Origin of the sequence: Acinetobacter sp. AOR01_HL (assembly GCF_027855455.1) — a bacterium.
GTDB classification, from domain to species: domain Bacteria; phylum Pseudomonadota; class Gammaproteobacteria; order Pseudomonadales; family Moraxellaceae; genus Acinetobacter; species Acinetobacter baumannii.
In genome coordinates this window covers 1-99,650 of record NZ_JAKTIM010000020.1, presented here as the reverse complement: position 1 = coordinate 99,650, position 99,650 = coordinate 1, and the positions used below count along the sequence as shown (strand labels likewise).

104 protein-coding genes, 4 tRNA genes and 2 pseudogenes are annotated in these 99,650 nt (G+C 39.7%); 74 read left to right on the top strand and 36 right to left on the bottom strand.

Annotation, left to right across the window (positions count from 1 at the left end; genetic code table 11):
• Window positions 1-34: 34 nt before the first annotated feature.
• Window positions 35-967 carry an IS5 family transposase gene (locus tag MKL62_RS07490; RefSeq protein WP_001040033.1) on the top strand — a complete coding sequence of 311 codons (933 nt, stop codon included), beginning with the start codon at window positions 35-37 and terminating at the stop codon, window positions 965-967.
• 11 nt (window positions 968-978) lie between these two features.
• Here MKL62_RS07490 and MKL62_RS07485 read toward each other — a convergent pair whose 3' ends face one another.
• From MKL62_RS07485 to MKL62_RS07470, 4 genes are all read right to left on the bottom strand, one after another.
• Window positions 979-1,923 (bottom strand): AAA family ATPase, encoded by a 945-nt coding sequence (locus MKL62_RS07485; protein WP_230258712.1) that lies wholly within the window; start codon window positions 1,921-1,923, stop codon window positions 979-981.
• A 58-nt stretch (window positions 1,924-1,981) separates the two neighbouring features.
• Window positions 1,982-4,051 (bottom strand): glycine--tRNA ligase subunit beta, encoded by a 2,070-nt coding sequence (glyS, locus tag MKL62_RS07480; RefSeq protein WP_000033903.1) that lies wholly within the window; start codon window positions 4,049-4,051, stop codon window positions 1,982-1,984.
• On the bottom strand, window positions 4,051-5,028 hold the full coding sequence (gene glyQ, locus MKL62_RS07475) for a glycine--tRNA ligase subunit alpha (protein ID WP_000085212.1): 978 nt from the start codon (window positions 5,026-5,028) through the stop codon (window positions 4,051-4,053). The genes glyS and glyQ overlap by 1 nt, the downstream gene beginning before the upstream one ends.
• Before the next feature lie 94 nt (window positions 5,029-5,122).
• The gene (locus tag MKL62_RS07470) at window positions 5,123-5,545 is read right to left on the bottom strand and encodes a hypothetical protein (RefSeq protein ID WP_002010652.1); all 423 of its coding nucleotides are present in this window, start codon (window positions 5,543-5,545) and stop codon (window positions 5,123-5,125) included.
• A 29-nt stretch (window positions 5,546-5,574) separates the two neighbouring features.
• On the opposite strand from MKL62_RS07470, the gene MKL62_RS07465 reads away from it, so the two are divergent.
• The 4 genes from MKL62_RS07465 to MKL62_RS07450 all read left to right on the top strand — a co-directional run bounded on the left by MKL62_RS07465 (window position 5,575) and on the right by MKL62_RS07450 (window position 9,396).
• Window positions 5,575-5,991, top strand: a complete 417-nt coding sequence (locus MKL62_RS07465) for a lysozyme inhibitor LprI family protein (protein WP_000910993.1) — start codon at window positions 5,575-5,577, stop codon at window positions 5,989-5,991.
• Between the two features lie 109 nt (window positions 5,992-6,100).
• Window positions 6,101-7,363, top strand: coding sequence for a putative DNA modification/repair radical SAM protein (locus tag MKL62_RS07460; RefSeq protein ID WP_001283774.1), 1,263 nt, complete (start codon window positions 6,101-6,103; stop codon window positions 7,361-7,363).
• Between the two features lie 2 nt (window positions 7,364-7,365).
• The gene (locus MKL62_RS07455) at window positions 7,366-8,163 is read left to right on the top strand and encodes a TIGR03915 family putative DNA repair protein (protein WP_000481392.1); all 798 of its coding nucleotides are present in this window, start codon (window positions 7,366-7,368) and stop codon (window positions 8,161-8,163) included.
• Window positions 8,164-8,295: 132 nt separating this feature from the next.
• The gene (locus tag MKL62_RS07450) at window positions 8,296-9,396 is read left to right on the top strand and encodes an HPP family protein (RefSeq protein WP_000111462.1); all 1,101 of its coding nucleotides are present in this window, start codon (window positions 8,296-8,298) and stop codon (window positions 9,394-9,396) included.
• A 69-nt stretch (window positions 9,397-9,465) separates the two neighbouring features.
• On the opposite strand, the gene MKL62_RS07445 is transcribed toward MKL62_RS07450, so the two are convergent.
• Complete coding sequence (locus tag MKL62_RS07445) at window positions 9,466-9,720, bottom strand: PspC domain-containing protein (RefSeq protein WP_000013717.1); 255 nt, start codon at window positions 9,718-9,720, stop codon at window positions 9,466-9,468.
• Window positions 9,721-9,973: 253 nt separating this feature from the next.
• Between MKL62_RS07445 and MKL62_RS07440 the strand changes: the two genes are divergently transcribed.
• Window positions 9,974-10,621: a DcrB/PsbP domain-containing protein gene (locus MKL62_RS07440; protein ID WP_000054175.1), complete on the top strand. Its 648-nt coding sequence runs from the start codon at window positions 9,974-9,976 to the stop codon at window positions 10,619-10,621.
• 71 nt (window positions 10,622-10,692) lie between these two features.
• Here the strand turns inward: MKL62_RS07440 and MKL62_RS07435 are convergent, their stop codons facing one another.
• Window positions 10,693-12,516, bottom strand: a complete 1,824-nt coding sequence (locus MKL62_RS07435; protein ID WP_001112079.1) for an acyl-CoA dehydrogenase C-terminal domain-containing protein — start codon at window positions 12,514-12,516, stop codon at window positions 10,693-10,695.
• Window positions 12,517-12,773: 257 nt separating this feature from the next.
• Between MKL62_RS07435 and MKL62_RS07430 the strand changes: the two genes are divergently transcribed.
• Window positions 12,774-15,077, top strand: coding sequence for a hypothetical protein (locus MKL62_RS07430; RefSeq protein WP_000550364.1), 2,304 nt, complete (start codon window positions 12,774-12,776; stop codon window positions 15,075-15,077).
• A 45-nt stretch (window positions 15,078-15,122) separates the two neighbouring features.
• On the opposite strand, the gene aroE is transcribed toward MKL62_RS07430, so the two are convergent.
• From aroE to ribA, 3 genes are all read right to left on the bottom strand, one after another.
• Window positions 15,123-15,911 carry a shikimate dehydrogenase gene (aroE, locus tag MKL62_RS07425; RefSeq protein WP_000166021.1) on the bottom strand — a complete coding sequence of 263 codons (789 nt, stop codon included), beginning with the start codon at window positions 15,909-15,911 and terminating at the stop codon, window positions 15,123-15,125.
• Between the two features lie 173 nt (window positions 15,912-16,084).
• Window positions 16,085-17,035: an oxygen-dependent coproporphyrinogen oxidase gene (gene hemF / locus MKL62_RS07420; RefSeq protein WP_001164617.1), complete on the bottom strand. Its 951-nt coding sequence runs from the start codon at window positions 17,033-17,035 to the stop codon at window positions 16,085-16,087.
• A gap of 127 nt (window positions 17,036-17,162) precedes the next feature.
• On the bottom strand, window positions 17,163-17,765 hold the full coding sequence (gene ribA, locus MKL62_RS07415; protein WP_001121174.1) for a GTP cyclohydrolase II: 603 nt from the start codon (window positions 17,763-17,765) through the stop codon (window positions 17,163-17,165).
• 303 nt (window positions 17,766-18,068) lie between these two features.
• Between ribA and dxs the strand changes: the two genes are divergently transcribed.
• The 9 genes from dxs (at window position 18,069) to MKL62_RS07370 (ending at window position 26,825) form a co-directional block, all read left to right on the top strand.
• Window positions 18,069-19,973, top strand: coding sequence for a 1-deoxy-D-xylulose-5-phosphate synthase (gene dxs, locus MKL62_RS07410; RefSeq protein WP_000967375.1), 1,905 nt, complete (start codon window positions 18,069-18,071; stop codon window positions 19,971-19,973).
• A gap of 122 nt (window positions 19,974-20,095) precedes the next feature.
• Complete coding sequence (locus MKL62_RS07405) at window positions 20,096-20,926, top strand: inositol monophosphatase family protein (RefSeq protein ID WP_000433617.1); 831 nt, start codon at window positions 20,096-20,098, stop codon at window positions 20,924-20,926.
• Between the two features lie 409 nt (window positions 20,927-21,335).
• Window positions 21,336-23,183, top strand: coding sequence for a DEAD/DEAH box helicase (locus tag MKL62_RS07400; RefSeq protein WP_000047395.1), 1,848 nt, complete (start codon window positions 21,336-21,338; stop codon window positions 23,181-23,183).
• Window positions 23,184-23,289: 106 nt separating this feature from the next.
• Window positions 23,290-23,460 carry a hypothetical protein gene (locus MKL62_RS07395; RefSeq protein ID WP_001232173.1) on the top strand — a complete coding sequence of 57 codons (171 nt, stop codon included), beginning with the start codon at window positions 23,290-23,292 and terminating at the stop codon, window positions 23,458-23,460.
• Window positions 23,461-23,586: 126 nt separating this feature from the next.
• Window positions 23,587-24,405: an ABC transporter ATP-binding protein gene (locus tag MKL62_RS07390; RefSeq protein ID WP_002019647.1), complete on the top strand. Its 819-nt coding sequence runs from the start codon at window positions 23,587-23,589 to the stop codon at window positions 24,403-24,405.
• A complete protein-coding gene (mlaE, locus tag MKL62_RS07385) occupies window positions 24,402-25,178 on the top strand; it encodes a lipid asymmetry maintenance ABC transporter permease subunit MlaE (protein ID WP_001091949.1) in 777 nt (258 codons plus the stop codon). Before MKL62_RS07390 ends, mlaE begins: the two co-directional genes overlap by 4 nt.
• The gene (mlaD, locus tag MKL62_RS07380; RefSeq protein ID WP_000842362.1) at window positions 25,178-25,858 is read left to right on the top strand and encodes an outer membrane lipid asymmetry maintenance protein MlaD; all 681 of its coding nucleotides are present in this window, start codon (window positions 25,178-25,180) and stop codon (window positions 25,856-25,858) included. Before mlaE ends, mlaD begins: the two co-directional genes overlap by 1 nt.
• Before the next feature lie 26 nt (window positions 25,859-25,884).
• Window positions 25,885-26,526, top strand: coding sequence for an MlaC/ttg2D family ABC transporter substrate-binding protein (locus tag MKL62_RS07375; RefSeq protein ID WP_001093907.1), 642 nt, complete (start codon window positions 25,885-25,887; stop codon window positions 26,524-26,526).
• Between the two features lie 11 nt (window positions 26,527-26,537).
• The gene (locus MKL62_RS07370; RefSeq protein ID WP_000250997.1) at window positions 26,538-26,825 is read left to right on the top strand and encodes an STAS domain-containing protein; all 288 of its coding nucleotides are present in this window, start codon (window positions 26,538-26,540) and stop codon (window positions 26,823-26,825) included.
• A gap of 69 nt (window positions 26,826-26,894) precedes the next feature.
• Here the strand turns inward: MKL62_RS07370 and MKL62_RS07365 are convergent, their stop codons facing one another.
• Window positions 26,895-27,908: a CorA family divalent cation transporter gene (locus MKL62_RS07365; protein WP_000888321.1), complete on the bottom strand. Its 1,014-nt coding sequence runs from the start codon at window positions 27,906-27,908 to the stop codon at window positions 26,895-26,897.
• 157 nt (window positions 27,909-28,065) lie between these two features.
• Between MKL62_RS07365 and MKL62_RS07360 the strand changes: the two genes are divergently transcribed.
• Together MKL62_RS07360 and MKL62_RS07355 are read left to right on the top strand one after the other, a co-directional pair.
• Window positions 28,066-28,647 (top strand): LOG family protein, encoded by a 582-nt coding sequence (locus MKL62_RS07360; RefSeq protein WP_001084310.1) that lies wholly within the window; start codon window positions 28,066-28,068, stop codon window positions 28,645-28,647.
• 14 nt (window positions 28,648-28,661) lie between these two features.
• The gene (locus MKL62_RS07355; RefSeq protein ID WP_000849701.1) at window positions 28,662-29,063 is read left to right on the top strand and encodes an NUDIX hydrolase; all 402 of its coding nucleotides are present in this window, start codon (window positions 28,662-28,664) and stop codon (window positions 29,061-29,063) included.
• 2 nt (window positions 29,064-29,065) lie between these two features.
• Here the strand turns inward: MKL62_RS07355 and MKL62_RS07350 are convergent, their stop codons facing one another.
• Together MKL62_RS07350 and recG are read right to left on the bottom strand one after the other, a co-directional pair.
• Window positions 29,066-29,701 (bottom strand): ComF family protein, encoded by a 636-nt coding sequence (locus MKL62_RS07350; RefSeq protein ID WP_000472265.1) that lies wholly within the window; start codon window positions 29,699-29,701, stop codon window positions 29,066-29,068.
• Entirely contained in the window at window positions 29,694-31,739 is a 2,046-nt protein-coding gene (recG, locus tag MKL62_RS07345; RefSeq protein ID WP_030423568.1) for an ATP-dependent DNA helicase RecG, read from the bottom strand. Before recG ends, MKL62_RS07350 begins: the two co-directional genes overlap by 8 nt.
• Before the next feature lie 20 nt (window positions 31,740-31,759).
• Here recG and MKL62_RS07340 point away from each other — a divergent pair, with 20 nt between their 5' ends.
• Both MKL62_RS07340 and adeT2 read left to right on the top strand, forming a co-directional pair.
• Window positions 31,760-32,575 (top strand): NAD-dependent epimerase/dehydratase family protein, encoded by an 816-nt coding sequence (locus tag MKL62_RS07340; RefSeq protein ID WP_000547774.1) that lies wholly within the window; start codon window positions 31,760-31,762, stop codon window positions 32,573-32,575.
• A 79-nt stretch (window positions 32,576-32,654) separates the two neighbouring features.
• On the top strand, window positions 32,655-33,641 hold the full coding sequence (adeT2, locus tag MKL62_RS07335; RefSeq protein ID WP_000712907.1) for a putative multidrug efflux protein AdeT2: 987 nt from the start codon (window positions 32,655-32,657) through the stop codon (window positions 33,639-33,641).
• A gap of 43 nt (window positions 33,642-33,684) precedes the next feature.
• On the opposite strand, the gene plsB is transcribed toward adeT2, so the two are convergent.
• Complete coding sequence (gene plsB, locus MKL62_RS07330) at window positions 33,685-36,258, bottom strand: glycerol-3-phosphate 1-O-acyltransferase PlsB (protein WP_005127897.1); 2,574 nt, start codon at window positions 36,256-36,258, stop codon at window positions 33,685-33,687.
• Between the two features lie 275 nt (window positions 36,259-36,533).
• On the opposite strand from plsB, the gene MKL62_RS07325 reads away from it, so the two are divergent.
• Both MKL62_RS07325 and MKL62_RS07320 read left to right on the top strand, forming a co-directional pair.
• Window positions 36,534-37,406 (top strand): acyl-CoA thioesterase, encoded by an 873-nt coding sequence (locus tag MKL62_RS07325; RefSeq protein ID WP_000993136.1) that lies wholly within the window; start codon window positions 36,534-36,536, stop codon window positions 37,404-37,406.
• A 106-nt stretch (window positions 37,407-37,512) separates the two neighbouring features.
• Window positions 37,513-38,778 (top strand): dicarboxylate/amino acid:cation symporter, encoded by a 1,266-nt coding sequence (locus MKL62_RS07320; protein WP_002000599.1) that lies wholly within the window; start codon window positions 37,513-37,515, stop codon window positions 38,776-38,778.
• A 42-nt stretch (window positions 38,779-38,820) separates the two neighbouring features.
• On the opposite strand, the gene MKL62_RS07315 is transcribed toward MKL62_RS07320, so the two are convergent.
• The 6 genes from MKL62_RS07315 to MKL62_RS07285 all read right to left on the bottom strand — a co-directional run bounded on the left by MKL62_RS07315 (window position 38,821) and on the right by MKL62_RS07285 (window position 44,994).
• Complete coding sequence (locus MKL62_RS07315; protein ID WP_016653507.1) at window positions 38,821-39,771, bottom strand: metal-dependent hydrolase; 951 nt, start codon at window positions 39,769-39,771, stop codon at window positions 38,821-38,823.
• Window positions 39,772-39,894: 123 nt separating this feature from the next.
• Complete coding sequence (gene yihA / locus MKL62_RS07310; protein WP_001254462.1) at window positions 39,895-40,671, bottom strand: ribosome biogenesis GTP-binding protein YihA/YsxC; 777 nt, start codon at window positions 40,669-40,671, stop codon at window positions 39,895-39,897.
• A gap of 108 nt (window positions 40,672-40,779) precedes the next feature.
• A complete protein-coding gene (locus tag MKL62_RS07305) occupies window positions 40,780-41,217 on the bottom strand; it encodes an RrF2 family transcriptional regulator (RefSeq protein WP_005127898.1) in 438 nt (145 codons plus the stop codon).
• A gap of 85 nt (window positions 41,218-41,302) precedes the next feature.
• Window positions 41,303-42,067, bottom strand: a complete 765-nt coding sequence (locus tag MKL62_RS07300) for a globin domain-containing protein (protein WP_000188888.1) — start codon at window positions 42,065-42,067, stop codon at window positions 41,303-41,305.
• 145 nt (window positions 42,068-42,212) lie between these two features.
• Window positions 42,213-43,760, bottom strand: a complete 1,548-nt coding sequence (locus tag MKL62_RS07290) for a helicase HerA-like domain-containing protein (protein ID WP_005127899.1) — start codon at window positions 43,758-43,760, stop codon at window positions 42,213-42,215.
• 43 nt (window positions 43,761-43,803) lie between these two features.
• Window positions 43,804-44,994, bottom strand: a complete 1,191-nt coding sequence (locus MKL62_RS07285; protein ID WP_000716511.1) for a PLP-dependent transferase — start codon at window positions 44,992-44,994, stop codon at window positions 43,804-43,806.
• Between the two features lie 167 nt (window positions 44,995-45,161).
• On the opposite strand from MKL62_RS07285, the gene MKL62_RS07280 reads away from it, so the two are divergent.
• The 30 genes and pseudogenes from MKL62_RS07280 to MKL62_RS07135 all read left to right on the top strand — a co-directional run bounded on the left by MKL62_RS07280 (window position 45,162) and on the right by MKL62_RS07135 (window position 61,374).
• Window positions 45,162-45,890: a type 1 glutamine amidotransferase gene (locus MKL62_RS07280; protein ID WP_000835293.1), complete on the top strand. Its 729-nt coding sequence runs from the start codon at window positions 45,162-45,164 to the stop codon at window positions 45,888-45,890.
• Between the two features lie 252 nt (window positions 45,891-46,142).
• Window positions 46,143-46,454 (top strand): 30S ribosomal protein S10, encoded by a 312-nt coding sequence (gene rpsJ, locus MKL62_RS07275; protein ID WP_000070912.1) that lies wholly within the window; start codon window positions 46,143-46,145, stop codon window positions 46,452-46,454.
• Window positions 46,455-46,511: 57 nt separating this feature from the next.
• A complete protein-coding gene (gene rplC, locus MKL62_RS07270; protein WP_001982642.1) occupies window positions 46,512-47,150 on the top strand; it encodes a 50S ribosomal protein L3 in 639 nt (212 codons plus the stop codon).
• Window positions 47,151-47,161: 11 nt separating this feature from the next.
• Entirely contained in the window at window positions 47,162-47,764 is a 603-nt protein-coding gene (gene rplD / locus MKL62_RS07265) for a 50S ribosomal protein L4 (protein ID WP_001050255.1), read from the top strand.
• The gene (gene rplW / locus MKL62_RS07260; RefSeq protein ID WP_001058538.1) at window positions 47,761-48,081 is read left to right on the top strand and encodes a 50S ribosomal protein L23; all 321 of its coding nucleotides are present in this window, start codon (window positions 47,761-47,763) and stop codon (window positions 48,079-48,081) included. Before rplD ends, rplW begins: the two co-directional genes overlap by 4 nt.
• An 11-nt stretch (window positions 48,082-48,092) precedes the next feature.
• A complete protein-coding gene (rplB, locus tag MKL62_RS07255) occupies window positions 48,093-48,917 on the top strand; it encodes a 50S ribosomal protein L2 (protein ID WP_001122317.1) in 825 nt (274 codons plus the stop codon).
• 13 nt (window positions 48,918-48,930) lie between these two features.
• Window positions 48,931-49,206, top strand: a complete 276-nt coding sequence (gene rpsS / locus MKL62_RS07250; RefSeq protein ID WP_001138119.1) for a 30S ribosomal protein S19 — start codon at window positions 48,931-48,933, stop codon at window positions 49,204-49,206.
• Between the two features lie 11 nt (window positions 49,207-49,217).
• Window positions 49,218-49,547, top strand: a complete 330-nt coding sequence (rplV, locus tag MKL62_RS07245) for a 50S ribosomal protein L22 (RefSeq protein ID WP_001982638.1) — start codon at window positions 49,218-49,220, stop codon at window positions 49,545-49,547.
• 1 nt (window position 49,548) lies between these two features.
• Window positions 49,549-50,365: pseudogene (gene rpsC, locus MKL62_RS07240) on the top strand (30S ribosomal protein S3).
• Window positions 50,305-50,718, top strand: coding sequence for a 50S ribosomal protein L16 (gene rplP / locus MKL62_RS07235; RefSeq protein ID WP_000941215.1), 414 nt, complete (start codon window positions 50,305-50,307; stop codon window positions 50,716-50,718). The pseudogene rpsC and the gene rplP overlap by 61 nt, the downstream one beginning before the upstream one ends.
• Window positions 50,718-50,915: a 50S ribosomal protein L29 gene (rpmC, locus tag MKL62_RS07230; RefSeq protein WP_000849928.1), complete on the top strand. Its 198-nt coding sequence runs from the start codon at window positions 50,718-50,720 to the stop codon at window positions 50,913-50,915. Before rplP ends, rpmC begins: the two co-directional genes overlap by 1 nt.
• The gene (gene rpsQ, locus MKL62_RS07225) at window positions 50,912-51,169 is read left to right on the top strand and encodes a 30S ribosomal protein S17 (protein ID WP_001291845.1); all 258 of its coding nucleotides are present in this window, start codon (window positions 50,912-50,914) and stop codon (window positions 51,167-51,169) included. The genes rpmC and rpsQ overlap by 4 nt, the downstream gene beginning before the upstream one ends.
• A 92-nt stretch (window positions 51,170-51,261) precedes the next feature.
• Entirely contained in the window at window positions 51,262-51,630 is a 369-nt protein-coding gene (rplN, locus tag MKL62_RS07220; protein WP_001982634.1) for a 50S ribosomal protein L14, read from the top strand.
• A 9-nt stretch (window positions 51,631-51,639) separates the two neighbouring features.
• Window positions 51,640-51,957: a 50S ribosomal protein L24 gene (gene rplX, locus MKL62_RS07215; RefSeq protein ID WP_001062685.1), complete on the top strand. Its 318-nt coding sequence runs from the start codon at window positions 51,640-51,642 to the stop codon at window positions 51,955-51,957.
• Window positions 51,958-51,972: 15 nt separating this feature from the next.
• Entirely contained in the window at window positions 51,973-52,509 is a 537-nt protein-coding gene (rplE, locus tag MKL62_RS07210; protein ID WP_000113197.1) for a 50S ribosomal protein L5, read from the top strand.
• A 9-nt stretch (window positions 52,510-52,518) separates the two neighbouring features.
• Complete coding sequence (gene rpsN, locus MKL62_RS07205; RefSeq protein WP_001074624.1) at window positions 52,519-52,824, top strand: 30S ribosomal protein S14; 306 nt, start codon at window positions 52,519-52,521, stop codon at window positions 52,822-52,824.
• Between the two features lie 11 nt (window positions 52,825-52,835).
• On the top strand, window positions 52,836-53,231 hold the full coding sequence (gene rpsH / locus MKL62_RS07200) for a 30S ribosomal protein S8 (RefSeq protein WP_000062616.1): 396 nt from the start codon (window positions 52,836-52,838) through the stop codon (window positions 53,229-53,231).
• Window positions 53,232-53,244: 13 nt separating this feature from the next.
• Window positions 53,245-53,778, top strand: a complete 534-nt coding sequence (gene rplF / locus MKL62_RS07195) for a 50S ribosomal protein L6 (protein WP_000091932.1) — start codon at window positions 53,245-53,247, stop codon at window positions 53,776-53,778.
• 14 nt (window positions 53,779-53,792) lie between these two features.
• Window positions 53,793-54,143, top strand: a complete 351-nt coding sequence (gene rplR / locus MKL62_RS07190) for a 50S ribosomal protein L18 (RefSeq protein WP_001003194.1) — start codon at window positions 53,793-53,795, stop codon at window positions 54,141-54,143.
• A gap of 2 nt (window positions 54,144-54,145) precedes the next feature.
• Entirely contained in the window at window positions 54,146-54,643 is a 498-nt protein-coding gene (rpsE, locus tag MKL62_RS07185) for a 30S ribosomal protein S5 (RefSeq protein WP_001141025.1), read from the top strand.
• 6 nt (window positions 54,644-54,649) lie between these two features.
• A complete protein-coding gene (gene rpmD, locus MKL62_RS07180; protein WP_000849088.1) occupies window positions 54,650-54,826 on the top strand; it encodes a 50S ribosomal protein L30 in 177 nt (58 codons plus the stop codon).
• Between the two features lie 3 nt (window positions 54,827-54,829).
• Window positions 54,830-55,270 (top strand): 50S ribosomal protein L15, encoded by a 441-nt coding sequence (rplO, locus tag MKL62_RS07175; protein ID WP_000175340.1) that lies wholly within the window; start codon window positions 54,830-54,832, stop codon window positions 55,268-55,270.
• Window positions 55,271-55,315: 45 nt separating this feature from the next.
• Entirely contained in the window at window positions 55,316-56,635 is a 1,320-nt protein-coding gene (gene secY, locus MKL62_RS07170; protein WP_002000592.1) for a preprotein translocase subunit SecY, read from the top strand.
• A gap of 20 nt (window positions 56,636-56,655) precedes the next feature.
• A complete protein-coding gene (rpmJ, locus tag MKL62_RS07165; protein ID WP_000867907.1) occupies window positions 56,656-56,772 on the top strand; it encodes a 50S ribosomal protein L36 in 117 nt (38 codons plus the stop codon).
• A gap of 107 nt (window positions 56,773-56,879) precedes the next feature.
• Window positions 56,880-57,236 (top strand): 30S ribosomal protein S13, encoded by a 357-nt coding sequence (gene rpsM / locus MKL62_RS07160; protein WP_000090815.1) that lies wholly within the window; start codon window positions 56,880-56,882, stop codon window positions 57,234-57,236.
• 19 nt (window positions 57,237-57,255) lie between these two features.
• Complete coding sequence (gene rpsK / locus MKL62_RS07155; protein ID WP_001040166.1) at window positions 57,256-57,642, top strand: 30S ribosomal protein S11; 387 nt, start codon at window positions 57,256-57,258, stop codon at window positions 57,640-57,642.
• A gap of 12 nt (window positions 57,643-57,654) precedes the next feature.
• Window positions 57,655-58,281, top strand: a complete 627-nt coding sequence (rpsD, locus tag MKL62_RS07150; RefSeq protein ID WP_000135204.1) for a 30S ribosomal protein S4 — start codon at window positions 57,655-57,657, stop codon at window positions 58,279-58,281.
• A 17-nt stretch (window positions 58,282-58,298) separates the two neighbouring features.
• On the top strand, window positions 58,299-59,306 hold the full coding sequence (locus tag MKL62_RS07145) for a DNA-directed RNA polymerase subunit alpha (protein WP_000198631.1): 1,008 nt from the start codon (window positions 58,299-58,301) through the stop codon (window positions 59,304-59,306).
• A gap of 18 nt (window positions 59,307-59,324) precedes the next feature.
• Window positions 59,325-59,702: a 50S ribosomal protein L17 gene (gene rplQ, locus MKL62_RS07140; RefSeq protein WP_001216380.1), complete on the top strand. Its 378-nt coding sequence runs from the start codon at window positions 59,325-59,327 to the stop codon at window positions 59,700-59,702.
• A gap of 181 nt (window positions 59,703-59,883) precedes the next feature.
• On the top strand, window positions 59,884-61,374 hold the full coding sequence (locus MKL62_RS07135; protein WP_004745487.1) for a flavin-containing monooxygenase: 1,491 nt from the start codon (window positions 59,884-59,886) through the stop codon (window positions 61,372-61,374).
• Between the two features lie 48 nt (window positions 61,375-61,422).
• Here MKL62_RS07135 and MKL62_RS07130 read toward each other — a convergent pair whose 3' ends face one another.
• The gene (locus MKL62_RS07130) at window positions 61,423-62,595 is read right to left on the bottom strand and encodes an acyl-CoA dehydrogenase family protein (RefSeq protein WP_001190548.1); all 1,173 of its coding nucleotides are present in this window, start codon (window positions 62,593-62,595) and stop codon (window positions 61,423-61,425) included.
• 187 nt (window positions 62,596-62,782) lie between these two features.
• Between MKL62_RS07130 and MKL62_RS07125 the strand changes: the two genes are divergently transcribed.
• The 5 genes from MKL62_RS07125 to MKL62_RS07105 all read left to right on the top strand — a co-directional run bounded on the left by MKL62_RS07125 (window position 62,783) and on the right by MKL62_RS07105 (window position 68,318).
• Window positions 62,783-63,040: an FAD assembly factor SdhE gene (locus tag MKL62_RS07125; RefSeq protein WP_001288210.1), complete on the top strand. Its 258-nt coding sequence runs from the start codon at window positions 62,783-62,785 to the stop codon at window positions 63,038-63,040.
• Window positions 63,041-63,046: 6 nt separating this feature from the next.
• Window positions 63,047-63,436 (top strand): hypothetical protein, encoded by a 390-nt coding sequence (locus tag MKL62_RS07120; protein ID WP_002096593.1) that lies wholly within the window; start codon window positions 63,047-63,049, stop codon window positions 63,434-63,436.
• A 769-nt stretch (window positions 63,437-64,205) separates the two neighbouring features.
• A complete protein-coding gene (locus MKL62_RS07115) occupies window positions 64,206-65,291 on the top strand; it encodes a hypothetical protein (RefSeq protein WP_000049106.1) in 1,086 nt (361 codons plus the stop codon).
• A gap of 77 nt (window positions 65,292-65,368) precedes the next feature.
• The gene (gene rrtA, locus MKL62_RS07110) at window positions 65,369-65,935 is read left to right on the top strand and encodes a rhombosortase (RefSeq protein ID WP_000651536.1); all 567 of its coding nucleotides are present in this window, start codon (window positions 65,369-65,371) and stop codon (window positions 65,933-65,935) included.
• A gap of 187 nt (window positions 65,936-66,122) precedes the next feature.
• On the top strand, window positions 66,123-68,318 hold the full coding sequence (locus tag MKL62_RS07105) for a TRAP transporter large permease subunit (protein ID WP_001158905.1): 2,196 nt from the start codon (window positions 66,123-66,125) through the stop codon (window positions 68,316-68,318).
• Window positions 68,319-68,466: 148 nt separating this feature from the next.
• On the opposite strand, the gene MKL62_RS07100 is transcribed toward MKL62_RS07105, so the two are convergent.
• The 4 genes from MKL62_RS07100 to rnr form a co-directional block, all read right to left on the bottom strand.
• On the bottom strand, window positions 68,467-68,898 hold the full coding sequence (locus MKL62_RS07100; protein ID WP_001130988.1) for a hypothetical protein: 432 nt from the start codon (window positions 68,896-68,898) through the stop codon (window positions 68,467-68,469).
• 11 nt (window positions 68,899-68,909) lie between these two features.
• Window positions 68,910-69,119: a YheV family putative zinc ribbon protein gene (locus MKL62_RS07095; RefSeq protein ID WP_000745518.1), complete on the bottom strand. Its 210-nt coding sequence runs from the start codon at window positions 69,117-69,119 to the stop codon at window positions 68,910-68,912.
• 40 nt (window positions 69,120-69,159) lie between these two features.
• A complete protein-coding gene (locus MKL62_RS07090) occupies window positions 69,160-71,214 on the bottom strand; it encodes a M3 family metallopeptidase (protein ID WP_000266469.1) in 2,055 nt (684 codons plus the stop codon).
• A gap of 133 nt (window positions 71,215-71,347) precedes the next feature.
• Window positions 71,348-73,765, bottom strand: coding sequence for a ribonuclease R (gene rnr / locus MKL62_RS07085; protein ID WP_030423567.1), 2,418 nt, complete (start codon window positions 73,763-73,765; stop codon window positions 71,348-71,350).
• Between the two features lie 261 nt (window positions 73,766-74,026).
• Here rnr and MKL62_RS07080 point away from each other — a divergent pair.
• The 4 genes from MKL62_RS07080 (at window position 74,027) to MKL62_RS07065 (ending at window position 75,021) form a co-directional block, all read left to right on the top strand.
• Window positions 74,027-74,117 (top strand) — tRNA-Ser (locus MKL62_RS07080).
• Between the two features lie 10 nt (window positions 74,118-74,127).
• Window positions 74,128-74,204: transfer RNA gene (locus MKL62_RS07075), tRNA-Arg, on the top strand.
• 39 nt (window positions 74,205-74,243) lie between these two features.
• Window positions 74,244-74,320, top strand: a tRNA-Arg gene (locus MKL62_RS07070).
• Between the two features lie 107 nt (window positions 74,321-74,427).
• On the top strand, window positions 74,428-75,021 hold the full coding sequence (locus MKL62_RS07065; protein ID WP_001046674.1) for an HAD-IB family hydrolase: 594 nt from the start codon (window positions 74,428-74,430) through the stop codon (window positions 75,019-75,021).
• Window positions 75,022-75,080: 59 nt separating this feature from the next.
• Here the strand turns inward: MKL62_RS07065 and MKL62_RS07060 are convergent, their stop codons facing one another.
• A complete protein-coding gene (locus MKL62_RS07060) occupies window positions 75,081-77,327 on the bottom strand; it encodes a beta strand repeat-containing protein (protein WP_000479318.1) in 2,247 nt (748 codons plus the stop codon).
• A 591-nt stretch (window positions 77,328-77,918) separates the two neighbouring features.
• Between MKL62_RS07060 and MKL62_RS07055 the strand changes: the two genes are divergently transcribed.
• A tRNA-Arg gene (locus MKL62_RS07055) sits at window positions 77,919-77,995 on the top strand.
• A gap of 120 nt (window positions 77,996-78,115) precedes the next feature.
• Here the strand turns inward: MKL62_RS07055 and MKL62_RS07050 are convergent.
• The gene (locus tag MKL62_RS07050; RefSeq protein WP_000007412.1) at window positions 78,116-78,808 is read right to left on the bottom strand and encodes a nitroreductase family protein; all 693 of its coding nucleotides are present in this window, start codon (window positions 78,806-78,808) and stop codon (window positions 78,116-78,118) included.
• A 224-nt stretch (window positions 78,809-79,032) separates the two neighbouring features.
• Here MKL62_RS07050 and MKL62_RS07045 point away from each other — a divergent pair, with 224 nt between their 5' ends.
• Together MKL62_RS07045 and MKL62_RS07040 are read left to right on the top strand one after the other, a co-directional pair.
• Complete coding sequence (locus MKL62_RS07045; protein ID WP_000139385.1) at window positions 79,033-79,530, top strand: YcxB family protein; 498 nt, start codon at window positions 79,033-79,035, stop codon at window positions 79,528-79,530.
• 39 nt (window positions 79,531-79,569) lie between these two features.
• Window positions 79,570-80,211 carry a fumarylacetoacetate hydrolase family protein gene (locus tag MKL62_RS07040; protein WP_000857682.1) on the top strand — a complete coding sequence of 214 codons (642 nt, stop codon included), beginning with the start codon at window positions 79,570-79,572 and terminating at the stop codon, window positions 80,209-80,211.
• 75 nt (window positions 80,212-80,286) lie between these two features.
• Here the strand turns inward: MKL62_RS07040 and MKL62_RS07035 are convergent, their stop codons facing one another.
• Entirely contained in the window at window positions 80,287-81,081 is a 795-nt protein-coding gene (locus tag MKL62_RS07035; RefSeq protein ID WP_000747866.1) for a helix-turn-helix domain-containing protein, read from the bottom strand.
• A gap of 105 nt (window positions 81,082-81,186) precedes the next feature.
• Between MKL62_RS07035 and MKL62_RS07030 the strand changes: the two genes are divergently transcribed.
• Entirely contained in the window at window positions 81,187-82,101 is a 915-nt protein-coding gene (locus MKL62_RS07030) for a DMT family transporter (RefSeq protein ID WP_000392680.1), read from the top strand.
• Between the two features lie 20 nt (window positions 82,102-82,121).
• Here MKL62_RS07030 and MKL62_RS07025 read toward each other — a convergent pair whose 3' ends face one another.
• Complete coding sequence (locus tag MKL62_RS07025; RefSeq protein WP_000893466.1) at window positions 82,122-83,369, bottom strand: YihY family inner membrane protein; 1,248 nt, start codon at window positions 83,367-83,369, stop codon at window positions 82,122-82,124.
• Window positions 83,370-83,656: 287 nt separating this feature from the next.
• On the opposite strand from MKL62_RS07025, the gene wrbA reads away from it, so the two are divergent.
• Window positions 83,657-84,250, top strand: coding sequence for an NAD(P)H:quinone oxidoreductase (wrbA, locus tag MKL62_RS07020; protein WP_001183355.1), 594 nt, complete (start codon window positions 83,657-83,659; stop codon window positions 84,248-84,250).
• 52 nt (window positions 84,251-84,302) lie between these two features.
• On the opposite strand, the gene MKL62_RS07015 is transcribed toward wrbA, so the two are convergent.
• From MKL62_RS07015 to MKL62_RS07005, 3 genes are all read right to left on the bottom strand, one after another.
• A complete protein-coding gene (locus MKL62_RS07015) occupies window positions 84,303-84,878 on the bottom strand; it encodes a xanthine phosphoribosyltransferase (protein WP_000543071.1) in 576 nt (191 codons plus the stop codon).
• A 72-nt stretch (window positions 84,879-84,950) separates the two neighbouring features.
• On the bottom strand, window positions 84,951-85,664 hold the full coding sequence (locus MKL62_RS07010) for a DUF3108 domain-containing protein (protein ID WP_000201542.1): 714 nt from the start codon (window positions 85,662-85,664) through the stop codon (window positions 84,951-84,953).
• 157 nt (window positions 85,665-85,821) lie between these two features.
• Window positions 85,822-86,493 (bottom strand): hypothetical protein, encoded by a 672-nt coding sequence (locus MKL62_RS07005; RefSeq protein WP_001193958.1) that lies wholly within the window; start codon window positions 86,491-86,493, stop codon window positions 85,822-85,824.
• Between the two features lie 230 nt (window positions 86,494-86,723).
• On the opposite strand from MKL62_RS07005, the gene MKL62_RS07000 reads away from it, so the two are divergent.
• Window positions 86,724-87,608, top strand: coding sequence for an energy transducer TonB (locus MKL62_RS07000; RefSeq protein ID WP_000914774.1), 885 nt, complete (start codon window positions 86,724-86,726; stop codon window positions 87,606-87,608).
• An 89-nt stretch (window positions 87,609-87,697) separates the two neighbouring features.
• Here MKL62_RS07000 and ybeY read toward each other — a convergent pair whose 3' ends face one another.
• The 3 genes from ybeY to miaB are packed head-to-tail and all read right to left on the bottom strand — an operon-like array spanning window position 87,698 to window position 90,761.
• A complete protein-coding gene (gene ybeY / locus MKL62_RS06995) occupies window positions 87,698-88,174 on the bottom strand; it encodes an rRNA maturation RNase YbeY (RefSeq protein ID WP_000703571.1) in 477 nt (158 codons plus the stop codon).
• A gap of 9 nt (window positions 88,175-88,183) precedes the next feature.
• Window positions 88,184-89,272, bottom strand: coding sequence for a PhoH family protein (locus MKL62_RS06990; protein WP_000122983.1), 1,089 nt, complete (start codon window positions 89,270-89,272; stop codon window positions 88,184-88,186).
• A 37-nt stretch (window positions 89,273-89,309) separates the two neighbouring features.
• Complete coding sequence (gene miaB / locus MKL62_RS06985) at window positions 89,310-90,761, bottom strand: tRNA (N6-isopentenyl adenosine(37)-C2)-methylthiotransferase MiaB (protein ID WP_000218140.1); 1,452 nt, start codon at window positions 90,759-90,761, stop codon at window positions 89,310-89,312.
• Between the two features lie 288 nt (window positions 90,762-91,049).
• Between miaB and MKL62_RS06980 the strand changes: the two genes are divergently transcribed.
• The 4 genes from MKL62_RS06980 to MKL62_RS06965 all read left to right on the top strand — a co-directional run bounded on the left by MKL62_RS06980 (window position 91,050) and on the right by MKL62_RS06965 (window position 95,319).
• Window positions 91,050-92,993 carry a lytic transglycosylase domain-containing protein gene (locus MKL62_RS06980; protein WP_000792528.1) on the top strand — a complete coding sequence of 648 codons (1,944 nt, stop codon included), beginning with the start codon at window positions 91,050-91,052 and terminating at the stop codon, window positions 92,991-92,993.
• A gap of 57 nt (window positions 92,994-93,050) precedes the next feature.
• Window positions 93,051-93,713, top strand: a complete 663-nt coding sequence (locus tag MKL62_RS06975; RefSeq protein ID WP_000877281.1) for a ribonuclease T2 family protein — start codon at window positions 93,051-93,053, stop codon at window positions 93,711-93,713.
• Window positions 93,714-93,924: 211 nt separating this feature from the next.
• Window positions 93,925-94,911, top strand: coding sequence for a malate dehydrogenase (locus MKL62_RS06970; RefSeq protein ID WP_005127906.1), 987 nt, complete (start codon window positions 93,925-93,927; stop codon window positions 94,909-94,911).
• A gap of 162 nt (window positions 94,912-95,073) precedes the next feature.
• Entirely contained in the window at window positions 95,074-95,319 is a 246-nt protein-coding gene (locus MKL62_RS06965; protein WP_000462894.1) for a DUF2789 family protein, read from the top strand.
• A gap of 48 nt (window positions 95,320-95,367) precedes the next feature.
• Here MKL62_RS06965 and MKL62_RS06960 read toward each other — a convergent pair whose 3' ends face one another.
• Both MKL62_RS06960 and MKL62_RS06955 read right to left on the bottom strand, forming a co-directional pair.
• A complete protein-coding gene (locus MKL62_RS06960; RefSeq protein WP_000021434.1) occupies window positions 95,368-95,895 on the bottom strand; it encodes a hypothetical protein in 528 nt (175 codons plus the stop codon).
• A gap of 67 nt (window positions 95,896-95,962) precedes the next feature.
• Entirely contained in the window at window positions 95,963-96,568 is a 606-nt protein-coding gene (locus MKL62_RS06955; protein WP_001257515.1) for a 2OG-Fe(II) oxygenase, read from the bottom strand.
• Between the two features lie 117 nt (window positions 96,569-96,685).
• On the opposite strand from MKL62_RS06955, the gene MKL62_RS06950 reads away from it, so the two are divergent.
• The 3 genes and pseudogenes from MKL62_RS06950 (at window position 96,686) to MKL62_RS06940 (ending at window position 99,547) form a co-directional block, all read left to right on the top strand.
• A complete protein-coding gene (locus tag MKL62_RS06950) occupies window positions 96,686-97,543 on the top strand; it encodes a 23S rRNA (adenine(2030)-N(6))-methyltransferase RlmJ (RefSeq protein WP_005127907.1) in 858 nt (285 codons plus the stop codon).
• A 41-nt stretch (window positions 97,544-97,584) separates the two neighbouring features.
• Complete coding sequence (pssA, locus tag MKL62_RS06945; protein WP_000180205.1) at window positions 97,585-98,418, top strand: CDP-diacylglycerol--serine O-phosphatidyltransferase; 834 nt, start codon at window positions 97,585-97,587, stop codon at window positions 98,416-98,418.
• An 18-nt stretch (window positions 98,419-98,436) separates the two neighbouring features.
• Window positions 98,437-99,547: pseudogene (locus tag MKL62_RS06940) on the top strand (DUF6670 family protein).
• Window positions 99,548-99,650 lie beyond the last annotated feature (103 nt).

The following is a 99,650-nucleotide window of genomic DNA, read 5'->3' as shown; positions in this document are numbered from 1 at the left end:
TCTCTAAAGGCTTATTCCACAATATAATTTTGAGATGAATAAGCCTACACCTAAAATCTACCGTACAACCAATTGGCCCACATACAACCGAGCTCTCATTAATCGTGGGAATATTGCCATTTGGTTTGATCCCAAAACACAATGGTATGCTCAACCAAAAAGCCAACATGGTCGAAATCAAACTTATTCCGATACAGCCATCCAATGCTGCTTAATGATTAAATCCATATTTCGTCTTTCTCTACGCATGGTCACTGGCTTTGTACAAAGCCTGATTAAACTTTGCGGATTAGATTGGACAGCGCCAGACTATACGACGCTTTGCAGAAGACAAAAACATATTGATATTGCGATTAGCTACCAAAAAAGTAGCAATGGTCTACATCTACTCGTAGATTCAACTGGTTTAAAGTTTTTGGGCGAAGGTGAATGGAAACGGAAGAAACATCAGCCTGAATATCGTCGACAATGGCGTAAGCTTCACATTGGTATAGATGCTGAAACGCTGCAAATACGTGCAGTTCAGCTCACAACGAACAATATCAGTGATTCACAGGTGCTCGGTGATTTACTTGGTCAAATACCACTTGATGAGCGAGTAGATTCTGTCTATACCGATGGAGCCTATGACACTAAATGCTGCAGACGAGTGATCTCAGATCGTCAAGCATATGCGGTGATTCCGCCAAGAAAAAATGCGAAACCGTGGAAAGATACAAAAGTTCATTCGCAAGAGAGAAATGAATTACTAAAAACAGTTAAGCGTCTAGGAAGAGCCCTTTGGAAAAAGTGGTCTGGTTATCATCGGCGAAGTTTGGTCGAAACCAAGATGCATTGCATCAAATTATTAGGCGATAAACTCTACTCAAGGAATTTTGACAGCCAAGTGAATGAGATCCATGCACGTGTAGCCGTATTAAATAAATTTACAGAATTAGGCAGACCTCATACCCAAGTTGTAACCTAAATTTTAGCAACTTAGGAAAACTTTACCTTCAAAGGCTTTATGCAACAAAGCCATGCTAAATTACAAATATGTCTAATAAAGTTAAGTTGTTTAGAGTGATGAATACCATTTTCAACCTCATCAATTAATAGGTATCCCCCTTCATCTACACTAAATAAAGTTAAGATCATATAAAGCGTTGATGTAATAGCATCACCAAAAAGACTAATAGGTAAATATGATACTCGGTCACGGGATAATAAAACTTTATTTTCTACTACTCTAATATCGATAATCGAGTCATCAATAATTTGAATAGTTTCCATTATTTCATTTAAATGTCCCTTATCAACTGAAATATCCAAAAGTTTCGAAAGTTGATTGGGTGTAATTACTTGTTTAGCTGGGCGATATGCTACTTCATTAAATAGATATGTTGGTGTTTCCAACATTGTTAATCTACCTGAATCAGTAAAACTAAAACTTCCCATAAATGAGTTGTTAAGCTCATCATCTGTAATATATAAATCTAATGAATGAATAATATTTTGTTTTTGGGTGAAAAGTTCGAAATCTTTTATAGCCCTTTCTAAACTCTCTTCTTTTGAATTTTTTAATTTTTCATAAAAAGCAACATTATTGAATTGATCATTTTCAGATTTTTTTATTGCTAAACAATATTCATAATTATATCTATCACTTAATGTCTTCAACTTAATCGGTTCTAATTTGTTTGCATTAAAAAATAGATAATCCCAAGTCTTATCAAATGTATTCTTTTTTGTTACGAGTTCATTTCTGTATTTGTTTAATAAAGTTATGGTTTCAAGTTGAGGTGATAATAAAAGTAAAATAGCCTCAAGAAGGGCTGATTTTCCAGAGTTGTTTAAACCGCCAATTAGATTTACGTGCGAGAATTCTTTAAATGTACTTTGGTGAAAACATCTAAAATTTTCAATTGAAATATACTTTATCATAATCTTCTATCAAAAATGGATGCTATACAGCTACTTTAGCATAGCATCCTTGATGAATTTAACCCTGTAATACACTCACATCAGCCACAGCAGTAAACAAATTACGTAACTGAGCCAATAAACGTAAACGGTTTGCTTTCAGGTCAGCATCATCTGCCATTACCATTACACCATCAAAGAATGCATCAATCGGCGCGCGAAGTGCTGCAAGCTTAGAAAGAGCAGCTGTGTAATCTTTTGCTGCAAGTAATGGTTCAACTACAGGTGTAACTGCTTGAAGCTCAGCAAATAATGCTTTTTCAGCATCTTCAACCAAGTTTGCTTCAACTACAGAACCTTCTGGTGCTGCTTCTTTTGCAAGAATATTAGCAACACGTTTATTTGCAGCAGCAAGTGCAGCAGCTTCAGGTAATGTACGGAAGTGGTTAACAGCATTTACGCGCTTGTCAAAATCAAGTGGAGATTTTGGTGCAAGAGCTTGAACTGCTTGAAGGACGTCAACAGCAACGCCTTGGTCTTCATACTTAGCACGGTAACGACCTTCCAAGAATGCAACTGCGTCAGCACGAGTTTTGTCATGGTCTTTAACGATATCGCCATAACCTTGAAGCGCAAGATTTACTAACTCTTCAATTGTTACGTCTAATTCATTTTCAATGATTAAACGTAAGATACCAATTGCTGAACGACGAAGAGCAAACGGATCTTTAGAACCTGTAGGCGCTTGTCCAATACCAAAAATACCAACCAGCGTATCTAAACGGTCAGCAAGGGCAATAGTTGTACCTGTTTTGGTTTTAGGTAAAATATCACCTGCAAATTTTGGTAAGTATTGTTCACCTAAAGCTTCTGAAACTTCAGTGTTTTCACCTTCAATACGTGCGTAGTAAGTACCCGCAATACCTTGAAGCTCTGGGAACTCACCTACAAGTTCAGAAGTTAAGTCACATTTAGCAAGTAATGCTGCTTTTTCAGCATCAGCTGGGTTTGCACCAGTGATTGAAGATAATGCAACTGCAAGTTTTGCAATACGTGTTGATTTGTCCCAAAGCGTACCAAGCTGAGCTTGGAATACCATGTTTGCTAATTTTTCTTTACGAGATGCAAGCGGTTGCTTTTGATCTTGTAAGAAGAAGAACTCAGCATCAGATAAACGAGGACGAACAACTTTTTCGTTACCTTCAATAATTTGAGTCGGATCTTTAGACTCAATATTTGAAACAGTAATGAAGTAAGGCTGCAATTTACCTTCCGCATTGATCAAACAGAAATATTTCTGGTTGTCTTGCATTGTCGTAATAAGAGCTTCTTGAGGAACAGCTAAGTAGCGTTCTTCAAAAGTTGCACGTAAAGCTACAGGCCATTCAACCAGGCTTGTTACTTCATCAAGTAAGTCAGTTGGAACAATCGCAGTTGCATTCACTTCATCAGCTAACTTTTTCACTTGTTCTTGAATGGTTGCCTGACGCTTTTCAAAGTTCGCTACAACATATGCTTTTTCTAACGCAGCTAAATAGTCATTTGCATGTGCTAAGGTCACAGCTTCAGGTGCATGGAAACGGTGACCATAAGTCACATTACCAGCTTTGTGATCTTGAATAGTCGCCTCAATAACTTGGTCATCTTTGAGTAAGACAACCCATTTCACTGGACGTACAAATTCGGTACGGCTTGCAGCAGAACGCATGCGCTTAGCAATTGGTAAATTGTCTAACGCAGTTTGTAAAATCTGTGGAAGTAAAGCATCAAGGCTTTGACCTTTCACATCTTTTAAATAGCAAACTTTTTCAACTTTACCTGCTTGGAATGTAGAAAGTTGCTCAACAGTAATGCCTTGACCACGCATAAAGCCTTCAAGTGCTTTAGTCGGTTTGCCTTCTGCATCGTAAGCTGCTTGAACTGCAGGGCCGTCAAAACGTTTTTGCGTATCCGCTTGCGCAGCATCTACATCTACAATTTTAAGTGCTAAACGACGTGGAGCGGCATAAGCTTCAACAGATGCGAAGTTTAAACCTGCTTCATTTAAGCCTTTTACAGTTTCTGCTTGTAGTGCATCACGTAATGTTTTTAAGCTTTTTGGTGGAAGCTCTTCACAGCCAAGTTCGAATAAAACAGTATGTTTGCTCATTAGTTTTTCTCCGCCTTTGCTGCTTCACTTTCAGCTTGTGCTTTTAGCTGTGCCAATACTTCATCACGTAAGTGTGGTTCTGCCATTGGGAAGCCAAGCTCTGCACGTGCTTGTACATAACTTTGTGCAATAGCGCGCGCCAAAGTACGTACACGTAAAATATAACGTTGACGCTCAGTTACAGAAATTGCGCCACGTGCATCAAGCAAGTTAAAGGTATGAGACGCTTTAACGACTTGCTCATAAGCTGGAAGTGGAAGTTTAGCTTCCATTAAACGGTTAGCTTCTGACTCGTAGAAATCAAATAGTTCAAATAGTTTATCAACTGGAGCGTATTCAAAGTTATAAGTCGATTGCTCAACTTCATTTTGATGGAATACGTCGCCGTAAGTCACAGTACCAAATTGGCCTTTGGTCCAAACAAGGTCATAAACCGAGTCAACGCCCTGTAGGTACATCGCAAGACGTTCTAAACCGTAAGTGATTTCGCCTGTTACTGGGTAACATTCAACACCACCAACTTGTTGGAAGTAAGTGAACTGAGTTACTTCCATACCGTTAAGCCAAACTTCCCACCCTAAGCCCCAAGCACCAAGAGTTGGAGATTCCCAGTTGTCTTCTACGAAACGGATGTCGTGAGTAAGCGTGTCAATCCCGATTGCTTTTAAAGAATCGAGATAAAGCTGTTGGATGTTGTCTGGGTTTGGCTTAAGTACTACTTGGAACTGATAGTAGTGTTGCAAACGGTTCGGGTTTTCACCGTAGCGGCCATCTTTTGGACGACGTGAAGGTTGAACGTATGCCGCGTTCCAAGTCTCTGGCCCTAAAGCACGTAAGAATGTTGCGGTGTGGAATGTTCCAGCGCCCATTTCCATGTCGTAAGGTTGTAATACGACGCAGCCTTGTTCGGCCCAATAGTTTTGTAGGGCAAGAATTAAGCCCTGAAATGTATCAATGTGCGAGATGGCGCGACTCATGTAGCATCCACGAATTTATGAGAAAAATTGCCCCTAAGTATAAGGATTTTGTGGGGGAGTGGCAAAGGCTTAATCAAGGGAATACATGATTCGGTCATTTGTTTTTCTGGCTTAGCCACTTTAAGCCTAACCAATAGCAAAAGCCTGTAAATAAGATCATCAGATAGAAACTGTAGATCTTATAAATATGCCACCAAGGGGAAGGGAATGATCCGACAAAAATCAAACGTGTAATAGGGCCAATCAAAATCCAGATCGCAGTTGCGCTGATGAAAATACTCATCAGATTTAAACGATTTTTACGGGCGAGAAAATAGGAAATGATATATGCAAAAGGAATAACCAGAAGGCCATAAAAAAGTAAATAAAATAAGAAGTGGGCTAGAAAAATAACTCCAATCGAATAAAGGTTGAACTCAGCATTTAATATTATTACCCCTAAGGCAGATAAACTCAGCAATGGGATGGGTGCAAGCGCAAGTGCGTGAATAATCATTTTTTTGTTATATTGAAGCATATTAAAAATTATAGAACTGAGAAGAAGTTATGTTGAAATTTTGCTGCAAACTTATTGTTTTATCCAGTCTTTTCTGTAGTCCATGGCTTTACGCGCAAACAGAAACTGATGAGCAAGATGAATACAACCAATGTGTAGACCAGACCATTAAAGAAATGAAGCTTGAAAGTATTAACAACATGGTTGTGCATAGCTGTTCTGAACAAGCTAAAAAGACTTATGAAGAAAAAATTGTTGCTCTAATTGATCAAATTCGTACACAAAGCGAAGAATACAAACAACCAGAGCGTTACCAAGATATTCTAAAATCTCAACGACTTTGGAAAGCTTATGTAGATCAGGAATGTAATAATGCAGGTTCATACATTGGTTCACCGATGTATTCATATTGCCCAATGCAAGAGTATGAAAAGCGTGTAAAGCAGCTTGAAGAATACGTTAATTAAGACGAATTATTTTAAACGTCATCTCATGACGCCGAGCGTATTTCACTGGATTAAATTTAAGAATGCGAAATGATATTTTTTAAACGATGTCATAAATGAGTCGTTTGATATGTCTGATCGCATTCGGGAAAAACTACAAATTCTTGCTGATGCTGCTAAATATGATGTGTCTTGTTCATCAAGTGGCAGTGATCGTAAAAACAAAAATAAAGGTCTGGGGGATGCCAGTCATTCGGGTATTTGCCATAGCTATACCGAAGATGGCCGCTGTGTATCTCTCTTAAAAATTCTATTTAGCAATGTTTGTATTTTTGACTGCGCCTATTGCGTTTCACGCCGTTCTAATGACGTCCAGCGTGCGGCATTTACGGTGCAAGAGGTTGTAGACTTAACCATTAATTTTTATCGCCGTAATTATATTGAAGGTTTATTTTTAAGCTCAGGCATTTTTAAATCGGCCGATCACACGATGGAGCGCATGCTTCAAGTCGTGAAAAAGTTGCGTCTTGAAGAAAACTTTAATGGCTATATTCATCTAAAAACTATTCCGGGAGCATCGCCTGAACTGATTCATGAAGCAGGTTTATATGCTGACCGGATGAGTATTAATTTAGAGATGCCGACCGAAATTGGGTTAAAAACTTTTGCGCCAGAAAAATCACATCAGGAAGTGCAAAAAGATTTAGGTTTGGTCCGTGATAGACTTATTCAGCTTAAAGATGAGCGACAAATCATTAAGCATGTACCGAAATATGTGCCGGCAGGGCAGACCACACAAATGGTAGTGGGGGCCCATCAAGAGTCAGACCAAGATGTCTTGTTTATGGCAGACAAGCATTACAAAGAATTTAAACTCAAGCGCGTCTATTTTTCGGGTTATATCCCAATTAATACCGAAAATAATTACTTGCCCGCAGTTGGTTCTGCGCCGCCGTTGCTTCGTGAAAACCGTCTCTATCAAAGTGACTGGCTGATGCGTTTTTACGGTTTTGAAGTCAATGAAATTGTTAATGAAAAACACCCAAATTTGGATCTTGATGTAGACCCAAAATTAAGCTGGGCCTTAAGGCATCCAGAACAGTTTCCGGTAGATTTAAACCGTGCAGATTATCAAATGATTTTGCGTGTACCGGGCATTGGGGTGAAATCGGCCAAGAAAATTGTGCAAGCACGCCGTTTTGGAAAAATCCATATCGATTTACTTAAAAAACTCGGTGTGGCCTATCAACGTGCAAAATTCTTTATTCGCTGTGAAGATAGTCCAAAATTCCAAAAAGAATTGTCTTCAAGTTTTATTCGGCAGCAGATTTTAACGCAAGGCTCATCAAAATATGTACAGCAGCTCTCGCCACAATTAAGTCTTGGGTTTTAGCCATGTTTAATGAGGAGGTTGCTTACTATTTTGATGGTTCAATGGTTGGGCTGCTGAGCTGTGTGTTTCGTGCATTTCAATTTAAAGAATTACAAGTCAGACTCTGTTTAAGTGATGCGGCTCAACATGGCTTATTTGCTGATAAAATTGAGGTTTCAAATAACGAGCAACATGCCGAGCGTGTTTGGTCTGCCCTGAAAAAAAAGCTTTCATCTTCTTCATTAAAACAATTCTATTTTGCCTCTTTATCTGAATCTTTAGATGCCTATCAGCATTTATTTAATTATTGTATTTATGTGTTTAGTAGTCATTCTTCTGTAGAAAAAGATTATTCAAATCCAAGTGTCTTAGCGATTGCACAGTGGACGAAAAAGGTCGGACGAGAGAAGCATCGAATGGAGGCTTTTATTCGGTTTAAGAAAACCAAAGATGAGCTTTTTTTAAGTCTGGTTCGTCCTGATTTTAATGTTTTACCACTCATTCAGCCGCATTTTAAACGGCGTTATCAAGATCAGCGTTGGCTGATTTATGATGAGCAACGTAAATTCGGACTGTATTATGATTTACGGGAAATACATGAAGTTTCACTCGAAGCCTCAGACGTTGACCGTAATTTAAAAAATGGAATGAGTCAAAGCTTTCAGCTTGAGCTTAATGAGCAGGAAGTTTTATATGACCAGCTTTGGAAGGATTATTTTAAAAGCGTTAATATTACGGAACGCCAAAATATTAAGCTTCATGTGCAATATTTGCCTAAACGTTACTGGCGCTATTTAAATGAAAAATTAATTGAATATTAAAACATTAAAATAGTAACAGCACGTTCAACAGGTTTTCTGATAATTGAAAGATATAATTTAAATGCACTTTATGTGGCTTTGGGCGTATACTTTTGCCCGTTATAAATAACGGCATATCCCCTAAGGTGTACTGTGAGTGTTATACAGCCAGAATGGTTACAGATTTTAAAACCGAATTTTAAGGTTTTACCCCTAAAAGAACGGTTGCTTTGTGGCGTTGGAGCGCTATGTGGTTTAGCAATTTCCTCGTTAATTAGCTGGTATGTTTTAGGCGGAATTAATGCTTGGTACATTGCACCAATGGGGGCCTCATCTGTTCTTTTATTTGCTGTACCTACCAGTCCATTGGCTCAGCCTTGGAATGTTATTGTCGGTAATACATTAGCCGGAATTATTGGGGTCGCCTGTGCACAGTGGATTCCGGATTTAACCACGGCTTTTAGCGTGGCTGTGGGTTTTGCCATATTTTTGATGATGACTACCGACTCCTTGCATCCGCCTAGTGGAGCAGTTGCGATTACGGCTGTGTTGGGCGGCGCTGCCATTCATAAATTAGGCTTTTATTTCGTTTTTTATCCGGTTCTGCTCAACTCATTACTTCTACTCGGTTTTGCTGTATTTTTTAATCGATTGATTGGGCGACATTATCCGGTTACTGCACATTTAAATGAGCGAAGCAAAGATCCAACTCCCACTCAAAAAGTATCAATTCAGCCAAAAGATATTGAGTATGCATTAGAACATCATACTGAATTGTTAGATATCAGCCAGTACGACTTAGAAAAAATCATTTTAGAAGCGCAAGAACATGCCAATGAACGCATGGTGAACCAATATACCTGTCAGGATATTATGAGCCGAGATGTGATTAAATTGCATGAAAATGATGATATTCATCAGGCATTAGATAAATTTAAACAAGAAAATCTCATGAGTTTGCCTGTAGTTAATGCAGACAACCATTTAGTGGGTACTTTGGCGTTATATGAAGTTGTGGAATGGTTTAAAGGGGCAACAGACCCAAGAAACTCATGGCAGCATTACGTAAGACAAATTATGAGTCGTCGAGTAGTTACTGTACTGCCAACTCAGCCGATTCAAGACCTTGTACCTTACTTTGTTGAGAAGTCTTTTAACTATATTCCGGTGGTTGAGGAACGAAAACTGATTGGTATCATTAGCCGTGCAGATATGATTGCGGCTTTACAACAGCAGTTAAATCGTAAATTGTAATTTTAAACATAAAAAAAGCTACGGTTGATTAGGGGATGCAACCGTAGCGACCAAAATAAACTAAGTTATTTAATGTATTTGTTCTTCTCGTACAGTGCGAACAGGTTGTTGATAACCTTGCACTTGTTCTGGCTGTTTTTTAGGAATAACCAACCATAAAACTAAGTACACTAAAATCCCTGGAAAAGCCGCGCTCATTATCGAAACTAACACGAAAATAATGCGTAATAAATTTGCATTCCAACCAAATCGTTCAGCAATACCGCCCATTACACCGGCGATCATGCTTTGTCGGTTCGAGCGATATAAACCAGAATTGGCCATCTAAGTCTCCTCAAATATATAAGTTACAAGGAATCATTTATTCACTTGGTTAATAAGAATATGGAGCCAATCCGAATGAATTAAAGGTTCACAAAACTAAAAATGGTTAAAATATGTAAATGGTTTAAATCAATGAAAGCAACATCTACTAAAATGCACTGTTTCGGGGCTGAAAGTGTTTGTAGCAGCGATGATATCGTTCCTGAACAATAAGGTTGAACTGTAGCATTGCTGTTGTATGTGAATGATGTATATGTCTTTGAAGTGGTCTGGTCTTTTAATAAAACATTTGGGTGTGGCAGCCATCTTGTGTATGGGGTTAAGTGCCTGCGATGTAAATCATGCCGACTCTAAAGATCACTCCGCGGTAGCAACGACTTCTAGACATGAAGATAGTTTGATTAAAAGCACTACGAAGGTTAAAACTTTAGATGATGCAGCGGGACGAACTTTCTTGCCTGAGGGCGTTCCAGATCAAACCTCAAAACTATCCGAAGCAGACCAACAATATGCAGGCCGTTATCATACTCGTATTTCATGTGAAGATAATTTTGCCGATTGTGAAACAGGCGAGGCAGAATATATTTTAAATTTATTACCTGATGGAACTGCGTATTGGAATGTTGTTCATTTTGGTCGTGTTGGTAGTAAAGATGGCTCAAAAAGTGCGGTCATCAATCAATTATGTCCTTCCTTGAAATGGAAGGTCGAACCTGCCGCTCATGAGTTAACGATTCAATGTCCTTTATCAGATGTTAACTTCTATTTTGATATTGATGCAAAACAAAGATTAGTCGTAAATTTAGAAAAATTATTTTATAGCGATTTTGGTAAAAACCGTGAGTTTTTGGAACAAAATTATTTTGTTCCTACAAAAGCTTATGTACTTGATAAAGAGTAAAGCCAATTTTAGCAAAATAAAAAAGAGCGCAATATCAATTGCGCTCTTTTGATTTTAGAGTCTATACATCATTAGTAGTCGAAACTGAAGTGTTCCGCTGGTAATGAAGTCAGCGTACGAGAAGTCGTTACCATTGATTCTGCATGACCTTGAGCACGTGGTAATAAACGGTCAAAGTAGAAATCTGCAACTTTAATTTTTGCTTTATAGAACTCAGGAGTTTCTTGGCCATTACCTGCTTCTAATTTTTCAGAAGCGACAACTGCTTGTTGTGCCCAGAAATAAGCCATCATCACATAGCCTGAGAACATCAAGAAATCTACAGAAGCAGAAGATACGATGTCACGATCTTTACGTGCAGCAAGCATGATACGAACAGTTAAAGTGTTCCACTGAGCACAAAGCTTTGTTAAGTCCCAAGCAAAACGACGTAAGTATTTATTACGAGCATGTGCAGCACAGAACTTTAAGATCTCAGCAGTGTATTCACGAACTACTTTACCTTTTGAGCTTAACAACACTTTACGACCAATCAAATCAAGTGCTTGAACACCAGTTGTTCCTTCATACAAAGTAGAAATACGGGCATCACGTACGATTTGCTCCATACCCCATTCTTTAATGTAACCATGGCCGCCGTACACTTGCATACCGTGGTTAGCAGCTTCTAGGCCAAGCTCGGTCAAGAAACCTTTTAAGATTGGTGTATAGAAACCAAGTTTATCATCATAATCTTCAAATGCAGCTTGGTCACCGCGTGTCAAAGCATCTGTCATTTTGTCAGCAAGCTGTGCTGCGTAGTAGATCATTGAACGACCACCTTCAGCGATTGCTTTTTGAGTTAACAACATGCGGCGTACGTCAGCATGGTGAATGATTGCATCAGCAACTTTATCTGGATCTTTTTTACCTGAAAGGGCACGCATAGATATACGTTCTTTGGCATATGGTAGAGCGCCTTGGAAAGATAACTCTGCATGGGCAATACCTTGAACCGCAGTACCAATACGCGCTGTGTTCATAAAGGTAAACATGGCATGTAAGCCTTTGTTTACTTCACCAATGAGGTAACCTGTTGCATTATCAAAGTTCAATACAGCAGTTGCAGAAGCGCGGATACCCATTTTGTGTTCGATTGAACCACAGCTTACAGTATTACGTTCACCTACGCCGCCATCCGCAGTTGGGATAAATTTAGGGACGATAAATAATGAAATACCACGAGTACCTGCTGGTGCATCTGGAAGACGTGCAAGCACAATATGAATAATGTTTTCTGTTAAATCATGCTCACCGGCAGAAATAAAGATTTTTGTACCAGAAATCTTATAAGTGCCGTCAGCTTGTGGTTCAGCTTTGGTTTTTACCTGACCTAAGTCTGTACCACATTGAGGTTCGGTTAAGCACATTGTGCCGCTCCATGTACCTTCAACAAGTTTCGGCATATACGTTTGTTTTTGCTCATCTGTACCGAATTGCAAAATAGTATTCATACAGCCTGAGCTTAAACCTGGATACATGGTAAATGACCAGTTCGCAGTACCCATCATCTCTGATTTAATCAGGTTTAAAGACATTGGTAGGCCTTGACCACCAAATTCTTCCGGATAAGAAAGACCTTGCCAGCCACCCATTACAAACTGGTCATAAGCTTCTTTAAAACCTTTTGGCGTTTTAACTTCGCCGTTGTCAAAATGGCAACCTTCTTCATCGCCAGATTGGTTAAGTGGAGACAGTACATTTTCACAATAATCTGCTGCACCTTCAAGAATCATATCTACTGTATCAGGATCTGCACTTTCACCATTTGATAAAGTTTTGTAGTGAGCAGGATAGTCTAGTACTTCATTCATTAAGAAGCGGATATCGTGTAGCGGAGCTTTATATGCTGGCATGGCTTTAATCCTAATTTTGAATCATTGTGGGATTATCTGAATCGATGATTTGATTATTCACTCGCATGATAAAAATACAATGTTAATCGCACCCGAAAGGAATGTCAGAAAAGCGAATTTTGTCGAAAATAAATACACCTGAAATTATAATTTCTGCTAAAGTCGGGACTTATACTTTTATGTGAAAAAACAACTAATTTTTTTATTTTTAGCAAGTTTTGTTAAAAAGATAAAGCGATAAGGTTTTAAAAAAGGTTATGCATTTAAAATATCTCAGTTTATGTTTATTTAGTTTGGGCTTGACGGCATGTGCACAACACGGCGTGCGTTCACAGGTGGCATCTGCGAGTTTAGAGCAAAAAGCCATTCAAAGTGTTAATGCGATGTATGAATACCCAAGTTATGATTATCGCGGAAACTTTAAAATTACCGTTGATCCTTCACAAATAAAGCAAAATGTAAAAGCTGAGAATACTGCTAAGCTAGATGCTGAATTACAAAAGAAAGTTGATCAATATTTACGTGAACAAAAAGTTGCCTTAAGTAAAGCACAGAAACAAACCTTATATGCGGCGATTGCAAACGAACAAGGTGATTTGGGACTGACTTCCTCAACACGTTCTGAAAAAATTAATACCGTATTATTTAATTTGTTAAATGATCTTCAGTTTAGTTATGACGGCTCGATACATTATCGTCAAAAAATGGGTTCATTTAATTTAACTGCTAGATATGAAAAACCGACACTTTTAGTTCAGGCAAAATTGCCAATGGTGCTTGATCTTGAGAATTATAAGTTTTACATAAATTATTTTGGTTTGATGCCATATTTGGTCAATAAAGATAACCAAAATAATTTAGCTTATGTTGATTTCTCAAAATATAAAGCCTTCTTTAAAAATGTCGATAAGAAGAAATTTATTGAATACCTTAAAGCTTCAAGTGCTGTTTCATATCGATTAGCTGAACCGCAAAACTTACAACGTGTATCGTTGACTGAGGCTGATCGTAAAGCAGGGGCGGTTGAAAGAATTCGTTTAAAGACGACGGTTGAGCAACTGCTTTTAGAAGTAGATTTGTTTGGGCAAGTTAATAAAAAATATCTTCAAAAAAGTGTTTTAGGTCTTGATGAGGAAAAACTTGCTGAAACGCTTGCCGCAGAGATTGCTGCTTCTGATGCGAAAAAAGGCACTGCAGATAAAGAAGAACAAAAGGTTTCTTCTGATGACGCCGCTGCTGTTAGCCAACAGTTGTACTCCCTTGTTAATGCTCATTTAGGCAATACCTCTACTTCTGAAGATGAGGAAGTAGAGTCTGCTTCTAGTGAAGAGGCGAGTGATGTAGCTGTAGCAGAGACTGAACAAACCTCAGAAAATGAAGAAGTAGTTGCACTGACGGAAGATCAATGTATTGAATTAAAATCGCTTAAAAAACCGGTCGCTTTAGGGGATATTAATTATTGCCAAATCTACGGTATTGATGTCCTAGATCAGAGCGATACAAGTATTCAAAAAGCGCAAATTAAGTCTCGTCAGGACGCTTTAAAGCAAATTTTTGAAGCGTATAACCAAAACCAGTTTATTAATGATGAAGCATTCAAAGCTCTTTGGTTAAAACATAAGGATGAAATTGAACAAGCTTTACCGAAGCAAAGAAACCCAATCACAATTGATGTGGCTTTAGATGACAAAGGCCGTGCAGTCAATATGGATTACGATGTTGATTATACGCCAGCTGAGTTTAAGCACCGCTTCAATATTAAAGCAGATATGCAAATTCTGAATTATGGGAAAGCGACTTCAATTGATCAGCAGCAGCTTAAACAAGCTAAATCTGTAGCTGAAGCAAGTAAAGGTTCTATGCTGGAAAACTTTATTAAAGGTTTTAGTGAAAAGCTTGGGCAAAGTGATGTTTCAGAGCACCCTGTGGGCACACATAGTGATGTACAAGATTTAGATGCAAATCTGGCTGTACTTGCAGATAAAACCTATGATGCAACGCATGCTTATGACAAAACTTATAAAGCAGTATTTATTGCCAAATTGACTGCCGAAAAACCGTCATATATTAAGTATTACTCAGTTCAACAGCTACAAGAAATTGCTGAGGTTTATGCTTATTGGTTCTCTGATGAAGATACATATAATCCTCAAGGAAAAGCCTTAGAGCGTATTACCGCTTTACAGAAAAAACATCATCTTGAACAAGATGATCAGTTTGACCACGAGTTAGGACGTGCTGTAGATCATATTGTATTAACGACTATACAAGGTAAAACAGGGCGTGAAGCTTGGCAGAAGCTACAGAAGCAATATAAACAGCCAGCCCAACTTTTCTCAAAACAGTATCAGTTAGAGTTTGAAAAACAAAATGGTGTTTCTGCTGAAGAAAAGCATCTGTTATCAGAAACGGCTGATATTTTAGGGAATGTTTATGTGGCTGCTCGTAAAAAACAGCTTTCGGAAAAAACAATTCAGAACTTAAAACCTGAACATAATGAATTTATCGATTATGAAGTTTTCCGAGAAGTTTATAAGCAAATGGTTGCCGCTAAAAAATAATGAGTAAGATAAAAAAGAACCTACATATGTAGGTTCTTTTTTGGTTTATAGAAAATCTTTTAATTGTGGTCGTACGCCATTCCAGATAGAGAAGGCTTCAATAGCTTGGCCTACTAACATGCCGAAACCTTCTGCGTAAGGCACATTACGTTGTTTCGCTTGATCAAGGAAACTAGAAGGTTTGCCATAAGCCATTTCATAGGCATATTTGAATTCTAATTTTTCAGGTAGTTGTAAAGCATCGCCTGAAAGACTTGCCGAAGTTGCATTAATCACAATATCAAAATCTCCTTCTAAATCATTTAGGGAAATTGCTTGTAATTGGGCTTGTGGAACTGCTGTTTTTAAGTCATCTACAAGTTGTTCTGCACGAGCTAAAGTTCGGTTTGCAATGATGATTTTTTTGGCACCAGCCTGTACAAGGGGATAAATAACACCACGAGTTGCGCCGCCAGCTCCTAAAATTAAAATAGTTGTATTTTCAAGCTTCCATTCTAAAGCTTGAATTGCGGCAACTAAGCCTTGGCCGTCTGTATTGTCACCATGCAATTTGCCATTTTCCATCCATAAGGTATTTACAGCTTTAGCAATTTGAGCACGCTCGGTTAACACATCACATAAAGCAAAAGCTTGCTCTTTAAAAGGAACAGTAACGTTCATACCACTGCCGCCTTCTGCAAAGAAACTTCGCATGCTCGATTCAAAACCGTCAAGAGGAGCAAGCCGTTTTTGATAGTTTAGCTCAACACCTGTTTTTTCAGCGAAAGCATGATGCAATTCAGGAGAGCGTGATTGTTCGATCGGATTGCCAATTACTGCAAACTGTTTGGTCATTCTTGTATCCAAAATTTTAAAATGGCATGAAGCAGATAGAGCCTGCACTGAATATTCAGCAGGCCTCACTATAAGTCAAAATAGCACAAGAAAAAATATTTGAATGAAGGCAAATGGAAATCAAAAAAGGAGATTCTTTAGGGTGGAAGCCAAAGAATCCCCAAAACAAAAAATTAGGCGACTTTTTCTTCTAAACCTAACCAATCACGAGGTTTTAAATAGTAGTCAGTTAAACGCTTCTCTGAAGAGTCTTCATCCCATTCAGGGCGATAAGACCATGCAGCTAGATTAGGTAAGCTAACTAAAATCGACTCAATACGGCCACCTGTTTGTAATCCAAACAACGTACCGCGGTCATACACCAAGTTATATTCGACATATCTGCCACGGCGATAAAGCTGAAATTCGCGTTGAGCTTCGGTATAAGGCTGTTCGCGGTGTTTTTCGAAAATTGGCAAGATCGCATTTAAATAGCCATTACCTACTGCTTGAATATATTTAAAGCAGGTTTCGAAATCCCAGCAATTTAAATCATCAAAGAATAAACCGCCCACACCACGTTGTTCATCGCGATGCTTTAAATAGAAATAGTCATCGCACCATTTTTTATGTTCAGCATAAACATTGTCACCAAAAGGCTTACAGAGGTCATAAGCGGCTTGGTGCCAATTTAAAACATCTTGATCATCTGGATAAAATGGCGTTAAGTCAAAACCTCCACCAAACCACCAAATCGGATCTTGACCTTCACGTTCTGCAACGAATAAGCGGACATTCGCATGCGAGGTTGGAATATTCGGGTTTTTAGGGTGAATGACTAAAGACACACCTAGCGCTTGAGCTTTTGCCCCTGCAATTTGAGGGTGACGTTCTGTTGCAGAAGCAGGAAGTTTGCTAATGTTGATATGTGAAAACATCACGCCGCCTTTTTCAATCACTGTACCATTTTGCAGTACACGTGAACGGCCGCCACCGCCTTCAGGGCGCTCCCAATCATCAATGATAAATTCTGCTGTCCCACCACCAGCTTTTTCTTGTTGTTCTAAACCGGCACAAATACGGGCTTGTAAATCGAGGAGAAATTCGCGGACACGTTGAATATCTGTTGAAGTCGGATGTTGCATAATGACCCTCAAAGATGATCGAAATAGATTAGATACATCAAAACATAAATCCATAAAAAAAGTAAGGGATTTTTTCTAATTCCTGAAAAAATCCCTTAAATATAATTTTTAAATTTTGGGCTCGAAATCAAAAATCATCTTTTTGGTAAAGGTGATCCATTCTTTCACGTTTGGTTTTTAAATATTGTTCATTAAAAGGGTTACGGCCGACAGTTAAAGGTACACGGTCTACGACATTAATACCTTGATCTTTGAGTGCCTGAATTTTCAAAGGATTATTGGTAATTAATTTAACTTCTTTCACTTTTAAGTGGTCGAGCATAATACTGCACATATCGTAACGACGTGCATCGGCGGGTAAATTCAGTAGTAAATTGGCATCTACTGTATCGTGCCCCTGATCTTGCAGGGCATAAGCACGAATTTTATTGGTTAAACCAATACCGCGTCCTTCTTGGCGTAAGTATAAAATTACACCTTGTCCTGCTTCATTGATGAGTTTCTGAGTGGCTTGTAGTTGTGGGCCACAGTCACATTTCAATGATGCAAACGCATCACCCGTTAAGCATTCAGAATGTACGCGGACCAAAACAGGACCCGTTGGCGGATTTTCTAACCCTTTGGAAAGTGCCACATGTTCTTCACCTGTTACGGGATCTTGAAACACAGAAATATTGAATTCACCAAAAGCGGTCGGGAGTTTTGATGTTGCAATGAACTCTATAGGCACAGATTAACTCATCTTTTAACCGAAAACGGTTTAAAGTATAGCGTAATGCTGGGAGATTGGTCGAATTGTCATAATCATTTTGCACACTAAGGTTTTCTTTTTTGTATAAAGAAGACGATAATAGTTGATAAATAGTCAGATTATTCAGGATAATCTGCCAACCATACCCATACTGTATGAGAGACTGCTTTGCATGATCTCGTTCGCAAATGTGGCTGATTGAAGGTGACTTCATTCGATTGTATGATCGACCCATTTTGACCCAGCTTAGGATTTGCCAGGCTTATAAAGGCTTTGCCACATATGTTGTATACCGAAATTCCAACTCAACGCCCTGTTACGCCATTGTTAGATGCGATTGATCATCCTCAACAATTACGTCAGCTCGAGCATAGCCAATTACTACAAGTGGCTGATGAGTTGCGTCAATATATTTTATATGCAGCAGGCCAGAGTGGTGGCCATTTCGGTGCTAACCTCGGCGTGGTTGAGCTGACGGTAGCGCTGCATTATTGCTTTAATACACCAAATGACCGTTTAGTTTGGGATGTGGGACACCAAGCATACCCACATAAAATCCTGACTGGACGCCGTGAACAAATTACGACCATTCGCGCTAAAAATGGATTGGCTGCTTTCCCTGCCAGAGAAGAGTCTGTTTTTGATACCTTTGGGGTAGGGCATTCTTCAACTGCTATTTCAGCTGGTTTGGGTATGTCTTTGGCACGTCGCTATCAGAAAGACCCATGTGAAGTCGTTTGTATTGTGGGTGATGGTGCAATGACTGCGGGCATGGCATTTGAAGCAATGAATGATGCTGTTGCTCATGATGCAGATTTAATTGTTGTACTCAATGACAACGATATGTCGATTTCTTGCAGTACAGGTGGCTTTGCCAAACATTTAGCTGCAATTTGGGAAAAAGGTCATTTAGTTAATGTCAATGAACATGGTGAAGCTTATATCCAGCCACACCCAAAATGGACATATAACTCTCGATTACACCAATCGGCAACCGATGCGGCAGATAATTTATTTAAAGCAATTGGTTTTGATTATTTCGGGCCTTTTGATGGACACGATGTCACTCAGTTGGTTCAGGTGTTCAACGCGCTCAAAAAACGCAAAGGTCCACGTTTAGTTCACGTTTATACCAAGAAAGGTAAAGGCTTTGCTCCTGCTGAAGCAGACCCGATTACTTACCATGCGATTGGCAAAATTAATGCTGCTTCGGGCGGGAAAACACCACCAAAATACTCTGATGTGTTTGGTGAGTGGTTATGTGATGAAGCTGCACAAGATGAGCGTTTGCTTGCGATCACGCCTGCAATGTGTGAAGGCTCGGGCATGGTTAAATTTGCGAAGCAATTTCCTCAGCGTTTCTTCGATGTCGCGATTGCAGAGCAGCATGCTGTAACACTTGCAGCAGGAATGGCATGCGAAGGGTTAAAACCTGTTGTCGCCATTTATTCAACATTCCTGCAGCGTGGTTACGATCAGCTTATTCATGATGTCGCATTGCAAAATCTTGACGTGACTTTTGGTATTGACCGTGCAGGCTTGGTTGGTGAAGATGGTCCAACGCATGCAGGTGCATATGACTATGCCTATATGCGTACTGTGCCTAATATGGTGATCATGGCACCGAAAGATGAAAATGAATGCCGTCAAATGCTTCATACGGCCTATGCCTATAATGGCCCGGCTGCGGTACGCTATCCACGTGGTGCAGGTGTGGGCGTCGAAATCCAAAAAGAGATGACTGTTCTTGAATTGGGTAAAGCTGAAATTGTTGCAGAAATTAAAGCAAACAGTGATGAGCAGATTACGGTTTTAGCATTTGGTAGTCGTGTCATGGTTGCTCTGGAAGCAGCTGAGCAATTTGCGCAAAAACATGACGTCAGTGTGTGTGTTGTAAATATGCGCTTCGTAAAACCGCTTGATGAACAAATGATTCGAGACTTGGCTGAGCATACTCATTTATTCGTGACAGTTGAAGAACACGCGATTATGGGTGGTGCGGGTAGTGCAGTGAATGAGTTTATGGCTCAAGAACAAATTGTTAAACCTATCATTAATTTAGGTCTACCTGACTCGTTCTTGCATCAGGCGACACATAATCAAATGCTACAAGATTGTGGTTTAGATGCTAAGGGTATTTTGAACTCGATTGAGCGAGCATGGCTTAAGGTAAATCAGGTGGTTTAATACCTCAATAAAATTTTTCGAAACATTTTTTCCCAAAAAGCGTATTCATTTGCTAAAATGGATACGCTTTTATGCATTATTCTTTGTCAAAATCTTCAAATTTGTATTGTAGTGGGTGTTCAATGGAACCTATGGTGGTGATGGCTGCGCGTGCGGCTCAAACAGTTGGTCAAGAGCTTTTAAAAGCGCATCAAAATCGTCATAAGCTCGATTTGCAAGTTGAAGAGAAAGGCATTGATGGTCCTGTAACACGTGTAGATCGTTATTTAGAACAATTGACGATTGATACATTACGTAAAAGTTATAAAAACCATAGCTTCTTAGGTGAAGAGTTCGGTTTGCAAGAGGGCAAAGGCCACGATGCAGACTGGTGCTGGGTGATCGACCCTCTTGATGGCACGCAAAACTTTATTAATGGTTTCCCTCATTTCTGTATTTCTATTGCTGTTCAGCACAAAGGTGTTACTCAGCACGGCGTAATTTACGATCCAGTACGTGACGAATTGTTCTCTGCAAGTCGTGGCCGTGGTGCAGTGATGAACCAGCGTCGTATTCGCGTAAATGTAAAAGACAGCCTAGAAAATACATTCTTGGCAGTAGGTCACCCTTACCGTGCTAAACGTGCTGGTGAAATTGTGTCTTATGCAGAACAGCACTTTGCTTCATTATTAGCTGTGACTCAAGCGGGTGCTCAAATCCGTCGTGGTGGTTCAGCTGCTCTCGACTTAGCGTATGTTGCTGCTGGTCGTTTCGATGGTTTCTTTGAACTTGGTTTAAAGCCATGGGATATCGCTGCTGGTGAGCTTATTATCAAGGAAGCTGGTGGTGTTGTGGTTGACGCACGTGGTGGTAATGATTCACTTGAAAATGGCCAAGTGATTGCATGCTCACTGAAAATGTTAAAGCCATTAATGCAAACTGTAGTTCCTGCTTGGGACAAAGCTGCAAAATAATTTAAAAAATTATTTCTGAGTAAGACCCTCTTTTTATAGAGGGGTTTACTTTTTAATGGTCGGTAAAATACAAATAACAGTAGAAATACCGAGAAAGTTGATTAAAACACATGACTTTTAAATTCTTTCTGCTATAATCCGCCCACGCACTTAAATTTCCGTTCATTACCTGAACATTCTGTTCTATTCATTGTAAGCGCACGCTGTCCATAGAGAGGACCATTTCTTGCGCCCCAATCGCTCAGCGATTCTTCAGGTTGCGGCCGTAATCAAGCGTGCGTTTAGTCCACATCGTCGTTACTCGGATTGCTGCTGAATAATAAGATTCAGCTAATATTTGCTTTGCCGCTTTTGCCGATGTCTATTTGTATTTATTAAAAATGGAGCACCCTTTGGGGTGGAACTCTCTATGAGCAAAACTTTTGCCGAATTTTCTTTGCACGAAACCTTACAACAAGCTCTTGAAGGTTTAGGTTTTACTAACCCAACTCCTGTGCAAGAACAATCTATTCCTGCTGCTTTAGAAGGTAAAGACCTTCTTGTTTCTAGCCAGACTGGTTCTGGTAAAACTGCTGCATTCTTATTACCGACATTACATAATTTGGCAGGTCAAGATACTTTCGTTCCGTTCAAAGAACGTATGAAAGCAGTGACTCAGCCTAGCATTTTAGTTTTATGCCCAACACGTGAATTGGCTCAACAAGTTAGCCAAGACGCAATTGCTTTTGTACGTCACATGAAAGGTGTTCGTATTGCTGCAATTATGGGTGGTATGCCTTTTGGTAAACAAATTCAACAGCTTAAAGGTGCTCAAGTTGTAGTTGCGACTCCAGGTCGTTTATTAGACTTAGTTAACCGTCGTCAATTAAAGCTAGACAAAGTTGATGCTTTAATCGTGGACGAAGCTGACCGTATGTTAGACCTTGGTTTCTCTGAAGACTTAGAAGCGATCAGTGACTTGGCTGCGAATCGTGGTCAAACGTTAATGTTCTCTGCAACTTTTGCTGACCGTATTATTCGTCTTGCTGAGCGCATGATGAATGAACCTGAGCGTATTGCAATTGAAACTGGTCACAGCACCAATACTGACATCACCCAAACTTTACACTGGACAGATGGTTTCGAACACAAGAAGAAACTTCTGACTCACTGGTTGGCTGATGAAACGCTTGACCAAGCTGTTGTATTCGCGAGCACACAAGAAGATACAGATATGTTGGCTGAAGAACTTGCAGAAGCAGGTCATTCAGTTGTTGCACTTCACGGTGCAATGCCGCAAACAGTTCGTAACCGTCGTTTGCGTAGTATCCGTGAAGGCCGTGCGAAAATCTTAGTTGCTACTGACGTTGCTGCACGTGGTCTTGACGTTCCAACAATTTCACACGTTATTAACTTCGGCTTACCAATGAAGCATGAAGATTATGTACACCGTATTGGTCGTACAGGTCGTGCTGGTCGTACAGGTCAAGCGATTACTTTAGCGACTTATCGTGAACGCGGTAAAATCCGTGCGCTTGAAGATTACTTAGAAGCTCGTTTAAATGTTTCTGAAATTGAAGGTTTAGAGCCATCTCCACCTCCAGCTCGTCCACGTCGTGAAGGCGGTCGTGGTGGTAACGGTGGCCGTGATGGTCGTCGTGGTGGCGGTTTCGGCGGTGGTCGTCGTTTCGAGGGTGAAGGTAACTTCAAACGTCGTGAAGGTGGTCGTGATGATCGTCCACGTCGTAGCTTCGATGATAAGCCTCGTGGTGAGCGTCCTGCTTTCGGTGGCGAAGATCGTCCACGTCGCGAGTTCAACTCAGATCGTCCACGTCGTGAAGGTGGTTTTGAAGACCGTCCAAAACGTAGCTTCGGTGGTGAAGATCGTCCGCGTCGCGAGTTCAACTCAGACCGTCCACGTCGTGAAGGTGGTTTTGAAGACCGTCCAAAACGTAGCTTCGGTGGTGAAGATCGTCCGCGTCGCGAGTTCAACTCAGATCGTCCACGCCGTGAAGGTGGTTTTAACGATAAGCCTCGTTTTGATTCAAATGATGACAATCGTGGTAACCGCGTAGACTATAAACCACGTCGTGAAAACGGTTTCGGTGACCGTCCACAACGTAGCTTCGGTGGTGAAGATCGTCCACGTCGTGAAGGTGGTTTTGGTGATCGTCCAAAACGTAGCTTCGGTGGTGAAGACCGTCCACGTCGCGCAGTTCGCGAAGAACACTTTAATCAAGAATCTCGTGGTGAGCGCCGTCGTAAATTCGACCGTTAATCTTTAAGAGATTTAAAAAAAGGCCAGTTTACATACTGGCCTTTTTTATTTTTTAGTTTTGTTATAAAATAACAAAGTGTGAAACAGTTCAATTTTTATTGTAATAATGCGTAAAAGTAAGCGAAAAGAGTCGCCTTTGGCATGGTTGAGTAAATTCTTATTTCAACGTGGTTTGCCATATCTTTTTATTGCACTTGCTTTGTGCAATGGAATCTACTTTGCCTATGCTTTATTAACTGGCCATTTCGTAGACCAGTTTCAAGTTCTCGATCAATAAATTTCTTTTCAAAATCTAGCTCATATTCCTATATTAGCTTGTTTTGCTTTTGTCAAAATTACAACAAGATTCCCAAAATTCAGTGTTATAGTATGCGGGCATAAAAGTGCAGGAATGATTGCCATTATGAATAATAAAACTCCTCTCTCGACTCAATCACTGATTGAAGTGAAAAACTTGAGTTTTAACCGAGGGGAACGCGTCATTTATGACAATATTAGTTTAAATATACGTCGAGGCCAGATCACGGCCATTATGGGACCATCTGGTACAGGTAAAACGACTTTATTACGCTTGATTGGTGGACAGCTTGTTCCCGATCAGGGCGAAGTTTTGCTTGATGGCAAAGATATTGCTCAAATGTCACGTCAGGAATTATTTGCAGCACGTGCGCGTATGGGAATGCTGTTCCAGAGTGGAGCTTTATTTACCGATATGTCGGTTTATGAAAATGTCGCTTTTCCAATTCGTGCGCATACTAAGCTTTCTGAAAATCTCATTGCAGAACTGGTCGCTTTAAAACTTGAATCGGTGGGCTTGCGTGGAACAGAACAGCTTATGCCTACTGAGTTGTCAGGTGGTATGAACCGACGGGTCGCTTTAGCTCGTGCAATTGCGCTTGATCCCGATTTAATTATGTATGACGAACCTTTTGCGGGGCAAGACCCGATTGTGAAGGGTGTTTTAACACGTCTCATTCGTTCATTGCGAGAAGCTTTAGATCTAACTACGATTATTGTTTCGCATGATGTTCCTGAGACCCTATCTATTGCTGACTACATTTATGTTGTAGCGGAAGGGAAGATTCAAGGGGAAGGAACGCCAGAAGAATTACAAGCTTATGCTTCTCCATTTGTAAAACAGTTCTTAACCGGCTCGGCAGAAGGTCCGGTTGAATACCAGTTTAGCCACCAAGCTTATTTAGATAACGAGGTTCGTCCATGAATACGATTGCCTGGTTAGGTAGACTCGTTATTGAGCGGATTCGAGGGATTGGTGTTGCGGCACTGATGCTCTTACAGATTATTTTTTCATTACCTTCAGCGGGCGGTTTTGGACGTTTCGTCTATCAAATGCATCGTGTAGGGGTAATGTCTTTACTTATTATCACGGTATCAGGTTTATTTATTGGTCTGGTACTCGGGTTGCAAGGCTACTCAATATTAGTCAATGTTGGTAGTGAATCAATGCTAGGCACAATGGTGTCTTTAACTTTACTGCGTGAGCTTGCACCGGTTGTTGCAGCTTTGCTCTTCGCTGGACGAGCAGGTTCTGCATTGACTGCTGAAATTGGTTCGATGAAACAAAGTGAACAGCTTGCCAGTATGGAAATGATTGGTGTTGATCCTTTAAAGCAAATCGTATCACCACGTCTTTGGGCTGGTATAGTCAGTTTGCCAATGTTAACCGTTATTTTTGCTGCGATTGGTATTGTTGGCGGTAAATTGGTTGGAGTTGACTTTCTTGGCGTTGATGAAGGCTCCTTTTGGAGTGGTATGCAAAATAATGTTCAATTTGGCCACGATGTCGTAAATGGCATTATTAAGAGCATTGTATTTGCTTTGCTGTGTACATGGATTGCTGTTTTCCAAGGGTATGCATGTGATCCGACACCTGAAGGCATTGCAACGGCAATGACCCGCACGGTTGTATATTCTTCATTATGTGTTTTAGGTTTTGATTTCGTGTTGACTGCGGTCATGTTCGGAGGGATTTAATGAAATCACGTACTAGTGAGCTGGCCGTAGGTATCTTTGTCATTATCTTCGGTATTGCTTTATTCTTTTTAGCAATGAAAGTGAGTGGTTTAGTGGGCACGAACTTGAGCGATGGCTACACCATGAAAGCTCAGTTTGATAACGTTAATGGTTTAAAGCCTCGTGCTAAAGTGACGATGAGCGGTGTAACAATTGGCCGCGTTGATTCAATCACGCTTGATCCGGTTACACGTTTGGCTACGGTTACTTTTGATCTTGATGGAAAACTGACAAGTTTTAATGCTGAACAGTTAAAAGAAGTTCAAAAAAATGCTTTAGACGAATTACGTTACAGTTCTGATTATACGCAAGCAACTCCAGCGCAACAAAAAACAATGGAACAGCAACTGATCAGTAACATGAACTCCATCACAAGTATTGATGAAGATGCTTATATAATGGTTGCAACCAATGGTTTATTGGGTGAGAAATATTTAAAAATCGTACCGGGTGGTGGTCTAAACTACCTTAAACGTGGCGATACTATTTCTAATACCCAAGGAACGATGGATCTAGAAGATCTTATTAGTAAATTTATTACTGGTGGTGGCGCAGGTAAGGTTGCCGCTGGTTCATCCTCAGCAGAAGAAAAAGCTCCTGCAAGTACTGACAGCAGTGCACAGCCGTCATTTGTTGAGTAAGAGATTATTTGAAGGAGTGGTTCCAGGTGAATACGTTGTTTAAACAAACCCTTACAGCAAGTATTTTGTCTACTATGATTGCTGGTACAGCTTTTGCTGCACCTTCAGAAGCACCACCTGACTTTATTAAGCGTGTTGCTGATGGCTTGATTTCTCGTTTAAAAGCCGATCATGCTAAATTGCAAAATAACCCGGCATTAGTAAAAACAATTGTACGCCAAAACTTAGACCCGTATGTTGATTCACAAGCGTTTACTCGTATTGTGATGGGTACTTATGCAACAAACCAATATAGTACTGCTGCACAGCGTGCTCAGTTTGAAACGAACTTCCGTAATACATTAATTGAGAATTACGGTAGTGCATTTGCTAAGTATACAAACCAAACTTACACGATGCGTCCATACAAGGCGACAGCTGGTAAAAACCCTGTTGTGACTTTAGATTTTAATCACAATGGTGAAAAAATTCCTGTGTCGTTCCAGTTGGCAGACAAAGGTTCGCAATGGAAAATCCGTAACATCAATGTTTCTGGTATTGATTTAGGATTGCAGTTCCGTAACCAGTTTGCTGCAACTGTGAAACGTAATGGCGGTGATTTGAATAAAGCAATTGCTACGTTCCAACCTGATGCAGATGCTGCTGTTAATCAGAATAAACAAAAATAAGTAGGTGAAGAGTGGTTCAGTATCTTAACCAAGAGTTAGTTGTTTCAGGCAAAATTGATTTTGAAAATGCTGAACAACAATACCAAGCTGGATTGGCAATTATTAAAAAGCAAACAAGCTTTCCTTTAATTGTTGATTTAAAGCAGCTTGAGCATGGTAATACGTTAGCCTTGGCTGTTTTAGTGCAATGGCTACGTCAAACTCCACAAAAGTCTGGATTACATTTTAAAAATGTACCAGAGAAGATGCTGAAAATCATTCAAGCCTGCCATTTGCAAGAAGACCTACATTTGGTTTGATGAGCAAAGATAAAAAAGCACCTAAATTTAGGTGCTTTTTTATATACAAAATTTGCGGGAGTAATCTCTTTAAATCCATTTTTTCCAGCGGAAATAAATGATAGGCCCAATAAAGAAACCAATAATAATTAGTAAAACGATAATAAAGCTGGTTGTACCGTGTGCGAAAGGAAGTACATCCGTGTTCATACCATAGATACTGGCGATTAACATAGGTGGTGCCAACATACTTGGTAATATCGAGAATCGACGGATCGTATCGTTTTGTTCAGTGTTAATAAATCCTGACGTTGTATCAAGCAAGAATCGTACTTTTTGGAATAAGAAAGCGTCATGTTCAACAAGCGAGCGAACATCCTCACTAAGTTCTCGAATATCTGCATCGTAGATATGACTGCCTAAAGCACGTGGACGAGACAAAAACGTTAAAACACGGCGCAAATCAATTAAACAGAGCTGTGCTTTCCCAAGCATGTCTTCTTGTTGTGCCAAGCGGGTAATCATGTCATCAAGATCTAAAATCTGTTCACGTTGATGGTTATTGAGAACCTCGGTTGAGTATTTTTCTAGATCCTTGTGGATATCTTCCAAGATATCCGCAAGCTCATCTAGTTTTGCTTCAAGTAAGCCCAATAAAATCCATGTTGGATCTTTATAATCCATTTCGTAGTCATTACGACGAGCTCGAGCACGAAAAGCACGAAAGGCAACTAACTTTTCACCACGTAAAGTAAATAAGCGGTCTTTATGTAAGATGAATGCAACAGTCTGCACCATGGCAAGCATATGGGAAGAATCTTCGGCATCCCCATCAACCTGATAATTTTTATTTTTCGTTAAAAAATAGGTGCTGATATGCAAAATACCGTCATCATCACGGTAGAATCGAGCAGAAGATGAAATGTCTTCTAACGACTTTAGTGTAGGTAAGTTCTGATTGTAAGCATCTAAGACCCATTGTTGTTCTTCTTGAGAGGGTGCAATAAGATCAAGCCATACTAATTCGGGATGTAGATCAAATCCACCATTGATGGTGGCATCTTCCAGACTTCCGCGTTCTGTGGCATAAAAGGCTTCAAGCATGTGTCTTTTTTCCTTACGCAGTCTGATGGAAATTGATGGGTGTATTTTAGACAAGGATTTGCCGAAAAACACTTGCCAATACGCTATTTTGCAAAAAAAAACTCTGTCGAGAGTCTAGTTTGTCAGCATGACAGTTCAATAAAACGGTTTTTATACTATGAATTCAATTTGTATTTTCTGTGGTTCATCTCTTGGTTCAAACCCAATCTTTCAACAAATTGCTCAATTAACCGGTGAAGCTATTGCTAAACAAGGTAAAACACTCGTTTATGGCGGTGGCCGTTCTGGTTTAATGGGTGTTGTTGCTGATAGTGCTTTGCAAGCCGGCGGGCAGGTCATTGGGGTAATTCCTCGTGCTTTAGTTGATCGCGAGTTAGCTCATCCTGGACTGACAAAATTATATGTCGTCGAAAATATGCATGAGCGTAAAACCAAAATGGCAGATCTGTCGGACGGTTTTATTGCTTTACCAGGTGGGGCAGGTACATTGGAAGAAATCTTTGAACAATGGACATGGGCACAATTAGGTATTCATCAAAAGCCGTGTGCTTTTCTAAATGTAGCTGGCTTTTATGAAGATTTGCTTAAAATGATTCAGGGAACTGTAGATAACGGATTTAGCCAAGCGCGGTTTGTTGATAAATTGATTGCCTCAGACAAAATTGAAGATATTCTTCAACAATTTGAGCAATATCAGGCTCCTGCTCCGAAATGGACAAATGCCGACGTTCAACCATAAATGAGGTTAAATAGGTGAAAACAATTACGGTCGCCGCTGCGGTGATCTTAAATGAACAAAATGAATTATTGCTTGTCAGAAAGCGTAATACACAAGCTTTTATGCAGGTAGGCGGTAAACTGGAGCCGAATGAGGCTCCGGAAAGTGCTATACAGCGTGAAATCTTGGAAGAAATAGGCAGCCCGTGTGTAATAGAACAGTTTATAGGGCGTTTTGAGACAGCAGCTGCCAATGAACCGGATCACAAGCTTATTAGCCATTTATATTTGGTTCGATTAAAACAATCCCCACAAATTGCAGCTGAAATTGCTGAAATGAAGTGGGTGAAATTTAATGATTCCGAGACAAAACTCGCACCATTAACCAAAGAAATTGTAATTCCGTGGTGTGAGCAGAACTTATCTATAACTCTATAATTTTAATATGATGTAGATGAAGCAGCAGCTAGGCAACTGGCATGAATAGATGTACACCCTAGCTGTTTTAGCGCCTGACTTAAAGCGTGAATTGAACTTCCTGTTGTGATTACATCATCAATAATCAGTACACGACGATAACGCCGTTTTTCTTGAGTGAGCGCAACAAATTGCTGTTCAATATTTTCAAATCTTTCGAGTCGAGATAATCCCTTTTGAGAATGCTCATTTAAGCGTTGTACAGGCTGCCAAACTGGTATTTTTAATTGCTTACTCAAAAGATTGGCGAGTAATAAGGATTGATTAAAACCACGTTCAGTTAAACGTTGTTTAGAAATAGGCATGGGTACAATCGCTTGTACCTTAGGAAATTTTAATTGCTGTAAAACTTCAGCGAGTAAGGTTTGGTAATGTAATTTTTGTTCATATTTAAACTGCTGAATAATCCGGTTAATTGGATAGGCGTAGTGACAGGCCACAAGAACAGACTGGTCATTGCGCTGAATGGTTTGCTTAAGCCACGGTAGCTGTTCCCAGCATTCTTTACAAAGAGGATATTTTTCCCGTGTTCCTATTTCGCAAAGTAGGCAAGGGGACAGCAAATGAAAAAGATACTGGGGGTTTAAAAACTTAAACATATGCGTATCGAGGAGCTTCGGGAAGCCAGCGCTTCAATAAGGCATCAGCTTGCTCAGGGTAATCTTTTAGAACTTGTTGTGCAACGTAGTGTGCTTGACTCAATAAATGATCATCTCGCTCTAAACGTGCGACACGGAAACCCATATCACCTGTTTGTTTTGTTCCTAATAACTCACCCGGGCCCCTTAGCTCAAGATCTTTTTCAGCAATAACAAAGCCATCATTACTTTCTCTTAAAATTGAAAGTCTTTCTTGCCCATTTTGTGAAAGTGGTGGTTTATAGAGAAGAACGCAAAAACTGGCTTTTGCACCTCGTCCTACACGACCTCGTAATTGGTGTAGCTGTGAAAGCCCTAATCGTTCAGCATTCTCAATGACCATAATCGAAGCGTTAGGTACATCTACCCCAACCTCAATAACGCTTGTGGCAATTAGCAGCTGTAGTTCATTGTTTTTAAATGCTTGCATGACAGCCTGTTTTTCATCGGCTTTCATTTTGCCATGAACCAAACCAATATTAAGTTCAGGAAAGCGCTCTTTCATTTCTTGATAAGTGGCTTCGGCGGCTTGAGCATCTAAAGTTTCGGACTGTTCAACCAGAGTACATACCCAGTAGGCTTGTTTACCTTCTCGGCAGTTTGAAGCAATTCGATGCAGTACTTCTTCACGACGATCTAGCGGAATCGTGACGGTCTGAATTGGAGTTCGACCTGGCGGTAATTCATCAATAATTGATGTATCTAAATCGCCATAAGCACTCATTGCCAGTGTTCTAGGAATTGGCGTTGCAGTCATGACCAGTTGATGTGGGGTGAGCTGTTCGGCGCCTTTATTACGTAAGGCTAATCGTTGATCGACCCCGAATCGGTGCTGCTCATCAATAATCACGAGTCCTAGTTTTGCAAACTCAACGTTATCTTGAAATAAGGCATGAGTACCCACAATCAGTTCAGCATGGCCTTCTTTAATTTGTTGCTCAGCGTGTGCCCGCGCTTTCCCTTTTTGTTTACCCGACAACCAAGCTACCGTAATACCTAAAGGTTCAAACCAGCGTTTAAAATTTAAATAATGCTGCTCTGCTAAAATTTCGGTGGGTGCCATTAACGCAACTTGCCAATCTGCTTCTAATGCGTGACATGCTGCAACCGCTGCAACTAAAGTTTTTCCAGCCCCTACATCACCTTGTACCAAACGCAGCATAGGTTGATGTTGTTTTAAGTCGTTTAAAATTTCTTTTGATACACGTTTTTGTGCGTTGGTCATTTGAAAAGGTAAAGCTTCTAGCAGCTTTTTTGCAAGCACTTTACTACTCGGAAAAGCAGGTGAAGCAATTTGACGAATATAAGCACGTCGAGTGAGAAGACTAATTTGATGTGCGACCAGCTCTTCAAAAATAAGACGTTGCTGCGCAGGATGAGAGCCTTGAGCCAGTTGGATCATATTGGCATCAACTGGCGGCTCATGAATGTAATGTAAAGCTTCTTTGAGTGCATACCCATTTGTATATTGTTTAGGGAGTAACTCGGGTAAAGCATCACTATGATGTTTCAACGCTTGTTTAACATATTCGCGTAATTTAGCTTGTGTTAGTCCATCGGTACTTGGATAAATTGCTGTGAGCTGCGTTTTTGGAAGGGGGGTATGTTCATTAATAAGTTGAATTTCTGGATGATAAAGCTCAAGTCCTCGTGCACCTACACGAACTTCACCAAAAATACGTAAACGGTTACCAGGTTTTATTTTGTCGGTTAAATTTTTATAAATATGATAAAAGCGTAAAGTCACCTTACCAAATTCATCTTGTATTAATGCGGCCATAGATTTACGTTTACCTGGAGGGAAATCAACAGATTTGACTTCACCCTCGAGTAAATAACTACGACCAACTATCAATTGATTCATAGGAATAATGGTACTGCGATCTTCATAATCACGGGGCAGATGAAACAGCAAATCATCTGTAGTAAAAATATTTAGTTTTTCGAGTAGGGCTGCTGAAGCCGATCCAACGCCTTGTAACTGATGGACTGAAGTCATGTCCCCTCAACGAGTTCTCTATGCATATATTATTTATCGGTTATGGTAAAACATCTCAGCGTGTTGCTAAACAACTATTTGAGAAAGGACATCAAATTACCACAATTAGCCGTAGTGAAAAGACAGATCCTTATGGGACACATCTCGTACAGGATATTTTTACGCTCGATTTAAGCGAAATTGCACCTGTAGATGTAGTGTATATTTTACTTTCTCCAGACGATAGTACTGTTGAAGGTTATCAGCATACTTATGTGGATAGTATTGAGCCTATTCGTCAGGCTTTAAAATCGCATCCGGTTAAAAGATTAATTGTGGTGTCATCTACGCGGGTATATGGTGAAAATTCTGGTGAAACAATTGATGACCATAGTGAGATTCACCCAAACGATGCCCAAGGGCATATCTTGCACAATATGGAATTGCTATGGCAAAAGTATTTTCCGTCACAGTGCGTGATTGTGCGTCCTACAGGGATTTATGGGGCTTCTATTGATCGTCTAAAACGAATGGCTGAGCACACGCAAACCTATCCAAATATTCACTATAGTAACCGTATTCATATTGATGATTTAGCAAGGTTTTTGGCATTTTTAGCTGATTTTGAAAAACCCCATAAAAGCTATCTTGTTGCTAATAATGCACCTGTACCTTTGCATGAAGTCTTACTGTGGTTTCAAAGTCAGTTAGATTTACCGCTGCTTACCTTAGATTCAGCTCATGTGTCAGGCAAAAAAATTTATGCGAAACATTTGTTTGAGACGGGTTTTCAACTTGAGCATCCAATTTGCTTTAATGACTATTTATTATGTTTAAATGCTCATGGTACAAATTAAAATTTAGACTAAACTTTAAATAACAACAGAAATACCTGATGAGGCAGTTAAATTGCCGATAAAGATAAAAAGGTTAAAAGTGAAAAAATTTTGTTTAGCTCTCTTTTTGAGTGTAACGTCAGTTACGAGTTGGGCTGGGGATCAGGTGTGGTGTGCATATGATCCAGCGGGTACCCAAGGGGATATTACGCGCCGACTAAATGACATTCGTCTATATGCTCAGCAATATCAGGTCAAATTCAAAGTCGTTAGTTATCAAAAAGAGCAGCAAGCCATTCAAGCTTTTGATGAGGGGAAATGCTCAGGCTTAGCAGCCAGTAACTTTAATACTTATCAGTATAATCATTTTATGGGCAGTACCTCAGGTATTGGTCTTATACCCAATAACCGGACTGCACGAAATCTATTGCAGCTTTTAAATCATCCTACAATTGAGAAAAGATTAATTAATAAAGATTATGAAGCAGTCGGTATGATTCCGGTTGGTACTGCAAATATGGTCATGAAAACCAAAAAAATATCAAAAGTGGCACAGCTTAGAGGCCAACGAATTGGAGTTCTGGCCAATAACCCGCCACAACAAGCTTTGGTGAGAAGTGTAGGTGCGCAGCCAGTATATGTTGATTTATCGAATGCGATTGCGCAATTTCAACAAAATAAAATCGATATTATGCCAGCGCCTGTTTATGGTCTTTTGCCTTATAACCTACAGAAAGATTTTGGGCCAGATACTCAGGTGATTAATTTTCCTTTGGCGTATTTCGGGGTAAATATAATTATTAAACCCCAAGCTTATCCAGCCAATTTTGGACGAAAAATTCGGGCTTGGTTTGTCCAAAATAGTCAATTATTAACAAATCGAGCTATACAATGGGAAAACCATTTACCAGCCTATTATTGGGTTGACGTTTCTTTTTACGAAAAGCAGAGCTATGACATTATGGTGGCAAAAATACGCAATCAATATGTTCGCTCCGGTTATTACGATGCCTATTTTGTGGAGCTAATGAAACGCTTACGTTGTATTGATGATCCGCGTTACTTTGAATGTCCAATGAGTAGATAAAATAAAAGGCAACTTAAGTTGCCTTTTATTTTGCATGAAGACTTTAAGCTTTTTTACGTTTTAAACGGCGTTTGGCTTGCTGAGAAGCCATTGCTTCAAGAGCTTCTTTTAACTCTTCATCAGTAAAGGTTGTGATATGTTGCAACATTTGTAATGTTACTTCATCAAGCACCAACTGTGCGCCTGCTGCCATCTGACGGAAATTATCATCAAACTCAATTTGGCCTTGGTCATTCGTTCGAATGTAGTTTTGTTGAGTTAAAACTTTGATAAAGCTTTGGAACAATGCTTTGTCAAAGAATTCAGGAGAGTTAAATTCATAAAGAACTGATAAACGTTGTCCTAATAAATGACTTAATTCTTCAACTTGTTTTGCTGAAATATTGCCTGAACCACGCTGAGTGATTAAAGCTAAAGTCATGTAATAACGTTCAAGGCTTTGTTTAACAGGTGTTGCTAATACAACAAGCTGATTATGCTCTTCAGTATTCGGTGCAGAGCTAATTAAATTGCCTTCGTCATCTTGTTGAATAAGATTTGATTGAACCAATGCATCTGCATATTGCTCAATCTGTTCTTTAAGTTCGCTACTTTTCCATTTAAGGAAGAGTTCGGCTTTTAAGAATGGATAAAGCGTATAGATAACATTGCTTAAATCAGCACGGCTAATTTTCCCGTTATGTTCAACAAGAGATGCAATTAATGAAGGTAAAACGAATGCATGCAAAATGTTATTACGGAAATAGGTGAGGAGAACCGCTTGGTTATCTTCAATCGCGATAATGTCACCAAGGGCATGTTGTACACGCTTAATCAATTTAAGCTTTAAGCCATAAGCAATAATTTCCTTACCAGATAGCGGCGTCACTTCTGTGCGCTGATCGTAAGGGAAATTTGATGCTAAATTGCGGTAAGCTTCAAGCTGCTTAATACAGATTTCTTCATCAAGCGTATGCTTTGGTGTTGCAAGCAAAATAATTGAAAGTAAAGAAACCGGGTTAATCACTACCGCACGGTTAATATTTTCTAAAATCGCATTTGCAGAACTGTTTACTGCTTCTGAAACAGCAGGTGGCACTGGGTCATCGTTCTTTTCAATATAAACGTTCTCAGCATTATGCTGTTTAAGCAAGTCATCTAGGAAAACAGGTTCACCAAAGTTAACGTGTACTTTACCGAAAATACGTTCAATTTTTCGGAGTGTTTTTAAAATACCAAAAATAGACTCGGCTTCTTTTGGCTTACCTTGCATTTCGCCTACATAGGTTGAACCTTCCATAAGGCGCTCATAACCAATGTAAGTTGGCACAAATACAATTGGCTTGGCACGACCACGTAAATGACTATGGACTGTCATTGCGAGCATGCCGGTTTTCGGTGGTAATAAGCGGCCTGTACGCGAACGTCCACCTTCAATAAAGTATTCAAGTGGTGTGTTGCGAGAAAGAATACTATATAAATATTCTTTAAATACAGAAGTATAGAGACCATTACCACGGAAAGAGCGGCGAATAAAGAAGGCACCGCCACCACGTAAAAGCTGACCAACGAAAGGTAAGTTTAGGTTGTCGCCCGCAGCAATATACGGAACCATCAAGCCACGTTTATAAATCACATAAGACAGTAGTAAGTAGTCAATGTGGCTACGGTGACATGGTGTATAAACAATTTCATAGTCTTTTGCAAGCTCTCGGACAGTACTGAAGTTATGAACTTCTACGCCGTCATAAAGCTGAGTCCATAGACGTGTTAACGCCAAATCTGCAAAACGTACTGCTGAGTGAGAATAATCAGATACGATTTCATTCACATAACCAATCGCACGATGCTCTGCTTCAAGCATGCTGATTTTACCGCGAATACTTTCGCGTCGAATGGCTTCTTGAACATCACGAGATTTTAATACCGACTGCATGACATTGCGGCGGTCTGATAAGTCAGGGCCTAAAACAACTTCACGTTGGCGATCAAGGTAGTCATTTAAAGTGCTAACAATATAAGTCGCTGGCGAAAGGTTCGGATAATGCTTCTGAGCATATTCAATGAGGTCACGTAAAGACTGGGGTTCATGGAATTCCAAATAAGATTGGCGACCATGCAAACCAATATTTACAAGCTGTTTAACTGTACTTGGTGTTGCCCATGTATCTGAGAATAACAACTTAAACCAAGAGTCTTCTTTATCTGGAGAACGACCCCATAAAACGGTTACCGGAACCAGTTCTATGTCGAGTTCAGGATTTGCTTGTAAAACTTCGATTAGTTTAATCAAACGTGGCGGAAAAGCATGAGGAGGGGGATTCAGTAGGTTATTTTCATCATTGTGTTGTAAAAATAAAACTGAAGCTTTTTCCTGATGAGTACCGATGACTAATGGATCTAGCGCTGGCTTTAAATTTAAGCGACGAGTTTCTCCATCCACCACTAAAGCATTACTGCGAGAATGATTTTGCAAGACATAGCACACTACTTTTTGGCGCTCGGTCTTCGCTTCTGTTTCTGTTGTTGCTGATACTGGTTCAGTAGGAACTTCCCCAAGAACATGTGGTGTTACCACGAGGTCAAGTAGTTTACTCGAAAGCCGACGATACATTTGACCAAACCCACTCTTGGACATAAGAACTCCTACTTCTTAAAGACAAATCCCGGCACCAAAGGCAGAGGGTAAATATTTTGCGGTATTTATTAAAAAAAACAATATGCTATTTTCTGATAAATTATAATTCTTTTGGCATTTTTTATCGTTAAAAATCGTATTTTTAGCTGTTTTAAAGGCAATGTTTGTCAGAAGTTGACTGATTGTTCCATGTACAAATAGTTTTTTATGGCACAATAGATTCTACACATCTGTCCTTTAATACCAATTTTGCCTGCAATATGAAGGTATCTCTCATGAATGCGTTAACCCAAGAACTGGTTGAGCTGCTCACTTTAGAAAAGCTTGAAGAAAATATTTACCGTGGAATTAGCCGTAATTTGGTCGGTAAACGTGTTTTTGGAGGTCAGGTTCTCGGTCAAGCATTACGTGCTGCTTCTTACACAACTGATCGTCCTGCGCATTCTCTGCATGCCTACTTTTTATATGGTGGTGATATTAATGCTCCAATCATCTATGAAGTAGACCGTTTGCGTGATGGCAAAAGCTTTGTCAGCCGTCAAGTTCGGGCAATTCAGCATGGACGAGTTATTTTCTCGGCAATGGTGTCTTTTGCTAACCCTGAAGAAGGCTTGAACTATCAGCATCCAGAACCAGATTACCCAGCTCCTGAAGCGCTAAAATCGGAAAGTGAGTTGAAAGAAGGTATCCTGAATTTTGTACCGGAAAATGTTCGTGCAAGTTTTATGCGTGAGCGTCATGTTGAAATCCGTCCGATTGATCCAGTCAATCCATTTCAACCACAACCGGAAGCGCCTTTTAATGCGCACTATATCCGTACCCATGACCGTATTCCAAAACAGCTAGATGATATTTCATTGCATCAAGCAATTGTAGCGTTTTACTCAGACTTTACTTTGATGACAACAGCTTTAAGACCACATGGCTTAAGTTATATTTCTCCAAGTTTGCAATGTGCCAGTATTGATCATGCGATTTATTTCCATCGCCCACTTCGTGCTGATGAATGGATGCTCTATGACATGGAAGCTACAGTTAGTGCGGCTTCTCGCGGTTTAAACTTTGGACGTATGTGGCAAAATGGCCAACTCGTATGTAGTACGGTGCAAGAGGGTTTGATGCGTTTACGGGAAATTGAAACTCAATAAATAACGATGAGCCATCTGAAAAGATGGCTTTTTTATTTTTAATTGAAACGATGTGACAAAAAATTGCTCGAATGAAAAGCAAGCTCATGTCATATTTACAAAAGGATTGCCTACTGAAAAAAATAATGTTGATATGAACTTAAATACACAAATTCTGATTGCTGCCATTTTAGGTTTAGCCTTTGGCTTCCTACTTACCATGTATCCGGACACTGCTTTTGTAAAGCACAGTTTATATGGATTAGGCATATTAAGTAGTGTTTTTATTGGGCTACTTAAAATGTTGTTGGTGCCATTAATTTTTAGCTCCATTGTGGTTGGAGTTTCAAATTTGCAGGCAGGTGGACAATTAGGCCCAGTTTGGAAAATCACATTCTTGTGTTGTATCACCACCACCACCTTGGCCTTAATTTTAGGTATTAGCTGTGCTCATTTGTTTGAGGTCGGGCGAGGTGTAGATATTTCAATTTTTCAGGCATCTATGCAAAGCTATCAAACACCAGATAGTTTAAACCCGGCAACTTTCTTCACTAATTTTATTCAAAATACTTTAATTAACCCATTTAAAGCTTTTAGTGACGGGAATGTTTTAGCTGTCGTCGTGTTTGCTCTATTTGTGGGTGTCGCTTTAGTTCATGGTGGCGAACGTTTTAAAAGTATTCGGGTATTGAGTCATCAGTTTTTTGAAATGATGATGATGCTAGTAGGCTGGGTAATGAAATTGGCGCCGTTAGGTATTTTTGCCTTACTCGCTAAATTAATGGCTACCGAAGACATTTCAGTATTAAGCCGATTGGCGGAATTTGCTGCTGTGGTAACAGGTACTACTATTTTTCATGGCGCTGTTGTTTTACCGCTACTGCTTTGGATTTTTGGTCGTATGAGCCCTTGGACTTTCTTCAAAGGCACACGTACAGCTTTAATTACCGCATTCGCAACGAGCTCTAGCTCTGCCACTATGCCGCTGAGTATGAAATGCGCACAGGAAAACTTGGGTGTTCGTCCTCAAACCGCGGGTTTTGTGATTCCATTGGGTACACAGCTCAACATGGATGGCACAGCTTTATATGAAGCTGCTGCCGCGCTCTTTGTGGCAAATCTAGTTGGACTAGACTTAAACCTGACACAACAAATTGTAGTGTGCCTAACCGCAATGATCGCATCACTTGGAGCACCAGGAATTCCAAGTGCGGGTATGGTTACCATGATTATGGTATTACAGTCTGTGGGTTTACCTGCCGAAGCAATTGCGATTTTACTTCCAATCGATCGTTTACTCGATACGGTAAGAACGGTTGTAAATGTGCAGGGTGATATGATGATTAGTGTGGTAGTAGATCGATATACCAAAGATAAAGATATCAGTATCTAATCTCTAAATAAAAAAGCAGGATTTATATCCTGCTTTTTTATTTTAAGCTGCTTGTAATTCAGCTCTTTTGGCTGCTGGCGACTGCGATAAATAACTTACCGCATCTTCAGTGCTACCTTCTTTAACTGGATCATACCACGGCATGAGGTAGTCAATTTGCTGAGCAATAAGCCAGATTGGGTTTGGTAAAACTTGATTATCTTTTCGGCTAATTTTATACCATTCTAGAGCAACCCAAGCTGGGAAAAATCTAGATTTGGCAGCATCAGCAAAACGTGGATCTTGCTTCATAATATGTGCAGCGCCGTCTACCCATAGCCCTAACACAAGCACAATCACCGCAAGACTTAAATAATAGCGTGGAATATAACCGCCTCCTAAATGGCGATATAAATCGAAAGCAACCGTGCGGTGTTCAATTTCTTCTGAACCATGCCATTTTACCAAGTCTACCATTTCTGGATCTGCGCCTAACTCTTCCCAGCGTTTGTTATAAAGCGCATATTTACCTAGAACACATGTCATGTGCTCAACTGTCGCGATAACACCTAAACGAAATAAATCCCATTGCTCTTGCAGGAATTGCGGAACTTCTTTGTCAAAAGGCTTATCTGCCAAAGCAGTGGTAAATAGATAATTCATAATGTCCAGATTTCTCTGGATATCAATATTGCGTGCACTTAAATATTCTTTATTGGCAGAAGTGTGTGCGTTTGCATGCATTGCTTCTTGGCGAATAAATGCTTGTACATCCTGTTTAAGTTTTTCATCAGTAATACGAGGTAAAACCTTGTTATAGAGCCGGCAAAACCAGAACTCTCCAGCAGGCAAGATATTGTTAATTTCATTAATAAAATAACTTGCAAACGGTTGGTTTGGAATCCAGTCTACAGGGGTATCTTTCCAGTCAAATTTTACCTTGCGTGGAAGAATTTTATAATCAATAGAAGAACCTAAAGCCTTATTCTTCAAAAAAGATAGCAATTTCATCATTTAGTCCTGATTTTTAACTCGATGAAGTTATGATGAGTATAAAAAAAGCCCCTACATTTGTGTTTAGCAATAGGGGCCAATTGAATATAAATTTAATGAAGAAATTGTATCTGTTTTGACGATTTACTCTTCTGCATCCTCATCGCTTGCTTCTGGGATTGCATCTACGTCAAATTCTGGCTCTTGATTAAGCGTAAAGTGCAGACGTCCAGCCATCACGCTTGCTAGCTCTTCTAAACCTAGTTTGTTTAATGAAGAAAAAAGCTGAATCGAGAAATCAAGCTTCATTTTTTTCAGTTGCTGTTTAACTTCGAGCAAGACTTTGTTCGCTGGACCGCGGTTCAGTTTATCTGCTTTAGTTAAAAGAATATGAACAAATAAATGGCGTGAATAAGCCCACTCTAGCATCATCATGTCAAAGTGCTGTAAAGGGTGGCGAATATCCATGAGTAAAACCAAACCTTGTAAGCTTTTACGATGGATTAGATAGTTTTCTAATTCTTTTTGCCATACACGTTTCATATCTTCCGGTACGGCTGCATAACCATAACCAGGAAGGTCAACTAAGCGTTGATCTGGATTACCTAGGCTGAAAAAGTTAATCATTTGTGTGCGCCCAGGTTTTTTGGAGGCACGTGCAAGCTGTTTCTGGTTTGTTAATGCATTAATTGCGCTAGATTTTCCTGCATTTGAACGTCCGGCAAACGCAATCTCGTAGCCACTATCTTCAACACATAGTGCCAATTTCGGAGCACTCATTAAAAATTCAGCTTGGCGTAACCAGTTTAGAGATTGCACAGCATAAGCTGTAATCGCTGGATCCGGTTTCTTTTCATAACTGATCTTTTGCTTGGGTGCGAGTCTGGCTTTGGTGTCTTTCGATTTTTCACTACGACGCATAAAAAATAACTTTTTAAATGAGAGGGCTCGCGCCTAGTATAAAGGAGCTTGGTTATTCTTGCTAATGTTCAGTAAGCTTGCTTAAAAAGATAAATAGAATTACGGGCTCTAGAGTTGTAAAAAGGGGATAGGGGAATGATCTGAAGCAGATTTTGGCTGTTGTAAAACTTCACCTAACGTATATTGATCTAAACTTTGATAAAAGCTTTCCAAAGCTTGATCAAGAATACCTTTTAAACCGCAATGGGAGCGCAAAACACAAGGCGGTGTATTGCATTCAACAATTTGGTGGTCACCTTGTAAAATTCGGACAATTGTTCCAAGTTTTAAATCTAAAGCTTTTGGATTTAATCGAATTCCACCACCTTTGCCGCGAATGGTAATAATCCACTCTTGTTTACCCATAAAATGGACAACCTTCACAAGATGATTTTGCGAAACATATAAATCTTGAGCGATTTCTGCAATCGTGTACGGCGCATCACTTGGACGAGCGACATACATTAATATTCGCAAAGCATAATCGGTAAATTTATTAAGTTGCATGATCACCAAAAACTAAAGGTTAAGAGGTTGATCATCTTAGCCTGAAAGTCTAAAGAATAAAACTTTCAGGCTAGAGCTTTTTAAGTTACAGCGTTAAAGGAGCTGAAACTTGTACTTGATCACCAACTCTATAGTGCTCAAGCAAAATGTTTGAAACAGAGAACTCTGTATGGTCTTCTTCTGGTTGAACATCAAAATGATAAGTATTGTCCTCTTGAGCCTCTGTGAACTTAAATGCTTTTGGTTGTTCAAGCTGTTGGTTAGGTACTTGAACTTTTACAGAGATAAAAGCATTTGCTGGGCTGGTGAGTACATCTTCATGATCAGTTGCCTTTAAAGTAAAGCGTTTGCCAGACTCAAGTGGGTCAATTTGCGTAATTTCAAATGAACGCCAGCCAGCCCATCCACCTTTCAAGCTTTCAAGTTGTTCATATTTTTGTTTTTCAACACCAATTAAGATATCTGCCAACTGTAAATAAGCTTGTTTCCACGCTTCAATGAGTTCTGATTCAAATGGAACATTTAAAACTTCACTAATTGAATGAAGCAAGTTGTCGCCCACAATTGCATATTGATCTGGTTGAATATCTAAGCTCACGTGTTTAGTGGTAATACGTTCAACCGCTTTGGCAAGCACCGTAGGATTCTCAATATTTTCAGCATACGCGAGTACAGCTGCTGCAAGAGCACGAGGTTGGCGCAGGCTGGTCTGATCATCAAGATTAAAAACATTTTTTAATTCTGGGTTGTTATTCAACATACGCTTATAGAAGTATGTAGTTAGAGTAACACCATGTTCACGCAATACAGGTACAGTAGATTTAACGAGTTCAATTTGTTGTGGAGTCATGGCTAGACCTTAATTATCTGGCTATATAAGATGTATTTAAAATACATCTTTAAAATAATTGTAGCAATAGCTTTTTAATAAAAACCTTAAAAAATTTAAGGGATATAAAATCCCCTAAATTAATATTCTGATTTAAAAATAAATTTTATTTTCCAAATAATGAGCCGAGTAGCCCCCGTACTAATTTTTGGCCAGTACTACCACCTAAGCTGCGAGCAGCACTTTTTGCAAAAGTTCCGACAATATCTTGAGTAAGTTTAGCTCTTTCACGCGCCGCACGTTCCTCTTCTTTTTGCTGTTCACGTGCTAGACGCTCTTGTTCTTTGGCTTGTTGTTTCGCTAAGGTTTCCTGTTCTTTTGCTTGCTGTTTTGCGAGTTCTGCATCTTGTTTTTGCTGTTCCCGTTCAGCCACTTTGTTTTGGAGCATTTCATAGGCACTATCACGATCTACAGCTTGTTCATAAACCCCGGCAATAATACTTTGCGAAATTAAGGTCTGACGCTCTTCTGGAGTGATAGGCGTAAATGAAGAGTAAGGAGGCATAACCCAACCACGTTCTACAATTTGAGGTGTACCTTGTTCATCTAGACAACTAATCAGTGCTTCACCTACACCGAGCTCGGTAATTGCTTCATCTACTTTAAAATCGGGATTAGAGCGGAATGTGTCTGCTGCTGTTTTTACTGCTTTTTGATCTTTAGGAGTAAAGGCACGTAAAGCATGTTGTACACGGTTGCCGAGTTGCCCTAAAACACTTTCTGGTAAGTCGAGCGGGTTTTGGGTAATAAAATAAATTCCCACACCTTTAGAACGAATTAAACGTACAACTTGTTCAATTTTTTCTTGTAAAGCTTGACTGGCGTTGTCGAATAACAGGTGAGCTTCATCAAAGAAAAACACGAGTTTAGGTTTATCCATATCACCAACTTCTGGAAGCTGTTCAAATAATTCTGAAAGCATCCATAACAGGAAAGTAGCATATAGCTTAGGTGTATTCATGAGCTTGTCAGCCGCAAGAATATTGATATAACCATGCCCATTTACGTCGGTTTGTATAAAGTCCAGAATATTTAAAGCTGGCTCTCCAAAAAACTGCTCTCCACCTTGGTCGGCAAGAGCAAGGAGATTACGTTGGATAGCGCCTAAACTGGCTGGAGATAAGTTGCCATATTCGGCTTTAAACTCAGCTGCATGTTCACTTACAAAAGTGATCATGGCTTTTAAATCTTTAAAGTCGACCAGAAGTAATCCTTGGTCGTCTGCAATACGGAATACGGCAGATAAAACACCTTCTTGGGTGTCATTTAAGTTAAGTATACGTGCTAATAAAATTGGTCCAATTTCAGAAATAGTGGTTCGAATAGGGTGGCCTTGCTGACCAAATAAATCCCAGAAAACAACTGGATTGGCTGCAAATGGAACACTGTCGATCTGTAAAAGCTTTAAGCGTTCATTAAATTTATCCGAAGCTTCACCAGCTTTTGCGAGGCTTGAAACATCACCTTTTGCGTCGGCAAGAAAGACGGGAACGCCGATTCGAGAAAAACTCTCTGCGAGCACCTTTAGGGTGACTGTTTTACCTGTACCGGTCGCACCTGCAATCAGGCCGTGCCGGTTGGCAAATTGGGAAAGTAAAACAATTTCTTTTGATGTGTCGTTAATATTTTTTGCAATAACAATCGGTGTACCCATATATTTTTATCCCTTAGTGTGAGCCACTATTGATGTTGTCGTTTTACATTTGTTTCAGAGCATTTTCGATATCTTGAATTAAATCTTGTGGATCTTCTAGCCCTATACAGAAGCGAACCAACAAACCTTGTTGTAAATGTGTATTTTCAAGTTTTCTCATCATTTTTAAATCATAAAGCATGACGAGACTCACCGGTCCTCCCCAACTAAAACCAAGTTTGAATAGCTTAAGAGCATCACAAAAACGGCGTACTGCTGAAATATCATAATCAGATTTGAACACAACACTCACTAAGCCTGCACTTCTACCTGTTGAGCAAATTTCTTGCCAGTATTGATGACCAGGTGAAGCTTTATCGCTTGGATGTAGAACTTGTGCAAACTGAGATTGTTCTTTTAACCATGTCAGTAGGGTTTTAGCATTATTCGATTGTTGCTCATACCTTAATGACATATGCGCAAGACTACGTTGAATTTGGGCGGTATCATCACCAGATACCGAAATCCCTAAAATGGCATGCATTCGGAACAAACGGTGATGTAACTTCTCATCACGAGTTACCACACTTCCCATTAAAATATCGCCACCACCACTTGGATATTTGGTAAGCGCATGAATGGTTAAATCCACTGATAAATGCTCATCGGAAAAATCAAAAGCATTAAAGGCGAGGCCAGCTCCCCAAGTATTATCGAGTGCAGTTAAAACGCCATGTGCTTTTGCTTTTTTTACTAGCGCTTTGAGATCTGGAAATTCAAGAGTGACAGAACCTGCTGCTTCTAACCATAGCAACTTGGTTTTATCAGAAGGCTGGAAACTTGAGACATCGATCGGGTTATAAACTTGAACATTAATTCCATATTGATCTTTTAAGTAGTTTAGGTGTTCCAGATTCGGACCATATATGTTGTCTGGCACCCAAACTTCATCACCTGTTGCTAACACAGCAGAATTTACGAGATTAATCGCAGATAACCCGCTTGGAGCAAGTAGGCAGTATAAACCACCCTCAATTTGAGCAATATTGTCGCCTAGTGTAAATGTCGTAGGCGTCCCATGGGTGCCATAACTATAGTCATAAGGATCGGTCCAGTGACGATCAAAAAGGTGCGAAGTCGATTTAAAAATAATAGTTGATGCACGAAATAAGGGAGGTTGCACGGTTTCAATAAATTGAGGTGCTTTTCGTGGTGCATGAATGAGTTGGGTTTGGAAATTGTTATGCTTTTTCATGGGGCGCTATACTTTACATAATGAGATTAGATTAAGAGAAAACTTACTTAACTGCTAGATTTTTGATTATTTCTAAGATGTTTCGTTACTAGTGTAACATTCACTAAAACTTGGCTTTATTTTTGCAAAGATCAAACCAACATTCTAACAACAATAGGTTTAAGCGCATGAAGTCGCATTTACGTGTTCACTATTTTCAACATATTGCTGGCGAAGGTTTTGGAAGCTGCTATTCATTCTTAAAAGCACACCATGCAACGATAACAGCTACAGAGTTTTTTGCACTTCCAGTTGATCTCCCTTTGGAAATAGAAGCATTGCCACACATTGAAGATGTGGATTTGCTACTTATTATGGGGGGAACCATGAGTGTAAATGATGAGGCAAATTATCCATGGTTAAAAATAGAAAAAAGATGGATACGTCGTTATTTGGCGGCGGGAAAGCCTGCGATAGGACTTTGTCTCGGAGGCCAACTTATTGCCAATGCATTAGGAGCCGCCGTTAGTAGAAACCGTTATCAAGAATTGGGATGGTCGACCGTACAAAGGGTGCCGAATTTACCTAAAGAAAGCTTTTTATTACCAGAAAAAATAAATGTAATGCAGTGGCATAGTGAAACTTTTGAGATTCCTAAAGGTGCGATTCATTTAGCAGAGAACTCAGTTTGTCGTAACCAGATGTACCAAATTGGTTCAAATGTTCTTGGTTTTCAATTTCATCCAGAAATGACACCGAAGGTATTAAATCTTCTTTTAGAGAACGAACAAGAGCTTTCTATTTTTAAAGGTGAGTATGTTCAATCTTTAGATGAATTACATCATTGCGACATCCAAAAGTTTGAACAAGGCAATCAACTTTTAAACAGGGCAATAGAGTTCGTGGTCAATCAATAAAAAATATAGAGTTGATGAGAAAAAGGATGAATTGAGCAGAAAATAGAAAAAGAGAATTGCATAAGACTTAAACAATCGTTATAATGAGCGACCCTCAAGAAGAGGGCATTTACTGCGAAGAAAGTAGTAAATGTGCATTACAGTCGTGGCATCGATCACGACCTTGGTGATTATCACTGCCTTTGACACTTACCAGATAGGTGAGATGCGTCAAAGGTGATTCTTTATATATTTGGCTTGGAGTTTACTGGTATGTCTAACCAGAGAATTCGTATCCGTCTTAAGTCTTTTGATCATCGTCTGATTGATCAATCTGCTCAAGAGATCGTAGAAACCGCTAAGCGTACCGGCGCACAAGTGTGTGGTCCAATTCCGATGCCTACTCGCATCGAACGCTTCAACGTTCTTACTTCACCGCACGTTAACAAAGATGCGCGTGACCAGTACGAAATCCGCACCTACAAACGTTTGATCGACATCGTTCAACCTACAGATAAAACTGTTGATGCATTGATGAAGTTAGATCTTGCAGCTGGTGTTGATGTTCAGATCGCTTTGGGTTAAGGCTTTCGGTTAATTAACGATTAGTTAATTAGGCCGCTTTTTTAGAGGTTTATGCACATGGCTATTGGTTTAGTCGGTCGCAAATGTGGTATGACTCGCATCTTTACAGATGCTGGTGTTTCTGTACCTGTTACAGTCATCGAAGTCGATCCAAACCGCATTACGCAAATCAAAACACTTGAAACTGATGGTTATCAAGCTGTTCAAGTAACTACTGGTGAACGTCGCGAGTCTCGCGTAACTAATGCTCAAAAAGGTCACTTCGCTAAAGCGGGTGTTGCTGCTGGTCGTTTAGTTAAAGAGTTCCGTGTTACTGAAGCTGAGCTTGAAGGCCGTGAAGTTGGCGGTACTATTGGCGTTGATTTGTTCACAGTTGGTCAAATTGTTGACGTAACTGGTCAATCAAAAGGTAAAGGTTTCCAAGGTGGTGTTAAACGTTGGAATTTCCGTACCCAAGATGCTACTCACGGTAACTCTGTTTCTCACCGTGTTTTAGGTTCTACAGGTCAAAACCAAACTCCTGGACGCGTGTTCAAAGGCAAAAAAATGGCTGGTCACTTAGGTGATGAACGCGTAACAGTACAAGGTCTTGAAATCGTATCTGTTGACACTGAACGTTCAGTTTTGGTTGTTAAGGGTGCAATTCCTGGTGCAACTGGCGGTGACGTTATTGTACGTCCTACCATCAAGGCCTGAGGGGAAATACCGTGAATTTAAAAACTGTTTCCGGCTCTGCTGTTGAATTGTCTGAAGTAGCTTTCGGACGTGAATTTAACGAAGCTCTTGTACACCAAGTTGTTACTGCTTACTTAGCAGGTGGTCGTCAAGGTACTCGTGCTCACAAATCACGTGCAGACGTTTCTGGCGGTGGTAAAAAACCATTCCGTCAAAAAGGTACTGGTCGCGCTCGTGCGGGTTCTATTCGTAGCCCAATCTGGGTTGGTGGTGGTAAAACTTTTGCTGCTCGTCCACAAGATTGGTCTCAAAAAGTAAACCGTAAAATGTATCGCGGTGCAATGCAATGTATCTTAGCTGAACTTGTTCGCCAAGATCGCCTTGTTTTAGTTGAAGAGTTTGCTGTTGCTGCTCCAAAAACTAAAGAATTGCTTGCAAAACTTAACGATTTAAATGCAGCTCGTGCTTTGATCGTTACAGATGCTGTAGATGAGAACTTATATCTTGCAGCGCGCAACCTTCCACACGTTGATGTGGTAGATGCAACTGCAATCGATCCTGTAAGCTTGATCGCGTTTGATAAAGTTGTGATGTCTGTAGCTGCTGCTAAGAAAATTGAGGTAGAACTCGGATGAACAACGAACGTATCTATCAAGTCCTAAAAGGACCAGTCTTCTCAGAAAAGGCACAAGTTTTAGGTGATACTGCTGGTGTTCAAGTATTTAAAGTAGATATCAACGCTACTAAACTTGAAATCAAAAAAGCAGTTGAAAAACTTTTTGGTGTAGAAGTTGTTAAAGTTAACACAACTATTACTAAAGGTAAGACTAAGCGCTTTGGTCGTACATTAGGACGTCGTTCTGATGTTAAAAAAGCATACGTCACCCTGAAAGCCGGCCAAGATGTTGAAATGGCTGACTTGGGCGATACCGCTGAAAGCGCAGCGGAATAAGGACGAAAATTATGCCGATTCAAAAATGTAAGCCAACGTCTCCAGGACGTCGCTTTGTAGAGAAAGTGGTTCATGACCATCTTCACAAAGGCGCGCCTTATGCACCGTTGGTAGAAGCAAAAAAACGTACTGGTGGTCGTAATAACAACGGTCACATTACTACTCGTCACGTTGGTGGTGGTCATAAGCAACATTACCGTATCGTTGACTTCAAACGTAACAAAGATGGCGTACCTGCTGTTGTAGAACGTATTGAATACGATCCAAACCGTACAGCGCATATTGCATTATTGAAATACGCTGACGGTGAGCGTCGTTATATCATTGCGCCTAAAGGCTTACGTGCTGGTGATAAAGTACAATCTGGTAACGATGCTCCAATTCGTCCAGGTAACTGTTTACCACTTCGTAACATGCCAATCGGTTCTACACTTCATAACGTTGAACTTAAAATCGGTAAAGGTGCTCAATTAGCACGTTCTGCTGGTGCTTCTGTTCAATTGTTGGGTCGTGATGGTTCTTACGCAATCATTCGTCTTCGTTCAGGCGAAATGCGTAAAGTACACGTTGAATGCCGCGCTGTAATTGGTGAAGTTTCTAACCAAGAAAACAACCTTCGCTCATTAGGTAAAGCTGGTGCTGCACGCTGGCGTGGTGTTCGTCCTACCGTACGTGGTATGGCGATGAACCCGATTGATCACCCACACGGTGGTGGTGAAGGGCGTAACAAAGGTATTCAACCTGTAAGCCCATGGGGTCAAAAAGCTAAAGGGTACAAGACACGTACCAACAAGCGTACGACTAAGATGATTATTCGCGACCGTCGCGTCAAGTAAAGGAATCTGACTAATGCCTCGTTCTCTGAAAAAAGGCCCATTCGTCGATGCGCACTTGTTCGCTAAGGTTGAAGCGGCTGTTGCTAGTAACTCTCGCAAGCCGATCAAAACTTGGTCTCGTCGTTCGATGATCCTTCCAGACTTTGTTGGTTTAACAATTTCTGTTCACAATGGCCGTAACCACGTTCCAGTAATTGTTACTGAGCATATGGTTGGTCATAAACTCGGTGAATTCGCGCCAACTCGTACCTATCGTGGTCACGGTGTTGACAAGAAGTCTAAACGTTAATAGGTGTCATGATGGAAGTAACTGCTAAATTACGCGGTGCCGCTATCTCGGCACAAAAAGCACGTTTGGTTGCGGACTTAATCCGTGGCAAGTCTGTTGCACATGCTTTAAACATCTTGAACTTCAGCAACAAAAAAGCTGCAGTTTTAGTTAAAAAAGCATTGGAATCTGCAATTGCAAACGCTGAACACAATAACAGTTTAGATGTTGACGACCTTAAAGTTTCTACGATTTACGTTGACGAAGGCATGAGCCTTAAACGTATTATGCCACGTGCTAAAGGCCGTGCAGATCGTATTACTAAGCGTACTTGTCACATCACCGTTAAGGTAGGGGTTTGATATGGGTCAGAAGGTTCATCCAATCGGTATCCGCCTAGGTGTTGTGAAACGTCATAACGCTAACTGGTATGCGAATCCGAAACAATACGCTGAATACTTGCTTAAAGATCTTCAAGTTCGTGAGTTTTTAACTAAAAAACTTAAGAATGCGATGGTTAGCAATATTCTTATCGAACGTCCATCAGGTGCTGCTAAAGTAACAATTAGCACAGCTCGTCCTGGTATCGTAATCGGTAAAAAAGGCGAAGACATTGAAAAATTACAGCGCGAACTTACCAACATCATGGGTGTTCCAGCGCAAGTAAGCATCAACGAAATTGATCGCCCAGACTTGGACGCGCGTTTAGTTGCTGAAGCAATCGCTTCTCAATTAGAAAAACGTGTAATGTTCCGTCGTGCTATGAAGCGTGCGGTTCAAAACACTATGCGTGCTGGTGCTAAAGGTATCAAAGTTGAAGTTTCTGGCCGTTTAGGTGGTGCAGAGATCGCTCGTACAGAATGGTATCGTGAAGGTCGTGTACCTTTGCACACTCTTCGTGCGGACATCGACTATGCAACTATGCGTGCTGAAACTACTTACGGTACGATTGGTGTTAAAGTTTGGATTTTCCGTGGTGAGATTTTAGGTGGCATGAAACAAGTCATGAACCCTGCTCCTGCTGAAGAACGTCCAGCTAAACGCGGTCGTGGTCGTGGTGAAGGTCAAGAGCGTCGTGGTCGTCGCGGTGACCGTGCTGCTGACAAGGGAGAATAATCCATGTTGCAACCTAAACGTACCAAATTCCGTAAAGTGCATAAAGGCCGTAACACTGGTCTAGCACATCGTGGTAGTACAGTATCATTTGGTTCGATTGCAATTAAAGCAACTGAGCGTGGTCGTATGACTGCACGTCAGATTGAAGCTGCACGTCGTACCATTAGCCGTCGTATTAAACGTGGTGGTAAAATCTTCATTCGCGTATTCCCGGACAAACCAATTACCGAAAAACCATTAGAAGTTCGTATGGGTAACGGTAAAGGTAACGTGGAATATTGGGTTTGTGAGATCAAACCAGGTAAGATCCTGTACGAAATTGAAGGTGTGAACGAAGACTTGGCACGTGAAGCTTTTGCTTTAGCTGCTGCTAAACTTCCGTTTAAAACCACTATCGTGACTCGGACGGTAATGTAATGAAAACTAAAGATCTACGTGAAAAATCGGTAGAAGAGTTGAAAGCTTTGCTTGATGAGCAACAGCTTAACCAATTCCGTCTTCGTATGGCGAAAGCAACTGGTCAGTTGGGTAAATCGCACGAAGTGCAAGTTGCTCGTAAGACAATTGCTCGTATTAAGACACTCCTTACCGAAAAACAGGGGAACGGACAATGAGTGAAAAAACAGTCCGCACGTTAACCGGCAAAGTAGTAAGCGACAAAATGGACAAATCTATTGTTGTCCTTATCGAACGCCGCGTTCAACACCCGTTGTATGGCAAATCAATTCGCCGTTCAACTAAGTTACACGCTCATGATGAGAACAACGTTGCTAAAATTGGCGATGTTGTAACCATTAAAGAAAGCCGCCCAATTTCTAAAACTAAAGCTTGGACTTTAGTGGAAGTAGTTGAAGCAGCTGCTGAGTAATTCGACGTTCTTGTTGCATCATCGGTCAATTTCGAGTACTCTTTGAGCCTTTCGAAATTGTGACCGGTGATGCTCGGTTTTGGAGTAGGGCAATGATTCAAACCGAAACTATGCTCGACGTAGCAGACAACAGTGGTGCTCGCCGCGTACAATGTATTAAAGTACTTGGTGGTTCACATCGTCGTTATGCTTCTGTTGGCGACATTATTAAAGTTACTGTAAAAGAAGCTATTCCACGCGCACGTGTTAAAAAAGGTGACGTGATGAATGCAGTTGTAGTTCGTACTAAGTTCGGCATTCGTCGTCCAGATGGTTCTGTGATCCGTTTTGATGATAACGCTGCAGTTATTTTGAACAACAACAAAGCTCCGATTGCGACTCGTATCTTCGGACCAGTGACTCGTGAACTTCGTACTGAACAGTTCATGAAAATCATTTCATTGGCTCCTGAAGTTCTATAAGAGGCAATCATGGCTAAGATTAAAAAAGGCGATCAGGTTATCGTGATCGCAGGTAAAGAAAAAGGCAAACAGGGTACTGTTTTGTCTGTTTCTGAAGACCGCGTTAAGGTTGAAGGCCTTAACTTAGTGAAGAAGCATCAAAAGCCGAATCGTGTAACTGGCGCTGAAGGCGGTATCGTTACTCAAGAAGCTTCGCTTCATATCTCAAACGTGGCAATTTTAAATGCTACAACCCAGAAGGCTGACCGTGTTGGTTACCAAGTGATTGATGGCGTGAAAACTCGCGTTTACAAATCAACTGGTGAATCAGTGGCGGTAGCGAAGTAATAGGTTGAAAAGGCAATGGCCAGACTTAAAGCACGTTACAACGACGAACTTAAAGCGAAGTTACAAGAAGAACTTAGCATTAAGAATGTGATGGAAATTCCTCGCATCACAAAAATCACTCTTAACATGGGTGTAGGCGCAGCAGCTACTGATAAGAAATTATTAGACGGCGCTGTAGCTGACATGCAATTAATTGCTGGTCAAAAACCAGTAGTTACTCTTGCACGTAAATCTATCGCTGGTTTCAAAATCCGTGATGGTTGGCCAATTGGTTGTAAAGTTACTTTACGTGGCGACCAAATGTACGAATTCTTGGACCGTTTGATCTCTATCGCAATCCCTCGTATCCGTGACTTCCGTGGTTTCTCAGCGAAATCTTTCGACGGTCGTGGTAACTACTCAATGGGTTTGAAAGAGCAAATCGTTTTCCCTGAAATCGATTTCGACAAGATTGATCGTATTCGTGGTATGGATATTACTATTACTACGACTGCTCGCACCGATGACGAAGGCCGTGCGCTTATGCGTGCATTCGGCTTCCCGTTCAAATAAGAGGTCGATATGGCTAAGAAAGGTATGATTAATCGCGAATTGAAACGCGAAAAAACTGTTGCTAAATACGCTGCAAAACGTGCTGAATTAAAAGCTACTATTGCAAATGTAAATGCGAGCGACGAAGAACGTTTCGAAGCGATGTTAAAGTTACAAGCATTGCCACGTAATGCATCTCCGGTACGTCTTCGTAACCGTTGTGGTTTAACTGGTCGTCCTCATGGTTACTTCCGTAAGTTCGGTTTAAGCCGTAACAAATTACGTGACACAGTAATGCAAGGTGATGTACCAGGCGTTGTTAAGGCAAGCTGGTAAGGAGCGACTAAATGAGTATGCAAGATACCGTTGCCGACATGCTAACACGTGTTCGTAACGCACAAATGGCTAAGAAACAAACTGTTTCTATGCCGTCTTCTAAGTTGAAAGTTGCTATTGCAAACGTACTTCAACAAGAAGGTTATATTTCAAACGTAGAAGTTGCTCAAGAAGAGACAAAATCTACTTTGACTATTACTTTAAAATATTTCGAAGGCAAGCCAGTTATCGAAATGGTTAAGCGCGTAAGCCGTCCAGGCCTTCGCCAATACCGTGGTAAAGATAAACTTCCAAGCGTTAAGCAAGGTTTAGGTATTGCAATTGTTTCTACAAGCAAAGGCATCATGACTGATCGCGCTGCACGTGCTGCGGGCATCGGTGGTGAAGTTATTGCTTTTGTTTCTTAATAGGTGATTCCTCATGTCTCGTGTGGCTAAAGCCCCAGTAACTGTACCAAATGGTGTAACAGTTACTCAGAACGGCCGGCAGGTCGAAGTGAAAGGCAGCAAAGGTACATTGTCTTTCAACCTGCATGCGCTGGTCGAGCTAAAACAGGAAGAAGGTAAACTTCAACTTGCTCCAGCTAAAGAATCGAAAGATGCTTGGATGCAAGCTGGTACTGCTCGCGCTGTATTGAACAACCTTGTTAAAGGTGTTAGCGAAGGCTTCGAACGTAAGTTGCAGCTAGTTGGTGTTGGTTATAAAGCTGCGGTTAAAGGTACAGTTGTAAACCTTAACCTTGGTTACTCACACCCAATTGACTACGCTTTACCTGAAGGTGTAACAGCGGAAACTCCAACTGCTACTGAAATCATTTTGAAATCAGCAAACAAGCAGTTGTTAGGTCAAGTAGCGGCAGAAATCCGTGCATACCGTTCTCCTGAACCATATAAAGGTAAAGGTGTTCGTTATTCGGATGAAGTCATTCTTCGTAAAGAAGCTAAGAAGAAATAAGGCGCGAGGTTCTTATGAACGAAAAGAAACAATCCCGTTTGCGTCGTGCGAAAAGCACACGCTTGCACATCCGTGCATTGGGTGCGACTCGTTTGTGTGTAAACCGCACTCCGCGTCACATCTATGCTCAAGTTATTTCAGCAGATGGTGGCAAAGTTTTAGCGCAAGCTTCAACTTTAGATGCATCTTTACGTAGTGGTACTACTGGTAATATTGAAGCTGCGACGAAAGTTGGTGCTTTAATCGCAGAACGTGCTAAAGCAGCTGGCGTTACTAAAGTTGCATTTGACCGTTCTGGTTTTAAATATCATGGTCGTATCAAAGCCTTGGCTGATGCTGCTCGTGAAGGCGGCTTGGAGTTCTAATCATGGCAAAAGTTGAACAAAACGAAGGTCTCGTTGAAAAGCTGGTTGCCGTTGATCGTGTAGCCAAGGTTGTTAAGGGTGGTCGTATCTTCTCTTTCACAGCATTAACTGTTGTGGGCGATGGTAATGGTCGCGTAGGTTTTGGTCGTGGTAAAGCTCGTGAAGTTCCAGCTGCTATTTCTAAAGCACTTGAAGCTGCACGTCGTAACATGATCACTGTAGACCTTGCTGGTACTACTTTACAACACCCTGTGAATGCTCGTCATGGTGCAAGCCGTGTATACATGCAACCTGCTTCAGAAGGTACTGGCGTAATCGCTGGTGGTGCAATGCGTGCCGTTCTTGAAGCTGCAGGTGTACATAACGTACTTGCTAAATGTTATGGTTCTACTAACGCTGCTAACGTAGTAAACGCAACTTTTAAAGGTTTGCGTGATATGACTTCTCCTGAGAAAGTCGCTGCGAAACGTGGTAAATCAGTAGAAGAAATTCAAGGGTAATCAATCATGAAAACGATTAAAGTTACCCAGACTAAATCTTCTTCACATCGCTTGAAAAATCACAAGCTTTGCTTACAAGGTTTAGGTCTGCGTCGTATTGGTCATACTGTAGAAGTGCAAGATACGCCTTCTAACCGTGGTATGATCAACAAAGTCTACTATATGGTTAGTGTAGAGGAATAAGCCATGACTCTGCGTTTAAATGAGCTTGCACCTGCAGAAGGTGCAAAACGTGAACACCGTCGTTTAGGCCGTGGTATCGGTTCTGGCGTTGGTAAGACTGGTGGTCGTGGTATCAAAGGTCAAAAATCACGTAAAAGTGGTGGCGTTCGTCCAGGTTTCGAAGGCGGTCAAACAGCGATTTATCGTCGTTTACCTAAATTCGGTTTCACTAGCCAAATCGCTTTAAAAACTGCTGAAGTACGTTTGTCTGAGTTAAGTAAAGTGGAAGGCGACATCGTTAGCCTTGAAACTTTAAAAGCTGCGAATGTTGTTCGTCGTGATCAAATTCGCGCTCGTATCGTGCTTTCTGGTGAAATCACTCGTGCATTCACTGTTCAAGGTGTTGCATTGACTAAAGGCGCTAAAGCTGCAATTGAAGCAGCTGGCGGCAAAGTCGAGGAGTAATCTCGAGTGTCTATGTCTCCTAGTTCTTCAGGTCATGTCAACATGATGAAAGGTCAGCCATTTCACGTGAAATATCGTGAAATTATTCGCCGGATGAGTTTTCTAATCGGTGCATTGCTGGTCTTTCGACTAGGAGCGCATATTCCAGTACCAGGCATTAATAATGCTGCGTTAGAAAATTTATTTCATGCAAACCAAGGAACTATTCTTGGGCTATTCAATATGTTTTCTGGCGGTGCTTTAGAGCGAATGTCGATTCTTGCTTTAGGGATCATGCCTTATATTTCTGCATCAATTATTGTGCAGTTAATGTCTACAGTGATTCCTTCTCTCGAAGCCTTGAAAAAGGAAGGGGAGCAAGGTAAACGTAAAATTAATCAATATACGCGTCAGGGTACATTATTACTTGCAGTGGTTCAGGCAGTGGGTATGTGTGCAGGTCTTATTGGACAGGGTATTACTCTATCTAGTGGTCTTGCTTTTTATATACCTGCAGTTACATCACTTGTCGCAGGAACTATGTTCTTAATGTGGCTAGGTGAACAAATCACTGAAAGAGGTATCGGTAATGGTATCTCAATGATTATTTTTGCAGGTATTGTTGCTGGTTTGCCTAAATTAATTATGCAATCAGTATCATCTGTCGATAATGGTCAAACAAGTTTAATTGGTCTTGTTATCTTTGGTCTTTTGTCTCTTGGTGTATTGGCAGCGATTGTGTTTATTGAAAAAGCACAGCGTCGTATTCCAGTAAACTATGCACAGAAGCAGCAAGGGCGTCGTATATTTACAGCTCAGCAAACACATCTACCATTGAAAATTAATATGGCTGGTGTGATTCCTGCGATTTTTGCGAGCTCTTTACTCTTGTTCCCAGCTAGTTTGGGTCAATGGGTAGGAAGTGCAGATCCGAATGCTGGTTTAATTAAACGTAGTTTACAAGATTTAGCTTTAGTATTGTCGCCTGGACAGCCTTTGTATTTGGTGCTCTTTGGTGCGTTAATTATCTTTTTCTGTTACTTTTATACGGCTTTAGTATTTAGCCCTAAGGAAGTATCAGAAAATCTAAAACGCAGCGGAGCTTATGTGCCTGGTATTCGCCCAGGTGAGCAAACTGCTCGTTACTTAGATCATATTCTTAATCGTTTGACGTTTATTGGTGCGATTTATATTACAGTCATTTGTTTGATGCCAATGATTCTACAAAGTTCTTTTGGTATTCCATTCTATTTGGGTGGTACCTCATTACTCATTGTAGTCGTTGTTGTTATGGACTTTATGGCTCAGCTACAAGCGCATTTAACTTCTCATCAATATGACAATCAAACATTAATGAGAAAAACGACTGCTCATCCTAAGGGATAAGCGCACTTAGAGGTTTCATCATGAAAGTACAAGCTTCTGTAAAGAAAATTTGTGGTAGCTGTAAAGTTATCCGTCGTAATGGGGTTATTCGCGTGATTTGTAGCGCAGAACCTCGTCATAAGCAGCGTCAAGGTTAATCTAATCAAGACCTGTTGATTTCAGTAGGCGAATTGGGTTAATATCCGCCCCTCAAGATTTTTGTGGGGCGGTTGATTATCTCTACTGCCTTTTTGGAGAAAAGTGAATGGCTCGTATTGCCGGTGTAAACATTCCGGATAACAAGCATGCTGTTATCTCCCTCACTTACATCTTTGGTATCGGTCGCCACACTGCTAAGAACATCTTAGCTGCAGTTGGTATTACTGAGACTACTAAGATCCGTGAGTTGGACGATGCACAGCTTGATGCGATTCGTGCAGAAGTTGCTAAGGTTCCTACCGAAGGTGACTTACGTCGCGAAATTTCCATGAACATTAAACGTTTAATGGATTTAGGTTGCTATCGTGGCCTTCGTCATCGTCGCAGCTTGCCTGTCCGTGGTCAACGCACCAAAACTAACGCACGTACCCGTAAAGGTCCGCGCAAACCGATTAAAAAGTAAGATTTCTGGAAGCTAAAAGATGGCTAAAGATACTCGCACACGCAAGAAGGTCACTCGTACCGTCTCTGAAGGTGTTGCACACATTCACGCGTCTTTTAATAACACCATTGTTACGATTACCGATCGTCAAGGTAATGCATTGGCTTGGGCCACCTCAGGTGGACAAGGCTTCCGTGGTTCACGTAAATCAACTCCGTTTGCTGCTCAGGTAGCTGCTGAAGTTGCTGGTAAAGCAGCTTTAGATTACGGTTTGAAAAACCTTGACGTCCTTGTAAAAGGTCCTGGTCCAGGTCGTGAGTCTGCGGTTCGTGCATTAGGCGCAGTGGGTTATAAGATTAACAGCATTACCGATGTGACTCCAATTCCTCACAACGGTTGCCGTCCACCTAAAAAACGTCGCGTGTAAGGAGAAACATTCATGGCTCGTTATATTGGTCCAAAATGCAAACTCTCTCGCCGCGAAGGGACAGACCTGCAACTTAAATCTGGCGTTAAACCATTTGACGTCAAAACTAAAAAAGCTAACAAAGCACCTGGTCAGCATGGTCAGGCTCGCGGTGGTAAGCAATCTGAGTATTCACTACAATTACGTGAAAAACAAAAAGTCCGTCGTATTTACGGTGTGTTAGAGCGTCAATTTAGTAACTACTATAAAGAAGCAGCTCGTGTTAAAGGCGCAACTGGTGAGAACTTGTTGAAATTGCTTGAAAGCCGTCTTGATAACGTTGTTTATCGCATGGGTTTTGGTTCTACACGTGCAGAAGCTCGTCAGTTAGTAAGTCACCGTAGCATTACTTTGAATGGTCGTCGTGTAAACATCGCATCTATTCAAGTTAAAGCTGGTGATGTAATTGCGGTTCACGAAGGTGCTAAACAACAATTGCGTATTAAAAACGCGATTGAATTGGCTGCTCAACGTGGTATTCCAGCTTGGATCGAAGTTGATCACTCTAAGCTTGAAGGTACGTTTAAAGCTGCACCAGATCGTTCTGATTTACCTGCTGAAATCAACGAAAGCTTGATTGTAGAATTGTATTCTAAATAATCCTTGAGGTAGCAATAATGACGCGTACTGCAAACGAGTTTCTAACTCCGCAAGCGATCAAGGTCGAAGCGGTAAGCGGGACCTCGGCAAAAGTGATTCTGGAACCTTTAGAGCGTGGTTTTGGCCATACTCTAGGTAATGCTTTACGTCGCATTCTATTGTCTTCTTTGCCAGGCGCTGCTGTGGTTGAAGTAGAGATAGAAGGTGTCGAGCACGAGTACAGTACTTTAGAAGGCTTGCAGCAGGACATCGTCGAGCTCTTGCTGAACCTAAAAGGATTGTCTATTAAGCTGTTCGATCAAAATGAAGCTTATTTAACATTAGAAAAACAAGGTCCTGGTGACATTACTGCTGCCGACCTTCGTTTGCCTCATAATGTTGAAGTGGTTAACCCAGAACATTTAATTGGTACTTTGAGTGCTACAGGCTCATTAAAAATGCGCTTGAAAGTTTCTCAAGGTCGTGGTTATGAAACATCTGACTCTCGTTTCCCTGAAGGCGAAACACGTCCTGTAGGTCGTTTACAGTTAGATGCTTCTTATAGCCCAATTAAACGTGTTTCTTACACCGTAGAAAATGCGCGTGTAGAACAACGTACCGATTTAGATAAACTGGTAATCGATCTTGAGACCAATGGTACGGTTGATCCTGAAGAAGCAATCCGCAAAGCGGCAACAATCTTGCAACAACAAATTGCAATTTTTGTTGATCTTCAGAAAGACCAAACTCCTGTTGCTCAAGAACCTCGTGAAGAAGTTGACCCAATCTTGCTTCGCCCAGTAGATGATCTAGAGCTTACTGTTCGTTCTGCTAACTGTTTGAAAGCAGAAAATATTTACTACATTGGTGATCTTGTTCAACGTACTGAAGTTGAGTTGTTAAAAACTCCTAACCTTGGTAAAAAATCGTTAACAGAGATCAAAGATGTTTTGGCATCGAAAGGTTTACAACTCGGTATGCGTCTTGAGAACTGGCCACCAGCTAGTCTTCGTATGGACGACCGTTTTGCCTATCGTAGCCGTTAATTAAGTAGGACTATCACCATGCGTCATCGTAATAGTGGTGTGAAATTAGGCCGTACAAGCAGCCATCGTAAAGCGATGTTCCAAAACTTGGCTAATTCTTTATTTGAACATGAGTTGATCAAAACAACTTTGCCTAAAGCTAAAGAATTACGTCGTGTTGCTGAGCCTTTAATCACTCTAGCAAAAAACGATACTGTAGCAAATCGTCGTTTAGCATTTGCTCGTACTCGTAATGCTGCAACTGTTGGTAAATTATTTACCGTACTCGGCCCTCGTTACAAAGAACGTAACGGCGGTTATCTACGTGTTCTTAAAGCGGGCTTCCGTGCTGGTGATGCAGCACCGATGGCTTACGTTGAGCTTGTAGATCGTGAAGTGAACACTTCAGCTGAATAATTGATATTATTCAAAAAAGACCGGCTTTATGCCGGTCTTTTTTATTTTCCAAAAAACATAAAATTAAAAATTTGTCCCCAAGTGACATAAAAAAACGGATAAACGGTCAAACTTGACATTGTGTATTGTCAAAATTGTGATTTAATAAAGTCATATTCTCAACAATGGGTATAAAAATAAAATGGAAAAGCAAGTTGATGTATTAATCATTGGTGCAGGCATATCAGGAATAGGTGTTGCTGCCCATTTATCTAAAAACTCTCCACAACGTCAGTTTGAAATTTTGGAGCGTCGTGAATCGTTTGGTGGAACTTGGGATCTTTTCCGCTATCCTGGTATCCGTTCTGATTCAGATATGTCTACTTTTGGTTTTAACTTTAAACCATGGTGTAAAGCCAATGTTCTTGCTGATGGTGCCTCTATTAAAGGATATCTAGGGCAAGTGATTGATGAGTTTAAGTTAAAAGAAAAAATTCATTTTGGCCATCGTGTCCTTTCTGCGAATTATGATTCTGCCTCGAAAAAGTGGCATGTTATTGTCGAGGACAATAAGAAAAAACAGCAGACTTGGGTTGCTAACTTCGTTGTAGGTTGTACTGGTTATTATAATTATGACCAAGGTTACGCGCCGACTTTCCCAAATCAAGAAGCTTTCAAAGGTCAACTCATTCATCCACAACATTGGCCGGAAAATTTGGATTATAAGGGTAAAAAAGTAGTAATTATTGGTAGTGGAGCTACAGCAATTACACTGGTGCCTGCAATGTCAAAAGGTGGAGCAGGTCATGTAACGATGTTGCAACGTTCACCAACTTATATTGCTTCTGTTCCGTCTATTGATTTCATCTATGAAAAAACTCGTAGATTTATGTCTGAAGAAGCAGCCTATAAATTTACGCGTGCTCGTAATATTGGTATGCAACGAGCAATTTATGCATTGTCTCAAAAGCATCCTAAAACAGTTCGTCGTTTACTCTTAAAAGCAATTGAAATGCAACTTAAGGGTAAAGTTGATATGAAACATTTTACACCTTCATATAACCCTTGGGATCAGCGTCTTTGCGTAGTTCCTGATGGTGATTTATTCAAAATTCTTCGTGAAGGTAAGGCGAGTGTTGAGACTGATCAAATTGAAAAATTTACTGAGACTGGTATTCAATTAAAATCAGGCAAGCATCTTGATGCCGATATTATCGTATCTGCAACAGGTTTGCAGGTTCAAATCATGGGCGGTGTGCAGGCAACTATTGATGGGGAGCCAGTTAAATCATCTGAACACATGCTTTATAACGGCGTGATGCTCAGCGATGTACCAAACATGGCGATGATTATTGGTTATGTAAATGCTTCATGGACATTAAAAGTTGATATTGCAGCAGATTATATCTGTCGTTTATTAAATTACATGGATAAGAATAATTATGATGAAGTCATTCCATCTGGTGATAAGAGTGTGATGGAAGAGGACACAGTTATGGGTAGCTTATCATCTGGTTATATTAGTCGTGCTGCCGACGTGATTCCTAAACAAGGTAAACAAGCACCATGGCAGGTAACCAATAATTATCTTGAAGACCGAAAATCATTAAAAAATGCAAAATTTGATGATGGTGTTCTACGTTTTCATAAGCATTCAGAAGTTACCACACGTAAACCCAAATTAGTGTCTTGATATTCGAAAATAAAAAGGAGGCTATAAGCCTCCTTTTTATAGTAAAGATTAAAGAGTTCTAGAGATTAATTCTTTCATAATTTCATTGGTGCCTGCATAAATACGGTTTGCTCGGTGGTCGATATAAGCGCGTGCAATTGGATATTCCATCATATAGCCATAACCACCATGTAATTGAAGACATTCATCTACAACTTTTGAAAACATATCTGAAATTTTATATTTTGCAGCCGCTGCAGCTTCAACACTCAATTTTTCATCGAGTTGTAATCCCATACAACGATCTAAATAGGTACGGCAGAAATCTATCTCTGTTCTAAGTTCAGCAAGTTTAAAACGAGTATTTTGGAATGCTCCAATTGGTTTGCCGAATGCTTTACGATCTTTTGTATATTGAACAGTATGTGCAAATGCCGCTTCTGCCCCGGCTTGGCAGATAATAGCAACTAGCATACGCTCCCACGCTAATTCTTTCATGAGCATGATAAAGCCCATACCTTCCATACCTAAAAGATTTTCTTTAGGAACACGAACGTTATCAAAGAAGAGTTCACAGGTATCTTGGCCTTTCATACCAATTTTGTTAAGTGGTTTGCCTTTAGTAAAACCAGCACGGTCAGCTTCGACAATAATGAGTGATAAATTGGCAGATCCTTTATCGCTATTCCCCGTTTTACAAACGACAATCGCCATATCGCATAAATAGCCATTGGTAATAAATATTTTTGAACCATTAATGACATATTCATCGCCATCAAGAACGGCTGTTGTACGAACCGCTTGCAAGTCTGAACCTGTTCCCGGCTCGGTCATGGCAATTGCGGTAACCGTCTCACCAGTAGCCATTTTAGGGAGCCATTTCTGTTTTTGCTCTTCATTACCGAAGTTATTGATATAGTTGGCTACAATGTCGGAATGCAGTGAGAAACCTGTACTTGAGTCCATCGCATAGGCTTGTTCTTCAATAAGAATCATGCTGTATAGGCGGTCGACACCTGAACCACCATATTGTTCTGGCATAGTAGTACAGAGTAAACCTAAGGCACCAGCTTTATTCCAAAGATCTCGGTCAACATGTTGTTGTTTTTCATATTTTTCAATATTAGGTACAACTTCTTTCTCGTAGAATTTACGTACCGTTTCCCGAAAAGCTTCATGTTCTTCGTTAAATAAATGGCGAGGTAACATATTTGGAATGGGACGAATAGCACCAGATTGCATTGTATTTCTTCCTTGGTTTGGGCTTGATGTTATGAGCTAAACATAAGGGAAGCGACTAGGTCTAACAATGTGATGAATGCTCATTTATGGCGGTGAAGTGATAAGTTTGGTCAATTTGATATTTTTAGCGAACTTTCTCATGTGATCAGGTAAACTAAGCGCACTATCAACGCAGATGGGGAAATAAATGTCTGAAGAAATGACCTTGGAAGAACGTAAAGTAATCTATCGCGCACGTCGTGGTTTAAAGGAAATTGATGTCTATTTTGACCCTTATGTGAAAAATTATTATTTAAAGGCAGACCCGGCAGAAAAAGCGTTGTTTGCTGAGTTGGTAGAACAGGAAGATCCTGATTTACTCGATTGGTTTATGGAAGTATCAGAACCACCACGTACCGAATTACGTGACTTTATCTATAAATTAAAACACTATGTTCATGGTTAATTTATTTTGATCAACCATTTGAATTTTAAGCTGAAATATAGTCGTTTTTCGATTATATTTCAGTTTTTTATTGGCTTAAGCTTAGCAATTCTATTTTATCAATTAATGCCGTTACTATGGTGGTTAGTTGTAATCAGCTTACTATTTATCAGCTTTATTTTCTTTTTAAAGCGTCCGCAGCTTGCACAAATTGCTTATTTAGATAAAAAACTATGGTCGCTTGCTTATCACTCACAGAACACCATTTCACGCGTCAAAATTTTAAAAATAATTGATTATCAGATTTTCATAGTGATCTATTTTGAAGGTCATAAAACACTAACTTCTATCATTTGGTTTGATCAAATGTCATTAGTAGAGTGGAAAAAGCTTAAAACTTTAGAAAAACTCTATTAATTGTTAGACAATTCTACATTTGTATATTTATTTAAAATTATTATTAATCAATATCTTATCTTTTATTTCTTTTAGGGAAATTGAAATTGTCTAGTTAAAATACAGAAAAAACAGCAAGAAAGTTAATTGTCGGACAATTTCTCAATATGGTTACTATTCTATCGGTTAAAGTACAAACACCAACGTAAAGTGTGTCGGAGGTCTCAAATGGAGATGCCAACATGGTCGTTCTTGGTCATTGCCATAATTATGGCGGTGGTGATAGGAAGAGCAGGAACTTTACTCAGGGAACATCTTAACCGAGTTAATCTTAGCAAAGTTAAGAGACAGAGGATGCAAAGGTCATCGATCAGTCAATAGTCTAATTGGTTAATCGATTAATTTCATCAAGTGTCCAGTTTTTAACTGGGTGCGAATGTAGTAAGGAGGTCTCTCATGGAGATTTCAATGTGGATGTTTCTGTTGATTGCAGTAATTATGGCTGTAGTAGTAGGAAGAGCAGGAACTTTACTTAAGGATTATCTAGAACAACAATAATATAAGCCGTTAAAAGCTTATCTCAGTTAATAAGTAGCATGTGCTGAACCGTCGCAATGCTACTTTTTTTTGCCTAAAATTTTTGTTTCCCTGAAAAACTGTCAATTTTATCTGCTGTGAAGTGTGTCAAAGTATAAGCGCTACAATTAGAGTAATTACTCTTTTATTCAAGATATGCATCTGCTAATGTACATCTGAAAAGGAAAAAACAAATTACATCGAGGACAGGAAGATGTCTAAAGTCCAAAAAATATGCCAAGGTTTGGCGGTAAGTTTTCTTGCAGCTTCAGTTTTATCAGGTTGTTCATACGTCGTGAAAAGCGGAGCAAATGTTGCTTTAGGTTTTACGGAAAAGCACGTCGTTCCACCTATTTTGGCAATGCAAGATGCTGAAATGGTTTGTAATACTGGTAGTGCCTTAACTCCTGCAATCATGTCGACTAAAGGTATGGGTGCAGATCCTACTCGTGTTGCTGTCTTAATGTATGCTGCTTCAGGTGTATGCGCGGAAAACCAAGCATTAGAACAGGAGTTACGTTATTTGCGCGCTTCAAAAGCAGGGCAGGTAACAGAAGCTCAAGATGCACGTATTGCACAGAAGCGTTGGGCTGCAATTGCTGCTGAGCGACAATACGCAGGCTATAAGCTCTTTGCTGATCGTTGGGAATCTAAATATAAATATCATTTAGGTGATTCTTGTCCAACAATGCGTAGTGATATTGACCAAACTGTATATTTACTTGGGATGATTAGTGGCCTTCAAGCTGTGACCAACGACATTAACTCTGGCGGTTCTGTCAATGTTCCGAAAGATATTGCTGCTATTGTAGAGCGCGGTATGGTCTGCCTTGATAACCAAAAATTCTGGGGCGCACCAAATGCAACCCGTGCAGTGATCTGGACTTTATTACCAGGCGCTAATGAAGGGAAGCCTGATCCATATGAGACTTTAAAACAGTCCGTGCAAATTGGTGAACAAAAAGGTGTTCGTTTATCTCATGCATTATATGCCGTAGCTGCTCAAGCGAGTGGTGACGATGCTAAAATCCGTGATGCATTAAAAACTTATGCTGCATCTCAAGCAGATGACAAACCAGTCAATCCGAACTTTAAATTAATCGATAGTATGGCTGGTTTAATTGTGCGCGGTATTTCTGACCGTTACTGGACTGAGCATACTGGTGTTCGTACCGGTGATGACGGTATGTCTCATTTCTGGGATGAGAAAAACGAAGGCTCAGCTGAATTGGATGAGTTGTTTGATGGTGGAGCTGCATCGGAAGCCCCAGCTGACACGAAAACTGCACCAGCACAGTAAATAGATCTGAAGGAACTCACTCCTTAGGGTTACTAACTCTAGTAATCGTAAGGAGTCTGGTTTAAAAGGAGTGTGCTATGAAAGATCATGTACTCAATAAAAAAGTGCTTTTGGTCGCAGGGTGCATTTCTGTTTCTGCATGTTTACAGGTGTTTCCAGATTATTTTATCTATTGGCGTGAAAGCTTACTCGGCGAGTTCTGGCGTTTATGGACAGCGCACTGGGTACATGTCGGATGGATTCACTTTCTTTTAAATATGATGGCATTTGCGTGTTTGCCTTTCATATTTCCCCATACCAAAGTGTGGCACATTTTAAGTCTTCTTTTTCTTTTACCACCTTTTATTAGCTTGGTGTTCTATTTTTATTTGCCCAATATCGATGCATATGCAGGCCTTTCTGGGGTACTCCATGGGTTATATACCGCAGTTGCTTTGGTTTACTTGCAATACCGTAAAGAAAGGAATTTTGCATTTCTGGTCTTAGGTTTAATTGTTGCAAAGTTGATTTGGGAAAATACATTTGGGCAAACAGGAACAGCCCAGCTCATTGGTAGTCCAGTTTTAACTGAAGCTCATCTATATGGGGCGATTGGTGGTGCAATCTTTGGAGGATGCTATTGGCTCATACAAAGATTCAAATAGAAAGATTGACAATACAAACTGTTAAAAAAGTGATTTTAGTCATTCTTTATTGATAAAGTTTGATGCAAATTTGATCGTTGAATAAAGGGATTGGTAGAAGGGGGATGGGCGATACCCCTGACCAAGGAAATTGCATGACTCAAAGCCTTTGTTATGAGGGATTTGAGAGAACAAAATTGGAATATTTATGCAAGAATATCAAGAAAAAAGATCTGGATTAGGTCTGCTGGGTTATATCTGGAATGAATGGATCTCAACATTCATTATCCTCATTTTACTATTGATGACGCTCATAATTGGTACCGGGGAAATGATCCACGGTCAATTATTACGTATCGGGGAACGTCTTTATGGTGACCCTGCTACAGGCATGCAATATTCATTCTTGCGTGCTGAGCCTGAAAAGCCGACTTGTGATCGACATCCGAATATTGATGCTCAAGTAAAAGAGCAGATGAAAGCAAATGCATCTGATGATTTTGCGAGCTTCTTTGGTGCTGCATCGGAAAGTGATGTCCGTGCGTCCTTACTAGCAGCACAGCAGCAATGTGAAGAAAAATATCAGGCTTACGACAAAACTATTAAATATATCGAAGCAAACCCGGGCGTACGTACTTATCGTGCGATCGAAACAGGTTTCTTTGGTATTTTTAAATTCGGTACAGAGAACCGTGCCATTTTACTGGTCTTTATGGTACTGATTTCAGCGATTACTGCATCATTGAAATATCACCATATTGGCTTGCGTAATCCAGCAACAAAAATAGATTACAAAGTGTATTCTCTATTTATGTTGATTGGTAATGCGCTACTAAGCTTCTCGGTCATTAGCCAGTATCGTTCAGTCATTAATTCCGGGGTAACACCTACTTATGAAACAGTAACGATTTACTGGATATGGATGATTCTGTTTGTTGTTCTGACCTTAATTAGTCTGTATCAACTATTTGTTTCACCTCCACCAAAACGTGAAGGCGGTAATATAGGTTTAGCCTTACTTTCTGTACCTTTATATGCCTATATGGCACTAATTACAGGTATTGTATTCACGTTCTTTATGGATTATCCAATGGGGCAAGGGATTTACCTTGGTTTATTGGTTGAGTTCTCGGGTATCTTCTTAAATCTTGCCTTATTTATTTGGGCGGGTATGTTACTCACACAAACCCGTGTTATGGACTTGTTCTTAAATGTACTTCGTCCATGGAACTTGGCGCCAGAAACCTTAACTTGGTTAATTCTGATTGCTGCTGCTGTACCGACTGCTTATACCGGTGCTTCGGGGATTTTCGTTATCGCGGCTGGTGCGATTATTTATAAGGAAGTTTGGAACGCAGGCGCTCGCCGTCAATATGCATTAGCTGTATCTGCAATGTCCGGCTCCCTAGGGGTGGTTGTACGTCCATGTCTCTTGGTCGTTCTAATTGCGATGTTGGATAGTCGTCATGTTACATCTGATGAATTATTCGGACATGGTATTTATGTCTTCTGGCTAACAGCATTTATTTTCTTGGGTGTATCTCTTTTATTGGCCGAAGAAAAGTTCCGTGTGAACTCGCCAAAAGTGGCACTACCAGGTATGGCACGAGCTTTCGTACCGGTTATTCCATATATCTTAATTACTGTAGTTGTCCTTGCATTTTATAAATATGCATTAGATACAGGAATGAATGAATTTACTGCGCCAGTGATTCTGCCACTCGTGCTTATTGCGATGATTCTTTACGATAAAATGGTTATGCCTAAAGAGGCACCAGCTTTAAATATTCATGAGGCGATTGTTCGTGAGCATGAGAAGAAATCACCGTTCTTACAGACTCATGATCCGCATAGTTCACAGTTCCGTCTTGGTTTTGGTGGTGCTTTACGTTTTGCGACATCAGAAACAGTGGGACATATCGGTGCCTTAATCATTTTGATGGCATTGTCTGCAAGTGTAGGTGGTTTAATTGAACGCTCTGAAGTGGTCGAATTATTACCAACTCATTTAGGCAGTATCTATATATCACTAGCATGTATTGCACTGTTACTTGCAATTATTGGTATGTGTACAGATCCATTTGGTGCCGTAATTTTAGTGGCAGCAACTATTGCTCCTGTAGCTTACGAAAATGGTATTCATCCAATTCACTTCTGGATGATTGTATTGGTCGCATTCGAATTTGGTTATGTAACGCCGCCAGTTGCCTTGAACCATCTATTAACGCGGTTATCCGTTGGTGATGATGAGGTGAATGCTGCCGATGCAGAAGCGAAAGAGAAGTACACAAGTTTCTACTACCGATATGAACGTTGGTTATTACCAATTATTGTCTTGTTCTCATCATTGGTATTGGTAACTTATGCACCACTAATACTGAAACTATTTGGTTGGTACAAGTAATTTAAATATATAAGCCGAGCAAAAACACTCTCTTTAAGAGGGTGTTTTTTTATGTGGTAGTTATCTTGAGCATATAAATTTTTAGTAAATAAAAAAGCTAGCTCAGAGTGAACTAGCTTTTTGCATCATATCTAGAGTTAAACAAATACTATTGTTGTTTAACTTGGGCCTCAAGAAGCTTCACTTGCTCTTCTTTTAGCTTAATAAGTTGATCTGCATCAGCATGTTGAGCTTTTAGTGTTGCTTCCTGATCTTGCAATTGATGATGAATGTCATTGAGTTTAGATACTTCTTCTTTAGCTAAAGATTCTTGAGCAGGGATTGGTTGTTTGAGCACGTCCTCATTCACAAGTTGCTGTGAGTTAGCGGTTTGTGTTTGAACTACGGGTTCCGAGCTTTCAGAGGGTTTTGTAGTTTTTTCAGGAGCTGGTACCGAGGCTGGTTGTGGATCAACCATTGGCGCTGATGTTTCAGTTTTTTTGAAAAACCATTGTGCTGCGAAAAAAAGCACGACGAGAATGCTTAAGCCCCCAATTAAAATCCACAATAGTTTTGAGTTTTGTTTTCTTTGTAGTGGCATGTCTAAGACCTTTAGTCAGAACGACGAGGCTTGAACTGTATTACCCCAATTTCATCAGGTATAGCGGGCGTTTCAGGCTCATCAATATGAGTCGGACGATTTTCGCTATAACCGCATTCGATACATTCAATCCATTCGTCTTCAGCGGTGGTTAGCATGACAATCCGATCTATGGCTTCACATTTTGGACATTTAGCCCCAGCAATGAAACGTTTCTTCATCTTTATCACCCTAACCACACGATCAATTTAGGCCCATAGTTTAAGCGGTTTTGTTATCGTTCGTCCAACCTTGATGACGTAACAATGCATCAATTTTTGGCTCACGACCGCGGAAATTCACAAATGCTTCAAGAGCAGTATCTTTCCCACCCACCGCTAAAATTGCCTGACGGAATTCTTTACCCGTTTGAGTATTGAAAATACCTTCATTTTCAAAACGGTCAAAGGCATCACTTGCTAAAACTTCTGCCCATTTGTAAGAGTAGTAACCTGCTGCGTAGCCGCCTGCAAAAATATGACTAAAGCTATGCTGGAAACGGTTGTAGTCGACGGTTGGAACTACTGCATATTGTTTGCGAATATCATTTAAGGTCTGCTGAATTTGCTCACTATTCAACGCAGGAGTTTTGGTGTGAATAGTTAAGTCAAATAAGGCAAATTCAAGCTGACGTAAAGTTTGCATACCAGACTGGAAGAAACGTGCATTTAATAAAGCATCAAGTAACTCTTGAGGTAAAGTCTGCTTGCTCTCAATATGCTCACTTAAAACATCAAGACTTTCTTTATCCCATGACCAGAATTCCATAAACTGACTTGGTAACTCGACTGCATCCCAAGCAACGCCGTGAGTACCTGCAACTGAGATATTATCTACTTCAGTAAGCATATGGTGTAAGCCATGACCAAACTCGTGGAATAAGGTAATGACTTCATCATGGGTGAGTAAGGCTGGTTGGTTACCTACAGGTGGAGTGAAGTTACACACCATATAGCAAATTGGTTTTTGTAAACCATGAACAGTTTGCATACGTGAGCGGAAACCACTCATCCATGCTCCACCACGTTTACCTGTACGCGCATATAAATCAAAGAAGAAGCCGCCAATGACTTCACCTTGGTCTTCTAACTCAAAATAACGTGCATCTGGATGCCAAACCGGAGCTTCACGTTCAACAATGTTAATACCATATAAACGCTGTACGATCTGGAATAATCCCTGAATCACTTTTGGTGCAGGGAAGTAAGGTTTTAAAGCTTCCTGTGATAAGTTGAACTGTTGTTGTTTAAGCTTTTCAGAATAGTAAGTGGTATCCCAAGGTTTAAGCTCATCAATACCATCTTGTTTGGCAATAGCTTGGAGTTCGGCAACTTCCTGAAGTGCAGGGGTATGTGCATGCTCAGCTAAATCGACTAAAAAGTCGTGAACTGTTTTGACATCAGGCGCCATTTTGCTGGCAAGAGAATATTCAGCATAGTTATTAAAACCGAGTAGTTTTGCCATCTCTTGGCGAAGACTCAGGATTTCTTCCATAATTTTGCTGTTGTCAAATTCTGTTTGCTCAGACTGATCTGATGCACGTGTGACATAAGCTTTATAAAGCTCTTCTCGCAAGGCACGATCATCGGCATAGGTCATGATGGCAAAATAAGCTGGGAAATCTAAAGTTGCGACCGCTTGATCAAGCTCACGCTGTTTGCCGTACTGTTTTAATAACTCAACATTACTTTCCGGAAGACCTTTTAATTGGTCTTCTGTCAGTGGTTTAAAATAAGCCTGTGTCGCATCAAGTACATGGTTTGAGAAGTCAGAAGAAAGCTGTGAAAGACGTGCAGAAATTTCAGCGTAACGTTTTTTCTCTTCACCCTCTAAAGCGACACCAGAAAGTTTAAAATCACGTAAAGCGAGACGGATGGCACTTTGTTGCGCAGGGCTTAGCGTTGAATAGCTCTGACTATCATGTATGAGTTGATAGGTCTGATATAACGCCGTGTGTTGGCCAAGCTGAGTGTAATATTCACTTAAAGCGGGTAATAGAGATTGATAGACTTCTCTGGTTTCAGCATTGTTCATCACAGCATTTAAATGTGACAACACTCCCCACGATTCACTGAGGTTATTTTCAAGTGCATCAATTTGTTCAAGCACGGCAAGTTGCTGGTCTGTCTCGGATGGTGCAGCCGTAAGGGTGTTTAAAAACTCTTGTCCTGCTTGAATCGCTTGTTGAATATCTTGTTTTAAATTATCTAATGTAATTTGATCAAAGCGGGGAGTAGGTAGAGTCGCTTGCTGTAAAGTCATTGCTAATAGCCACATTATTTTTTAAACATAGTATTAGATGTAGGTATTGTTAGGCATGAAATCAAGCTTAATTTAAAAAATAAACGTTTTAAAAACATTAAGCCCCCATTTTGGGAGCTTAATCATAATTAATGCAAATACCTATGAATTAGTCAGCCTTAGACTTGGCGTTTGACTTTTTCTTTTTAGGTTTCGCTTTTTTCTTTACTTTTTCTGGTTTAGCCTCTGCTTTTGTAGAGGTTTTCTTACCAGACTTTTTACTATATGAGCTTGGTTTGCCTTTTTCCTTCTTTTTACGGACAGGTTTTTCACCATCAGTTGATACAGACGGTTTACCAAAAACTTCTTCTGTTGCTTGTGTGCTAGTTTTGGTTGTGCGTGGAGCACGACTACGAACTACACGTCCAGCATGAGTAATTTGTTTAATGAGTTGGAAATCGATTTTACGCTCTTCTAGATTTACACCAGCAACTTGAATTTTAACTTCGTCGCCTAAACCGAAGACTTGACCACGATTTTGTCCAATGAGGTTTTGACTGGCTTGATCGTAAATAAAGAAATCATCGCCAAGTTGGCTAATGTGAATCATGCCATCAACATAAAGATCTTTAAGAGTAACAAATAGGCCAAATTCAGTTACCGCACTCACAATACCAATGAACTCATCACCTAAATGTTGTTGCATATAGTGACATTTCAACCAAGTTGTTACGCTGCGGGATGCTTCATCGGCACGGCGTTCTGTTTGAGAGAAATGTTCACCTGCATCATCTAAAGCTGCACCGGAAAGTGGGTAAGGCTTTTGTTTTAGATGAGCTTTAATTGCACGATGTAACAATAAGTCCGGGTAGCGGCGAATTGGTGAAGTGAAATGTGTATAAGCTTCATAAGCTAGACCATAGTGACCTGCATTTTTGGCACCATAGTAAGCTTGCATCATTGAGCGTAATAACACGGCGTGAATGCTTGGCGCATCAATACGGTCTTTAGTTGCCTCAAGAACTTTTTGATAATCTGCCTGAGTTGGTTGGTCAGGGAAAGGTAAACCCAATAGTTTTACAAAATCTTTTACTTTTTGAATACGTGAGAATTCAGGTGCTTCATGTACACGATACAACATCGGAATATCATGTTCTAAGGCATATTCTGCTGCTGCTACATTGGCAAGCAACATACACTCTTCAATAAGCTTATGAGCATCGTTACGTGTACGAGGTAAAATTTCTTTAATTCCACCTAACTCGTCAAAGGTCATATAAGTTTCAATGGTTTCAAACTCCATTGCATGACGATCAACACGTAAGTTTTTCAAAATCTGGTAAAGCTGGAAAAGTGTATTTAGCGATTTATGAATATCACGATCTTTTGGAATTGCATCAGTTGCACCTTCAAAATATTGTCCTACTTGTGTATAGGTCAAACGTGCTTTTGAATGCATGACTGCCGGATAAAATTCATAACCTGTAACACGACCCGTACGAGAAAGTTTTAGGTCACAGACCATGCATAGACGATCTACGTGTGGGTTAAGTGAGCACAATCCATTTGATAATGCTTCTGGTAGCATTGGTAAAACAAAATGTGGGAAATAAACCGAAGTGCCGCGCTCTTCAGCTTCTTCATTTAATGCCGAATCTAAACGTACATAATGGCTCACATCGGCAATTGCAACGACAACTCGGTAACCACCACCAGGACGTTTTTCCGCATATACTGCATCATCGAAATCTCGCGCATCTTCACCATCGATTGTGACAAGTGCCAAGTCTCTTAAATCAACTCGACCTTCGCGATCTTTTTCAGCAGGTTCTTTGAAACTTTCAGCTTCTTTTATAACTTCATCTGGAAATTCGTAAGGCAAACCAAACTCTAAAATGGTCTGCGGGATAATAATTTCAGTATCGGCTTTATCTGCCATAGACTGAATAATATGTGCCGTTGCAAATTCTTCCCGGGTTGGGTAAGTGTCTATAGCAACACGAAGCATATCGCCGACATTTGCTTTAGCATGTTCAACCAATTCTTTTTCTAGTGGGATAGGTTGATGCTGATTTGGATTGTTGGGCTGAATAAAATATTCGCCGTCATGTACCGACAATTTACCAATTAACTGTTTTACACGATGCTGTATAACTTCGGTAATGAAACCCCACGGTTTACCTTTGCGATCTACCGATGTCTGCCGAACACGGACCCGATCACCATTAAAGACTAAACGTAACTCACGCTCAGGTAATAACAAATCATCTTGACCATCAATATGTGCTGTACCCAAACCTTTACTATTAATATAGACAGTTGCTTCATAGGTAGGTTGGTCTGCCACCAACTGAAACTTAAAACCATCCTTCATAAGTTGGCCATCACGAACCATAGCACTTAAGCGATGACTTAAGGCTTCAATACTTTTCTGATCTTGAATATGAAAATGGTCAACAAGTTCTGCATGAGATTGCGGTGTTTGCAATTGTTCCAACGTATCTAAAATAAGAGTACGGCTTGGAATAGGATTGTCATAACGTTCAGCTTCGGCTTTTGCTTCGGGGTCAACCCAGTTTTTTGTCATGTCGTTTGGTTTCATGCTTGGCAGATAGGTTTAGCATAAGACATGCAGACCAGAACTGCACGTTCAGGTTTGCAATAATGTGTTATGCACTACTGTGTTGAAATAAAAAAATAATATCTATCTTAACAAGCGTTTGATTGAAAAAGGCGAAAAGAATACGAAAATTGTTTAAAAAATATTTAATTGAACGAAAAAACAAGAAAATTTCAGTATCATGACTTGAACAATGTAGTTTTAGTTTGTATTATGGCGGCTCGTTCCGGTGAGGTGGATGAGTGGCTGAAATCACTTCCCTGCTAAGGAAGCATACCTATTACTGGTATCGAGGGTTCGAATCCCTCTCTCACCGCCATTTACTTAATGCGCTCATAGCTCAGCTGGATAGAGCACTTGGCTACGAACTAAGGGGTCGGGAGTTCGAATCTCTCTGAGCGCACCAAGTAAAATCGAACGAATCGCTGAAAAGCACACAAGTTACGCGCTCATAGCTCAGCTGGATAGAGCACTTGGCTACGAACTAAGGGGTCGGGAGTTCGAATCTCTCTGAGCGCACCAACTTGAAGAATTAACCGCTTTTATAGCGGTTTTTTTGTATCTGCTGTTTATTAATTTTTAAAAATCTAAATTTTATAACTTTTTAATTATATTAGAGATAACGATAAATGAATCTGGCTTTATTCGATTTTGATGGCACGATCACCCATAATGATACCTTCAGTTTATTCCTTAAATTTTCTTTGAGTAAAAAAACTCAAATATTAGGTGGCATCCGTCTTGCACCTTATATAGCGGGTTATAAGCTTGGGTGGGTAACGGATAAAACGATCCGTACTAAGCTCTGCCAAGTGGGATATATCGGCTATGATGCAGCTTCTTTGATATACAAAGGACAAGAGTTTGCTAAAAAAGTAATTCCTTCCTGTATTCGTGAAAATGCTTTAGAACGCATTCTCTGGCATAAACAACAGGGAGATCAGGTTGTTGTTGTATCTGCTTCATTAAGTGTTTACTTGGAAAGTTGGTGTAAATCTTTAGATCTGGATGTTATCTGTAATCAACTTGAAATAGATAATGGTATTTTGACAGGTTGTTTTATTGATGGTGATTGTGGTTATTTAGAAAAAGTAAATAGAATAAAAAATAAATATGACTTAACTCAATATTCTATAATCTATGCTTATGGTGATACACCTAATGATTATGCAATGTTGGAGTTAGCTCATAGAAAATATTATAAATGGCAAGAGATTAATTAATATTTAAAAATATATTAAAAAAGAAAGCCACTTATATAAAGTGGCTTTCTTTGTAATTATTAAACAGTATTGAATGAGTTTTCTAGGAAGTTATCAGTAAGTAATGATGTCGGTACGATCGTATGCGTTGTATTTGTTACGCTAGATACTGTAGAAGTTACACCACCGAGTAAGCTACCACCAGTTAATCCGCCTAGCAAATTAGAAATAACATCTAAACTGCCTTCACCAGTAACCCCACCCGTTAAGCTTCCAACGATATCCGTTACGATACCGATAGGGTTGTCTGTACCGCCAGTAACACCACCAGTTAAACCGCCGAGCAGATCAGTGACTACGCCAAGCGGACTATCGCCACCTACGCTACCAGTTAAACCGCCGAGAAGGTCAGTGACTACACCAAGCGGACTGTCGCCGCCTACGCTACCAGTTAAACCACCAAGTAAATCAGTTACTAATCCTAGTGGGCTATCTCCGCCAGTTACGCCACCAATAGTTCCTGTTACTCCGCCAATGATTTCAGTTACTAAACCAGTTGCAGTTGTACCATTTGTAATAAGCGTATCGAGAATACCGGTAGCCGATTCAGTAGCGCCTTGAATATCACCACCGACTAAATCAGACACAATTTCAAGAGCACCATTGACCGTGTCACGAGACGTTTCAAAAGTTAATGTGCCAAGGTCTGCAATTTCAGAAACTGGATGTTCTGCTTGTGGAAGGATACCGATAATTGTATCCGCAACTGTATCAATACCAGTGTTAATAATTTCGGTTTTTAGGCTTTCAACGCCTTGAAGAATATCGATGCCGCCTTGAACAACATCGATTACTGGAGAAATAGGAGATGTTCCACCACCAATAATGCCACCAGTAACACCACCGATAATATCAGTTACTACGCCAAGAGGGTTGTCACCGCCGATACCGCCAGTAACACCACCGATGATGTCAGTTACTACACCGAGCGGATTGTCACCGCCAATACCGCCAGTAACACCACCGATAATGTCAGTTACTACGCCAAGAGGATTGTCACCGCCGATACCGCCAGTTACGCCGCCGATAGTACCTGTCACGCCACCAAGGATATCAGTCACAATACCAGTCGCTGTTGAACCATTCTGAATAAGTGTTCCTAGAATACCAGTTGCATTTTCAGTAGCACCTTGAATATCGCCACCGACTAAATCAGAAACAACTTCAAGAGCACCATTGACCGTGTCACGAGACGTTTCGAAAGTTAATGTGCCAAGGTCTGCAATTTCAGAAACTGGATGCTCAGCTTGAGGTAATATACCAATAATAGTGTCGGCTACTGTATCAATACCAGTGTTAATAATTTCAGTTTTTAGGCTTTCAACGCCTTGAAGAATATCGATACCGCCTTGAACAACATCAATAACTGGAGAAATAGGAGATGTACCGCCACCAATAATGCCACCGGTTACGCCGCCGATAATATCAGTTACTACGCCAAGAGGGTTATCACCACCAACACCACCAGTTACACCGCCAATAATATCTGTAATCACTTCAAGTGGGTTGCCATCAACACCACCAGTTACGCCACCAATAACATCAGTAACACTTCCAACCACACCAGTGACAATACCTGTAGCAGTTGTGCCATTTGTAATAAGCGTATCGAGAATACCGGTCGCTGATTCAGTCGCACCTTGAATATCACCACCGACTAAATCAGAAACAACTTCAAGAGCACCATTGACTGTGTCACGAGAAGTTTCAAAAGTTAATGTGCCAAGGTCTGCAATTTCAGAAACTGGATGCTCAGCTTGAGGTAATACACCAATAACTGCATCAGCTACAGTTTCAATGCCTGTATTAATAATTTCAGTTTTTAAGCTTTCAACGCCTTGAAGAATATCAATGCCGCCTTGAACAACATCGATTACTGGAGAGATTGGAGAAGTTCCGCCCACAACACCACCCGTTACTCCGCCGATAATGTCAGTAACAACTTCAAGAGGGTTGCCTGTAACGCCACCCGTTACGCCGCCAATAATATTGGTTACAGTATCAATTGGGTTTGTAGACCCTACAGTACCTGTTACGGTACCAACTACATTAGAAACTAAGTCTGTGGTTGTATGTGAAACTGTATCGGTTACAGTTGAAATCACATTAGAAAGTAAGCCTGTTGTTGAAACATTAGCAATGTTGATATCAGAAACATTTACATTAACAGAGGAACCTGTGTTTACTACAGGGGTTATCGATACAATATTACCCAGGTCCTGAGTAACTTTTGATATTGAAGAGACGAGATTTTTCAGTAAGAACATGGTGGTCTATTTCCTGTGTATTTATGTATTTTTAAGTAAGTATTTATATATTGCGTTACGCAATTATTGAGATATGTATCGCAATAATTAAAAATTAGTATTGTGTAGATCTCAAAAAGTGTCAATGCATATTTCTACTCAAATAAATTGATACTTATAATATTTTGACAATTAGTTATTCTTTAGATTTAGACATAAAAATAATAATTTTTTTTATAATATATTCTTTATAGATGAATACATTTTTTCTTTATTTTTTTATTATTTTTTATGAATATTAAAGCTAACTAATTTTATTTATAAAAAGACTTTTGCATAAGTAGAAATATTTTATTTATATAATCCTGACTAAAAAACTAGACTTTTGTTTTTGCCAATTTGGCCAAAATGCCCAAATTAGATACGAGAAATAGAGAACTTTAATTGAAAAAAAATATTTCAAATACATTTTATAGGCAATCATCTCGACTTTTTTGAAGCTAATCTACTTAAATATTTCATTATGGCTAAGAACTAGACGCTTGATGACAAAAAGATGAAAAATGTCTTTCTAAAATGAAAAAACTGCGTATAATGCCCTCCATCAAGTACGCGCTCATAGCTCAGCTGGATAGAGCACTTGGCTACGAACTAAGGGGTCGGGAGTTCGAATCTCTCTGAGCGCACCACTTGAAGAATTAACCGCTATATATAGCGGTTTTTTTGTGCCTGTTTTTTATAATTTTTTAATAAAGAAAGCTGGTACTTGTGATAACCAGCTTTAGAAAATCTAAATTCGAAGCTATTTATTAGCCGAATGTTTTGAAGCGGCTTTCATCATCAATAAAAGCTTTTTCGCCTGCTGCGCCTTCAATAGAACCAAAAACTAGCTGAGCTCTTAGTTTCCATTCTGCTGGAATATTAAATGAGGTATTAATTTTCTCATCAATAATTGGATTGTAGTGTTGCAATGAAGCACCAATATTTTGTTCAGCTAATACATTCCAAACTGCAAATTGAGCAATGGCTGATGAATGTTCTGACCAGATCGGAAAATTATCGGCATAAAGTTCAAATTGCTCTTGTAAGCTTTTAATAACGCTCTGGTCTTCATAAAACAGAACTGTACCTGCGCCTGCTGCAAAGCTTTGAATTTTTTGTTCTGTTCCAGATACCGCTTCAGCTGGGATAATGGTTTTTAAAACTTCTAGAACTGTATTCCAGAATTTATGATGTGATTGTCCAAATAAGATCACAGCGCGAGATGATTGAGAGTTAAAAGCTGAAGGGCTGTGTCTTATTGCTTCTTGAATTAACTTTTCAATCTCATCATTTGATTGGCTTAAGTTATTGCCAATTGCATAAATAGAGCGGCGGTTTTTAATGAGTTCTATAAAAGAGGTTTCATTTGAAGGTTCTAGCTCTTGAGCAGCTTTCAAAGCCACATCTTCTTGAGCTGTTGTTTTTTGTTTGAAGCCAAATAGTTTTGCAAAGAAAGACATGACGAATTCCACGAAAAGAGACAATAGAAGCATTCTATAAATTTAAAAATATGAAATAAGCCTTATAAATATGAATCTACGTTCTATATATGAAACGCATAAGTAGCTTGTACTAATAAAAGCTTTACAGTTAAAGCAAAAATAAAAAATCACTTTTGATTCATTTTAAAGCGTAGATGAATATGCTTTAATAGTTTCGATTTATTCAATATTGATACATTGTGATGACCGAGCAAAAAAGCGCTTTATCTTTACGTTATTATTTAAATTTAGAAGAGTCTCAAGACGGATTTGGCTTGGTGACATTCGGAAAGAAGCAATTCACACGGTTTTTGACACCTGTTATTAGTATTGCAATTATTATTTGGGGCTTATATTTAGGCTTTTCAGGTGTTGGCCGCTACTATGTTGCTTTAGGCGTTTTCTTCTTGGTTATGCAAGGTCTAATGCGCTACTGGCTTTTACCTATGATGTTTAAACGTCAATTTGTACGTTATCAATTTGGTAAGAGCGAGCAAGGAATCGATTTATATCAAGATTATTTTGAGCTCTATGCTGCTGGGCGTAAACAAGCTGTACAGTATAGTGAAGTGCAGACTTTTGCTAAAGGCAAGCTGACTTATATGCTTGAGCTTAAAAATAAAACGGTCATCATTGTACCGAAACGTGCATTTGCTCAGGCTTCAGATCAAACTATATTTGAAAATACATTTAAGAAATAAGTTATTGGAATTATTAGCCGCAACAATAAAGGAAGCTTCATGAAAACACGTCCTTCAAAAATCGTTTGTGTGGGCAGAAGTTATGCTGATCATGTAAAAGAACTGAACAATGCAATGCCAGGACGTCCGGTGTTATTTATCAAACCACCAAGTAGTTTGATTGGTTTAGATGAAGGCATTTCATGGAATCCTGCATGGGGTAGTTGTCATTTCGAATGCGAATTTGTTTTACGCATTGATCAGCCACTGAAAGGAGAAACTGATCCGCAAAAAGTATTGCAGGCCATTGGTGCAGTGACTTTAGGATTGGATTTAACATTACGTGACTTACAAAATGAGTTAAAAGATAAAGGCCAACCTTGGGAAAGAGCAAAGGCTTTTGATGGTTCGTGTGTGCTTGCAGACTGGGTAGATGTGAGTGAAATCACGAACTGGGAAGAGACTAGATTTAATTTCCATATTAATGATGAATTACGTCAAGACGGTAATACCGCTTTGCTCATGTTTAATATTGCTTATCTTTTAGTAGATATTAATCAGGTGTTCTCACTTGAGCCAGGCGATGTCATTATGACGGGTACACCCGCAGGTGTAGGGCCATTAAATGCTGGCGATCAGCTAAAAATGACTTTGAAAGGTGCTACTCAAGATTTTGTTTGGGAAACATTTGTTAAAGCATAATTTTATTTAAGTTATTAAACTTTAAACCCTATTATTAAACGGATAATAGGGTTTTTTATTATACTCAAAATTAATTTATTGATAGAGCTTTCGGAACTGGTCTGGGGTAAAACCCATCCAACGTTTAAACATATAAATAAATGCCGATGCGCTGGCATAGCCCAAATCAAAAGCGATACTTTCTATGGTTTTTCCTTGATTAAGCATGGTCATTGCTTTCATTACTTTTAATCGTTGCCTCCATTCATGTAAAGACATTCCCAACTCTTTTTGACTGTAACGTGCCAACGTTCTTTCAGTCATATTTATTCGTTCAGCTAATTCTTGCAAGGTGCTGTTATCGGCAGGGCATTGGTGTAAATCATTTAGAATTTTTGCTAAAGCTGGATGATCTGTTGTAGGTAAATAACTACCCACTAATTCAGCCTGTATGAGTTGATCTAATAAAACTTGGAGTAGGCGTATATATTCGACTTGGGTTTCATCTTGTGGGTTTTTCCTCAAGTGTTCGAGTAAAGCAGGTACAAGTGAGGAAGTTAATAATATACCAGCTTTCTGCGGTAACTTTTGGCACAGACTTTCATGAACATATAAAGTTGCATGAGTCACTTCGTTGCGGTTAATACCACTGTGTTTGGTATAAGGAGGAAGCCAAATACCATAAGGTGGCGGGGTTAAATAATTAATTTGATCAATATTAACTTCGAGTACACCACTAAACGCATAAATAAACTCACCCCATGCATGCGCATGTTGAGGATAAACTGTTTCTGCGGGTGCATTACGAACACGGAACCAAAGCAAATCAGGAATTGCGTTATGAGCCGGAATTTCCTGAAAATCCTGCACACGTTGAGCTGATTTTTTCATCTTTGAAAATTGCCTGAAATTACTTATGTCTTGTCTGTTTTTCACTATATCATCTAAATAAGACAGTTCTATAGTCAGATTTTTCGCTATAAATAAAGGTGCTAAATGGAAGAGCGCAAAAATCTGGATACTAGAGCTTCGGCTTTAATGGTGCTTTTATGTATGGTCTTAGGGCTGCAACAGGTGGTTCTGAAAATAGCAGCACCAGATATTTCGCCGATTATGCAAATTGCTTTACGTTCCGGCTTATCTGCTGTTCTAGTTTTACCTTTATTGTGGCGAGATCATTCGATTCATCTATTTTCTTATAGACAATGCAAAGCTGGCGCTCTTGTTGCTTTATTTTTTTCATTAGAATTTTATTTCGTCACCCAAGCCTTAAAGTTTACCTCTACCTCTCATACAGTAGTTTTACTGTATACCGCTCCAATTTTTGTTGCATTAGGGCTCCATTGGAAATTTCCTACTGAACGTCTGAATCGAGCGCAATGGGGTGGTATTGTTCTGGCTTTTATGGGGATCATTCTTACATTTTACCCAACAACCACAGCTACAAATGCGCCAGCTCTAGCACAAGTTTTGTTAGGCGATTTATATGCACTTATGGCTGGGCTTGCATGGGCACTCAGTACAATTATTGTTCGTTTATCTCCTTTAGCTCAAGCGCCGGCAACTCAAACATTGTTTTATCAACTATTTGGCTGTTTTGTTCTACTCTTATTAATTGCTTTTTTAACAAATCAAACAACAATTCATTTCACCACTTTAACGATCTTAAGCTTAAGCTTTCAAACTTTAATCGTATCTTTTGCAAGTTTACTATTATGGTTTTGGTTATTAAGAAATTATCTTGCATCACGATTAGGGGTATTTTCTTTTTTAACCCCGTTATTTGGTGTGTTATTTAGTATTTTATTATTAGAGGAAAAACTAGAAATTAAATTTATTTTTGGAAGTATTTTAGTGTTGTCAGGAATTGTCATCATGAGTCTAAAGCAGGGCAAAGCTAAAAGCAGCTAAGCCCTGACTTTAGTTGAGTATTATTTCTCTTCAAAAATTGTTGAAAGTGGAATAGAGAGCTTTGCAGCTAAATAATCATTAGACTCTACTAAAGCTGGACCAATTTTTTCCATCCATTCGTCATCATCATGAACATTTGATACATCCTGACGTAAAGGTAATGGATAAGGCAGTGCAGTGAAGAAGCTCCAAAAGTCGACTTGAGATAAATTGCGGACCAAAACATATTCATCTTTATCGGTACGTTTAACCAGATTTTGCTCTTCTAGTAAGAGAACATAAGCAGGCCAGCGACCAACTTCACCACGACCTAAAATTTCTAATGCTTCTTTATCACTTACGCTTTCACCAAGTTTTTGCTTTTTATAGAACAATTCCAAAATGTCGAGTAGCATTAAAACCGGATGTCTTTTTTGCTCTTTGCCTGAATGAAAAGCGGTAAGAGCAAAACTTACCTCGACACCAAGCAATACAATATTCCAAGATAAGAAGACCCATAATAGGAAAATAGGTACTGCTGCAAACGCACCATATATGATTTCATAACTGGTGAAATTTGACATAACAAAGCTAAATAAATTTTTGAGTGTCTCAAATAATGCAGCACTTAAGCATGCAGCAATTGCTGCTGCATATAGGGGAACTGTGCGGTTGGGAATAGTCCAATATAAAATAAAAAAACCTAAAATTGTGAGAACAAAAGAAATAAGCCAGAGTAAAAAGGCGCCATCAAGTTGATAACCTGTGAAGTTATTGCTCAATAAATTCATGGAAGCAACAGTTGATGAAATAACAAATGCACTACCTAAAATAATTGGACCAAGCGAAATAATGGTCCAGTAACGCATAAAGCCTACAATACCGCTACGGGTTTCTTTTACTCGCCATATTCGGTTAAAAACGGTTTCAATTGAAGTAAGCATTAAAACTGTTGTGACAAAGAGGAATAGCACACCAATTACAGTTAAATTACTGGACTTTTCGGTAAAAGCATTAAGAGCTTTATCAAAAGCAATCGTACTTTTAGGTAAAAAATTACTGTAGATTAAGTGCTGTAACTGTTGTCTGGCAGGTTCCAATGCCTTAATTGAAGAAATAATAACTAAAAATACCGTTAACATAGGTACAACGGCAAAAAGAGTCGTATAGGTGAGGGAGCCGGCTTGTTCACGGCAACGATCCGCTTCAAAACGCTTAATTACGAATAAAATAAATTGAAACCAGGTCTTGTTATAAAAAGGAAGCTTCTTCAAAAAACGTTCTAACATGCGTCATCTATCCCGATTTTTTTAATCATGATGTGGGTGATTGATATTCACCAGTGTATTCGGTTGAGAACACTATCGTTGATGTGGGTAAACTTTAACCTAAAGAATAAAAAAGTATTCTGAAAGTTCTGTATGTATCATCGTAACAAAAGGTAGTAAAAAGCTTTTACCGATATTTGTTACTGTGCCCTTAAAAATCAATCACCTCTAGAATTTCATAAAATTGGCTACGCCAAAAAAACAAAAAATACCGTATAGTGTTCTTTTTAACAAAATTCGTGAAACCGATGCAACCTTACATTCTTGTGCTTTATTACAGTAAATATGGTTCAACTAAAGAAATGGCGCACCTTATTGCGAATGGTGTTGAATCGGCAGGTGTGAATGTAAAAATTCGCACAGTACCTAATATTGCAACAGTGGTAACAGAAGCTGAGCCAAGCATTCCTGAAGAAGGTGATATTTATTGTACTTTAGAGGAACTGGCCAATTGTGCAGGCTTAGCGCTAGGGTCTCCAACTCGCTTTGGTAATATGGCAAGCGAAATGAAATATTTTTGGGATCAGACTACAAGCCTTTGGTTAAATGGTGCTTTACATAATAAGCCAGCATGCGTTTTTACTTCTTCTGGTTCAATGCATGGTGGGCAAGAAAGTACGTTATTAACAATGTTACCTCCTTTATTTCATCACGGTATGATGATTTTAGGATTACCAAACTCTATTCCGGCTTTGTCGAATACTAAAACAGGTGGGACTCCCTATGGCGCAAGCCACGTGAGCGGTCCAAGACATGATCAAAGTTTAAGCCAAGATGAAAAAATTTTATGTGAAGCTCAAGGGAAGCGTTTAGGCGAAATCGTAAAAAAACTTCATTCTTAAATTTATGGAAATAAAAAAGAGCGGGTTTCCGCTCTTTTTTATTTAAACCATTTTATTCTTTTACAAAAGTTACTGTGCCATCAGCAAGTGATTGAACACGCGCTAATGACTCAACGCGGTAACCTTTTTCAAGTAATAAATCACGGCCTGGTTGGAATGATTTTTCAATCACAATACCCACACCTACAACTTCTGCATTTGCTTGATGAATTAAGTCAATCAAACCAAGCGCAGCTTGACCATTTGCTAAGAAGTCATCAATTACTAAGGCTTTGTCGCTTGAGTTGATGTGCTTATTTGAAATAGCAATGGTACTTTCTGTCTGTTTAGTGAAACTAAACACTTTAGCGCGGTATAAATCGTCTTTTAAAGTAAGCGATTGATATTTACGAGCAAAAATCACAGGTACACCAAGTTCTAAACCTGCCATGATTGCTGGCGCAATACCTGAAGCTTCAATGGTAATAATCTTGGTAATCCCTGCATCTTTAAAGCGAGCGGCAAATTCTTTACCAATCTGCTGCATGAGTACAGGGTCAATTTGGTGATTTAAGAAAGCGTCGACTTTCAACACTTGATCAGATAGAACGATACCTTCTGTTAAGATTTTCTGTTCTAGTGCGTGCACGGGAGAATCCTCTAGACGGATGCTTTTTAAAGCAAATGCGTATTTTAAAAAGCATCCGAAAAAATGCAAGCTTTAATTCGTTTTACCTGTATAACTTGTTAATAACAAACCATAAGATGTTTTGCCATCAATATGACTTACCTTGACTGGAAGGTAGTCTAATTTCGGTGCTAGCCAGAAAATTGTGCTGCGCTCAGGTTTCTTATGTTGTAAAACAACTTTCACGGTATCGAATGTGCCATAAGAGGTCTTAATTTTCTCGTTGCCTTGTTTAACAAAACGACGATTTTCAACTTCTTTTGCATCGGCTAGAGGGTAAGACGATTTAAGTGAACCATTTTTTAAATCTTCACGAATCTGTAATTCTGCATTTAGCTCATCAAGCACACCTGCCTGCCAAGCAAATGAGCGCGCTTTATCGTCTTTTTTCGTGCTAATAGTCTTATTAGCAGGATTAAAATTAATACTCATTGTGTTGTTATGGATCAAAATTTTACTGGTACGACTAAAGCTTTGTGAACCAATTTTACCGTTTGCAAAACTAAATTTACTTGTTTCACTTGCAGAAGCGATTCCACCTGCTTTTGCTGTGAATTGATAAGTCCAATTATTGCCTTGTTGACTCAATGCACGTGTCGCTGAACCCATACCTTTATTATTGTAGGTAAACTGATAATTTGCCTGAAATGGGCTCATGGCAAGTGCATGGCTAGAGAAACCTGCGATAAGCAAAGTTGTCGAAATACCAGTTGCGATGCTGAATGATTTCAGAAATTTTGTTGCCATAAGTAAATATCCTTGTACAGACTGATAGGTCAGTGCTGATGCATCTATGACTTTTGCATATTATGCCTGTTGATCATGGAGAAAAAATCAGGATTTATGCTAAATATGTAATCTCTTTGTGTTTTTTAACAGTGTATTTCTTTAGTTCATACCGTTGTTATACATCTTTTTGCTGTATTGGCGTAATTTCAGTGTCTCCAAGTTCATCCTCAGAGTCATCATCTTGATCACGGAAAAGTAAAGCAGCGAGATTAACATTACCAAAGACAACTAATTCTGCTTCACGTACTCGTGCATAGTTGATATGAACCTTGCCTAAAGTTTCAATAATACTGGCCTTTTTAGCAAACCAACGGTTAAGGTCTAAGAAGATCAGGTCATCTTTTTCTTGGGCTACATCAAATCGCTCCAGAATCATGCCTAATGGATCTTTTTTTAGAATTTTGTGATAGTAAAAAATAGCCGCTTTTACAGCAATTTTTTGCCAGAAATTTTTATATTTAGCTTCTACAATTTGCGTGTTACTAATTTGCTCAAAAACAATAAGTTGTTGTTCTTTATTAAATTCCATCTGGATAAGTTTTAAGTCGACCGACAAAGTGGTCTCTAAACCTTTAACATGCATTGTGGCATAGAGTCTTAACCAGTCATGATAAAGATCTGCATGTAAATCATCTAAAAACTCGACATTATTAGTCACGTAGCGTTCTAAGGTCGCATTTAGAAAAGTTTGCGATAATGTAAAATCTCTTTCTTCCTCAATGAAGGCTTCAGCTTTTCGGTAGACTTTATGAAGACGTTTGACTAATGAGGAAAATAGCGTTTGCATAAAAGAACTTCCAGAAGATGATTTACTAAAGAATCCACACAATCTTTATTATGATAAAAAACAGGTTTTGATATTGCAGTGTAACAAATTTAATTGATACATTTTGACAAAATGAAAATGGATAAATATCAATATTTGAAGTGAATCACACTTTTATCCATATTTGAATATCAGTTTATGTTTTATTCGGTAATACCGTGGGGAAAAGGCATCTATATGCTTTTAAGATTATGTTGAAAAAAAGAAGTCTATCCATAGAGCCTTTTTATTATTGGTGGCAAGACCGAGTCTTTATCGCTGCAATAATATTAGCAATCTTACTGCATATTTTTGTGTTGCTCATCCATTTTGCGATGCCTGCGCCGTCAGAACAATCGACTAAAGAAATTGCAATATCGATTCGTCCTACTGAAGATGTGATCAAGCATGCAGACTTTTTAGCTCAAGCCGATCAACAAGGTTCAGGGGCTTTTCGGGAAGCTCATCGGATGTCGAGTAACTCTCCAGCGCCTATGCCAAGTGATGCTTCAACAGGAGAAGCTCAGCTAGAAACTTTAGAAAAAGTGCAGCAACAAAGAGAACTTAAATTTGAAGAAAAAGTACTCATGACTGTATTGAGTTGGCAGAAACAAGCAGAGGAGAGCCAAAGAAAAAAAGCACTTGAACAATTACAAAGTCAGTTTCAGGCAAAAGCTGCCATGGTAGCGAGTCTTGAAGCTCAGTATTTACAACGTCAGCAAGATTTTAGTCGCCAACAAAAAATAAAAACAGTAGATGGTATTCAAGCCAAGAAAGATGCGTCGGCAGCTTATCTAGATAAATTTCGTGAAAAAGTAGAGCTTTATGGCAACCGTTATTATCCAGAAGAAGCGAAACAGCAACAGTTAAAAGGTGAAGTTCGCCTTATGGTAATTTTGAATGCTCAAGGGGGAATTCGTGCAATTCGTTTGCTTGAAAGCTCAGGTCATCCAGTTCTAGATGAAGCAGCAAAGGCATCGGTACGGCGTGGAGCGCCGTTTGGCCGTTTTGATGCAAATATGAAAGATATTTCAGAGCTTCGTATCATTCGTACATGGCGTTTTGATCCAGCTGAAGCTGAATTTGAAGTTCATTAATGAAAAAATGTGGATAACTTTTAGGATATCCACATTTTTAAAATGTATTAAGAAGCTGACTGCGTTCTTAATCGTGTGAGGGAATTTGATTATTCCTGATATGGGTTGGCAATATTGAGTTTAGCTAAGATTTCGATCTCTAAACCTTCCATTTCTTCAGCATCCTCATCACTTGTTTCATGGTCATAACCAAGTAAATGTAGAACCCCATGAACTAAAAGATGCGCAAAATGATTTTGTGCGGTTTTCTTTTGTTCCAAAGCCTCTTGTAATACCACTGGAATACAAATTACTAAATCACCCAACGGTAATGCGTCGAGCATTGGTAAAACTTCTTCAGGAATATCACTTGGAAACGATAGAACGTTAGTTGGCTTATCTTTCTCTCGATATTGCAAGTTAAGTTGATGGCTTTCTTCCAAATCAACACATGCGATACCAATTTCGCAATCTTCTTTATAGCCAACGTGGCGTAAAGTTGTCTCAATAATTTTTTTGAGTTGAGCTCGTTTGAGCTCTAACTCAGGGGATTGAAAGTCTTGTTGTAAACTTAAACTGATTTTCAAAATGAATCCTTAAGCATCCTGATGTTGCAAGTCTGCTGCTGTATCGTTTTCAGCAATTAATGCTTCTTGGCGTGCTTTACGTTCAGCACGTGCTTCAGCATTAAGACGCTGTTGTTCACCATCCCAACCCTCATAAGCTTCAACAATTTTTTGAACAAGTTGATGGCGTACTACATCGCGGGAATGGAAACGGGTAATATGAATTTCTTTAATGTTCTCAAGTACGCGAAGAGCGTGTGCCAAACCAGATTGTTGGCCTCGAGGTAAATCTACTTGGGTAATGTCACCTGTAATCACTGCACGAGAGCCAAAACCTAAACGGGTCAAGAACATTTTCATTTGTTCTGGTGTAGTGTTTTGAGCTTCATCCAAAATCACAAATGAATGGTTAAGAGTACGACCACGCATATAAGCAAGTGGTGCAACTTCAATCACTTGACGTTCGATTAACTTGGCAACTTTTTCGAAGCCCAGCATTTCGTAGAGGGCATCGTAAAGAGGACGTAGATATGGGTCGATTTTCTGGGTTAAATCACCAGGTAAGAAACCGAGCTTTTCTCCTGCCTCTACCGCAGGGCGGACAAGTAAAATTCGCTGGATTTCATTACGCTCTAACATGTCCACTGCGGCAGCAACTGCTAAATAAGTTTTACCTGTACCAGCAGGGCCTACACCAAAAGAAATATCGCTTTGTAAAATACGTTGTACATAGCGTTTTTGATTGGCACCACGTGGATTAATGCGACCTTTTCGAGTCTGGAAATAGACATCCATGGGCGCATCATGCTCATCCATTTCTTCGCCAACTAGTTCGAAGTTTCGTTCAGTTTGCGAAGATTGAATCAAGAGGTGTAACAGGTCAGCACTGATTTGTTGGGACGCCTCTGTTTCTTCGTAGAGTCGTTGCAATAACGCTTCGGCTCTCCCAACAGCATCTATCTCACCATCTATGTAAAAAACATCTCCACGATGAGTAATTTTGACATCTAAACGCTGTTCAATTTGCTTAAGGTGCCCATTATAGGCACCCAAGATGCTCTTTAAACGTTCCATTGAAATTTCAGGAAATGTTACGGTACGTCGAATCGCTGCAGTCAAGAGAAAACCTTTCAGTAGACTTTAGAATACCTCTACATTACGCCACGTCAGGCTCAAGATTCAAGAGTTCACCGTAAACTAAATTTAAAGTTTTAATTTCAGTAATCTCAATCTCTGCAAAACGACCAATCCACGATGCATCGCCTACAAAAGTCACTAAACGTGTATTGTCTGCTGTACCTACTAAAATATTAGGGTCTTGATCAGATACTTTTTCAATAAGTACACGTTCAATTTTGCCAAGCATTGCGTCAGTTTTTTCAATGCTAGATTGCTTAATGACTTGTTGAACTTGTGCCAAACGTTCTTTTTTAACGTGTTCAGGGGTTGTATCTGGTAAGTCAGATGCTGGTGTACCTGGGCGTTTTGAGTAAACAAAGCTATAAGAATGATCAAAGTCTAAGTCTTTGATAAATTGCAATGTTTCTGCAAAATTTTCATCTGTTTCACCAGGGAAACCAATGATAAAATCGCTCGATAAATGCATATCAGGGCGTATTTTGCGTAACTTGGCAATCTTATCGATGTATACATCAATCGTGTGATTTCGCTTCATTGCTTTGAGTACATCATTAGATCCACTTTGTACTGGCAAATGTAAGTGTGAAACCATTTGAGGTAAATCTTCATAACACTGAATAAGTTCATCAGAGAACTCAAGTGGATGTGAAGTTGTATAACGTAAACGGCCAATACCTGGAATTTCTGCAACGAGTCGTAACAATTCAGGGAAGGTACAAATGCCGCCTTCGAATGTTTCACCACGATATCCGTTCACATTTTGACCAAGTAAGCTGATTTCACGGACACCTTTTTCAGCAAGACCTGCGATTTCTGCAAGAACATCATCAAGTGGACGTGAAACTTCTTCACCACGAGTGTATGGAACAACACAGAAAGAGCAGTATTTAGAGCAACCTTCCATAATAGAAACGAATGCTTTAAAACCTTCTACGCGTGGTTCAGGTAAGAAGTCGAATTTTTCAATATCAGGGAATGAAATATCAACGAGCTTAATTTTTTCTTTTTTCGGCTTTTCCACTTGTGCGTGATGTTGATCAAGCATTTGCGGTAAACGGTGTAAGGTTTGTGGACCAAAAATCATGTCGACATAAGGTGCACGTTTTTGAATATTGTCACCTTCTTGAGAAGCAACACATCCACCCACACCAATAACAAGATCAGGATTTTGTTCTTTTAGTTTACGCCAACGACCTAATTCACTAAATACTTTCTCTTGTGCTTTTTCACGGATAGAGCAAGTATTCATGAGCAGAATGTCTGCTTCGTTAGGGTTATTCGTTAACACATAACCATGAGAATCCCCCAAAAGGTCTGCCATACGGTGACTGTCATACTCATTCATCTGACACCCTTGAGTTTCAATATATAGTTTCTTTATTGAAACATCAGTGGTGTGCGTTGGCTGGGTAACAGTGTTTTCTGAGGCAGCTTTGGCACCATTGGGAATGAAGGTTTGAACCGTCATGCAGGCTCCTAACAGATCGATCTAGTTAAATAATAAAATGACCCAAAACGGGTCAAACCAATCATTATAGCAGTATTTTGAGCAGAACAGATAACAATAAACTCCCATAAGCTACACATGATTTATGGAGACAAATGACATGAATTTTAATGATGTTGAATCAGATAGTTACATAACACAACAAAAGAAAGCATGAAGAATAATTAAACTATGCCTAAAGGTGGATAGTCAGGATTTAACGCATTTATGAGACCAGGTAAAAAGAGCTCATCAAACAAGAGTCGTGTGATGAAAAATAAATATGCACATCGTAGCTGGTTAGGAGCTGTGTGTTTACTTGGTTGTTCATTATCTTATGCCGCAGAAGAACAATTTAACGATGCACTAAATGCCGCCAATAGTGGTAATACTGCATTGTTAGATCAATATCAGCTTGCAATGCAAAATGATGTGTTGGGCTACTATCCTGAATATTGGAAATTAAACACGAATTTAGGCTTTCAATCTCCGACATCAATTGTAAGCTTCGCACAGCGCTATCCACAGTCTGCTATGGCAGAAAAGCTGGCCGCGGATTATGTCGAAGAAAAAGTTAAACAAGCTGACTTTGCGTCTGCACAACCAATCTTGCCTTATGTTTCGAATCCTGATCAGGCCGAGAATTGTGCTTTAGCGCAGGTGAGAGCTAAAAGTGGTGATGCGTTAGTTTTTGCTGAATATAAAGATGTATGGTTAGCCACTGAATCGCAACCAGAATCATGTATTGGACTCGGCCGTATGATGCTGTCTAGTCCATTAATGAGTACACAAGACAAGCAGCAGCGCCTGTGGGTACAGTTACGTGCAGGTTTATCTGGACAGGCGCTTGCTACAGCACAGACATTGGGGGTGAACTTATCTTTAGCTCAGCTCAATCAGATTCAGGCGAATCCACTGAATTACTTGTGGTCAGCACCAAAAACCAATGACGTAGATTACGCCTATTTAATTTTTGCACTAGGCCGTTTAGCAAATAATGATTTAGGAAATGCTTTTGCAAATGTACAGCGAGTAGCGCAAGGCACTCCAGAGAGCGTGCAAAAGTATCTCTATCGAACCGTAGCCTATATTGGTGGAACTACGGTAATGAAAAACAACTTTAACCGTGAAGTCCTTCAATATTTTGACGCAAGTTATGGCTATCCGTTAAGTCCTGAAGAAGCTGAAATTTATGCACGACAAGCTATTCGTTTTAGTGCATGGGAAAGTTTAATTCGTGCAATTGATAGTATGTCAGTTTCACAAAAACAAGAAGATCGCTGGCAATATTGGTTAGCGCGTGCGACAGAGCAACGTGGCGATAGTAATTCTAAAAACACGGCACACCGTATTTATAAAAAATTAGCTGAAAGTGGGGATGATTATCACAACCTTCTTGCAAAAGACCGTTTAGGCGTACGATATAATCATCAGCCGTATAATGATGAGCCAACTGCAAGTGATTTACGCCGTTTAGATCAAAATATTCACTTTAATCGTGCATTTACTTTAAGACGAATTAATGCCAATCCAACCTATACCAACCGAGAGTGGAACTGGGCTGTTCGTCAAGCATATCTTCAGCATGATGATGGATTACTATTAGCGGCGGCAAAACGTGCTCATGATATGGGATGGTATGACCGCGCGATTTATGCGGCAGATCGTACAACGAATAAACATAATGATACGTATCGTTATGTGACCCCGCATAAGACCAATGTCGTAAGCCATAGTTACAATGCTGGAATTGATCCTGCTTGGGCTTATGGTTTAATGCGTCAAGAAAGCCGGTTTGTTACCTCGGCACGCTCTCATGTAGGTGCTGGTGGACTTATGCAAATTATGCCGGATACGGCAAAGTTGATTGCTCGCCAGATGGGTGAAACATATAATCCGGCAGCGTTAAGTGAAATGAACACCAATATTCGTTATGGGACATTTTATTTATCGATGATTCAAGGGCAATTAAGTAATAACCCTGTTTTAGCAACGGCGGGTTATAATGCTGGGCCGAATCGGGCAAGACGTTGGCAACCTGATTATCAACCGATTGAGGCTGATCAATATACAGAAACCATTCCATTGCTTGAGACCAGAGATTATGTCAAGCATGTCATGACGAATGCGACGCATTATGGAGTGATATTAGGTCAAGGTGCTCAATCATTAATACAACGTATGAAAGTCATTCCAACGCGATCATCACCTTAGTTTTAGATGATGAATGATGGAACATTCTTTTAATTGGCATAACCAAGTTTTAATTAAATGAAATATAGAGACCTAGGACTTCAATCAATATCGCAACTTGCATGGTGGATCATCTGTGCAAGCGTTGGTTTGTTGAGTTCTGTTTTACATGCGGAACCTGTTAACGTGCAAGGTTATGTTATGCATGTACAGATGACGCCTGCTGTTTGTGCGCTAGATCCTTCTAAACAAAAGCAGCGTAAATGTCTTGAAGGATATTCGCTTACGATTACTGGTTTAATGCCTGAAACCACCAGAACTGACTGTTCAACACAAAGCTCAGCTACACTGTCACCACTGCAAGCTAAGGTGGTCGCTCGGGTGATGCCAGACAATAATGCTCGTGTGCAACTCTGGAGAAGTGTGGGTGGCTGTGTGCCTATGAATGCAAGTCAATATTTCCGTACGATTATTAACTTTGCTGAACGTTTAAAAATACCTGCTAATCTAACCAGCTCTACTAATGTGGAAATGCAGCAATCTACATTACGTCAACAATTTACCAAGCTTAATCCGAGCTTACCTCAAAATGGTATTCGCTTCACTTGTCAGCTCTCACGCTCTGATGTCGTACTAACAGAAGTTAAAGTTTGTTACACGGTAAATGGTCAATATAAGCAATGCTCAAATCACGTTGTCTCTAATTGCCCTAGTGAAATTACCATTAAAGGCAGTTATTAAGAGCAATGATCATTTCATAAAAAAATGCTGACCATACATTGAATCTATTTGTAAAGGTTAATTTGTATTTTCTATCAGACTTTTGGTGAAAATGAGTCGCTTTTACATGCATCTGCCACTTCTTTAGAGTACAATCTTTGCCGTTTATGATGATTTGGTTAAGTAGAATCGCTACTTAACCCGATTAAGGACACTCATTGGAGACAATTACATGAAGCAACCCGTTCGTGTTGCCGTGACTGGCGCTGCAGGTCAAATTGGTTACAGCTTATTATTCCGTATCGCAAGCGGTGAAATGCTAGGTAAAGATCAACCTGTTATTTTACAATTGCTTGAAGTTCCAGTTGAAAAAGCACAACAAGCGCTTAAAGGCGTAATGATGGAACTTGATGACTGTGCTTTCCCTTTATTGGCTGGCATGATCGGGACTGATGATCCTAAAGTTGCATTTAAAGATGCTGACTATGCGTTATTGGTAGGTTCTCGTCCACGTGGTCCTGGTATGGAACGTGCTGACTTGTTAAAAGTTAACGGCGAAATCTTCATTGGCCAAGGTAAAGCATTAAACGAAGTTGCTAGCCGTGACGTTAAAGTATTAGTTGTAGGTAACCCTGCAAACACGAATGCTTACATCGCGATGAAATCTGCTCCAGATCTTCCAGCGAAAAACTTCACAGCAATGTTGCGTCTTGACCACAACCGTGCGTTGACTCAAGTTGCTCAAAAAGCTGGTGTTGCTGTAGCTGACATCGAAAAATTAACAGTTTGGGGTAACCACTCTCCAACTATGTATGCTGACTATCGTTTTGCAACTGCAAATGGTGAAAGCTTAAAAGACAAGATCAACGATCCAGCTTGGAACAAAGACGTATTCCTTCCAACTGTTGGTAAACGTGGTGCTGCGATTATCGAAGCGCGTGGTTTGTCTTCTGCTGCTTCTGCTGCTAACGCTGCAATCGACCATATGCGTGATTGGGCACTTGGTACAAACGGCAAATGGGTAACTATGGGTGTTCCTTCTGACGGTTCTTATGGTATTCCTGAAGGCGTTATGTTCGGTTTCCCTGTAACAACTGAAAACGGTGAATACAAAATCGTTCAAGGTTTAGAAATCGATGAATTCAGCCGTGAGCGTATCAACTTCACTCTAAACGAGCTTGAAGAAGAACGTGCAGCAATTGCTGACATGGTAAAATAATTCATCAGTTTGATGAGTTGGAAAGCACTCTCTTGTAGGGTGCTTTTTTATATGTGAAATTTAATAAGAACAAACAAAAAACAACAAGAAAATATAGGCATAGATATGCAACTCACATCTATTGTTGTTAGATTATTGAAAAGAAGCCATGGGAGAATAACAATGTTTGAACAACAACCGACATTACAACTTTTATTTGAGCAATTGGGTTTAGATTCTGATGATGCAAGTATTGAAAATTTTATCAGAACGCATCAATTGCCGGCTGAACAGAAGTTACATGAGGCCTCTTTCTGGTCCCAAGGCCAAAGTGATTTTTTAAAAAGTCATTGGGAAAAAGATGATGAATGGATTGTAGTTATTGATGAGCTGAATGAGCAATTACATGAAGATAGTGTAAAAAAATAACTAATAAAAAAGGCCTGTTATAGTTAACAAGCCTTTTTTACTAATAAGTTAATGAGTTCTTAACTTAATTAAATTTTTATACCATGGTTCATGACGTACTGGATTGAATATAGGATGTTCATGAAGCAACTCAAGATCACATTGAGCGGTTGATAAATATTTTGTGAGCCAATGACGAGTTAGTGCAGACTCTTGCTGTGCTGCTGACGCATAAGCCAAGAAGAAATATATATCGCCATGTTGATGATGAGCTAGAGGTTTCAAAATTTGCTGAGCAATCAGCGCAAAGCGTTTTTCCTTATTTAACTCAAAATAAAGCATATAAGCTTTAGCTAAATGCAGCGATAGGTTTAAATACAAACTCATTGGCATTTCTTCATATTCCATACGAGCTTGTTCCAGCAAAACAATGGCTTCTTGCAAGAAGTGAATTTGTTCTTGGCGAACACGGCTTAACGTAACGAGCTGCATACGTAATTCTGCACGCTCCAAAGCAAGCTCGGGCGTATTCTCAGTTAAATAGAGTTGGTCTGTTTCACCAATTCTGGACACAATCGCTTTTGTTTCAATAGACATACGCCTTCGCCTTTTTAATCAATATCTTTTATATCGGGTCCATTTAAGAAATTTAAAGAGCTTTCTTTTAAACCCAAATTGAGTTTCCGCTACGAAGCCAAGCAGTAATAGAGAGGCGCTGCTGTTTAGAAACTAAAACCTCATGAAGCAAATTGCTCTGGAATATAACTAAGCGATTAGGCTCTGGTGTAATAATGTGCCAAATATTGTTTTTATCTTGTAAGCGTAATTGGCCACCCCAGTCATCTTGCCATTCAGGGTGTAAATAATAAACGGTAGACATAATACGATCATTTTTTTGCTGAGGGTTATCTCGATGTAATGCGTAGAATTCACCCGGGTTATAACAGGCAAAATGTGCTTCTACTTCTTTAATCCCTAAAAAGAAAGCTTGATTTAGATGCTGGCAAAATGAAGATAATGTTTCTACATGCTGCTCAGCAACAGGAAGAGATTCGTTAATCCATAAAATATGATCGCTTCGGATCGTACTCACCACACCATTTTGAATACCCGCTTCTCGAAACTCATCAAAGTGATGGCTACACTCTTTGGCAACTTGAGTATGATATTCAGCAGAATAAGCTTGGTTCACAATTGCGAAACCATGAGCATTTAAGTCATCTAAAATCTGGTCCAGATTCCAGCAGTCAGGAAGCGGTTGAGAGCGCATATAACCTCATATCGATCGTAAGAAAATCAAGCAGCCTTATTTTAGATGATCACAACCTTACGAAAGAATATTTTTTTCATGTTAAACTAATCGTTGAATTGAGGAATTAAAGTCAACATGAATTACCGTCACCATTTCCATGCGGGCAACTTTGCAGATGTTATGAAGCATGTGCTTTTGCTACAGCTTCTCAACCGTTTAAATGCTAAAGATAAACCTTATCGTTATATCGATACGCATGGAGGTGCAGGAAAATATGATCTATCTCAGGCACCTGCACAAAAGTCAGGAGAATTCCTAACAGGTATTCATCGTCTTGTACAGCTTTCTGACATGGAAAAGCGCCAAGCTCCTGAAGCCATCCAGCAATACCTAAAACTTGTAGAAGAATTACGTGCTCAAGAAGGTAAGGGAAGTTATCCGGGCTCTCCGTGGTTTGCTTTGCAAGGTATGCGTGAAATTGATAAGGCTACAATATTTGAAATGCAGCGTGATGTATTTCAGCAATTACGCCATAACATTCATGATAAACGTGCGGGCTTGCATGAGCGTGATGCATATGAAGGCTTGCTTGCCGTAATTCCACCAAAGGAAAAGCGCGGTTTAGTGATGATTGATCCGCCTTACGAATTAGAGCGTAAGGATTTCCCGCAATTGGTTGAACTTTTACAAAGCGCTTATAAAAAATGGCCAACAGGTGTCTTCGCGGTTTGGTATCCAATTAAAGATCGCGCAATGATTGAACGTTTTGAAAAGAAAATGTTTAAAATTGGAATTCGCCGTCAATTAATCTGTGAAATTTGTGTTTGGCCAGATGACACACCTGTAGGTTTGAATGGTTGTGGATTATTAGTAATTAATCCACCTTGGCAGTTCTCCGAACAAGCAGATCAAGCCCTACAATGGTTATTCCCTCACTTACGTATGCAAGAAACAGGTGGTCATGCCGCTGTACGCTGGTTAGTGGGTGAGTAATAATTAATCTAAATCAATGCACATGTTTGGAATAGAAAATAATGACAAATGCGCCTAAACCAGAGCAAGATTTAACTCATAATGAACATTCTTTTGATGGGATTACGTTCGAAGTGGTTGAAGAAGAAGATAATCCGGAAGGACAAAAAGTGAAGCGCAGAGGTATTTACCTTTGGCCTAACTTAATCACGACAGCCGCTTTGTTGTCTGGTTTCTATTCCATTATTGCAAGTATGAATGGCGAATTTGCTCAAGCGATTTATGCCATTTTTCTTGCAGCATTATTTGATGGGTTAGATGGGCGTGTTGCCAGAGCTATTGGTGCCCAAAGTGCTTTTGGTGAGCAATATGACTCTTTATCAGATTTGTTAGCATTTGGTGTAGCGCCAGCAATGCTAATGTATAGCTGGAGTCTACATGACTTAGGCCGTATCGGTTTGGCATGCTGTTTTGTTTATACCGCTTGTGCCGCGTTCCGTTTAGCACGATTTAATGTTCAGATTGGAGTGGTTGATAAGCGCTATTTTATTGGTATTGCTAGTCCACTCGCCGCGATTATCATTATTTCACTCGTATGGGTAGCTCGTGATTATCCGTTCATTTTTGATTTACGCGATATTGCTATTCAAACCATTAACGCGGTCATCATGGTGGTTGTAGGACTACTTATGATTTCTAATATTAAATATTATTCATTTAAGCAAATGGATCGTAAGCGTGTTCCTTTTGTAGTTATGTTGCCAGTAGTACTGATTTTTGCAGCAATCACTTATAATATTCCAATGGGTATTTTGATTGTATCAATCATCTATGCTCTATCAGGTTTTGTTACCACACTTTTAGCTAAAAAAAATAACGAGACCATCAAAACATAAAATTAGATGAGGTTCAGTATGCCTAAGTTGATAAGTGAAAAAAATCAATTACAGCAACTGAGCCTCAACTCAAATGGGGGAGTTGTCTATCAGCCCGCCAGAGGTTTTTTTAAAGTTGTCTATCAAGGTTTAATTCTTCCTAACCTGCCTGCACCACTTCGTTACTTTAATTACATTAGTCTAATCGGACAGCCTAGAATCCCTCTTTGCTATAACGCAAATGGTATTGTGACTTCTGCAGTTGATACAGCAACCGTACTAGTTAGCAATAGCTTACATAGTGTAGGGCACTTAAAAACTTATTCCATTCGACGCCAATGTCAGCTTAATCCTAGTCGGTATCAATTCGATAAAACTGATCTTATTGAGTGGCAAATCCCAAGAGTTCAGCTTAGACGAATCGATTCTGAAATGAGTTGTGATTTAATCGTCCAAACTCCTTCCGACATTTCGAATTCATCAGCATTGCAGTGGGGAATATCTGACTACTGGTCTATTTTGTGCCACTGTGAAGGTGAGATTTTATATAAAGGTCAGAAATATGAGGTCAATGGATTAGGCCGATTTAAACATGCTCGAGCCTTACATTTACCTTTTTTATCTTTATGTTTTTATACCTGCCAAATTATTAATTTGAATGAAACAACTCAAGTTACACTTTCTCAAATAAGAAATCAGTGGAATATCATTCTATTTTCACGTTTAGATATTCAAGAACTAGGAAAGCCGCCCGTCACGTTTACCGAAGATGTTAATTTCCACATCCACCGGGTTTATCCAAAAGTTGAAACACCGCATGGGCGAGAAATGTATTTACCACGAGAGTTTTCTTGGCAATGTAAAAAAAATGGAAAAGTTATTTTTGAACTCTATGGTGAAAGTCGTGGTGATTACAAATTTGGGTTAGCTGCTGGATACATAGGAAGTTTTCGTTATCAATTAAGTTGGAATGATCAATGTCTTCAAGGAGAAGGTGGATATTGTGAATACATTGATTGTCGACCTTTAAGATGGCAAGAAAAGAATCAAAACGAAAAAATGCTCGATAAATTGCTGCTTTTACAACCGTGTTTATATAAAAAATGAATATTTTTATCATTTTTGGGTAAAAAACGACCGCTTGATATGAAATGCTATAAAAAGGGGTTGCAAAGGGAATGAGATGGTCTATAATGCACATCCATCGGCGGTGATGCAGATAGAAACTTGTTGAAAAACAGTTACTTGTGATT

Coding starts and splice junctions, on each gene's coding strand:
- glyS (WP_000033903.1), bottom strand. CDS start 4,051: ATGAGCAAACATACTGTTTTATTCGAACTTGGCTGTGAAGAGCTTCCA.
- rpsM (WP_000090815.1), top strand. CDS start 56,880: ATGGCTCGTATTGCCGGTGTAAACATTCCGGATAACAAGCATGCTGTT.
- MKL62_RS07030 (WP_000392680.1), top strand. CDS start 81,187: ATGGAAGAGCGCAAAAATCTGGATACTAGAGCTTCGGCTTTAATGGTG.
- rplE (WP_000113197.1), top strand. CDS start 51,973: ATGGCCAGACTTAAAGCACGTTACAACGACGAACTTAAAGCGAAGTTA.
- rpsH (WP_000062616.1), top strand. CDS start 52,836: ATGAGTATGCAAGATACCGTTGCCGACATGCTAACACGTGTTCGTAAC.
- MKL62_RS07315 (WP_016653507.1), bottom strand. CDS start 39,771: ATGATGAAATTGCTATCTTTTTTGAAGAATAAGGCTTTAGGTTCTTCT.
- MKL62_RS07105 (WP_001158905.1), top strand. CDS start 66,123: ATGCAAGAATATCAAGAAAAAAGATCTGGATTAGGTCTGCTGGGTTAT.
- rplP (WP_000941215.1), top strand. CDS start 50,305: ATGTTGCAACCTAAACGTACCAAATTCCGTAAAGTGCATAAAGGCCGT.
- rplF (WP_000091932.1), top strand. CDS start 53,245: ATGTCTCGTGTGGCTAAAGCCCCAGTAACTGTACCAAATGGTGTAACA.
- rplC (WP_001982642.1), top strand. CDS start 46,512: ATGGCTATTGGTTTAGTCGGTCGCAAATGTGGTATGACTCGCATCTTT.
- rpsN (WP_001074624.1), top strand. CDS start 52,519: ATGGCTAAGAAAGGTATGATTAATCGCGAATTGAAACGCGAAAAAACT.
- glyQ (WP_000085212.1), bottom strand. CDS start 5,028: ATGAGTCGCGCCATCTCGCACATTGATACATTTCAGGGCTTAATTCTT.
- MKL62_RS07430 (WP_000550364.1), top strand. CDS start 12,774: ATGCATTTAAAATATCTCAGTTTATGTTTATTTAGTTTGGGCTTGACG.
- miaB (WP_000218140.1), bottom strand. CDS start 90,761: ATGACGGTTCAAACCTTCATTCCCAATGGTGCCAAAGCTGCCTCAGAA.
- aroE (WP_000166021.1), bottom strand. CDS start 15,911: ATGACCAAACAGTTTGCAGTAATTGGCAATCCGATCGAACAATCACGC.
- MKL62_RS06965 (WP_000462894.1), top strand. CDS start 95,074: ATGTTTGAACAACAACCGACATTACAACTTTTATTTGAGCAATTGGGT.
- MKL62_RS07285 (WP_000716511.1), bottom strand. CDS start 44,994: ATGAAAAAGCATAACAATTTCCAAACCCAACTCATTCATGCACCACGA.
- rpsQ (WP_001291845.1), top strand. CDS start 50,912: ATGAGTGAAAAAACAGTCCGCACGTTAACCGGCAAAGTAGTAAGCGAC.
- MKL62_RS07455 (WP_000481392.1), top strand. CDS start 7,366: ATGTTTAATGAGGAGGTTGCTTACTATTTTGATGGTTCAATGGTTGGG.
- MKL62_RS06980 (WP_000792528.1), top strand. CDS start 91,050: ATGAAAAATAAATATGCACATCGTAGCTGGTTAGGAGCTGTGTGTTTA.
- rpsK (WP_001040166.1), top strand. CDS start 57,256: ATGGCTAAAGATACTCGCACACGCAAGAAGGTCACTCGTACCGTCTCT.
- MKL62_RS07040 (WP_000857682.1), top strand. CDS start 79,570: ATGAAAACACGTCCTTCAAAAATCGTTTGTGTGGGCAGAAGTTATGCT.
- MKL62_RS07340 (WP_000547774.1), top strand. CDS start 31,760: ATGCATATATTATTTATCGGTTATGGTAAAACATCTCAGCGTGTTGCT.
- rpsD (WP_000135204.1), top strand. CDS start 57,655: ATGGCTCGTTATATTGGTCCAAAATGCAAACTCTCTCGCCGCGAAGGG.
- MKL62_RS07440 (WP_000054175.1), top strand. CDS start 9,974: ATGTCTTTGAAGTGGTCTGGTCTTTTAATAAAACATTTGGGTGTGGCA.
- MKL62_RS07025 (WP_000893466.1), bottom strand. CDS start 83,369: ATGTTAGAACGTTTTTTGAAGAAGCTTCCTTTTTATAACAAGACCTGG.
- MKL62_RS07435 (WP_001112079.1), bottom strand. CDS start 12,516: ATGCCAGCATATAAAGCTCCGCTACACGATATCCGCTTCTTAATGAAT.
- MKL62_RS07060 (WP_000479318.1), bottom strand. CDS start 77,327: ATGTTCTTACTGAAAAATCTCGTCTCTTCAATATCAAAAGTTACTCAG.
- MKL62_RS06970 (WP_005127906.1), top strand. CDS start 93,925: ATGAAGCAACCCGTTCGTGTTGCCGTGACTGGCGCTGCAGGTCAAATT.
- MKL62_RS07100 (WP_001130988.1), bottom strand. CDS start 68,898: ATGCCACTACAAAGAAAACAAAACTCAAAACTATTGTGGATTTTAATT.
- MKL62_RS07115 (WP_000049106.1), top strand. CDS start 64,206: ATGTCTAAAGTCCAAAAAATATGCCAAGGTTTGGCGGTAAGTTTTCTT.
- MKL62_RS07445 (WP_000013717.1), bottom strand. CDS start 9,720: ATGGCCAATTCTGGTTTATATCGCTCGAACCGACAAAGCATGATCGCC.
- MKL62_RS06955 (WP_001257515.1), bottom strand. CDS start 96,568: ATGCGCTCTCAACCGCTTCCTGACTGCTGGAATCTGGACCAGATTTTA.
- MKL62_RS07005 (WP_001193958.1), bottom strand. CDS start 86,493: ATGCAAACGCTATTTTCCTCATTAGTCAAACGTCTTCATAAAGTCTAC.
- MKL62_RS07390 (WP_002019647.1), top strand. CDS start 23,587: ATGAATAATAAAACTCCTCTCTCGACTCAATCACTGATTGAAGTGAAA.
- mlaE (WP_001091949.1), top strand. CDS start 24,402: ATGAATACGATTGCCTGGTTAGGTAGACTCGTTATTGAGCGGATTCGA.
- MKL62_RS07350 (WP_000472265.1), bottom strand. CDS start 29,701: ATGTTTAAGTTTTTAAACCCCCAGTATCTTTTTCATTTGCTGTCCCCT.
- MKL62_RS07035 (WP_000747866.1), bottom strand. CDS start 81,081: ATGAAAAAATCAGCTCAACGTGTGCAGGATTTTCAGGAAATTCCGGCT.
- wrbA (WP_001183355.1), top strand. CDS start 83,657: ATGCAACCTTACATTCTTGTGCTTTATTACAGTAAATATGGTTCAACT.
- MKL62_RS07280 (WP_000835293.1), top strand. CDS start 45,162: ATGAAGTCGCATTTACGTGTTCACTATTTTCAACATATTGCTGGCGAA.
- pssA (WP_000180205.1), top strand. CDS start 97,585: ATGACAAATGCGCCTAAACCAGAGCAAGATTTAACTCATAATGAACAT.
- MKL62_RS07065 (WP_001046674.1), top strand. CDS start 74,428: ATGAATCTGGCTTTATTCGATTTTGATGGCACGATCACCCATAATGAT.
- rplX (WP_001062685.1), top strand. CDS start 51,640: ATGGCTAAGATTAAAAAAGGCGATCAGGTTATCGTGATCGCAGGTAAA.
- rplO (WP_000175340.1), top strand. CDS start 54,830: ATGACTCTGCGTTTAAATGAGCTTGCACCTGCAGAAGGTGCAAAACGT.
- MKL62_RS06975 (WP_000877281.1), top strand. CDS start 93,051: ATGAAATATAGAGACCTAGGACTTCAATCAATATCGCAACTTGCATGG.
- MKL62_RS07095 (WP_000745518.1), bottom strand. CDS start 69,119: ATGAAGAAACGTTTCATTGCTGGGGCTAAATGTCCAAAATGTGAAGCC.
- MKL62_RS07470 (WP_002010652.1), bottom strand. CDS start 5,545: ATGCTTCAATATAACAAAAAAATGATTATTCACGCACTTGCGCTTGCA.
- rplQ (WP_001216380.1), top strand. CDS start 59,325: ATGCGTCATCGTAATAGTGGTGTGAAATTAGGCCGTACAAGCAGCCAT.
- MKL62_RS07050 (WP_000007412.1), bottom strand. CDS start 78,808: ATGTCTTTCTTTGCAAAACTATTTGGCTTCAAACAAAAAACAACAGCT.
- MKL62_RS07145 (WP_000198631.1), top strand. CDS start 58,299: ATGACGCGTACTGCAAACGAGTTTCTAACTCCGCAAGCGATCAAGGTC.
- MKL62_RS06960 (WP_000021434.1), bottom strand. CDS start 95,895: ATGTCTATTGAAACAAAAGCGATTGTGTCCAGAATTGGTGAAACAGAC.
- rpsJ (WP_000070912.1), top strand. CDS start 46,143: ATGTCTAACCAGAGAATTCGTATCCGTCTTAAGTCTTTTGATCATCGT.
- MKL62_RS06950 (WP_005127907.1), top strand. CDS start 96,686: ATGAATTACCGTCACCATTTCCATGCGGGCAACTTTGCAGATGTTATG.
- MKL62_RS07485 (WP_230258712.1), bottom strand. CDS start 1,923: ATGATAAAGTATATTTCAATTGAAAATTTTAGATGTTTTCACCAAAGT.
- rpmJ (WP_000867907.1), top strand. CDS start 56,656: ATGAAAGTACAAGCTTCTGTAAAGAAAATTTGTGGTAGCTGTAAAGTT.
- MKL62_RS07360 (WP_001084310.1), top strand. CDS start 28,066: ATGAATTCAATTTGTATTTTCTGTGGTTCATCTCTTGGTTCAAACCCA.
- rpsS (WP_001138119.1), top strand. CDS start 48,931: ATGCCTCGTTCTCTGAAAAAAGGCCCATTCGTCGATGCGCACTTGTTC.
- MKL62_RS07300 (WP_000188888.1), bottom strand. CDS start 42,067: ATGACTCCACAACAAATTGAACTCGTTAAATCTACTGTACCTGTATTG.
- rrtA (WP_000651536.1), top strand. CDS start 65,369: ATGAAAGATCATGTACTCAATAAAAAAGTGCTTTTGGTCGCAGGGTGC.
- MKL62_RS07045 (WP_000139385.1), top strand. CDS start 79,033: ATGACCGAGCAAAAAAGCGCTTTATCTTTACGTTATTATTTAAATTTA.
- rplN (WP_001982634.1), top strand. CDS start 51,262: ATGATTCAAACCGAAACTATGCTCGACGTAGCAGACAACAGTGGTGCT.
- mlaD (WP_000842362.1), top strand. CDS start 25,178: ATGAAATCACGTACTAGTGAGCTGGCCGTAGGTATCTTTGTCATTATC.
- rplR (WP_001003194.1), top strand. CDS start 53,793: ATGAACGAAAAGAAACAATCCCGTTTGCGTCGTGCGAAAAGCACACGC.
- hemF (WP_001164617.1), bottom strand. CDS start 17,035: ATGCAACATCCGACTTCAACAGATATTCAACGTGTCCGCGAATTTCTC.
- rplW (WP_001058538.1), top strand. CDS start 47,761: ATGAACAACGAACGTATCTATCAAGTCCTAAAAGGACCAGTCTTCTCA.
- MKL62_RS07405 (WP_000433617.1), top strand. CDS start 20,096: ATGGAACCTATGGTGGTGATGGCTGCGCGTGCGGCTCAAACAGTTGGT.
- rplV (WP_001982638.1), top strand. CDS start 49,218: ATGGAAGTAACTGCTAAATTACGCGGTGCCGCTATCTCGGCACAAAAA.
- rpmD (WP_000849088.1), top strand. CDS start 54,650: ATGAAAACGATTAAAGTTACCCAGACTAAATCTTCTTCACATCGCTTG.
- rnr (WP_030423567.1), bottom strand. CDS start 73,765: ATGACAAAAAACTGGGTTGACCCCGAAGCAAAAGCCGAAGCTGAACGT.
- rpmC (WP_000849928.1), top strand. CDS start 50,718: ATGAAAACTAAAGATCTACGTGAAAAATCGGTAGAAGAGTTGAAAGCT.
- recG (WP_030423568.1), bottom strand. CDS start 31,739: ATGACTTCAGTCCATCAGTTACAAGGCGTTGGATCGGCTTCAGCAGCC.
- MKL62_RS07305 (WP_005127898.1), bottom strand. CDS start 41,217: ATGCAACTTAATAAATTTACCGATTATGCTTTGCGAATATTAATGTAT.
- MKL62_RS07490 (WP_001040033.1), top strand. CDS start 35: ATGAATAAGCCTACACCTAAAATCTACCGTACAACCAATTGGCCCACA.
- MKL62_RS07090 (WP_000266469.1), bottom strand. CDS start 71,214: ATGTGGCTATTAGCAATGACTTTACAGCAAGCGACTCTACCTACTCCC.
- MKL62_RS07460 (WP_001283774.1), top strand. CDS start 6,101: ATGTCTGATCGCATTCGGGAAAAACTACAAATTCTTGCTGATGCTGCT.
- rplB (WP_001122317.1), top strand. CDS start 48,093: ATGCCGATTCAAAAATGTAAGCCAACGTCTCCAGGACGTCGCTTTGTA.
- MKL62_RS07325 (WP_000993136.1), top strand. CDS start 36,534: ATGAATGCGTTAACCCAAGAACTGGTTGAGCTGCTCACTTTAGAAAAG.
- MKL62_RS07010 (WP_000201542.1), bottom strand. CDS start 85,664: ATGGCAACAAAATTTCTGAAATCATTCAGCATCGCAACTGGTATTTCG.
- MKL62_RS07395 (WP_001232173.1), top strand. CDS start 23,290: ATGCGTAAAAGTAAGCGAAAAGAGTCGCCTTTGGCATGGTTGAGTAAA.
- secY (WP_002000592.1), top strand. CDS start 55,316: ATGAAAGGTCAGCCATTTCACGTGAAATATCGTGAAATTATTCGCCGG.
- yihA (WP_001254462.1), bottom strand. CDS start 40,671: ATGCGTCGTAGTGAAAAATCGAAAGACACCAAAGCCAGACTCGCACCC.
- MKL62_RS07365 (WP_000888321.1), bottom strand. CDS start 27,908: ATGCTTGAAGCCTTTTATGCCACAGAACGCGGAAGTCTGGAAGATGCC.
- MKL62_RS07290 (WP_005127899.1), bottom strand. CDS start 43,760: ATGGGTACACCGATTGTTATTGCAAAAAATATTAACGACACATCAAAA.
- MKL62_RS07465 (WP_000910993.1), top strand. CDS start 5,575: ATGTTGAAATTTTGCTGCAAACTTATTGTTTTATCCAGTCTTTTCTGT.
- plsB (WP_005127897.1), bottom strand. CDS start 36,258: ATGTCCAAGAGTGGGTTTGGTCAAATGTATCGTCGGCTTTCGAGTAAA.
- MKL62_RS07130 (WP_001190548.1), bottom strand. CDS start 62,595: ATGCAATCTGGTGCTATTCGTCCCATTCCAAATATGTTACCTCGCCAT.
- MKL62_RS07400 (WP_000047395.1), top strand. CDS start 21,336: ATGAGCAAAACTTTTGCCGAATTTTCTTTGCACGAAACCTTACAACAA.
- MKL62_RS07000 (WP_000914774.1), top strand. CDS start 86,724: ATGTTGAAAAAAAGAAGTCTATCCATAGAGCCTTTTTATTATTGGTGG.
- MKL62_RS07125 (WP_001288210.1), top strand. CDS start 62,783: ATGTCTGAAGAAATGACCTTGGAAGAACGTAAAGTAATCTATCGCGCA.
- MKL62_RS07135 (WP_004745487.1), top strand. CDS start 59,884: ATGGAAAAGCAAGTTGATGTATTAATCATTGGTGCAGGCATATCAGGA.
- dxs (WP_000967375.1), top strand. CDS start 18,069: ATGTTGTATACCGAAATTCCAACTCAACGCCCTGTTACGCCATTGTTA.
- rpsE (WP_001141025.1), top strand. CDS start 54,146: ATGGCAAAAGTTGAACAAAACGAAGGTCTCGTTGAAAAGCTGGTTGCC.